Source organism: Streptomyces sp. NPDC060002 (assembly GCF_042737245.1).
In the GTDB taxonomy this organism is placed as follows: domain Bacteria; phylum Actinomycetota; class Actinomycetes; order Streptomycetales; family Streptomycetaceae; genus Streptomyces.
In genome coordinates, this window is the sequence record NZ_JBHWUW010000021.1 from 1 (window position 1) to 114,028 (window position 114,028).

95 protein-coding genes and 13 pseudogenes (1 of these 108 cut by a window edge) are annotated in these 114,028 nt (G+C 70.6%); 56 read left to right on the forward strand and 52 right to left on the reverse strand.

The genetic code is table 11. The features are described from left to right. The first annotated feature begins 147 nt into the window (after positions 1-147). Complete coding sequence (locus ACFWBD_RS19805) at positions 148-753, forward strand: TetR/AcrR family transcriptional regulator (protein WP_385668138.1); 606 nt, start codon at positions 148-150, stop codon at positions 751-753. Positions 754-758: 5 nt separating this feature from the next. Here ACFWBD_RS19805 and ACFWBD_RS19810 read toward each other — a convergent pair whose 3' ends face one another. Beyond that, positions 759-1,568 carry an isocitrate lyase/phosphoenolpyruvate mutase family protein gene (locus ACFWBD_RS19810; protein ID WP_385668349.1) on the reverse strand — a complete coding sequence of 270 codons (810 nt, stop codon included), beginning with the start codon at positions 1,566-1,568 and terminating at the stop codon, positions 759-761. 194 nt (positions 1,569-1,762) lie between these two features. Next, a complete protein-coding gene (locus ACFWBD_RS19815; protein WP_385668140.1) occupies positions 1,763-2,134 on the reverse strand; it encodes a VOC family protein in 372 nt (123 codons plus the stop codon). 202 nt (positions 2,135-2,336) lie between these two features. Between ACFWBD_RS19815 and ACFWBD_RS19820 the strand changes: the two genes are divergently transcribed. Continuing rightward, a complete protein-coding gene (locus tag ACFWBD_RS19820; protein ID WP_385668142.1) occupies positions 2,337-3,722 on the forward strand; it encodes a hypothetical protein in 1,386 nt (461 codons plus the stop codon). Here ACFWBD_RS19820 and ACFWBD_RS19825 read toward each other — a convergent pair. Both ACFWBD_RS19825 and ACFWBD_RS19830 read right to left on the reverse strand, forming a co-directional pair. Next, entirely contained in the window at positions 3,667-5,418 is a 1,752-nt protein-coding gene (locus ACFWBD_RS19825) for a DUF2264 domain-containing protein (RefSeq protein WP_385668144.1), read from the reverse strand. The two genes, ACFWBD_RS19820 and ACFWBD_RS19825, sit on opposite strands and share 56 nt — an antisense overlap. Before the next feature lie 90 nt (positions 5,419-5,508). After that, positions 5,509-6,555, reverse strand: a complete 1,047-nt coding sequence (locus ACFWBD_RS19830; protein WP_385668146.1) for a rhamnogalacturonan acetylesterase — start codon at positions 6,553-6,555, stop codon at positions 5,509-5,511. A gap of 190 nt (positions 6,556-6,745) precedes the next feature. Here ACFWBD_RS19830 and ACFWBD_RS19835 point away from each other — a divergent pair, with 190 nt between their 5' ends. Continuing rightward, complete coding sequence (locus ACFWBD_RS19835; protein ID WP_385668148.1) at positions 6,746-8,428, forward strand: rhamnogalacturonan lyase B N-terminal domain-containing protein; 1,683 nt, start codon at positions 6,746-6,748, stop codon at positions 8,426-8,428. 6 nt (positions 8,429-8,434) lie between these two features. Here ACFWBD_RS19835 and ACFWBD_RS19840 read toward each other — a convergent pair whose 3' ends face one another. Continuing rightward, complete coding sequence (locus ACFWBD_RS19840) at positions 8,435-9,844, reverse strand: RICIN domain-containing protein (RefSeq protein ID WP_385668150.1); 1,410 nt, start codon at positions 9,842-9,844, stop codon at positions 8,435-8,437. Positions 9,845-10,168: 324 nt separating this feature from the next. On the opposite strand from ACFWBD_RS19840, the gene ACFWBD_RS19845 reads away from it, so the two are divergent. Next, the gene (locus ACFWBD_RS19845; RefSeq protein ID WP_385668152.1) at positions 10,169-12,373 is read left to right on the forward strand and encodes an autotransporter; all 2,205 of its coding nucleotides are present in this window, start codon (positions 10,169-10,171) and stop codon (positions 12,371-12,373) included. A gap of 136 nt (positions 12,374-12,509) precedes the next feature. Next, on the forward strand, positions 12,510-13,451 hold the full coding sequence (gene mmuM / locus ACFWBD_RS19850; protein ID WP_385668154.1) for a homocysteine S-methyltransferase: 942 nt from the start codon (positions 12,510-12,512) through the stop codon (positions 13,449-13,451). 124 nt (positions 13,452-13,575) lie between these two features. Here the strand turns inward: mmuM and ACFWBD_RS19855 are convergent, their stop codons facing one another. Together ACFWBD_RS19855 and ACFWBD_RS19860 are read right to left on the reverse strand one after the other, a co-directional pair. Then, positions 13,576-15,258, reverse strand: coding sequence for a carboxylesterase/lipase family protein (locus tag ACFWBD_RS19855; protein WP_385668156.1), 1,683 nt, complete (start codon positions 15,256-15,258; stop codon positions 13,576-13,578). A gap of 92 nt (positions 15,259-15,350) precedes the next feature. Then, a complete protein-coding gene (locus tag ACFWBD_RS19860; RefSeq protein ID WP_385668158.1) occupies positions 15,351-15,512 on the reverse strand; it encodes a hypothetical protein in 162 nt (53 codons plus the stop codon). Between the two features lie 727 nt (positions 15,513-16,239). On the opposite strand from ACFWBD_RS19860, the gene ACFWBD_RS19865 reads away from it, so the two are divergent. The 4 genes from ACFWBD_RS19865 (at position 16,240) to ACFWBD_RS19880 (ending at position 20,413) form a co-directional block, all read left to right on the forward strand. Beyond that, positions 16,240-17,253, forward strand: coding sequence for a hydroxyacid dehydrogenase (locus tag ACFWBD_RS19865; protein WP_385668160.1), 1,014 nt, complete (start codon positions 16,240-16,242; stop codon positions 17,251-17,253). 212 nt (positions 17,254-17,465) lie between these two features. Beyond that, complete coding sequence (locus tag ACFWBD_RS19870; protein WP_385668162.1) at positions 17,466-18,560, forward strand: LacI family DNA-binding transcriptional regulator; 1,095 nt, start codon at positions 17,466-17,468, stop codon at positions 18,558-18,560. A 540-nt stretch (positions 18,561-19,100) separates the two neighbouring features. Next, complete coding sequence (locus tag ACFWBD_RS19875) at positions 19,101-20,162, forward strand: LacI family DNA-binding transcriptional regulator (protein ID WP_385668164.1); 1,062 nt, start codon at positions 19,101-19,103, stop codon at positions 20,160-20,162. 38 nt (positions 20,163-20,200) lie between these two features. Continuing rightward, complete coding sequence (locus ACFWBD_RS19880) at positions 20,201-20,413, forward strand: hypothetical protein (protein ID WP_385668166.1); 213 nt, start codon at positions 20,201-20,203, stop codon at positions 20,411-20,413. A gap of 245 nt (positions 20,414-20,658) precedes the next feature. Here the strand turns inward: ACFWBD_RS19880 and ACFWBD_RS19885 are convergent, their stop codons facing one another. The 3 genes from ACFWBD_RS19885 to ACFWBD_RS19895 all read right to left on the reverse strand — a co-directional run bounded on the left by ACFWBD_RS19885 (position 20,659) and on the right by ACFWBD_RS19895 (position 22,598). After that, a complete protein-coding gene (locus ACFWBD_RS19885) occupies positions 20,659-20,916 on the reverse strand; it encodes a hypothetical protein (protein WP_385668168.1) in 258 nt (85 codons plus the stop codon). Beyond that, complete coding sequence (locus ACFWBD_RS19890) at positions 20,913-21,776, reverse strand: oxaloacetate decarboxylase (RefSeq protein WP_385668170.1); 864 nt, start codon at positions 21,774-21,776, stop codon at positions 20,913-20,915. The genes ACFWBD_RS19885 and ACFWBD_RS19890 overlap by 4 nt, the downstream gene beginning before the upstream one ends. A gap of 168 nt (positions 21,777-21,944) precedes the next feature. Then, entirely contained in the window at positions 21,945-22,598 is a 654-nt protein-coding gene (locus ACFWBD_RS19895; RefSeq protein ID WP_385668172.1) for a ThuA domain-containing protein, read from the reverse strand. A gap of 579 nt (positions 22,599-23,177) precedes the next feature. Between ACFWBD_RS19895 and ACFWBD_RS19900 the strand changes: the two genes are divergently transcribed. After that, complete coding sequence (locus tag ACFWBD_RS19900) at positions 23,178-23,810, forward strand: VOC family protein (protein ID WP_385668174.1); 633 nt, start codon at positions 23,178-23,180, stop codon at positions 23,808-23,810. A 375-nt stretch (positions 23,811-24,185) separates the two neighbouring features. Then, positions 24,186-24,581 (forward strand): VOC family protein, encoded by a 396-nt coding sequence (locus ACFWBD_RS19905; protein ID WP_385668176.1) that lies wholly within the window; start codon positions 24,186-24,188, stop codon positions 24,579-24,581. A 10-nt stretch (positions 24,582-24,591) separates the two neighbouring features. On the opposite strand, the gene ACFWBD_RS19910 is transcribed toward ACFWBD_RS19905, so the two are convergent. Both ACFWBD_RS19910 and ACFWBD_RS19915 read right to left on the reverse strand, forming a co-directional pair. Continuing rightward, entirely contained in the window at positions 24,592-25,266 is a 675-nt protein-coding gene (locus tag ACFWBD_RS19910) for a helix-turn-helix domain-containing protein (RefSeq protein ID WP_385668178.1), read from the reverse strand. A gap of 162 nt (positions 25,267-25,428) precedes the next feature. Continuing rightward, entirely contained in the window at positions 25,429-26,400 is a 972-nt protein-coding gene (locus tag ACFWBD_RS19915) for an AraC family transcriptional regulator (protein WP_385668180.1), read from the reverse strand. 80 nt (positions 26,401-26,480) lie between these two features. Here ACFWBD_RS19915 and ACFWBD_RS19920 point away from each other — a divergent pair, with 80 nt between their 5' ends. After that, positions 26,481-27,320 carry an NmrA family NAD(P)-binding protein gene (locus tag ACFWBD_RS19920; protein ID WP_385668182.1) on the forward strand — a complete coding sequence of 280 codons (840 nt, stop codon included), beginning with the start codon at positions 26,481-26,483 and terminating at the stop codon, positions 27,318-27,320. Positions 27,321-27,390: 70 nt separating this feature from the next. On the opposite strand, the gene ACFWBD_RS19925 is transcribed toward ACFWBD_RS19920, so the two are convergent. Beyond that, the gene (locus tag ACFWBD_RS19925) at positions 27,391-28,572 is read right to left on the reverse strand and encodes a YihY/virulence factor BrkB family protein (protein ID WP_385668184.1); all 1,182 of its coding nucleotides are present in this window, start codon (positions 28,570-28,572) and stop codon (positions 27,391-27,393) included. Between the two features lie 125 nt (positions 28,573-28,697). On the opposite strand from ACFWBD_RS19925, the gene ACFWBD_RS19930 reads away from it, so the two are divergent. The 15 genes from ACFWBD_RS19930 (at position 28,698) to ACFWBD_RS20000 (ending at position 43,676) form a co-directional block, all read left to right on the forward strand. Continuing rightward, complete coding sequence (locus ACFWBD_RS19930; protein ID WP_385668186.1) at positions 28,698-30,347, forward strand: acyl-CoA dehydrogenase family protein; 1,650 nt, start codon at positions 28,698-28,700, stop codon at positions 30,345-30,347. Between the two features lie 310 nt (positions 30,348-30,657). Further along, positions 30,658-31,935, forward strand: a complete 1,278-nt coding sequence (locus tag ACFWBD_RS19935; protein WP_385668351.1) for a GAF domain-containing protein — start codon at positions 30,658-30,660, stop codon at positions 31,933-31,935. Between the two features lie 165 nt (positions 31,936-32,100). Further along, the gene (locus ACFWBD_RS19940) at positions 32,101-33,435 is read left to right on the forward strand and encodes a hypothetical protein (RefSeq protein WP_385668188.1); all 1,335 of its coding nucleotides are present in this window, start codon (positions 32,101-32,103) and stop codon (positions 33,433-33,435) included. 17 nt (positions 33,436-33,452) lie between these two features. Beyond that, positions 33,453-34,025 (forward strand): GNAT family N-acetyltransferase, encoded by a 573-nt coding sequence (locus ACFWBD_RS19945; RefSeq protein WP_385668190.1) that lies wholly within the window; start codon positions 33,453-33,455, stop codon positions 34,023-34,025. 150 nt (positions 34,026-34,175) lie between these two features. Next, the gene (locus tag ACFWBD_RS19950) at positions 34,176-34,259 is read left to right on the forward strand and encodes a putative leader peptide (protein ID WP_309486338.1); all 84 of its coding nucleotides are present in this window, start codon (positions 34,176-34,178) and stop codon (positions 34,257-34,259) included. A 125-nt stretch (positions 34,260-34,384) separates the two neighbouring features. After that, complete coding sequence (locus tag ACFWBD_RS19955) at positions 34,385-36,082, forward strand: nitrite/sulfite reductase (protein WP_385668192.1); 1,698 nt, start codon at positions 34,385-34,387, stop codon at positions 36,080-36,082. After that, the gene (locus ACFWBD_RS19960) at positions 36,079-36,267 is read left to right on the forward strand and encodes a hypothetical protein (RefSeq protein WP_385668194.1); all 189 of its coding nucleotides are present in this window, start codon (positions 36,079-36,081) and stop codon (positions 36,265-36,267) included. The genes ACFWBD_RS19955 and ACFWBD_RS19960 overlap by 4 nt, the downstream gene beginning before the upstream one ends. Next, a complete protein-coding gene (locus ACFWBD_RS19965) occupies positions 36,264-36,974 on the forward strand; it encodes a phosphoadenylyl-sulfate reductase (RefSeq protein ID WP_385668196.1) in 711 nt (236 codons plus the stop codon). The genes ACFWBD_RS19960 and ACFWBD_RS19965 overlap by 4 nt, the downstream gene beginning before the upstream one ends. 5 nt (positions 36,975-36,979) lie before the next feature. Further along, positions 36,980-37,579: an adenylyl-sulfate kinase gene (cysC, locus tag ACFWBD_RS19970; protein WP_385668198.1), complete on the forward strand. Its 600-nt coding sequence runs from the start codon at positions 36,980-36,982 to the stop codon at positions 37,577-37,579. Continuing rightward, the gene (cysD, locus tag ACFWBD_RS19975; RefSeq protein ID WP_385668200.1) at positions 37,576-38,514 is read left to right on the forward strand and encodes a sulfate adenylyltransferase subunit CysD; all 939 of its coding nucleotides are present in this window, start codon (positions 37,576-37,578) and stop codon (positions 38,512-38,514) included. Before cysC ends, cysD begins: the two co-directional genes overlap by 4 nt. A gap of 2 nt (positions 38,515-38,516) precedes the next feature. Further along, positions 38,517-39,851, forward strand: coding sequence for a sulfate adenylyltransferase subunit 1 (locus tag ACFWBD_RS19980; protein WP_385668202.1), 1,335 nt, complete (start codon positions 38,517-38,519; stop codon positions 39,849-39,851). A gap of 235 nt (positions 39,852-40,086) precedes the next feature. Continuing rightward, on the forward strand, positions 40,087-41,199 hold the full coding sequence (locus tag ACFWBD_RS19985; RefSeq protein WP_351759128.1) for an aliphatic sulfonate ABC transporter substrate-binding protein: 1,113 nt from the start codon (positions 40,087-40,089) through the stop codon (positions 41,197-41,199). A gap of 10 nt (positions 41,200-41,209) precedes the next feature. Then, entirely contained in the window at positions 41,210-42,022 is an 813-nt protein-coding gene (locus tag ACFWBD_RS19990) for an ABC transporter ATP-binding protein (RefSeq protein ID WP_385668205.1), read from the forward strand. After that, the gene (locus ACFWBD_RS19995; RefSeq protein WP_385668207.1) at positions 42,009-42,908 is read left to right on the forward strand and encodes an ABC transporter permease; all 900 of its coding nucleotides are present in this window, start codon (positions 42,009-42,011) and stop codon (positions 42,906-42,908) included. The genes ACFWBD_RS19990 and ACFWBD_RS19995 overlap by 14 nt, the downstream gene beginning before the upstream one ends. Before the next feature lie 6 nt (positions 42,909-42,914). Further along, positions 42,915-43,676, forward strand: coding sequence for a sirohydrochlorin chelatase (locus tag ACFWBD_RS20000; protein ID WP_385668209.1), 762 nt, complete (start codon positions 42,915-42,917; stop codon positions 43,674-43,676). Between the two features lie 399 nt (positions 43,677-44,075). On the opposite strand, the gene ACFWBD_RS20005 is transcribed toward ACFWBD_RS20000, so the two are convergent. Both ACFWBD_RS20005 and ACFWBD_RS20010 read right to left on the reverse strand, forming a co-directional pair. Further along, a complete protein-coding gene (locus ACFWBD_RS20005) occupies positions 44,076-44,675 on the reverse strand; it encodes a TIGR03086 family metal-binding protein (RefSeq protein WP_385668211.1) in 600 nt (199 codons plus the stop codon). Between the two features lie 26 nt (positions 44,676-44,701). Next, the gene (locus ACFWBD_RS20010; protein ID WP_385668213.1) at positions 44,702-45,736 is read right to left on the reverse strand and encodes a ketopantoate reductase family protein; all 1,035 of its coding nucleotides are present in this window, start codon (positions 45,734-45,736) and stop codon (positions 44,702-44,704) included. A 101-nt stretch (positions 45,737-45,837) separates the two neighbouring features. On the opposite strand from ACFWBD_RS20010, the gene ACFWBD_RS20015 reads away from it, so the two are divergent. Next, the gene (locus tag ACFWBD_RS20015; protein ID WP_385668215.1) at positions 45,838-46,707 is read left to right on the forward strand and encodes a transglutaminase-like domain-containing protein; all 870 of its coding nucleotides are present in this window, start codon (positions 45,838-45,840) and stop codon (positions 46,705-46,707) included. Here ACFWBD_RS20015 and ACFWBD_RS20020 read toward each other — a convergent pair. Further along, on the reverse strand, positions 46,679-47,227 hold the full coding sequence (locus tag ACFWBD_RS20020) for a DUF1697 domain-containing protein (RefSeq protein ID WP_385668217.1): 549 nt from the start codon (positions 47,225-47,227) through the stop codon (positions 46,679-46,681). The genes ACFWBD_RS20015 and ACFWBD_RS20020 overlap by 29 nt on opposite strands. A 284-nt stretch (positions 47,228-47,511) precedes the next feature. On the opposite strand from ACFWBD_RS20020, the gene ACFWBD_RS20025 reads away from it, so the two are divergent. From ACFWBD_RS20025 to ACFWBD_RS20035, 3 genes and pseudogenes are all read left to right on the forward strand, one after another. After that, complete coding sequence (locus ACFWBD_RS20025; protein WP_385668219.1) at positions 47,512-47,928, forward strand: hypothetical protein; 417 nt, start codon at positions 47,512-47,514, stop codon at positions 47,926-47,928. Positions 47,929-48,121: 193 nt separating this feature from the next. Beyond that, positions 48,122-48,322 carry a hypothetical protein gene (locus ACFWBD_RS20030; RefSeq protein ID WP_385668221.1) on the forward strand — a complete coding sequence of 67 codons (201 nt, stop codon included), beginning with the start codon at positions 48,122-48,124 and terminating at the stop codon, positions 48,320-48,322. Between the two features lie 771 nt (positions 48,323-49,093). Beyond that, positions 49,094-49,946 (forward strand): annotated as a pseudogene (locus ACFWBD_RS20035) (IS5 family transposase). Positions 49,947-50,016: 70 nt separating this feature from the next. On the opposite strand, the gene ACFWBD_RS20040 reads toward ACFWBD_RS20035, so the two are convergent. After that, positions 50,017-50,385, reverse strand: coding sequence for a MerR family transcriptional regulator (locus ACFWBD_RS20040; protein WP_099946741.1), 369 nt, complete (start codon positions 50,383-50,385; stop codon positions 50,017-50,019). Between the two features lie 116 nt (positions 50,386-50,501). Here ACFWBD_RS20040 and ACFWBD_RS20045 point away from each other — a divergent pair, with 116 nt between their 5' ends. After that, positions 50,502-51,212: an SDR family oxidoreductase gene (locus tag ACFWBD_RS20045; protein ID WP_385668223.1), complete on the forward strand. Its 711-nt coding sequence runs from the start codon at positions 50,502-50,504 to the stop codon at positions 51,210-51,212. Between the two features lie 369 nt (positions 51,213-51,581). Here ACFWBD_RS20045 and ACFWBD_RS20050 read toward each other — a convergent pair whose 3' ends face one another. Then, entirely contained in the window at positions 51,582-51,908 is a 327-nt protein-coding gene (locus ACFWBD_RS20050) for a hypothetical protein (RefSeq protein WP_385668225.1), read from the reverse strand. Positions 51,909-51,912: 4 nt separating this feature from the next. Here ACFWBD_RS20050 and ACFWBD_RS20055 point away from each other — a divergent pair. Beyond that, positions 51,913-52,005 (forward strand): annotated as a pseudogene (locus tag ACFWBD_RS20055) (Ku protein); the annotation flags it as partial. Between the two features lie 71 nt (positions 52,006-52,076). After that, a pseudogene (locus tag ACFWBD_RS20060) lies at positions 52,077-52,888 on the forward strand (pyridoxal-phosphate dependent enzyme). A 198-nt stretch (positions 52,889-53,086) separates the two neighbouring features. Here the strand turns inward: ACFWBD_RS20060 and ACFWBD_RS20065 are convergent. After that, positions 53,087-54,163 (reverse strand): replication-relaxation family protein, encoded by a 1,077-nt coding sequence (locus ACFWBD_RS20065; protein ID WP_385668227.1) that lies wholly within the window; start codon positions 54,161-54,163, stop codon positions 53,087-53,089. A 303-nt stretch (positions 54,164-54,466) separates the two neighbouring features. Here ACFWBD_RS20065 and ACFWBD_RS20070 point away from each other — a divergent pair, with 303 nt between their 5' ends. Together ACFWBD_RS20070 and ACFWBD_RS20075 are read left to right on the forward strand one after the other, a co-directional pair. Then, a complete protein-coding gene (locus ACFWBD_RS20070) occupies positions 54,467-55,114 on the forward strand; it encodes an ankyrin repeat domain-containing protein (RefSeq protein WP_385668229.1) in 648 nt (215 codons plus the stop codon). A 247-nt stretch (positions 55,115-55,361) separates the two neighbouring features. Continuing rightward, positions 55,362-55,712, forward strand: coding sequence for a hypothetical protein (locus ACFWBD_RS20075; RefSeq protein ID WP_385668230.1), 351 nt, complete (start codon positions 55,362-55,364; stop codon positions 55,710-55,712). Positions 55,713-55,838: 126 nt separating this feature from the next. Here ACFWBD_RS20075 and ACFWBD_RS20080 read toward each other — a convergent pair whose 3' ends face one another. Further along, positions 55,839-56,102, reverse strand: coding sequence for a hypothetical protein (locus ACFWBD_RS20080; protein ID WP_385668232.1), 264 nt, complete (start codon positions 56,100-56,102; stop codon positions 55,839-55,841). A gap of 179 nt (positions 56,103-56,281) precedes the next feature. On the opposite strand from ACFWBD_RS20080, the gene ACFWBD_RS20085 reads away from it, so the two are divergent. Together ACFWBD_RS20085 and ACFWBD_RS20090 are read left to right on the forward strand one after the other, a co-directional pair. Then, positions 56,282-56,500, forward strand: a complete 219-nt coding sequence (locus ACFWBD_RS20085) for a hypothetical protein (RefSeq protein ID WP_385668234.1) — start codon at positions 56,282-56,284, stop codon at positions 56,498-56,500. Positions 56,501-56,864: 364 nt separating this feature from the next. After that, positions 56,865-57,583, forward strand: a pseudogene (locus ACFWBD_RS20090) (IS5 family transposase); the annotation flags it as partial. 192 nt (positions 57,584-57,775) lie between these two features. Here the strand turns inward: ACFWBD_RS20090 and ACFWBD_RS20095 are convergent. Beyond that, on the reverse strand, positions 57,776-60,439 hold the full coding sequence (locus tag ACFWBD_RS20095) for an RICIN domain-containing protein (protein ID WP_385668236.1): 2,664 nt from the start codon (positions 60,437-60,439) through the stop codon (positions 57,776-57,778). Between the two features lie 346 nt (positions 60,440-60,785). Here ACFWBD_RS20095 and ACFWBD_RS20100 point away from each other — a divergent pair, with 346 nt between their 5' ends. Next, positions 60,786-61,025, forward strand: coding sequence for a hypothetical protein (locus ACFWBD_RS20100; RefSeq protein ID WP_385668238.1), 240 nt, complete (start codon positions 60,786-60,788; stop codon positions 61,023-61,025). 152 nt (positions 61,026-61,177) lie between these two features. Here ACFWBD_RS20100 and ACFWBD_RS20105 read toward each other — a convergent pair whose 3' ends face one another. Continuing rightward, positions 61,178-62,077, reverse strand: a complete 900-nt coding sequence (locus tag ACFWBD_RS20105; RefSeq protein ID WP_385668240.1) for a helix-turn-helix transcriptional regulator — start codon at positions 62,075-62,077, stop codon at positions 61,178-61,180. Between the two features lie 184 nt (positions 62,078-62,261). Between ACFWBD_RS20105 and ACFWBD_RS20110 the strand changes: the two genes are divergently transcribed. After that, positions 62,262-62,696, forward strand: coding sequence for a nuclear transport factor 2 family protein (locus ACFWBD_RS20110; protein WP_385668242.1), 435 nt, complete (start codon positions 62,262-62,264; stop codon positions 62,694-62,696). Positions 62,697-63,333: 637 nt separating this feature from the next. Here the strand turns inward: ACFWBD_RS20110 and ACFWBD_RS20115 are convergent. The 4 genes and pseudogenes from ACFWBD_RS20115 to ACFWBD_RS20130 form a co-directional block, all read right to left on the reverse strand. Then, entirely contained in the window at positions 63,334-63,711 is a 378-nt protein-coding gene (locus ACFWBD_RS20115) for a hypothetical protein (protein WP_385668244.1), read from the reverse strand. A 749-nt stretch (positions 63,712-64,460) separates the two neighbouring features. Then, complete coding sequence (locus ACFWBD_RS20120; RefSeq protein ID WP_020126348.1) at positions 64,461-64,703, reverse strand: DUF6411 family protein; 243 nt, start codon at positions 64,701-64,703, stop codon at positions 64,461-64,463. Positions 64,704-64,912: 209 nt separating this feature from the next. Then, a pseudogene (locus ACFWBD_RS20125) lies at positions 64,913-65,107 on the reverse strand (serine/threonine-protein phosphatase); the annotation flags it as partial. A 103-nt stretch (positions 65,108-65,210) separates the two neighbouring features. Continuing rightward, positions 65,211-65,815: pseudogene (locus ACFWBD_RS20130) on the reverse strand (hemolysin III family protein). Between the two features lie 6 nt (positions 65,816-65,821). Between ACFWBD_RS20130 and ACFWBD_RS20135 the strand changes: the two are divergent. After that, a pseudogene (locus ACFWBD_RS20135) lies at positions 65,822-65,977 on the forward strand (transposase); the annotation flags it as partial. A gap of 664 nt (positions 65,978-66,641) precedes the next feature. Further along, positions 66,642-66,806: a hypothetical protein gene (locus ACFWBD_RS20140; protein WP_385668246.1), complete on the forward strand. Its 165-nt coding sequence runs from the start codon at positions 66,642-66,644 to the stop codon at positions 66,804-66,806. 16 nt (positions 66,807-66,822) lie between these two features. On the opposite strand, the gene ACFWBD_RS20145 is transcribed toward ACFWBD_RS20140, so the two are convergent. After that, positions 66,823-67,233, reverse strand: coding sequence for a hypothetical protein (locus ACFWBD_RS20145; protein WP_385668248.1), 411 nt, complete (start codon positions 67,231-67,233; stop codon positions 66,823-66,825). Positions 67,234-67,413: 180 nt separating this feature from the next. Then, positions 67,414-67,682 (reverse strand): annotated as a pseudogene (locus ACFWBD_RS20150) (IS5/IS1182 family transposase); the annotation flags it as partial. Between the two features lie 249 nt (positions 67,683-67,931). On the opposite strand from ACFWBD_RS20150, the gene ACFWBD_RS20155 reads away from it, so the two are divergent. Beyond that, positions 67,932-70,199, forward strand: coding sequence for an MMPL family transporter (locus ACFWBD_RS20155; protein WP_385668250.1), 2,268 nt, complete (start codon positions 67,932-67,934; stop codon positions 70,197-70,199). 163 nt (positions 70,200-70,362) lie between these two features. Here the strand turns inward: ACFWBD_RS20155 and mgt are convergent. The 4 genes and pseudogenes from mgt to ACFWBD_RS20175 all read right to left on the reverse strand — a co-directional run bounded on the left by mgt (position 70,363) and on the right by ACFWBD_RS20175 (position 74,474). After that, a pseudogene (gene mgt, locus ACFWBD_RS20160) lies at positions 70,363-71,611 on the reverse strand (macrolide-inactivating glycosyltransferase). A 9-nt stretch (positions 71,612-71,620) separates the two neighbouring features. Further along, on the reverse strand, positions 71,621-72,217 hold the full coding sequence (locus tag ACFWBD_RS20165; RefSeq protein WP_385668252.1) for a hypothetical protein: 597 nt from the start codon (positions 72,215-72,217) through the stop codon (positions 71,621-71,623). A gap of 2 nt (positions 72,218-72,219) precedes the next feature. Beyond that, positions 72,220-73,785, reverse strand: coding sequence for an ATP-binding protein (locus ACFWBD_RS20170; protein ID WP_385668254.1), 1,566 nt, complete (start codon positions 73,783-73,785; stop codon positions 72,220-72,222). Further along, the gene (locus tag ACFWBD_RS20175; protein WP_385668256.1) at positions 73,782-74,474 is read right to left on the reverse strand and encodes a response regulator transcription factor; all 693 of its coding nucleotides are present in this window, start codon (positions 74,472-74,474) and stop codon (positions 73,782-73,784) included. The genes ACFWBD_RS20170 and ACFWBD_RS20175 overlap by 4 nt, the downstream gene beginning before the upstream one ends. A 230-nt stretch (positions 74,475-74,704) precedes the next feature. Between ACFWBD_RS20175 and ACFWBD_RS20180 the strand changes: the two genes are divergently transcribed. After that, a complete protein-coding gene (locus ACFWBD_RS20180) occupies positions 74,705-75,559 on the forward strand; it encodes a DUF3152 domain-containing protein (RefSeq protein WP_385668258.1) in 855 nt (284 codons plus the stop codon). 9 nt (positions 75,560-75,568) lie between these two features. Here the strand turns inward: ACFWBD_RS20180 and ACFWBD_RS20185 are convergent, their stop codons facing one another. From ACFWBD_RS20185 to ACFWBD_RS20195, 3 genes are read right to left on the reverse strand one after another with little or no spacing between them, the layout of a single operon-like run. Next, on the reverse strand, positions 75,569-76,843 hold the full coding sequence (locus tag ACFWBD_RS20185) for an ABC transporter substrate-binding protein (protein ID WP_385668260.1): 1,275 nt from the start codon (positions 76,841-76,843) through the stop codon (positions 75,569-75,571). Next, positions 76,843-77,673: a carbohydrate ABC transporter permease gene (locus tag ACFWBD_RS20190; protein ID WP_385668262.1), complete on the reverse strand. Its 831-nt coding sequence runs from the start codon at positions 77,671-77,673 to the stop codon at positions 76,843-76,845. The genes ACFWBD_RS20185 and ACFWBD_RS20190 overlap by 1 nt, the downstream gene beginning before the upstream one ends. Beyond that, positions 77,670-78,566 carry a carbohydrate ABC transporter permease gene (locus ACFWBD_RS20195; protein WP_385668264.1) on the reverse strand — a complete coding sequence of 299 codons (897 nt, stop codon included), beginning with the start codon at positions 78,564-78,566 and terminating at the stop codon, positions 77,670-77,672. Before ACFWBD_RS20195 ends, ACFWBD_RS20190 begins: the two co-directional genes overlap by 4 nt. 215 nt (positions 78,567-78,781) lie before the next feature. Between ACFWBD_RS20195 and ACFWBD_RS20200 the strand changes: the two genes are divergently transcribed. Beyond that, on the forward strand, positions 78,782-79,645 hold the full coding sequence (locus tag ACFWBD_RS20200; protein WP_385668266.1) for a phosphotransferase enzyme family protein: 864 nt from the start codon (positions 78,782-78,784) through the stop codon (positions 79,643-79,645). A gap of 100 nt (positions 79,646-79,745) precedes the next feature. On the opposite strand, the gene ACFWBD_RS20205 is transcribed toward ACFWBD_RS20200, so the two are convergent. The 4 genes from ACFWBD_RS20205 to ACFWBD_RS20220 all read right to left on the reverse strand — a co-directional run bounded on the left by ACFWBD_RS20205 (position 79,746) and on the right by ACFWBD_RS20220 (position 84,163). Beyond that, positions 79,746-80,468, reverse strand: a complete 723-nt coding sequence (locus ACFWBD_RS20205) for a 3'-5' exonuclease (protein WP_385668268.1) — start codon at positions 80,466-80,468, stop codon at positions 79,746-79,748. 108 nt (positions 80,469-80,576) lie between these two features. Further along, a complete protein-coding gene (locus ACFWBD_RS20210; RefSeq protein ID WP_385668353.1) occupies positions 80,577-81,845 on the reverse strand; it encodes an SAV2148 family HEPN domain-containing protein in 1,269 nt (422 codons plus the stop codon). Positions 81,846-81,916: 71 nt separating this feature from the next. Next, entirely contained in the window at positions 81,917-83,263 is a 1,347-nt protein-coding gene (locus tag ACFWBD_RS20215; protein WP_385668270.1) for a copper amine oxidase, read from the reverse strand. Between the two features lie 78 nt (positions 83,264-83,341). After that, complete coding sequence (locus tag ACFWBD_RS20220; RefSeq protein ID WP_385668272.1) at positions 83,342-84,163, reverse strand: Tat pathway signal sequence domain protein; 822 nt, start codon at positions 84,161-84,163, stop codon at positions 83,342-83,344. 195 nt (positions 84,164-84,358) lie between these two features. Between ACFWBD_RS20220 and glgX the strand changes: the two genes are divergently transcribed. From glgX to ACFWBD_RS20240, 4 genes are all read left to right on the forward strand, one after another. Then, complete coding sequence (gene glgX, locus ACFWBD_RS20225; RefSeq protein ID WP_385668274.1) at positions 84,359-86,467, forward strand: glycogen debranching protein GlgX; 2,109 nt, start codon at positions 84,359-84,361, stop codon at positions 86,465-86,467. Positions 86,468-86,548: 81 nt separating this feature from the next. Then, entirely contained in the window at positions 86,549-88,900 is a 2,352-nt protein-coding gene (gene treY / locus ACFWBD_RS20230) for a malto-oligosyltrehalose synthase (protein WP_385668276.1), read from the forward strand. A gap of 373 nt (positions 88,901-89,273) precedes the next feature. After that, on the forward strand, positions 89,274-90,215 hold the full coding sequence (locus ACFWBD_RS20235) for a nitroreductase/quinone reductase family protein (protein WP_385668278.1): 942 nt from the start codon (positions 89,274-89,276) through the stop codon (positions 90,213-90,215). A gap of 132 nt (positions 90,216-90,347) precedes the next feature. Then, a complete protein-coding gene (locus ACFWBD_RS20240; RefSeq protein WP_385668280.1) occupies positions 90,348-91,598 on the forward strand; it encodes a M14 family zinc carboxypeptidase in 1,251 nt (416 codons plus the stop codon). A 79-nt stretch (positions 91,599-91,677) separates the two neighbouring features. On the opposite strand, the gene ACFWBD_RS20245 is transcribed toward ACFWBD_RS20240, so the two are convergent. The 3 genes from ACFWBD_RS20245 to ACFWBD_RS20255 all read right to left on the reverse strand — a co-directional run bounded on the left by ACFWBD_RS20245 (position 91,678) and on the right by ACFWBD_RS20255 (position 94,289). Next, complete coding sequence (locus ACFWBD_RS20245) at positions 91,678-92,133, reverse strand: SSI family serine proteinase inhibitor (RefSeq protein ID WP_385668282.1); 456 nt, start codon at positions 92,131-92,133, stop codon at positions 91,678-91,680. After that, positions 92,130-93,458, reverse strand: coding sequence for a M14 family zinc carboxypeptidase (locus ACFWBD_RS20250; protein ID WP_385668284.1), 1,329 nt, complete (start codon positions 93,456-93,458; stop codon positions 92,130-92,132). The genes ACFWBD_RS20245 and ACFWBD_RS20250 overlap by 4 nt, the downstream gene beginning before the upstream one ends. A 279-nt stretch (positions 93,459-93,737) precedes the next feature. Then, positions 93,738-94,289: an FHA domain-containing protein gene (locus tag ACFWBD_RS20255; RefSeq protein ID WP_385668286.1), complete on the reverse strand. Its 552-nt coding sequence runs from the start codon at positions 94,287-94,289 to the stop codon at positions 93,738-93,740. A 165-nt stretch (positions 94,290-94,454) separates the two neighbouring features. On the opposite strand from ACFWBD_RS20255, the gene treZ reads away from it, so the two are divergent. Further along, positions 94,455-96,200, forward strand: coding sequence for a malto-oligosyltrehalose trehalohydrolase (treZ, locus tag ACFWBD_RS20260; RefSeq protein ID WP_385668288.1), 1,746 nt, complete (start codon positions 94,455-94,457; stop codon positions 96,198-96,200). A gap of 74 nt (positions 96,201-96,274) precedes the next feature. On the opposite strand, the gene ACFWBD_RS20265 is transcribed toward treZ, so the two are convergent. The 5 genes and pseudogenes from ACFWBD_RS20265 to ACFWBD_RS20285 all read right to left on the reverse strand — a co-directional run bounded on the left by ACFWBD_RS20265 (position 96,275) and on the right by ACFWBD_RS20285 (position 100,925). Further along, a complete protein-coding gene (locus ACFWBD_RS20265) occupies positions 96,275-97,246 on the reverse strand; it encodes an aminoglycoside phosphotransferase family protein (protein ID WP_385668291.1) in 972 nt (323 codons plus the stop codon). 49 nt (positions 97,247-97,295) lie between these two features. After that, positions 97,296-98,417 carry a M24 family metallopeptidase gene (locus tag ACFWBD_RS20270; protein ID WP_385668293.1) on the reverse strand — a complete coding sequence of 374 codons (1,122 nt, stop codon included), beginning with the start codon at positions 98,415-98,417 and terminating at the stop codon, positions 97,296-97,298. 143 nt (positions 98,418-98,560) lie between these two features. Continuing rightward, a pseudogene (locus tag ACFWBD_RS20275) lies at positions 98,561-99,197 on the reverse strand (LysE family translocator). A 110-nt stretch (positions 99,198-99,307) separates the two neighbouring features. Further along, positions 99,308-99,952, reverse strand: coding sequence for a PDZ domain-containing protein (locus ACFWBD_RS20280; RefSeq protein WP_385668295.1), 645 nt, complete (start codon positions 99,950-99,952; stop codon positions 99,308-99,310). A gap of 107 nt (positions 99,953-100,059) precedes the next feature. Further along, positions 100,060-100,925, reverse strand: a pseudogene (locus ACFWBD_RS20285) (LysR family transcriptional regulator). 94 nt (positions 100,926-101,019) lie between these two features. Here ACFWBD_RS20285 and ACFWBD_RS20290 point away from each other — a divergent pair. Beyond that, positions 101,020-101,751 carry a hypothetical protein gene (locus tag ACFWBD_RS20290; protein WP_385668297.1) on the forward strand — a complete coding sequence of 244 codons (732 nt, stop codon included), beginning with the start codon at positions 101,020-101,022 and terminating at the stop codon, positions 101,749-101,751. On the opposite strand, the gene cyc2 is transcribed toward ACFWBD_RS20290, so the two are convergent. From cyc2 to ACFWBD_RS20310, 4 genes are all read right to left on the reverse strand, one after another. After that, positions 101,742-103,928, reverse strand: a complete 2,187-nt coding sequence (cyc2, locus tag ACFWBD_RS20295) for a germacradienol/geosmin synthase Cyc2 (RefSeq protein ID WP_385668299.1) — start codon at positions 103,926-103,928, stop codon at positions 101,742-101,744. The genes ACFWBD_RS20290 and cyc2 overlap by 10 nt on opposite strands. A 105-nt stretch (positions 103,929-104,033) precedes the next feature. Beyond that, the gene (locus ACFWBD_RS20300) at positions 104,034-105,266 is read right to left on the reverse strand and encodes a damage-control phosphatase ARMT1 family protein (protein ID WP_385668301.1); all 1,233 of its coding nucleotides are present in this window, start codon (positions 105,264-105,266) and stop codon (positions 104,034-104,036) included. Positions 105,267-105,438: 172 nt separating this feature from the next. Then, the gene (locus ACFWBD_RS20305; RefSeq protein WP_385668303.1) at positions 105,439-106,089 is read right to left on the reverse strand and encodes a ScbR family autoregulator-binding transcription factor; all 651 of its coding nucleotides are present in this window, start codon (positions 106,087-106,089) and stop codon (positions 105,439-105,441) included. Positions 106,090-106,654: 565 nt separating this feature from the next. Continuing rightward, on the reverse strand, positions 106,655-108,463 hold the full coding sequence (locus tag ACFWBD_RS20310) for a S8 family serine peptidase (protein WP_385668305.1): 1,809 nt from the start codon (positions 108,461-108,463) through the stop codon (positions 106,655-106,657). Between the two features lie 380 nt (positions 108,464-108,843). Here ACFWBD_RS20310 and ACFWBD_RS20315 point away from each other — a divergent pair, with 380 nt between their 5' ends. Beyond that, positions 108,844-109,779, forward strand: a complete 936-nt coding sequence (locus ACFWBD_RS20315; RefSeq protein WP_385668307.1) for a lytic polysaccharide monooxygenase — start codon at positions 108,844-108,846, stop codon at positions 109,777-109,779. Between the two features lie 75 nt (positions 109,780-109,854). Here ACFWBD_RS20315 and ACFWBD_RS20320 read toward each other — a convergent pair whose 3' ends face one another. Beyond that, the gene (locus ACFWBD_RS20320; protein ID WP_385668355.1) at positions 109,855-110,490 is read right to left on the reverse strand and encodes a Tat pathway signal sequence domain protein; all 636 of its coding nucleotides are present in this window, start codon (positions 110,488-110,490) and stop codon (positions 109,855-109,857) included. Between the two features lie 684 nt (positions 110,491-111,174). Here ACFWBD_RS20320 and ACFWBD_RS20325 point away from each other — a divergent pair. The 4 genes and pseudogenes from ACFWBD_RS20325 to ACFWBD_RS20340 form a co-directional block, all read left to right on the forward strand. Further along, positions 111,175-111,840, forward strand: coding sequence for a DUF6230 family protein (locus ACFWBD_RS20325; RefSeq protein ID WP_385668309.1), 666 nt, complete (start codon positions 111,175-111,177; stop codon positions 111,838-111,840). Then, on the forward strand, positions 111,840-112,301 hold the full coding sequence (locus ACFWBD_RS20330) for a DUF6114 domain-containing protein (RefSeq protein ID WP_385668311.1): 462 nt from the start codon (positions 111,840-111,842) through the stop codon (positions 112,299-112,301). Before ACFWBD_RS20325 ends, ACFWBD_RS20330 begins: the two co-directional genes overlap by 1 nt. Positions 112,302-112,591: 290 nt before the next feature. Further along, positions 112,592-113,629: pseudogene (locus ACFWBD_RS20335) on the forward strand (sporulation protein). A gap of 47 nt (positions 113,630-113,676) precedes the next feature. Next, positions 113,677-114,028: pseudogene (locus ACFWBD_RS20340) on the forward strand (SAM-dependent methyltransferase); it runs 468 nt beyond the window's last position.

Here is a 114,028-nt window from a genome sequence, read left to right on the forward strand (position 1 = left end):
GTCTCCGTGAGACCGCCCCCGCACGGCCCAAGTCCCGCTACACTCCCGCCACCCGGCGAAAAGACCAGGTCAGACAGCGAAATCCTGCTGGAGTACTAGGATCCTGCCTGATACCTCCAGGTAACGAGCGCACACAAGGCGGTCCCCATGCCACGAGTCGGCCTGACCACCGACCGCCTCGTCGAAGCCGCCGCGGAGCTGGCCGACGAGGTCGGTTTCGACAAGGTCAGCATTTCGGCGCTGGCCCGACGGTTCGGAGTCAAGGACGCGAGCTTGTACTCGCACGTCAGAAACCTCCGGGAACTGCGGACAAGGCTCGCGCTGCTGGTCGGCGGCGAGATGATCGACCGGATCGCCGTGGCCGTCGTGGGACTCGCCGGCAAAGAGGCGCTGGTCGCCTTCGCCGGGGCGTACCGGGAGTACGCCCTCCGGCACCCGGGCCGGTACGCCGCCACCCAGATCCGGATCGACCAGGAATTCGACCGAGAACTGGCCGCCGCGTCCCCCGCCCCGCGCCGGACCGCCGAGATCACTTACGGAATGCTCCGTGCCTACGGCCTCGACGAACCCGACCTCACCGACGCCGTCCGCCTGCTGCGCAGCACCTTTCACGGGTACTGCACGCTGGAGGCCGCCGGCGGCTTCGGTGCGCCCCGGGATGTGCAGCGGTCGTGGGACAAGGCGATCGACGCCCTGCACACGGCCCTGACCCACTGGCCGCGGGAGGCAGACACCGGCGACGCCGTCAGCTGACGCCGTCAGACATGGTCCGCTATGTCAGCACGCATTTCCTGTACGTCCTCGTACGTCGGCGTACGGCCACCCGGCTCACGTCCCTCACGGATCTCGTCCAGCGCGTCGAGCGCCGCACCCATGGCTCGCCGGTAGAGAAACGAGCCGAGGCTGATCCGGCTCACCCCCAGATCGCCGAGTTGGGGAACCGTGGGGCCAGTCGGCGAGTAGAGGACGTTGAGGGGAACGTCCAGTCGTGCGACGAGAGCCGCGATCTCCCGCGCATCGGTCAGTCCCGGGACGAAGACCCCGTCCGCGCCCGCCTGTTGATAGGCATCGAGGCGGGACAGCGTTTCGGCTCCGCTGCGTACGCCGCATTCGCCATGTCCGCCGGGCCAGTACGTGTCGGTGCGTGCGTTGACGAAAAGGCCGGGTGCGGCAGCCTTGACTGCGGCGATCTTCGCTGCATGCCGGTCGACCGACCCCAGGGCATCCTCCAGGTTGATACCGACCGCGCCCACAGCCCCAAGCTGACGGGCGAACTCGCCCACCTCGTCGGGATCTTCACTGAAACCGCTTTCCGCATCGACGGACAGGAGAAACGGTTGCGAACCCAGAACCAGCGCGAGCCGTAGGGTTTCGTCGCGAGTCGCCGACGCGCCGTCCGGCAGCCCCACCGCCGCCGCCACCGCGAGGCTCGTCGTGCCGATCGCTCGGAAACCCTTTCCCGCCATGGCCATCGCGCCGGCATGGTCCCAGGCGTTGGGCAGGAGGAGGGGGGTCTCGGCGTGGTGAAGGCCGGCGAAGGGGTTCGAGGTCGCCCTGGATGCACGCATGCGGTCCACGCTAGGGGCGCGTCCTTTCGGCCTCCGCCGAACTGTCCCGCCGAACTGTCTCCGCTGATCAGGCCGCCGGACTGTTTCCGGCGAACTTCCTGGCGAACTGTTTCCAGCGGATTTTTCTTCTACACCGGTCCCCTGCTGGACAGGTGGCTGCCGACGCGTCCGTTTCCTGCCCTGTTACCGCCGCCTCAGCCCGCGGCCCGCTCTCCCGCGCTCCGCTCGACGCAGAACTCGTTTCCCTCCGGGTCCGCGAGGACCGCCCACCCCGTGCCGTCGGCCCTTCGGCGGTCGTCGAAAAGCGTGGCGCCGAGGGCGAGCAGACGCTCGACCTCCTCGTCGCGGGTACGGTCCTGCGGCTGGAGGTCGAAATGGATGCGGTTCTTCCGGCTCTTGGCCTCCGGGACGGTGACGAAGAGCATCCCCGCGCCCTCGATCAACGCCTCCTCGTCGCCCGGCTTGTCGTCCTCGTGGAGAGGCTGGCCAAGCACCTCGGACCAGAAGGTACCGAGGGCGTAGGCATCGGAGCTGTCGATCGTCACGTGACGGATGGCAGAAGTCATACGAGGATTCTTGTGCACTCCGCTCACGCGGGGCAACGGAGAATCTCCCCCTCCACCTGCACGCGCCCTCTGAGGAGCACGAACCGAGCCACGTCCACCCAGCAGGCCCGGTTCCAGTCACCGTGACCACGTCCGCCACAACAGTTCCCTCCGTGTCCACCCAGCACGGCAACTTTCTCCTGCCCAGCGGCAACCACTGGCCATGACATCTGCACGACGCACGACGCGCCACCGCCGTATGCGCGCGGCCCGCAAGCCCGCGATCGGCGCCCTCGCTGCTGCCGGAGTGCTCGCCGGCGCCTGGTGGGGCACCGCCGGGGCCGCGACGACCTCCCCGAACCTCACCCCCACCACCACCGTCGTCACGCTCGCCGCCAAGTTCCCCTATCTGTCGCCCGGTTACAACAACACCCGGGAGTGGACGCGGACGACGACCGCGGTGGCCCCGAACGGCACGCTGCGCGTCGCCTGGCCCGCGGCGGACGGCGTCCACGTCACCCCGCTCACCGCCGCCGGGAAGCGCTCGGGCGCCGACACGGTCGTCAAGGGCGCCAAGGAGGTCGGAGGCCTGGTCGCGCACAACGACGGCTTCGCCCTGCTCACTCGAGTCGCCGACACGAACAAGTGGAAGGAGACGGCGGCCGCGATCGTCCGCTATACGGGTGGCAAGCGGACCTTCCTCACGAAACTCACCGGAACCGCTTCCCACGACACCGCGCCGCTGCTCGACGGACAACTCACCTGGAACGGGACGAAGTACGGCGCCTACTTCGTCGTGCACGGAGCGGGCGGCTTCGCCGACGGGCACTTCGGGGACAAGATGGCGTACCTCAGCGCCAAGGGGGCGAAGCTCACCGGGGGCTGGAGCTGGGGTTGCAGCCACAACGAGGGCATCGCCCTGCACGCCGAGACCTCCGGCGCCTTCACCTCCCTGTGCTTCGACGACTGGCGCTCGGGGCTGTTCGTCTCGACCGGGATCGGTGCTCCGGACACCGCCCCGGTGGTGCAGCGCGAGCAGTGCTGGGCCGGGTACTGCGGCGGTACCTTCCCCGGCCGCACCGGCGACCTCGTGAAGTCGTCCACCGGCCGTTACGTAACCGCTTTCGCCTCGCGCGGCGCCGTCTCGGCCAAGAAGAACCCGGACGACGCCAGCGGTCGCGGGTGGACGGTGAAGCCGAAGACGAGCACCCATCAGGTCGCACTGGCGTTCCTGAAGAACCGCAACTCCGGTCCGGGCAAGGCCGTCTACCTCACAAGCGCCGCCGGCACGGAGAACGTCAACGTCCATGTCGTCCCGTACGGCAAGGACCGCCTCCTCGTCTCCTGGGAGTCCCTCAAGGGCGCCAAGTGCGCGAGCGGTACCTGCACCGGCGCCTTCACGGGCACCCACCTGCGTCTCGTCGACTGGAACGGCAAGGTCCAGAGCCCGGACAAGGTGGTGAGCACCCGCATCACCGGTGACCTCGCGGTCCTCAAGGACGGGACACTGACCTGGGCGTACGCCCCCGTCACGCCGACCTACGCAAAACCGCTCACCGGGGCGTCACCGACCACGACGACGTTGCGGATCGCTCGTCTGAAGCCGTGAAGCGGAAGTGGCGTTCCGAACCCGTCGGCCGGCAAACGCTCAGGTCGTACGCGTCGTGAGCGGTGTCGGCATCCACCCTCTGCACCTCCACGGACACCAGTTCCCGGAGGGGCGGGGGGTCCGGCTCGGCGGTGAGGCGGGCGAGCGCGACGAAGAGAGTCGACGGGCCCTCTCCCAGCACACCCGACAGGGGGGACGTGCCCGCCAGCCCGTGCACGGGCACCAGTTCCGCCCGCTCGTCCCCGCCCTCCACCGGTACCCAGCCCGTGATGCGCACTTCCGTTCCCGGCTCCGCGCCGGCCACCAGGTGGGCCCGCACCTCCACCGCACCCTCGGCCACCACCAGGCTGGTGACTTCGGCCCCGGAGCTCAGCACGTATCGGGAGGCGGCCCAGTCCTCCCCCACTCCGAGCGGGACGATGCCCTCGCGATGCGGGTCGCCGCCGACCATGACGACGTTGTCCGGCGGCGCGTCCAGCGGCCGCGTGACCGTGGAGTACGCGAACCTCGTGTAGTACGGGTCGTAACGGACGTCCTCACTGCCGTGGTTGTGCAGGCGGACCACCCCGTCCGAACTTGTCGACTGAAGCAGCCAGTTGGGAGCAGCAACGGGGGTAACCGCGTTTCCCCGTTCCACCGGCCCCGCCTCCTCCGTCGCCGTCCACACCTCGTGATCCGGTGGAATCAGCAGACCGAGGAAACCCTTGCTCGCCCAGTAGGGGGAGGCGGGTCCCGAGTAGCCCTGGAGGACCGACTCGTCGGGACCGTGCCAGCCGAGGGTCAGCAAGCCGTGTTCGTCGACCGCGTCGCGTTCCAGGAAGTACTTCAACGCTCCCGAGGCCAGGCGGCGCGTCTCGCCGGGGAGCAGTGGGGTCCGGCCGGTCAGGGCGCCCAGCCACAGAGGGGCGGTGGTGGCGAAGCGGTAGGTGAGGGAACGGCCCTGGTGCAGGGGGGCGCCGTCGCCTCCGAACAGACGTGCGTAGTCGTCGAGATGGGTCCTGAGCCGGTCGCCGTAGAGGGTGAGCAGCTCGGGATCGTCGGCCAGCCAGGCGTGCAGGACCGGGTAGAGGTGCATCGCCCAGCCGTTGTAGTAGTCGAAGGCGCGGCCGGCGCCGTCGCTGTACCAACCGTCGGCGACGTACCACTGCTCGATGCGCTCCAACCCGCGGTCGATCGCCTTGCGAGAAGCCTCCGGCTCATGGCCGACGGACTCCAGGAAACCGCCTACCGTCACCGGGAACAACTCCCAGTTGCAGGGCCAGGCCTCGGCGGTCAGCGCGTCTCCGAGCCAGGCCGCGGCGCGCTGTCGGACGCTGTCGTCGAGACGGTCCCAGAGCAGCGGACGGGTCAGCCGCAGCGCCAGGGCGATCGACGCGGCCTCGACGAGGGGCTGACCGCGGTCCTCGACGCGGGGCCAGACGCCGCGGACACCAGCCGCGAGACCGCTTGCGTAACGCTCCAGCGCCGTCTCGTCACGACGGAAGGCCGCCAGCAGCAACGTGCGAGCGTACCCTTCCAGGCCGTCGGAGAGGCGGCCCGACCAGCTTCCTCGGCCGCCGGGAAAGTGATAGAGAGCGCGATCCTCGGTGGCGTACGGCTCCACTGCGGCGAGCAGCGCGTCGGCGGCCGCCTCCCAGTGGGCGCGGGTGTAGCCGGTGCGGGGGCTGCGGACGAGGTCGGGCGGGGGCAGGTGCATCTGTTGTTTCTTTCCTTCGCGGCCGGTGCGGAGCCTGGTGATGCCAGGACCTGGGGGCGTCCCGGTTCCGGTCGGGGCGCCCCCAGGCGTTCATCCCACCCGCACGGTGCCCCTCGGCACCAGATGCTGGGCGACGAGTTCGTCGCGGACCAGGCCCGCGTAGACCGTTGCTCCGTGCGCGGAGGTGTGCGTGTTGTCGCGCTTCTCGTTGTACAGGTAGAGCGCCTTGGAGCCCTCGACGCCCAGGGACTCCACCAGCGCCTTGGTCCTGGCGGTGAGGTCGATCAGCGGAACCTCCTGTGTGGCGGCGACCGAGCGGATCACTGCCGGGTGATCGACGCCAAGGCCGTTGACCAGCAGGGCCGTTGCGTTGTTCAGCGTGCCGTCGGTGTTGAACCAGCGGCGCACGATGGGGGTCACCAGGACCGGCTGACCGCCCTTCTCCCTCACTCCCGCCACGAGTGTCTCGAGATTCGCCCGGTAGGTCGCCTCGTCCGTCGTCTTGTCGTTGTGGGCGAGTTGGACCAGGACGAGATCGCCCGGGCGGATCAGCGGCTGAACCGTGGCCCAGAGCAGCGGGTTCCCCAGATAGGTGACCGTACTCTCCCCGGAATCAGCGTAGTTGGCGACCGAGACTCCCTTGCGCAGGTACTGCGGCAACTGCTGGCCCCACCCGGTGTACGGGTCCGCCGGCTGGTCACAGACAGTGGAGTCACCGACGAGGAAGACCTGGCGTGCGTGCCGGGCCGGGGTGACTCTGATGTCGGCCAAGGCCGGCGCCGTGCCGCCGACCGCCAGATCCAGACCGGCGGTTCCGGCCGCTCCCGTCGGCTCGCCCTCAGGGGTTCGGACGTCCACCGTGAAGCTGCGGACAACGCGTTCACCGGCGGGAGCGCCGGTCTCGGGGAGCAGGGCGCGCCGGGTCTCCCCGCTGATGCCGGTGCTCGACTCGTCGAGGCCGCCGAGGACGACCTCGACGTTGTAGGTACCGGGCGGGACATCGAAGTGGCAGGCGGTTGCGGTGCAGTTGTCGATGCCGAGGGGTGTGCGACCGCCGTGCGCCTGAGCGGCGGGTACCGCCGTCAGACCGACGGTCAGGGTCAGCGCCGCGAGGACGGCGATGTTGAAACGTCTCACTTGCGGCTCCTCCGTCACGGCAACAGGGCTGGCGGCTGGACCGTACCGCCTCCGGCAAGCGCTTTCTAGACCTTGGGCCGATTTCGCAAGATTGCCAACCTCCCGCGAGCGAAAGCCCTTTCGCGAAATCGATTCAACTGTCACTCTCTCAGGCACCCGCACCCCCACACCTCCCGAAGGAGGCACCCCCATGTCCGGATCCGACAGCCACCGGCCGATCCGACGCCGCACCTTCGTCCTCGGCAGCGCGGCCACGGCAGGCTCGGCCGCCCTGGCCGGGCCGCTCGCCGCACCGGCCGCCGCAGCAGCCTTCGGCTACACCGACGACGGCTCGAACTACGTCGTCGACACCGGCGCCAACCTGGTCTTCAAGGTCAGCAAGTCCACCGGCGACCTGACCTCGCTGACCTACAGGGGAACCGAGTACCAGGGCTACGGCGGCATGAACTCGCACATCGAGTCGGGCCTCGGCAGTTCCACCGTGACGATCGCGCAGTCCGGCTCGACGATCCTGGTCTCGGTCACGCACGGCACGCTCAAGCACTACTACGCGGCCCGAAGCGGCGAGAACCACGTCTACCTGTGGACCAACAAGGCCGACACATCCGTTTCGGCAACCCGTTACATCGTGCGCGTCAAGGCGGGCCTGTTCCTCAACGACGAGCCCGACTCCTACACGTACACGACCAGCACCATCGAGGCCTCCGACGTCTTCGCGAAATCCGACGGCCAGACCCGCTCCAAGCACTACTCCAAGCTGCGCGTCATGGATTACGACTACATCGGCTGGACCACCGGCAGCGTCGGTCTCTGGATCGTGCGCAGCAACCACGAGAAGGCCTCGGGCGGCCCCTTCTACCGCTCCCTCCTGCGCCACCAGAGCGCCGACGGCGGCGGCCTGTACGAGATCCTGTACTACGGCCAGAACCAGACCGAGGAGCAGCGCTTCGGCCTCCAGGGCCCCTACGTCATCGCCTTCACCGACGGTGGCGCACCCTCTTCGTCACTGTTCCCGGGAACCCTGACCACCTCGTGGGCTGACGCGCTCGGCATCTCCGGCTACGTCGCGGCGAGCGGCCGGGGCCGGGTCGCGGGAGTCGGCATCACGGGACGCAACACGGCGTACCCGTACACGGTCGGACTGGCCAACTCGGCTGCTCAGTACTGGGGTTCGGCACGGTCGTCCGACGGCTACTTCTCGATCACCGGGGTGCTCCCGGGGACGTACACGCTGACCGTCCACAAGAGCGAACTGGCTGTACACAGTACCCAGGTGACCGTGTCCGCAGGCGGGACGACCACCCTCAACTCCATCGCGATCCCGACCTCGAACGACCCGGGCAACGCGAGCGCGATCTGGCGGATCAACGACTGGACCGGTACACCGAGCGGCTTCAAGAACGCCGACCTGATGACGTACGCGCACCCGTCGGACGTCCGGGCCACCGCCTGGACCGGCAACGTGGTGATCGGCAGCGGCAGCGAGACCTCGGCCTTCCCCTGCTACATCTGGAAGGACGTCAACAGCGGCCTGCTCGTGTACTTCAAGCTGACCGCGGCCCAGGCCGCCGCCGCGCACACCCTGCGCATCGGCGTGACGACGGCCTACGCCAACGGCCGGCCCCAGGTCGTCGTGAACGGCACCTGGACCTCGGCCATCCCCTCCCCGCCCACCCAGCCGAGCACCCGGTCCCTGACCAACGGGTCCTACCGGGGCAACAACTACACGTTCACCTACAGCGTCCCGGCGAGTGCATGGCTCACGGACACGAGCCAGTACAACGTGCTGAAGATCAACGTGGTGAGCGGTTCGGGGACGACCTCCTACCTCAGCGCGGGCACGTCGGTCGACGCGATCGACCTGCTTGCCTGACGTAGGTCAGGTGCCGCGCGTCCACTGCTGATTGGTTCCTCCGTTGCACGTGTAGGTGATGAGCGCGGCGGAGTTGGCGGTGGACGCGCCGTTCACGTCCAGGCACTCGCCGCTCGCGCGGGACTTGACGTTGACGTAGCCGCCCGAAGTCGTCAGCGACCACTGCTGACTGGTGGCCGTCGTGCAGTTCTCTTGGCTGACCGTGCTCTCGTTCTCCTGCACACACAGAGAACTGCTTCTGACGACCAACTGGTAGTAACCGCTTCCGACGGACTTGAACCAGTACTTCTGGTTGTTACCGCCGTTGCAGTCGTACTGCTTGATCTGGGCGCCAGCCCAGAGGGACTGACTCGTGACATCCGCGCACTTGCTGCTGTGCCGGGCGATGAGCGTGTTGTACGTAGCACTCGTTCCGGTAATCGTTCCCTCCGCCGTGTCGACGGTGACCTCGGGGGACCAGGACATCGACAGCGAGGTGGTCGTGGGGAAGCTCAGCGGAAACCAGACGTAACGCGAGTCGTTGACCGTCCCGCCGAAGGAGTTGCCCCAGCGGTCACCCAGGTAGAGGTACGAGGTCCCGGAAGTGCCCTGGACAGGGAGTACGTACGCGGTCTGCGAGCCGTACGCCGTCGAGTCGCCGACGTTCGTCATGGCCGACCAGGGGCCGGCGAGTGAGGTCGCGGTGGCGTACTGCTGCTGGTTGGCACTCCAGCCGGTCGCGCCGGAGGTGAGCATGAAGTAGACACCACCCCGCTTGAACAGCGCCGGCGCCTCGCGGTGACCGCCGTGCCATGGGTCGGCGACCAGGCTCGCGATACCGGTGTAGTCGGCGGTGAGCCGGTAGATCTGGAGGTCGTAGTTCTCGCGTGCGGCCGAAACCATGTATCCGGCGCCGTCACTGTCCACGAAAACCGTGATGTCACGAGACATGTGCTGGTCGAGCGGGCGGAAACTGCCCTGCCAGGTGTAGTTTCCGTCGACGGTGTCCGACACGGCGACGGCGGCTCGGGCCTCGCTGTAGTCGGTGCCGTTCTCCTTGTGCATCCACATCACGAACTTGCCGGTGGACGCGTTGTACATGACCTTCGGGCGTTCGATGTTGGCGGCGGCCAGCTCGGAGTCGCTCGACTGGGTCAGAACGTGGTTACGGAACTCCCAGTTCTTCAGATCGGTGGAACGGTAGGCGTCCACGTAGCGGAAGGTGTTGTCGGCGTTGCGGTTCTCGCCGAACCAGTAGTAGTAGGAGCCGACTTTGAGAACGCCACCGCCATGGGCGTGTACGGGACTGCCGGAACTGTCGTTGATCTGGGTGCCGTTGACGATCGTCACGGGCGCCGCCTGGGCGGGTCCCGCGGTCGCAAGGGCGCCCATCAGCACAAGACAGAGGGCGAGCAGGGTCGTGTACGCACGTCTCATCTCACGCACTCTCCTTCACGTGTCGGCGACGGGGACGCCGAAGTAGGGGGTGCCGTCCGGATGCGGGTCGAAGGCCTGGATCCGGGTGTGGCGGCTGGGCTCACCCAGAGGGGTGTTCGGAACTGCGAACAACATGTGGAATGACGAACGCCGAAAAGGTAAGGGCGTGTTACGGGCAGGTCAACGGGTCGGACGGGACTTGATGGAAAGCCCTTTCCGGAATTTTCCGGCGGGAAGGTGGTTTTCCGGGTGCGGCGAGGTCCCCGACGGCACTCGGGGAAGCAAGTTTCTGTTATCGGCGCCGCGCCGACGCGTCTCCGATGCGTGCGCAGCCTTCTCCACACCTCAGCAGCGGTCGTCGGCGCCCTCGCGGCCGTCGCCGCCCTTGTGGCCACCGCTCCCCCGGCCGTGGCCGCCGACGCCCGGGACGTCACCGCCGATGTCCTCGCGAACCGGGACGTGACGCTCACCGGTGACACCGTGGTCACCGTGACCTCCGGGACAACAACCTACGAGGGCGTTTTCCGCGGCCAGGGAACGCTTACCGTGCGCGGCGGCGGAACCCTGGTCCTCAGCAAAGACAGCGATTTCACGTTGCCCAAGGCACGCCAGCGGCAGGTGGTGCGCACGCAGGGCGGAAACCATCCCTACACAACGGTCGGCAATCCCGACCCGCCCGCGATCACTGTGGAGCGTGGGTCGACCCTCCAGTACGGCACCGGCGGGGGCACAGGGCTGATCGGGCACTTCCCCTACGACACTCCCGGTTACCGGCTCAATCAGCTCAACGTCCGCGTCGACGGCACACTCCGGCTCTCGCTGACCCGCACCTTCAACATCGGTACGATCAGCGGCTCCGGCCTCGTCACCCAGCCCCGCAGCATGTGGGGCACGCTCGACCTGGCGGGCACGCACCCCTTCTCCGGGGTCATCGACAACGGCACCGGGATGGCGGTCGGCCGTCCCGAGTACCCGGTGTCGCTGCCCAACGCCCGGGCGATCCTCAACCAGGGCTCCTGGATCATCGACACCCCGCTGCACCAGACGATCACGCTGCGGCAGGACTTCTACCAGCGGGAGTACGGCAGCGACGTCAACGTGCACTCGCGGCCGGGCAGCAAGGTCGTCCTCACCGGTCAGTACAGCTACAGCGACCAGGGCGGCGACACCGATCCCTCGCTCAGCGACCCGGACATCAACTGGCGTTCCGTCGCGCACCAGCTGAACAAGCGCGGCACCAACATCGAGGGCGCCGACGTGCAGTGGGGCGACGGCACCACGCACAAGATCTTCATGCCGGGAACGAAGGACACCGTTTACATCAACCTGCACGAGGCCGGCGGACGGCGGTCCCTGCTGACGTTCGCCTACAACGGGCCGGTCACCTTGGGTGCGCCGATCGGCGGCGGCAAGTACCACGACACCCTGGCCGTGCCCGGCGCCGGTGACATCGTCATCGCCGGAACAAAGGGCAACGACGTCACCTTCGCGGCCGCGCAGTACTACGACGGTTCAACGACCGTACAGAAGGGGTCGGTTCTGCGACTCGGGTCGGCACAGGGAGACGGCTCCCTGCTCACCGGTACCGACCGGCGCCGGATCGTGAACAACGGCACTCTCGTCGTGCGCAACACGAAGACCGCGATCTCCCTCTCCCGGCTCGGCGGCAGCGGCTCGTTCGTCCAGTCCGGAGCGGCGACCACGACTCTTGCGGGCACCGCGGTGACGTACACCGGGACGACAACGGTCAGGCAAGGAACCCTGGCGCTCGAGGACGGGGCGACTCTCACCAACAGCAGGGCGGTCCGACTGACGTCGGCGGGAGCGCGGCTGGACACCGGCGGCTCGGCACTGCGGGTGACGAGCGCACTCAGCGGGAAGGGCACCGTGAACGGCGCCGTGACCAACGAGGGTGTGGTCACGGGCGGGCTGACCGTGACCGGCGCCTACACGCAGAACGACAAGGGGCAACTGGTCCTGACGGACACGCCCCTGAAAGTGGGCGGCAAGGTCACCCTGGGCGGCGGACTCGACCTGGCCGCGGCAGGAACGGCCACCGCGACAACCGGGGCTGGTACCGCTTACGACAAGTCCTCCGCCCCGACCGGAACCGGTACCGTTTCCGGCAAGGAAGTTTCCGCGACCGGCGACACGCCGGCCCAGGAGATCACCGTCCTGGACCACACCGGTGACACCGCCACGACCGGCACCTTCGACAAACTGCGCGAGGGAGCCGAGGTGAAGCTCGCTGACACCGTTTACCGGATCAGTTACAAGGGCGGGGACGGCAACGACGTGGTCCTCACCGCGACAGCCGTGAGCTCCTCGGCCGACGCGCACGGACAGGCCTCGTCGGGGTCGGTGACAGCCGAGACGCGCAGCACGAGCGCGGCCGAGAGCGGCGCGTTCGGCTGGTGGCCGTACGTCCTGGCAGCCGGATTGCTCGGCGGGCTGCTGGTCCCTGTGGCCAAGCGCACGCGGGGCGGTGCGCGCGGCCGTGGTGGACGGCACTCCGCGCACGGACGATGAGCCGTCGCGTGTCTCCCAGGCGGGCAAGAGGTGACACGAGGGCGGCCCGCCCCCTCTCCTGTCCCACATCGTGGTCACTCTGTTCATTTACCGGACATATCCGACCGTCTGCCGCCCCTTCGACTAGCGTCGTGACATGACCAGCGACATCCCTGTTCCCTCCGCCGAGACCTCCCTCACCACGGCTCTCGCCGCCGGAGCCGTCGTCCTTGACGGCGGTATGTCCAACCAGCTCGAGTCCGCCGGGCACGATCTGAGCGACGAACTGTGGTCGGCACGGCTGCTCGCCGAGCAGCCCGAGGCGATCACCCAGGCGCACCTCGCCTACTTCGAGGCCGGCGCGAACGTGGCGATCACCTCCAGCTACCAGGCCACGTTCGAGGGCTTCGCCAAGCGCGGCATCGACCACCACGAAGCCGCCCGGCTGCTGGCGCTGAGCGTGGAACTCGCCCAGGAGGCGGCCCGGCAGGCCCGGCACACGGGCCTCGCTCACCCGTTGTGGGTGGCCGCGTCGGTGGGGCCGTACGGGGCCATGCTCGCGGACGGCTCCGAGTACCGGGGCCGCTACGGGTTGAGCATCGAGGAACTGGAACGTTTCCACCGTCCCCGGCTGGAGGTCCTGGCCGCCGCAGCGCCCGATGTGTTGGCGCTGGAAACGGTTCCCGACGCCGATGAGGCCGAGGCACTGCTGCGGGCGGTACGCGGGCTCGGCGTGCCGGCCTGGCTGTCGTACTCGATCGCCGGTGACCGTACGCGCGCCGGGCAGCCGTTGGACGAGGCGTTCGCCCTGGCCGCCGACTCCGACGAGGTGATCGCGGTCGGTGTGAACTGCTGCGCCCCGGAAGACGTCCAAGCCGCTGTGACGACTGCGGCTCGGGTGACGGGCAAACCGGTCGTGGTCTACCCCAACAGCGGCGAGGTGTGGGACGCGGAAGCCCGCGCCTGGAGCGGCCGTTCCACCTTCACCGCCGAACAGGTCCTGGGATGGCGGGAGTCGGGGGCACGTCTGATCGGCGGCTGCTGCCGGGTCGGTCCTCAGGCGGTCGCATCGATCGCTCGGACACTGACCTCCGCGTAGCGCTCCGGCCACCCTCCCACCGCTGCCGGCCTCCGCCACTTGCGCTTGCGCTTGCCGGGTGACTCCAATTCCGACGTAACACGGAAACCGCGTACCGGCCCCAGCACCGAGGTGTGCCCGGCGGTCAGCGTCCTCTCACTGCGCCGGCCCGGCGCAGTCGGCGCATCGCGGACCTGAGCTCCGCGCTACGCAGGGTCTTGCCGAGTAGCGGATCCGACGTCGCCGTCCCGTCGACGAGTTCTCCCGGTGGAGCGGTTGCTGCCGACGCGGCCCACAGGGCCAGCTCACGATCCTGTGGACCGTATGCGGTATACGACATGCCGTCGACCTCGTGCGCCATACCGTCGCCCTCATCCCGCCCGGTGTCCGCCTCGCCGAAGATCCGCACGGGATGCGCCAGCCCCCAGGCCTCCCAGCCGGGGTCACCCGTGGCAACGAACCGTGTCCACGCCCCGTGCATCGCGTCGGCCAGTTCCTGCGGCGCGCCGCCCCCGGCGAGTTTCGCGGACTCGGCCGTCTCGCCGGTGTCGAAGACGAAACCGAGCTCGAGGGCGTGGCACGCGCCGAGGCCGGGCCTGAGCGAGGGCCAGGCGAACTCGTACACGTAGGACGACCCGGGGCGGGCCTCGGCCAGCTGTTGCAGGGGGCGGCGCAGCAGGCTGTCGGTGACCATCTGGCCGACGATCTCGGCGGTGCCGGCCCCGGGGTGCAGGGCGCGGTATCCGCGCGGCACCTCGTGGCCACAGTGACAGCGGGCCATGGCGCCGGCGAGGGCGACGGGCCCCAGCCGGTCGACGCGCTCCATCAGGCCGCCCGGGACCAGCCACAGCCGGTACTCGTCCCGAGTCCAGCCAAGGAGGAGGTCGACGCCGGGGGCCGCGTCCCCGTCGACGAGTGCCTGAAGCGGGTCGCGCGGAACGAGGTCGCCGTCGACGATGACGCCGAAGGCGGGCCCGCCCAGGACGGGGCTGCTGAGCCTGCCGACCTCCGCCTGGGTACGCAACAGCAGATCCCGGTCGACGGAGGCGAAGGCCTCGGCGGTGGCGGGGATCTTCAGCCGGGTCGCCATACGGCGGACCATGCGCCGGACCTTGTCCCGTTCGAAGGCCTCCGGTGGTCCGCTCTGGAGGACGGCCCGCCGGAACAGGCCCTGTGCCTGCGGGGCCGCCATCAGGGCTCCGGCGCTGATGGCTCCGGCGGACTGTCCCGCAAGGGTGACCCTGTCGGGGTCGCCGCCGAAAGCCCTGATCGAGCGATGCACCCATTCCAGCGCGGCGAGCTGATCGCGCAGACCGGCATTCGCGGGGGCGTCCGGGAACAGTCCGTAGCCCTCCACCCCCAGCCGGTAGTTGATAGAGACGAAAACGATTCCATCGCGGGCGAAGTTCCGTCCGTCGTAGACCGGCATTGCCGAGGATCCCCTGGTCAGGGCGCCGCCATGCAGCCAGACGAGGACGGGAAGCCGGGCGGCCGGGCCGGGCTCGGGCGTCCAGACGTTGAGGTTGAGGCAGTCGTCGCCCGCCACGACGGGGTCGGACAGGTACTGGGCGAAGGCCTCGGAGTACGGCGGTTTCGGCGGCGTCGCGCCGAAGGCTCCCGCGTCGCGCACCCCGTCCCAGGGCTCGGGCGGCACGGGCGGCCGGAACCTGCGGGCCCCGAAGGGGGGTGCCGCGTACGGGATCCCGCGGAAAGCGGCGATGCCGTTCTCGCACCTCCCGCGTACGGCCCCGTAGGGGGTCGTGACGACGGGGTCGGGGTCGGGGTCCGCCTGGGCCTCGGCCCGTGGGACCGTCTGGTCTGCTGCCATCTGCTCACCAGCCCTTCGACGCGCTCGCGCACCGGTATGACCAGAGCACCACAACAGCGCGCGGTATTCCGGTGCACGAGCCTGCGGCAGGGCTATTTGGCGTACATCGGCTGCGCGGTCGTACCGCCGGTGACGATCGGACCGGCCGCCTGGTCGAAGGGCGACAGGGACTTGGCCATCAGCAGACCGACCCGGTCGGCGGCCGTCCCCTCGCGGGAGACCGGGCGCGCGATGATCTCGCCGTCCCGGGACACGTTCCGCCGAGCGAACTACCCTGTCACACCTTATGAGTTGACGTTGAGATCGACACCCGATCCACGTACGACGAAGGTCCCGTCGCCGTACGCCGTGGCGCCGGGCGTGAAGACGGCCACGGCGCCGAAGGATCCCTTAGCCCCTCGGCTCGAGAACCACGTCACCGAGGTCGCCGTACGTCCAGGGAGCCGGAAGGTCCCGGCTTCGACGCGCATCGCCCTGGCGGCCGTCACGGAGAGGGGCGGCGCAACAGCACCGCTCGACTTCGAACGGGGGCCGGGCCCTGACCGGAGGAGCTGGTCTTGGAGACGACGTGGTGGTACGTCATCCCGGCGGTGCCGCTCGCGTCGATGTAGCGGATGCGAGTGCCGAAGCGGACCGGCCCGACAGCGGTGGCGATCGTCCGGCAGGGGCCATGCGAGCGCGGTGCGCGCAGCACCGTGTGGCGGGCGGACAGGTCGGAGTCGGTCCACGTCAGCCGGATGCCCTCACACCCCTCGCGCCCCGCACACCTAGCTTGTCGGAAACAGGTTTCGTCTGGCCTCGCAGCCGACGAAGGCGGCTCTCATCTCGACCTCAACAGCCGCTCCGAGGTGGCCATTTACTGGTGAGCCGTCCGAAGGGCTTCCCCCCTCGCGATCCCCCGACCGATTGACCACGCCTCTGCGCCAGATCTACGGTAGAAGGCGCTTTCAGAAAACGTTTCCCACGCACCTCGGGAGAGTCATGCCCAGCGCCCAGCTGCCCAGGGCCGTGTTCGCCATGGATCCGGTGCACCTTCCCCTCCTGTTCCCCCCGCCGCTCATGGCCCGGCTGCAGCGGGCGGCCGGGATCGACCCTGCGCTCGTCGTAAGGGATTTCGCAGAACCCGCCGCGGCGTCCGCGCTGGCCGGTGCCGAGATCCTGATCACTGGCTGGGGTTGCCCCCGCCTCGACACGGACATCCTCGACTCGACACCTCGGCTCCGTACGGTCCTGCACGCTGCGGGCTCGGTGCGCCCCTTGGTCGGAGAAGCACTGTGGGGCCGAGGGGTGACCGTCTCCAGCGCGGTGACCGGCAACGCAGTCCCGGTCGCCGAGTACACACTCGCGATGATCCTGCTCGCCGGGAAGGACGCCTTCGGCCACCGCGAGCGCTTTCGCCGCACCCACGCCCAGCCGACGCCCGCCGAGACTGCGGCAACCGGCAACCTCGGCCGCCGGATCGGTGTCATCGGCGCCTCGCGTGTGGGGCGTCGCCTCCTGGAACTGCTGCGTCCGTACGACTTCGAGATCCTCCTGCACGACCCGTACGTGGACGCGACGGAGGCCGCCGAACTCGGAGCGCAGCTCCTCTCTCTGGAAGATCTTCTGCGACACAGCGACATCGTCAGCCTGCATGCGCCCGATATCCCCGAGACCCACCACATGCTCGACCGCGCCCGCCTCGCACTGGTCCGTGACGGCGGCGTGCTGATCAACACCTCGCGGGGCGCCCTCGTCGACCACTCCGCCCTCACCGACGAGCTTGTCTCCGGTCGACTGCATGCGGTCCTGGACGTCACCGAACCCGAACCACTGCCCGCCGGCTCTCCCCTGTACCGGTTGCCGAACGTGTTCCTCACCCCGCACATCGCCGGCTCCCTCGGAAACGAGTTGGAAAGGCTCGGCCGCATCGTCGTCGAGGAGCTGGAACGCCTGACCGACGGACTGCCCCTCGCCCACGAAGTACGTCGCGCCGACCTGGCCCGGGTGGCGTGATGCGCAGGTCCACCCCGTTGCCGACGGCGCTGCCCACGGCGACGGCCGGGGTTGTCCACAGGCCGGTCCACCTGGGAGACCGTTGGGATACGGTTCCCGCACCAACGGGGGGCCGGGCCCCGGCCGTGCCTTGACCAGGCCACGGCGGTGTCCGCGAGCGTGGCCTCCATGGCGCCCTCGTCGGCGCCCACGAACAGTGAAGGAGCCGCAACGTGAGTCAGCGCAGGACGACGGGTGACGCCGGCCGGGCGACCATACGGGATGTGGCGGAACGCGCGGGTGTGTCCGTGGCAAGCGTTTCCCGCGTATTGTCGGGCAACTACCCGGTCTCCGAGGAACTGCGGCACCGGGTGATGAAGGTCGTGCGCGACCTCGACTACGTCACCAACGCCCACGCCCGCTCCCTGGCGGGTGGTGCCACTCCGACGGTGGCGATACTGATCAACAACATCACCGGCGCCGCGTTCGCCCACGTGGCGAAGGGCGTCGAGGGTGCGGCCACCCTGCGCGGCTGGCTGTCGATCGTCGGCACCACGGGCGACGACCCTGAACGCGAACTGGCCCTCGTCAACATGATGCGCCAGCAGGGCGTCGACGCCGTGGTCCTGCTCGGCGGCGCCTATGACTACGACGAGTACCAGCTGCGTATGGCCCGGTTCGCCCGTTCCCTGGACGCCGCCGGCTCGCATCTGGTTCTGGTCGGCAGGCCGCCGCTGGAGGGAGAGGTCCCGGCCACGACGATCGACTACGACAACGAGTCCGGCGCCTATGCCATGGCGAGCCACCTGCTCTCGGCCGGTCACCGGCGAATCCTGGTCCTGCCCGGTCCTGCTGAACTCACCACCGCCCAGGGCAGGTTGAAGGGCGCCCGACGAGCCTTCGAGGCATACGGGGTGCCGTTCGACGAGGGGCTGGTGCGGCACGGTCCGTACGACGACGAGCACGGGCACGCCGCGGCGCAGGCCGCTCTGCACGAGACGCCGGACTTCACCGCCGTGCTCGCCGGCACCGACATCGTCGCCGCGGGAGCCATGCAGGCACTGCGCGGGGCAGGCCTGCGGGTGCCTGACGACGTGTCGATCGCGGGCTACGACGACATCCCCCTGGCATCCCAACTCACCCCCCAACTGACCACGGTGCACGTGCCTTACGAGGAAATGGGCCGGGTCGCCCTGCGTGCGGTGGCCGACCGGCGGCAGGGGCCCGGGGGTGGCGCCCGACGCAAGAGCGGAGACGCCGAGCACCTGGTCCTGGGCACCCACGTCGTCGTACGGGACTCGGTGCGGCCGCCCAAGCGGCATCGGTGAGTCACAGCGTCGGTGGAGGGCTGCTCATCGATCTGTTTTCGTAAACGGTTTCCCTGCGTCTTCCATGGTGTGCGCCGGAGGCCGGCCGGCTGTCGGACGACCACGGCGGCCGACTGCTCTTCACCGGCACCTGGCCGGGATCCACGTCCGGGACCTGGTCGACGCCTCCTCCACCTCCGACTTCCGGGACTTCAGCCTGACCTGTGTGCCGGTATGACGTCACCGTGCCGTCCGGGAGCCCCGACACCGGCTCTGCTGACGTGTACCGGCTCGGCACACCCGCCCCGGTCCGGCGTCCCCTCCTTGGTTCGAGGCGCTCGCCGCGTTCAGGGGACCCGTTGCCGTCCAGGCTGTGCCACGCGTCCGGAGTCTCGACAATTCCGCCGCCCAAGATCCCGCGTTTTCCGGAGTCTTCACGTCACGCCGAGGCACACCTAGGATAGCAAGCGCTTTCTGTGAGCCGTCTGTTTCCCCTCGGCTCCGAAAGGGCGCTGGTCGAACTTTCGCCGGCCTTCGGGCGGGCCGGAGAGGTGGTTCCCGATGGTGCGCACGGCGAGTGCGAGTACGGGCGTGGCAGCCGGGCCGACCCTGGCGGTCGTGGCCCGCGAGGCGGGGGTATCGGTCCCGACCGCCTCCAAGGTGGTCAACGGCAGGGAGGATGTCGCCCCCGAGACCAGGCGCCGGGTGACGGAGGCGCTGGACCGGCTGGGTTATGTGCGCAGACCCCGCTTCGACGCGACCAAGCCGCCCCGGCTGATCGACCTGGTCGTGCACTCACTGGACAGCTCCTGGTCGGGCGCGGTGCTGCACGGCGTGGAGGAGGCGGCACACGACGCGGGTCTCGACGTGGTCGTCTCGGCCGCCCTGTCCCGCACCCGCGTCGGCCGCCCGCAGCGCGGCTGGTTGGACAAGCTGACGGCGCGCGGGACGGCCGGAGTGCTGTTCAACCTCACTGAGTTGACGGGCTCTCAGTACGCCTGGCTGGAGCAGCACCGGACCCCGTTCGTGCTGATCGACCCGGTGGTCGAGCCGCCGCCCGGGGTGGTGTCGGTGGGCGCGGCGAACTGGCAGGGCGGGGTGACGGCGACCGAGCACCTGCTGGCGCTCGGCCACGAACGCATCGCCGTGATCGCCGGCCCGCGCCGCAAGATGTGCAGCAGCGCCCGGGTCGCCGGTTACCGCTCGGCCCTGGCGTCGGCAGGGGTCGCGTACCGCCCCGAGTACCTGCGCAACGGCGGCTTCGACGAGTCCGTCGCCCACCGGCGCATGCAGGAACTGCTCGATCTTCCCGAACCGCCGACGGCCGTCTTCGTCTGCTCCGACCGCATGGCCCTCGGCGCCTATCTGGCCCTGACGGAAAGGGGGTTGAGGGTCCCGTACGACGTCAGCGTGGTCGGTTTCGACGACCTGCCGGAGTCCCGGTGGACCACCCCAGCTCTCACCACCGTGCGCCAGCCGCTGGCGGAGATGGCGGCAACGGGATTGCGGTTGTTGCTGCGGATGATGGACGGCGAGCACCCGGAGGGGACGCGGACGGAGCTTTCGACACGGCTCGTGGAGCGGGCGAGCACGGCTCCGCCGCACCGGCGGACAAGGGCGTGAAACGGTGACCTCCCGGCGTTACTGACCCTTTTCCGGGCATGAACCTCAGCACGCGCACCACAGTCCTGTTCGTCGTTGCGTCCGCCGTCCTCGTCACCGTCATGGGGACGGCCCGGGCCGCGACTCTCGGTCCCGTCCCTCGGGACGCCAGCGCCCACGCCAGCGTGCGCGATCCCGGCGGCGAGACCGGCGACGAACCCGAGGACGTCGAACTGGACGAGGCCGGACGCCCCGACGTCGACGAGAACTGACGAGCCGTTCGGCAACCCGGTCGCCCGGTCCGTGCCGCTCGCATGCGTCACCATGTCGCGAGCGGCACGGCCGTGACCGGGGCCCCGGCCGTCGCCGTCACCTTCGCTGTGCTGCGTTTCTTCACCGTGGGGTGCCTCACCCGGCGGCGGAGCGCTCGCTGAGGTTGCCGAGAAAATCGTCGTAACGGACAGCGGAAAGCCGGGCGCCACCATCACGGTGACTCCCGGCCTGTGATCTCCTCGTCTCAGTCCTCCCCCCGGTCCGGCGCGCCGACCAGTGCCTCCATCATGTCGACGGCGCTTCCGTCGTGGTCGCTGCCCGCGGTGCCGCTGCTGCCCTGCTGGACATTGGCCGCCCGGTCGACCTCCAGGATCGAGTCGGCATGCGAATTGTCGATCACGGTGATCAGGCTGCCCTCGGCGACCGCCGGCACCGCGGCGACGCCCAGCAGGGCGGCTGCCAGGATCGTCGCCGTCCTCAGCCGGGGAGCGACCGGGCTCACGCGTGCACGCTCTCGGCCGCGGTACGCAGGCGCGCGATGTTCCGCTCCAACAACTCGGTCGAAGCCCGCACGCCGATGCCGCTCGCCGCGTCGACCTCGGGGAGCCGGCCGTCGGTCCGCTTGAGGTCGACGAGCGCCGAGCGCATCGCCGCGTGCGCGGCGAAAAGACACGGCGTGCTGTAGATCGCGACGTTCACGCCCAGGTCGGACAGTTCGCTCAGCGAGAGCCTGGGGGACTTTCCGCCGGCGATCTGGTTGAACAGCAGCGGCTTGTCTCCCACCACGTCACGGATCCGGCGGATCCACTCCACGGTGCGGACCCCGTCGACCAGGATCACGTCCGCGTCGGTGGCGGCCAGCGTCCGGGCCCGCTGCAGGATGTCGTGCTCGTCGGTGGCGTCCGTACGGGCCACCACGACCAGGTCGCGGCGGGTGGCCAGGACCATCTCCAGTTTCGCCAGGTACTCGTTCAGGGGCAGCACCTGCTTGCCGTCGGCGTGCCCGCACCGGCGCGGCCGCTTCTGGTCCTCCAGGATCACGCCCGAGGCCCCGATGCGCTCGAGGCCCTCCACCACATGACAGGCGACCTCCGGATCGACGTACCCGTCGTCGATGTCCACCAGCAGGTGCTGTTGAGGGAAAGCGCCCCGCAACCGCTGGACGAACGCCACCATGTCCGGCCAGGCGATGAAACCGATGTCCGGCAGCCCGTAGTGCGAGGCCGCGAAGCCGAAGCCCGAGACGAACATCCCGTCGTAGTGTTCCGCGGCGATCGACGCCGAGTACATGTCGTACACGCCGATCAGCGGGGTCGTTCCCGGGTCGGTAATCCGCTCCCGCAACTTGTTCCCGTAAGTCACCGTCCGGCTCCTCCAATGGAGTCGAGGGGTCAACACACCAGGTGCAAGAAAGCCGTTGCGACACAACAGCCCTTTACGAAGACAAAAGGATCTCTATGTCGATGTGCGGCTTTCTCCATGTGAAGGCTTTGCTCACCCCAATGGCGCAACCTGTTCACCGGAGAAACGTCACTGGTCCCGCAGCCGTGCGGCCCAGGCGATGCCACCGCCCAGGTGGGCGCGGAAGTGAGGGTCGGCGTAGGACTGGGAGGCATGTCCGAGAGCCGTGTAGAAAACGCGTCCCCGGCCTTGCTCACGGCACCAGGCGAGCGGGTGGTCGGCTCCCATCCCGCCACCCGTGTACGACGACTCGTCGGCGACGGCGAGAACGCGTACCCGCCCGCGCGGGTTGGCGCGGAAGTCGTACCACTCGTCGGTGAAGTCCCAGACGGTCGGCAGCGAGCGGGTGGCGGGGTGGTCGTGGTCCTCGATCACCGCCTTGCCCGGCTGGTACTCGGGGTGGCGGGCGAAGCGGGCGCCGAGGAGTTCGCCGTAGTACGGCCAGTCGTACTCGGTGCAGGCCGCCGCGTGCACCCCGGCGAAACCGCCGCCCGCCTCGACGTAACCGGCAAGACGTTCCTGCCCGGCCGGGGTCAGCACCTCGCCGCTGGTGGAGAGGAAGACCACCGCCGCGTATCCGTCCAGCGAGGCCTCCAGGGCCGTCGGGTCCTCGGTGTGGTCGACGGCGAACTCGTCCAACCCTCGTACGGCGGTGACGGCGTCCGGGATGGAGTCGTGGCGGTAATCGGTTGTGCGGGTGTACACGAACAGGCGGGCGGTCATGAGGACGAGCCTAGGCCGACGGGAGTTCGGGCCCCAGGGAGATGATCAGGGCAGAAATTTCGGCGGTGGCCATCGTTCCGGAGGCGGTGGCACTGCTCGGCCCTGAGCCCGGACGCGGCGCTCAAGCCGGTGAGACCCGCGCGTATGCGTCGGAACCCGTCCGGTCGGCGCGCTCGACCTCCGAGAACCAACGCCTCAGACGGACTGTTGAGCAAGGACGTAACCGGTTGCCTCGTGTCCTGGTGCCCTTCCTCATCGACTGGGGCAGCACGGTCCACCCCTCCGCATCCGGCCTGCCCGTCATTCCCCTGCTGGTCGCACGGGCTCCGCCGGCTGCCCGAGACCTCCGCGCGAAGCTCCGATGCAAGCGAGTCCGCCGCTTTCCATCGCTTTCCGATGCCGCCCGCCGCCGATCGCTCCCGACCGTCGCCGACGACGAGCGCGCGCGGATCAGCCGCTGCGCCGGCCGCGCGGGTACGGCATCAGTCCCGAGCAGAGCCTGGACCCCGCACCTGCCTGCCATACAGGTGTTCCATGGGCTCGGCCGTTTCGGAGGCCGGGCGCGTAGGCTCGTGCGGGATGAACACCATTCCCGCACGCCTCGACCACATCGTCCTCGCAACGCCCGATCTGGCGGCGACGGTCGCCGAGTTCACCCGGCGCACGGGAGTGGCCCCGGCGCCGGGCGGGGTGCATATCGGGCTCGGCACCCGCAACTACCTCGTGGGCCTGAGCCATTGCGCGTATCTGGAGATCATCGGCCCGGACCCGGAACAGCCCACGCCTTCCGACCCGCGTCCCTTCGGCGTGGACGCGCTCGCCTCCGCGCGGACGATCACCTGGGCCATCAGCCCGCCCGACCTGGACGCGACGGTCGCGGGCGCCCGTGCTCGGGGCTATGACACCGGTGACGTACGGGAGATGAGCCGGCGTCGCCCGGACGGCAGCCTGCTTCAATGGCGGCTGACCGACGGCGGCTCCCCGCATCCGTCCGGCCTGGTGCCCTTCCTCATCGACTGGGGCAGCACGGTCCACCCCTCCGCATCCGGCCTGCCCGTCATTCCCCTGCTGGAGCTGACCGCCACCGCTCCTGCCCCCGAGGAGATCCGCCCCCTGCTGACCGCCCTCGGCACCGACCTCACCCTCACCGAAGGTCCGGCGGGATTCTCGTTCACGGTGGACACACCCAACGGGCCGGTGACCTTCGGCTGACCCGGGAAGCTGCTGCCCCCACCACCAGCGGGCGCAGCCGTCCGGACTCGGCCCTGCCAGGGAACGGAGCGGGGCTGGTCGAGGTCTGCTTCGGTGAGCCTCGCGGCAGCGGCCGTCCGCTCCCCGCACGTGCCGCGGAGCCAACCGACGGCTGACTCCTCCCCGCCCCTGCCCGGCAGAGGTCGGCGCGTTCCCGTGGCGAGCGGCCGGAAGAGGATCGGTAACAACGCTCAGCCGGTCTTCGGGACGGGGCGGGTTCCGCGTCCGCCCGGTCGGGCTTTTCTCCACCAGCGCCGTCCGTCGTACGGAAAGGTTTTCCGGGGCGTGTCCGTTTCTTTCAAGACCGGCTGCGGCAGCGCTGCCTACCGTTGCCGCATGAGTCCACGATTCGATGCCATCGGCCTGGTCGTCTCCGACATGGCCGCCTCCGTCTCCTTCTACCGCCGGCTCGGCTTCGCCTTTCCCACGGGGGCCGAGCAGGAACCGCACACCGAGGCCGAACTGCCGGGTGGACTGCGGATGTTGCTGGACACCGAAGACACCGTCCGCTCGTTCGACCCGGGGTGGCAGCCACCGTCCGGGGGTCGTCGGACCTCCCTCGCCCTGCGCTGTGACACACCGGGCGAGGTCGACACCGCGTACGAGGAGTTGCTGGGCGCCGGTCACCAAGGCCACCTGAAACCGTGGGACGCCTTCTGGGGCCAGCGCTACGCCGTCGTGTTCGACCCCGACGGCAACGGCGTCGACCTGTTCGCACCGCTCCCCCAGTAGCCCGGCCCGCTCAGCGCAGCAGGGCGCCCAGCGTGAGGCCCGTGAACTCCCTGACGTCCCGGGAGAGATGGGCCTGGTCGGCGTAACCGGCCCGGTTCGCCGTGTCCGCGTACGGCACGCCCTGCCGGGCCAGCGCGAGAGCCCGTTGCAGGCGCAGGATCCGAGCGAGCGTCTTGGGGCCGTAGCCGAAGGCGGACAGCGAACGGCGGTGCAACTGGCGCGCTCCGAGGCCGAGTTCATCGGCCGTCTCGGCCACCGCACCACCTGCGGCGAGGGCGGCGACCAGTCGGCGCAGTGCCCGGTCCGGCGGCGCCGCCCGCTCCAGCGCCAGCTCCTCCAGCGCCAGCGCGGGCTGCGCGGCCGCGGCGACCCGGGCGGTCAGACGACGTACTTCCGGAGCCGGCCACAGGTCGGTCAACTCGACTCGGCGGTCGCGTAGTTCATGGGCCGGTACGCCGAGCAGCGCGGGAGCGGTGCCGGGAAACAGGCGGATGCCCGCCCAGGTCACGGGCGGGCCGTCGGGGACATGAGCACGGGTGTCCGGTCCGGCGACCAGCAGTCTGCCCTCACGCCACAGGAGGTCCATACAGCCGTCGGGGAGTACGGGGAGCGCGCCGGGTGCACCGGACGGCGTGTTCGTCCACACCACCGCCCCGAACAGCCGGGAGGGCCGCTCCTCGTACATGTGGGCCAGACTACGCCGCCGGGACACGGGGTGCCGGTACGGAGCCGCAGCGCTCCCTGCCCGATTCCGCCACAGCCTCGTACGCGGACGGGGCCGCTTTACTGTGCGGTCTCGCAGCGTCCGTTCTGCGGCCGGAAACCGGATTCCCACTCCCCAGCATCCCTACGTCGCCCGTGTCCGGTGTTCCTGCGGGCTGACGCCGTACACCCGCTTGAAGGCGCTGGAAAGGGCGAAAGCGCTTCCGTAACCGACCTGGCGGGCGATCGCGCCGATCGTCTCCTCGGTGTCGCGCAGTCGGTCGGCGGCGAGAGCGAGGCGCCGGCCGGTGAGGTAGGTCATCGGGGGTTCGCCCACGAGGTCGCCGAAGCGGCGGGCCATGGCCGCCCGGGACACGCCCGCCTTCGCGGCGAGGGTCGCGACGGTCCAGGGGTGTGCCGGGTCGTCCTGGACCAGCCGCAGAACGCGGCCCACGACCGGGTCGGCCAGTGCCCGGTACCAGGCCGGGGCCGCCGCTTCCGGGCGGGAGAACCAGGCCCGCAGCGCGGCGATGACCAGGAGGTCGAGCATGCGGTCCAGGACGACCTCCTGACCGGGTTCGTCGCGGATGATCTCCTCCATGAGCAGTGGGGTGAGCGGGCACTGCCAGACGTCGGAGGTGAGGGACAGCAGTGGCGGCAGCGCGTCGAGCAGCCGGCCGCTGATCTCGCCCTGCATCAGGTATGTGCCGATCAGGACGACCGTGGAGCCGTCCGGCCGGTCGCCCCAGGTGCGCACGCCCAGGTCCATGGAGCCGTTGAGGAGTTGTCCGTCGGGGTACGCGCACTCTCCGCCGGGGAGGATCAGCGCCTGCGCGGGCGTACCGGGGGCATCGGCGCAGGTGTACGGGGCGGGGCCGCGGGCGATGGCGAGGTCGCCGGCCCGCAGGCGGACGTTCTCCCCCTCGTCCGGTACGACCCAGCCCTCGCCGCGCACCATGAGCATCACCGTCAGCGGGGCGCGGTCCTCGACCCGTACGGCCCACGGCGGGTCGAAGCAGGCGCGGATCATGAGAGCGCCACGCGCGCGTGGGCCCTCCAGCAGGCCTGCAAGGGGGTCCCCGCGCGTGAGCATGTCCGAGCGTGGGGGTGCGTCCATGCGGCCAGCGTAGACGCGCGCTTATGGGAATGAGCCGTTCAGCGATGGGACCGTGCGGCGTACGGCAGTTGACTGAAGACATGACACAGAACACGGCACAGCGGATGACGGTGGTGGTGACCGGCGCGTCCGGTCGTACGGGCAGCCGGGTGGCGCAGGCGGCCGAGGCGGCCGGGCTGACGGTGCGGGCGGCCTCGCGGGCCCAGGGGTTCGACTGGCACGACGGCTCGACGTGGGCGGACGTGCTGCGCGGCGCGGACGCGGCGTACCTGGTGTATCCCTCGGATGTGGGCGCGCCGGACGCCGCCGAGGCGGTGGGACGGCTGGCCCGGGAGGCGGTCGCACTCGGGGTGCGGCGGCTGGTGCTGCTGTCGTCGCGGGGTGAGGAGCGGGCGCTGCCCACCGAGGAGGCGCTGCGGGCGTCGGGCGCCGACTGGACGGTCGTACGGGCCGCGTGGTTCGCGCAGAACTTCAGCGAGGGGCCGCTGGTGGAGGGGCTGCGGCAGAGCGGGGAGCTGGTGTTCGCGGGTGGGGAGGTACAGGAGCCGTTCGTCGACCTGCGGGATGTCGCGGACGTGGTGGTGAAAACGCTTACCGAGGGCGACCAGTACGTGGGCGAGGCACTCGAGGTGTCCGGACCGCGGCTGCTGACGTTTCGGGAAGCGATTGCGGAGATCGGGCAGGCAGCCGGGCGCGAGCTGACGTACACGCCGGTGCCGGCGCATCGGTACGGCGAGCAGTTGGCGGAGTTCGGGGTACCGCCGGAGGAGGTCGCTTTCCTGGTGGAGCTGTTCGAGTCACTGCTGGACGGTCGTAACGCCTACCTCTCGGACGGCGTCCGACAGGTGCTCGGCCGCGAGCCGCGTGACTTCGCGGAGTTCGCGAAGGAGTCGGCGGGGGCGGGCGCCTGGAAGGCGTAGCTCCCCCGTTTCCGGGGCGCTCCGGGGGCGCTCTCCGGGACTCGCTTCTCCTCGGTTCGCTCACCGGGGCTCACTTCTGCGGAGGCTGTTCTTCCCCGTTCCCGCCGTTTGCGCCGTGTCCCTTCGGAGGACTCCTCACATGCGTCCGGAAACGTCCCGTCACGTCCTCCGGTGGGAGAAAGCGGGACCACCGCTCGGGAAACTCGGACGGCATGTCGGGATCGTCGGGGTCGTCGTCCTCGTGGGAGCGGATCGCCGCCATGCGGGCCACGTACTCCGCGGCCTCCTCCTCCCGGAGCCGTTCGTTGGCGGCGCGGGCCGCGGCCGTCGCGGCGGCCGGCCAGACCCGGTCGATCGCGGCGTTGACGGCGGCGCCGACCAGCACGGCGAACGCGGACACGCCGATCCACAGCAGTACGGCGACGGCGGCGGCGAGGGAGCCGTAGATGGTGGCGCCCTCGATCGTGTTCGTCAGGTAGATGCGCAGCAGGAAACTGCCGAGCACCCACATGGCGAGGGCGACGAGCGCGCCGGGGACATCCTCGATCCACGGCGAGCGCACGGGTACGGAGACGTGGTAGAGCGTGGTCAGAAACGCGACGGACAGCACGATCACGACCGGCCAGTACAGGACCTGCACCACGGTGGTCGACCAGGGGACGATCCGCACCACCGCGTCCGGTCCGGCGACCATCAGCGGCAGCGCGACCGAGCCGATCAGCAGGGCGCCGACGAACAGCAGGAAGGCCACCAGCCGCGTCTTGACGATCCCGCGCACGCCGTCGAGGCCGTACATCACGGTGATGGTGTCGATGAAAACGTTCACCGCGCGCGAGCCCGACCAGAGGGCGAACAGGAAACCGATGGAGATGACGTCGGGGCGGCCGCCCTTCATCACATCGTCGAGGATCGGCTGGGCGATCTGCCGGACGCCCTTGTCCGAGAGGATCGTGCGCGAGGCGTCGAGGAGGTTGGCCTCCACGCTGGTGATGGTGTCGGTGCCGGTCCAGTCGTCGACGTAGCCGAGCAGGCCGATGAGGCTGAGCAGCAGCGGCGGCACGGACAGCAACGTGAAGAAAGCGGCTTCGGCGGCGAGACCGAGGATGCGGTACTCGATGCAGGAATTGACGGTGTCCTTCAACAGCAGCCAGGCTGTCCGTCGCTTGGAAACGTTCCGGTAAAGGGCACGTGCCCGGTGGAGACGCCCGGTGGGGCTCCCGGGTTGCTCGGGTGACTGACTTCCTGGCTGCACGCCCTAAAGGTATCCGCCGTTCGGGGCTGCACTCACCTCCGGCAAGGCCGCTTCACCGGGTCGGGGAACGGCGCGCGGGCTCCACGGATGGCCATGACCGTCGTACCCGGGGGTAGGTTCGGGCCATGGCAGGCACCACGCACACCGTGACCAACCAGCCCCCGCCCCTGACCGGGTACGACGTGTACGGCGCCGATCAGGCGCTGGTGGCGGCCGTGGAACGGCATCTTGATCCGGAACTGCTCGACGAGGCGCACGGCGAGTTGTCGGCGCTCGGCCGGGCGGCCGGATCGGCGCAGTTGCAGGAGTGGGCGGTGCAGGCGAACGAACATCCGCCGAAACTGCTTACGCACGACCGCTACGGCCACCGCGTCGACGAGGTGGAGTTCCATCCGGCGTGGCACCGGTTGCTCGGCAAGGGCGTCGGGGCCCATCTGACCGATGCCTGGGTGCGGCCGGGTGGGCATGTGCGCCGGGCGGCGGGTTTCCTGGTGTGGACGCAGGTGGAGGCGGGCAACGGCTGTCCGCTGTCCATGACCCACGCGGCGGTGCCCGCGCTGCGCGCCGACCCGGTGCTGGCCGCCGAGTGGGAGCCCCGGCTGACGTCCACGATCTACGACCGTGAGTTGCGGCCGGCCCGGCTCAAGGCCGGGGCGCTGTTCGGCATGGGAATGACGGAGAAACACGGTGGCAGCGACGTACGGGCGAACGCGACGGTCGCCACGCCTCTCGCCGAGGACGGAACGTACGAACTGACCGGTCACAAGTGGTTCTGTTCGGCGCCCATGTCGGACGGTTTCCTGGTGCTCGCGCAGGCGGCCCCTTTGCGGGGCGAAGGCGGTCTCACCTGTTTCCTCGTGCCGCGCGTACTGGAAGACGATACCCGTAACGTTTTCCGCCTCCAGCGGCTCAAGGACAAGCTGGGAAACAGGTCCAACGCGTCCGCCGAGGTCGAGTTCGACGGGACGTGGGCCCGTCGGGTCGGCGAGGAGGGGCGCGGGGTGCGCACCATCATCGACATGGTGGCGGCGACGCGGCTCGACTGTGTGCTGGGCTCGGCGGGGCTGATGCGGCAGGCGGTGGCGCAGGCGATCCATCACTGCACCCACCGTGAGGCGTTCGGCGGGAAGCTCGTCGACAAGCCGTTGATGCGCAACGTTCTGGCCGATCTCGCGCTGGAGTCGGAGGCGGCGACCGTGCTCGCGCTGCGGCTCGCGGCGGCCTGTGACGACGGTGGGGAGCAGGAGCGGGCGCTGCTGAGGATCGCGGTTCCGGCGGCCAAGTACTGGGTGACCAAGCGCTGTGCGCCGGTGGCGGTGGAGGCGTCGGAGTGCCTGGGGGGAAACGGTTACGTCGAGGACTCGGGGATGCCCCGGCTGGTGCGCGAGTCGCCGTTGAACTCGGTCTGGGAGGGCGCGGGCAACGTCCAGGCGCTGGACGTGCTGCGCGCACTGCAACGGGAGCCGCAGGCGCTGAACGCCTTTCTCCAGGAGGTGGGGAAGGCGCGCGGGGCCGATCACCGGCTGGACAGGGCGATCAGGAACCTGCTCACGGAACTGGCCGATCTGGACGGCGTCGAGGGACGGGCGCGCCGGCTGGCGGAGCGGTTCGCTCTGGTGCTCCAGGGGGCACTGCTCGTGCGATTCGCGCCGCCGGAGGTGGCCGACGCGTTCTGCGCCTCGCGACTGGGCGGGGACGGCGGCGCGGCCTTCGGGACACTGCCTCACAGCCTGGACCTGGCGTCGGTCGTCGAGCGGGCCGCACCTCGCTCCTGACCGCGCCGGCCTGCGCGAACAGGAAGCGGGGGTGGTGCTGCGCCGACACGGCACCACCCCCGCCGCAATGGCCCTGCGAGGCCAGAATCGCCGCTCGGGACGGCGTGGCTCAAGTTTCAAACACCCTGTGGATGTTCACCAGGGTTGCAGGGGGTTGCAACGTGTCGGTGGTTGTGACCGGACTGTGCCCCTCCGTCACCTGTGGACGGCAAGATGGGGCCTTCAGCAAGACCGGAAACAGTCGGCGCGAAAACTTGACATCCGGTTGTCCGACTGTGTGCTCCCGGGAGGCCCAGTGGTGATGCCACCGATGAACGTGCCGCAGCTCGCGGCCGTCGACGCCGCGCGGGCGGCGCGGGTGCTCAACGAGGTGCGTGACGCCCGGCTGGCCGGTCAGCAGGCGCGCGTCGCCCCGCGCCCCGTGATCGAGCAGTCCTGGGATCGGATGCTGCGCAGCGGTGTCGACCCGGAGCACGACTTCAGAGCGGGGGTGCTCAGCACCGACGAGGTGCGGCGCAGGCGGGAGGAGTCGCCGTTGCGGGAGGTGCTTCCGGTGCTGCGCGAGGGACTGCTCTCGGTCGCGGACGTCGCGCACCACATCATGGTCGTCGCCGACGGGGAGGGCCGGGTGCTGTGGCGCGAGGGCTGCGGACCCGTGCTGCGCAAGGCCGACGGGCTCGGTTTCGAGCTGGGCGCGGACTGGGGCGAGGATGTCGTCGGCACCAACGGCGTGGGCACGCCGGCGGTGGTTCGCCGTCCCGTACAGGTGTTCGCCGCCGAGCACTTCGTGCGCTCGCACACGGCCTGGACCTGTGCGGGCGCCCCGATCACCGACCCGCGCAACGGCCGGCTGCTCGGCGTGGTCGATGTCAGCGGGCCGCTCGAGACGATGCATCCGGCCACGCTCGCCTGGGTCGACTCGGTGGCGAAGCTCGCCGAGTCGAGGCTGCGGGAGAGGCACCTGGGTTCGCTGGAGCGGTTGCGGGCGGTGGCGGCACCGGTGCTGGCCCGACTGGGCGGCCGGGCGGCCGCGGTGGACGCGGACGGGTGGACGGCCGCGGTGACCGGGATGCCGTACGCGAGCCGTATCGCGCTGCCCAAGTCGCCGTCACCGGGCCGCCGCTGGCTCCCGGCGCTCGGGCTGTGCTCGATCGAGCCGCTGGCCGGGGGCTGGCTGGTGCGGTCGGTGGACGAGACGACCGAGCCGTCGCCGCGCGGCGCGACCCGGATCGTGCTGGATCTGGCCCGGCCCCGGCGCTGGTCGGTGACGGTGTCGGGGGGTGCGGGGTCGTGGTCCCACGAACTCAGTCCCCGGCATGCCGAGTTGCTCTACCTGCTGGCGGCCGACCGCGGCGGCCGCAGCGCGGCGGGCCTGGCCGAGGACGTGTTCGGCGACTCGGGCCGTACGGTGACGGTGCGGGCCGAGATGTCCCGGGTGCGGCGGTATCTGGGGGCGTTTCTGGAACATCGGCCGTATCGTTTCTGCGAGGACGCCGAGGTCGAGGTGCTCCTTCCGGCGGATCCGAAGGGTTTGCTACCGCATTCGACCGCGCCCGCGGTGGTGAGAAACCGGGCGGCGGCACCGTAGCAACAATGGTCACCCGAGTCCCTCCGGTGGCGTCTTTCGCATATTTGCGGGGTCTTCGCCCCCGACGGCGCCCGACTGCCGTAGCATCCCTCTACGGGTCACCCCACCTGCTCCTCGGTCAACGTACGGATCATCAGGCGCAGTTGGCCCGCCTCGGGAGGGCAAATGAAGCAACGCGGCCGACACCGCCGGCGCAGACGAGGCAGGGCACTGCGGGCGTTCCTGTCCGGAACCGCCCTCGCGCTCACCGTTGCCGCCACCATGATCAGCGCCTCCCAGGCAACGGTCACCACCGACGGTCCCGGGGACCTGAAACCACTTACGGCCGCGGCGGATACCGGGAGACTGCGCCTCACGGAGAACCGGGTACCACAAGCCTCCCTGGACCGGCTCGCCGCGGGAATGGGCCGGCCGGTCGGCGTCGGCGCGGTGCTGGACGAGGCCGACCGCTCCCTGCGGGACGCGATCGACTGCTCGGCCGCCGAGCGCAGGGCCCTGCCCGTCTCCCCCGTGGCCTCCCGCGCCTACTGCTGGAACACGGGCGACACCGAGGGCTGGCAGCCGGGCGCGGTCACCACGTCGGGGGACGCGGACGACGACGGTGTCTGGGGCTCGAACCGGGTGATCCTCTCCGGCTGGTCGCGCGGCGGCGGAACCGCCGCCGACCGGGGTCTGGCCCGGGTCGGCTTCGTGAACGCGGGCGACCTGAGCCACCTCACCTACACCTGGGCGCTGCTCGCCGTCCCCGTGGACGGGGGGCGGGACTACCGGGGACTGGTCTCGCATGTCTCCGGCATGGTCTGGTACCAGGACAAACTGCTGGTCACCGCCGACGACGGAGACCGTACCGCGCTCTATGTGTACGACATGAACCGCGTCCAGCGGGCCGGCGTCGCCGGTGACGCGGTCGGGCGGGTGCCGGGCGGCTGGTCCGCAAACGGTTACCGCTTCGTACTGCCGGCCATCGGCTCCTACGAGCTGAGCGGCGACTCCGACGCCCCGCACCCCGCAACCGTTTCCCTCGACCGCAGCACCGTGCCGGACAGCCTGGTCGCCGGGGAGTGGACCCTCGACGACGGCGACCGGACCGCCCGCCTGTGGCGCTACCCCTTCAGCACGGCCCCGGGCCACGCGGGGCTGCTCGCCACGAGCGCCACCGGCCGGGTACGGGCCTCGGAGGCCTACGAGACGAAGGTGACGGGCGTACGGGGCGTGCTGTCGTACGGGGCCGAGTGGTACGTGACCCGGGCCGCCGGCCCACGGGACAGGCAAGGGACGCTGTGGCGGCAGGACGCCGGCAACAGCGACGGCAAGGGAGACGAGAGCGACAAGGCAGGCGGGTCCGAGGCGGCCGTGTGCGGCGCCGATGAGACGCACAGCTGCTGGAGCCCGCAGACGGAATCACTTTCCTACTGGGAGGCGACCGGTGAGGTCTGGACCCAGTCGGGACGCGCGCTCTTCGCACTGCCGCTGGCCTCGATCGACAGAACAACCGGGTAGATGATTCCCTGACGGGCATGACCAACATCCCCGTGACCACCTGGTCCCTGGAGCAGACCGACCCGACCGACGTCCTCCCGGCCGCCGCGCCCGAGGGCGACGTACGGATCGTCCGCTCCGAGGTCCCCTCCCCCGAGTTCAGCCGTTTCCTGTACGCGTCCGTCGGCGGGGACATCCGCTGGATCGACCGGCTGCGCTGGACGTACGCGCAGTGGCGGGAGCATCTTGCGCGGCCGGGGGTCGAGACCTGGGTCGCCTACGACCGGGGCACGCCGGCCGGGTACGTGGAGCTGGAGCCGCAGGACGACGGCGCCGTAGAGATCGTTTACTTCGGTCTGCTCCCCGCCTTCCGGGGACGGCGCATCGGCGGGCACCTGCTGGCGCACGGCGCCGCTCGGGCGTGGGACCTCACGGACCGCTGGCCGGGGCTGCCGCAGACCAAGCGGGTGTGGCTGCACACATGCAGCCTGGACGGCGAGCACGCCATGGACAACTATCAGCGGCGCGGTTTCAAGCTGTTCGACACGAAGGTCGAGGAGCAGCCCGAGGTGTCCGCGCCGGGCCCCTGGCCGGGCGCCCTCCCGGCCTGACTCTTCGCTCATACCGGCTGTGACCTGCGCCGACAAGAGTCCTCGCAGGGCATGTGATCGAGGACACCCCAGTCTCACATTTCGGGACCAGGGTGTCCGCATCGCGGACGAAGCTGGACTGTGTCCAGATCGCCGTGACACGCTTTCGCCATGTCCGGAACTGGAATTGCCTTGGTGAGTCGGCGGCACGTCGACCTCGGCCGCATGTCCAGCGCCATCTGTCCGGCGAGCTGACGAGCCGCAGTACCGCCGACATCTCCGCACAGCCTCCCACTCGCGCAATGACGCGCATGTACTTCCATGCGCCCGTACGCGCAGGTCAGAGCCGCTTCCCGCCTGTCCCGAAGGACGTATCAACCATGGCCGCCACCCCGCAGAACTCTGCCGCCGAGACTCCCCGCCGCAAGGTGAGCCGTCACCGCGGTGAGGGCCAGTGGGCCGCGGGACACTTCACTCCGCTCAACGGCAACGAGCAGTTCAAGAAGGACGACGACGGTCTCAATGTGCGGACACGCATTGAGACGATCTACTCCAAGCGGGGCTTCGACTCGATCGACCCCAATGATCTGCGCGGCCGGATGCGCTGGTGGGGCCTGTACACCCAGCGCAAGCCGGGGATCGACGGCGGCAAGACGGCGATTCTGGAGCCGGAGGAGCTGGACGACAAGTACTTCATGCTGCGCGTCCGCATCGACGGCGGCCGGCTCACCACCGAGCAGCTGAGGGTGATCGGCGAGATCTCGCAGGAGTTCGCACGCGGCACCGCCGACCTCACCGACCGGCAGAACGTCCAGTACCACTGGATCCGCATCGAGGACGTGCCCGAGATCTGGAACCGCCTCGAGGCGGTCGGTCTGTCCACCACCGAGGCCTGCGGCGACACGCCCCGGACGATCCTCGGCTCGCCGGTGGCGGGCATCGCCGAGGACGAGATCATCGACGGCAGCCCGGCCGTCGAGGAGATCAACCGCCGGTTCATCGGCAGCAAAGAGTTCTCCAACCTGCCGCGCAAGTTCAAGACGGCGATCTCCGGCTCCCCGCTCCTGGACGTCGCCCACGAGATCAACGACGTGGCGTTCGTCGGCGTCGAGCACCCCGAGCACGGCCCCGGCTTCGACCTGTGGGTCGGCGGTGGGCTTTCCACCAACCCGAAGATCGGCGTCCGGCTCGGCGCCTGGGTCCCGCTGGACGAGATCCCGGACGTCTGGGCGGGCGTGATCGGCATCTTCCGCGACTACGGCTACCGGCGCCTGCGCACGCGGGCGCGCCTGAAGTTCCTGGTCGCCGACTGGGGCCCGGAGAAGTTCCGCCAGGTCCTGGAGGACGAATACCTCAAGCGCACGCTCGCCGACGGCCCGGCGCCCGCCGCCCCCGTCGAGCGCTGGCGTGACCACGTCGGTGTGCACCGCCAGCAGGACGGCCGTTTCTACATCGGTTTCGCCCCGCGCGTCGGCCGCGTGGACGGCGCCACCCTGACGAAGATCGCGGAGCTCGCCGAGGCACACGGCTCGGGCCGGGTGCGTACCACCGTCGAGCAGAAGATGATCGTCCTCGACGTCGAGGAGGGGCAGGTCGAGTCGCTGGTCGAGGCGCTGGAGGCGCTGGACCTGACCGCCAAGCCCTCCCCGTTCCGGCGCGGCACCATGGCCTGCACCGGTATCGAGTACTGCAAGCTCGCCATCGTCGAGACCAAGCAGCGCGGCTCCGCACTGATCGACGAACTGGAGCGCCGCATCCCGGAGTTCGACGAACCGATCACCATCAACATCAACGGCTGCCCGAACGCCTGCGCCCGCATCCAGGTCGCGGACATCGGTCTCAAGGGCCAGCTGGTCCTCAACGACCGGGGCGAGCAGGTCGAGGGCTTCCAGGTGCACCTCGGCGGTGCGCTCGGGCTGGAAGCCGCTTTCGGCCGCAAGGTCCGTGGTCTGAAGGTCACTTCGGAGGACCTGCCGGACTATGTGGAACGCGTGCTGAAGCGGTTCCAGGAGCAGCGCGAGGACGGCGAGCGCTTCGCGGCCTGGGCCACGCGCGCCAGCGAGGAGGCCCTCTCATGAGCGAGCGAGCCGCCCCTTTCTACTGCCCCTACTGCGGCGACGAGGACCTTCGTCCGAGCGAGGCCTCGGAAGGCGGTCACGGCGCCTGGGAATGCGCGGCGTGCAACCGCGCATTCCAGCTGAAGTTCCTCGGGCTGCTCGCCCGGGGCGTTCAGCGCACCGACCCGGGAGGGGACCGGATATGACGACGGTTCAGAAAGGCCGCACCGCCGACGAGTTGAAGGCGCTCGCCGAGCAGGCGGGCCGCGCCCTGGAGGAGGCCTCCGCGCTGGAGATCCTCCAGTGGGCGGTGGACACCTTCGGCGAGCAGTTCTGCGTGACGTCCTCGATGGAGGACGCCGTGGTCGCGCACCTGGCGTCCCGGGTCCAGAAGGGCGTGGACGTGGTGTTCCTCGACACCGGTTACCACTTTTCCGAGACCATCGGCACCCGGGACGCGGTCGAGGCGGTGATGGACGTCAACGTCATCACGCTCACCCCGCGCCGGACGGTCGCCGAGCAGGACGCCGAGTACGGGCCGAAGTTGCACGACCGCGACCCGGACCTGTGCTGCAGGTTGCGCAAGGTGCAGCCGTTGGAGGAGGGACTCGAGGGTTACCGGGCCTGGGCCACCGGCCTGCGGCGCGACGAGTCCGCCACCCGGGCGGCCACTCCGGTCGTCGGCTGGGACGACAAGCGGCAGAAGGTCAAGATCTCGCCCATCGCCCGCTGGACCCAGGACGACGTCGACGCGTACATCACCGAGCACGGCGTGCTGTCCAACCCCCTGCTGATGGACGGTTACGCCTCCGTCGGCTGCGCCCCGTGCACCCGCCGGGTCCTGGCGGGCGAGGACGCGCGTGCCGGCCGCTGGGCGGGACGCGCGAAGACCGAGTGCGGGCTGCACGGCTGACCGCCATGGCCTCGACCTCCACGAACACCCCCACCCCCACCCCCACTTCTACGAACCGGGAGAATCACGTGACGACCGGAGCCACCGTCTGGCTCACGGGTCTGCCGAGCGCCGGCAAGACCACCATCGCGTACGAGCTGGCCGGCCGGCTGCGCGAGGAGGGCCACCGCGTCGAGGTGCTCGACGGCGACGAGATCCGCGAGTTCATCTCCGCGGGCCTCGGATTCAGCCGCGAGGACCGGCACGTCAACGTGCAGCGCATCGGTTTTCTGGCCGAGTTGCTCGCCCGTAACGGCGTCACGGCCCTGGTCCCGGTGATCGCGCCCTACGCAGACAGCCGTGAAGCGGTGCGCAAGCGCCATCAGGAGAGCGGAACCGGTTACCTGGAGGTGCACGTGGCGACCCCGGTCGAGGTGTGCTCGGTCCGGGACGTGAAGGGTCTGTACGCCAAGCAGGCGGCGGGCGAACTGACCGGGCTCACCGGGGTCGACGACCCCTACGAGGCCCCCGAGTCGCCGGATCTGCGGATCGAGTCCCAGGACCAGACCGTGCAGGAGTCCGCGGCGTCGGTGTACGCCCTGCTCACCGAGAGGGGACTGGCATGACGACGACCGTCGCCAAGGCCGAGGAGGGCACGGCCGGCCCGTACGCCCTCAGCCACCTGGACGCGCTCGAGTCCGAGGCGGTGCACATCTTCCGCGAGGTGGCGGGCGAGTTCGAGAACCCGGTGGTCCTGTTCTCCGGCGGCAAGGACTCCATCGTCATGCTGCACCTGGCCCTGAAGGCGTTCGCCCCGGCCCCGGTCCCCTTCTCGCTGCTGCACGTCGACACCGGGCACAACTTCCCCGAGGTCCTCGAGTACCGCGACCGGGTCGTCGCCGCGCACGGGCTGCGCCTCCATGTGGCCTCCGTCCAGGACTACATCGACCGCGGTGCGCTGCGCGAACGCCCCGACGGCACGCGTAACCCGCTCCAGACGCTTCCGCTGACGGAGAAGATCCAGTCCGAGAAGTTCGACGCCGTCTTCGGCGGCGGACGCCGCGACGAGGAGAAGGCCCGCGCCAAGGAGCGGGTGTTCTCCCTGCGCGACGAGTTCTCCCAGTGGGACCCCCGCCGCCAGCGCCCGGAGCTGTGGAACCTCTACAACGGCCGGCACGCTCCCGGTGAGCACGTCCGGGTCTTCCCGCTGTCCAACTGGACCGAGCTCGACGTCTGGCAGTACATCGCCCGTGAGGGCATCGAACTGCCCGAGATCTACTTCGCGCACGACCGGGAGGTCTTCCGGCGCGGCGGGATGTGGCTGACCGCCGGTGAGTGGGGCGGACCGAAGGACGGCGAGACCGTCGAGAAGCGCCTCGTGCGCTACCGGACCGTCGGCGACATGTCCTGCACCGGCGCCGTCGACTCCGGCGCGGTGACGCTCGACGACGTCATCGCCGAGATCGCCGCCTCCCGGCTCACCGAACGCGGCGCCACCCGCGCCGACGACAAGATGTCCGAGGCCGCGATGGAAGACCGCAAGCGCGAGGGGTACTTCTAAGCATGAGCACGATCACCTCCGAGGAACTCTCGGCCACGACCCTGCTGCGGTTCGCCACCGCCGGTTCCGTCGACGACGGCAAGTCCACCCTCGTGGGCCGGCTCCTGCACGACTCCAAGTCGATCCTCAGCGACCAGCTGGAGGCCGTGGAGCGTGCCTCGGCGAACCGCGGTCAGGACGCCCCCGACCTGGCGCTCCTCACCGACGGCCTGCGCGCCGAGCGCGAGCAGGGCATCACCATCGACGTGGCCTACCGCTACTTCGCCACGCCCCGGCGGCGCTTCATCCTCGCCGACACACCCGGCCATGTGCAGTACACCCGCAACATGGTGACGGGCGCCTCCACCGCCGAGCTGACGGTGATCCTGGTCGACGCCCGCAACGGGGTTGTGGAACAGACCCGCAGGCACGCGGCGATCGCGGCCCTGCTCCGGGTTCCGCACGTCGTCCTGGCCGTCAACAAGATGGACCTCGTCGAGTACAGGGAAACCGTCTTCGCGGAGATTGCCGAGGAGTTCACGGCGTACGCGAGCGAGCTCGGCGTTCCCGAGGTCACCGCGATCCCGATCTCGGCGCTCGCCGGTGACAACGTGGTGGATCCGTCGGCGAACATGGACTGGTACGGCGGGCCGACCTTCCTGGAACACCTGGAAACGGTTCCGGTGAGTCACGACCTGGCGCACTGCCACGCACGGCTGCCGGTGCAGTACGTGATCCGTCCGCAGACCGCCGAGCACCCGGACTACCGGGGATACGCGGGCCAGATCGCGGCCGGCACGTTCCACGTGGGCGAGGCGGTGACGGTTCTGCCGTCCGGCCGTACCTCGACGATCGCCAGTATCGACCTGCTGGGCGAGCCGGTGGACGCAGCGTGGACGACCCAGTCGGTGACCTTGCTGCTCCGGGATGACATAGACATCTCGCGCGGTGACCTGATCGTGCCGACCAAGGACGCGCCGCCCACCACACAGGACGTCGAGGCGACCGTGTGCCACGTGGCGGACCAGCCGCTGACCGTCGGGCACCGGGTGCTGATCAAACACGGCACCCGCACGGTCAAGGCGATCGTCAAGGACATCCCGTCCCGGCTCACGCTCGACGACCTGTCCCTGCACCCGCACCCGGGACAGCTCGTCGCCAACGACATCGGCCGCGTGAAGATCCGCACCTCGGAACCGCTTCCGGTGGATTCCTACGCCGACTCCCGTCGCACCGGCTCGTTCATCCTGATCGACCCGGCCGACGGCACCACGCTCACCGCGGGCATGGTCGGCGAGTCGTTCGCGTCGCCGGAGCCGGTCAAGGACGAGTCCGACGACGACGGTTGGGACTTCTGAAAATGACCACAACCGATTTCTACTCCACGTTCGCGAAGGAGGGCGGCCGCGTCGGCAGCGGCGCCCTCGGCAGCGGGCAGGGCGGAGTGGCGCGATGTGCGCTCTGACGTACGCGCACTGCCTGCGCGCCCCGTCCCCCCACCCGCCGTCCCGGAAGCGACGAAAACCCTTTGCCGATTTCCCGGCCACGACCTGAAAATCCGTGACCGCCGGGCCAACGAGAGGAACCCCTCCCGTGCCTGCCAACCGCTCAGTTCTTCTTCGCCGCGGCATCGCCGCCGTGGCGGCCCTTCCCCTGCTCGCCCTCGCCGCCTGCGGTTACGGTTCCGACGCCAAGGACGACAACGCCAACGAGAAGGTCGCCGCCGGATCGGAGAAGATCGACGGACTCGACACCGTCAAGATCGGCTACTTCGGCAACCTGACGCACGCGACCGCGCTGGTCGGTCGTGAGCAGGGCATCTTCCAGAAGGCGCTGGGCGCCACCAAGGCGTCGTACGCGACCTTCAACGCGGGCCCGTCCGAGATCGAGGCGCTGAACGCCGGCTCCATCGACATCGGCTGGATCGGCCCCTCCCCGGCGATCAACGGCTTCACCAAGTCCGCCGGCAAGAGCCTGCGCATCATCGGCGGTTCGGCGTCCGGCGGTGTGAAGCTCGTCGTCAACCCGGACAAGGTCAAGTCCCTCAAGGACGTCAAGGGCAAGAAGATCGCGACGCCTCAGCTCGGAAACACGCAGGACGTGGCGTTCCTGAACTGGATCGCGGACCAGGGCTGGAAGGTCGACGCGCAGAGCGGCAAGGGCGACGTCACCGTGGTCCGCAGCGACAACAAGGTGACTCCGGACGCCTTCAAGGCCGGTTCGATCGACGGCGCCTGGGTGCCGGAGCCGACCGCGTCCAAGCTGGTCGCCGAGGGCGGCAAGGTGCTGCTCGACGAGGCGTCGCTGTGGCCCGACAAGAAGTTCGTGATCACGAACATCATCGTGTCGCAGAAGTTCCTCACGGAGCACCCGAAGGTCGTCGAGGCGGTGCTGAAGGGTTCGGTCGACTCCAACAAGTGGATCAACGCCAACCCGGCGGCGGCCAAGGCCGCGGCGAACAAGCAGCTGGAGGCGGACTCCGGCAAGGCGCTGCCGACCGAGGTGCTGGACCCGGCGTGGACGTCGATCCAGTTCATCAACGACCCGCTGGCCTCCACGCTCAACAGCGAGGCGGAGCACGCGGTCAAGGCGGGCCTGCTGGAGAAGCCCGACCTCAAGGGCATCTACGACCTGAGCATCCTGAACAAGGTCCTCAAGGCCGAGGGCGAGTCCACGGTCGACGACGCCGGTCTCGGCGTCAGCTGATCGGAGTCCGATGAGTTCCCAGGAGGTGACGACCATGGCCACGACCTTCGCCAAGGCCGCCGAGTCCGCGGAGTCCGTGGAGTACGCGGCCCGGCTTGAGCACGTCTCGAAGTCCTTCGCGGGGCCAGGCGGGCAGCAGCTCGTCCTGGACGACATCGATCTCGATGTCGCTCCCGGCGAGTTCGTCACCCTCCTGGGGGCTTCGGGCTGCGGCAAGTCCACTTTGCTCAACCTGGTGGCGGGGCTCGACGAGCCCACCACCGGATCCATCACGACGGACGGCCGCCCGGCGCTGATGTTCCAGGAGCACGCCCTCTTCCCGTGGCTGACCGCGGGCAAGAACATCGAGCTCGCCCTGAAGCTCCGGGGAGTCGCGAAGACCGAGCGGCGCGGTAAGACGGAGGAGCTGCTCGAGCTGGTCCGGTTGAAGGGCGCCTACGGAAAGCGTGTTCACGAACTTTCCGGCGGTATGCGGCAGCGCGTCGCGCTGGCCCGCGCGCTGGCGCAGGAGAGCAACATCCTGCTGATGGACGAGCCGTTCGCGGCGCTGGACGCCATCACACGGGATGTGCTGCACGACGAACTGACCCGGATCTGGGCGGAAACGGGACTGTCCGTCCTCTTCGTCACGCACAACGTGCGTGAGGCGGTGCGGCTCGCGCAGCGGGTCGTGCTGCTGTCCTCCCGGCCCGGCCGGGTGGCGCGCGAGTGGACGGTCGACATCCCGCAGCCGCGCCGGATCGAGGACGCCCCGGTGGCGGAACTGTCCATCGAGATCACCGAAGTCCTGCGTGGGGAGATCCGCCGTCATGGCCAGCACTGAGACGAAGACGACGGTGACGAAGGCGGTTACCACCGAACTTGCCGGGGTGGAGGCGGGGCTCGACGCGCTGGACGTCGTGGCGCCCACCGGCCGTACGCCCTTTCGGCGGACCTTCGTAGACAAGATCCTGCCGCCGATCCTGGCGACGGTGCTGCTGCTGGTCGTCTGGCACATCACCTTCAAGATCGTCGACGACCCGACCAAGCTGGTCTCTCCCCTGGACGTCTGGCGGACGCTCCAGGACGCCTGGCTCGAGGGCAAGCTGCTCGGTTACATCTGGACCAGCGTCTCGCGCGGTCTGCTCGGCTTCCTCTTCGCGCTGGCGATCGGCACCCCGCTGGGTCTGCTGGTGGCCCGGGTGAAGTTCGTGCGGGCGGCGATCGGTCCGATCCTGTCGGGTCTCCAGTCGCTGCCGTCGGTGGCGTGGGTGCCGCCGGCCGTCCTGTGGCTGGGTCTGAACAACTCGATGATGTACGCGGTGATCCTGCTCGGTGCGGTGCCGTCCATCGCCAACGGGCTGGTGTCCGGCGTCGACCAGGTGCCGCCACTGTTTCTGCGGGCGGGTCGCACGATGGGCGCGACGGGTCTGAAGGGAACCGTGTACATCACGTTGCCGGCCGCGCTGCCGGGTTACGTGGCGGGTCTGAAGCAGGGCTGGGCGTTCTCGTGGCGTTCGCTGATGGCGGCGGAGATCATCGCGTCCTTCCCCGACCTCGGCGTCGGTCTCGGTCAGTTGCTGGAGAACGGGCGCAACGCCAGTGACATGTCGATGGTGTTCGAGGCGATCCTGCTCATCCTGTTCGTCGGCATCGCCATCGACCTGCTGATCTTCAGTCCGCTGGAGCGGTGGGTGCTGCGCAGCCGTGGTCTGCTGGTGAAGAGCTGAAGTCACATGTACAGGAAACCGGTTCCTCCCGTTCTCGTGGTGATTGCCCACGGCAGTCGTGATCCGCGGCATGCAGCGACCGTGCACGCCCTGGTGCGGCGGGTGCGGTCGTTGCGGCCGGGTCTGCGGGTAGAGACCGGTTTCCTGGACTTCAACATCCCTTCCGTCCATGGAGTGCTGGAGTCGTTGGCGGCGGAGGGCGTCCGTGACGTCGTGGCGCTGCCGCTGCTGCTGACCCGAGCGTTCCACGCGAAGGCGGACATTCCGGCGGTCCTGCGGGACGCTCCGGCACAGCTGCGGATCAGACAGGCCGAGGTGCTCGGCCCGTCGCCGCTGCTGCTCGCCGTCCTCGAACGGCGGCTGTGCGAGGCCGGGTTGACGCCTGCCGACAAGTCCTCGACCGGGGTGGTGCTGGCCTCGGCGGGGTCCACCGACCCGGAGGCGATCGCAGTGATCGCAGAAATCGCGCGGGCGTGGCGGCGCACCGGTTGGTGTGCCGTGCGGCCCGCGTTCGCCTCCGCCGGTTCTCCCTCGGGGTTCCCTCGCACCGAGGACGCGGTCCGCGAACTGCGGGCGCTGGGGTGCTCACGGGTCGCCGTCGCCCCCTACGTCCTGGCCCCCGGATTCCTGCCGGACCGCATCGCGCGAGGCGCGGCCGGGGCGGATGTCCTGGCGGACGTGCTGGGTCCGGCGCCGGAGGTGGCGCGGGTGCTGCTGGAGCGGTACGACGCGGCGCGCACGCCGGCGCTGGCGGCTGTCGGCGCCTGACCGGCGCCGGGCTCCCTCGCACCCCTCGCACCGCGAGGCGCTCCATTTCCGTTGCGGTACCGGTTTCCCTTTCGGTACCGGTTGCTGTTTCGGTACCGGTTGCTGTTTCGGTACCGGTTGCTGTCGCTGTTGCTGTACCGGTGGCTGTTTCGGTACCGGTTGCTGTTGCTGTCGCGGTGGCCGTTGCTGTTTCGGTACCGGTTTCCGTTGCTGTTGCTGTTGCGACACCGGTTTCCGTTGCGGTACCCCGAGGAGGCCCTCGCGGGCCGAGGCATCTGCCGTCACAGACGTTCCTGAAACCACCGAGACCGATCAGGGGCCGGTGTGCACCCCGCGCCCGTCCCGCGCACCGCGTCCCTCGCCGGCCCGCGCCCCCGGCAGTCGGCCCGAGGTGATCGTTCAGCGGTCCGTGTGGGCCGCGCCCCGGCGCGGATCGCGCCCGCTCGCCGCCAGCGCCCGCTCGAACACCGGCGCGTCCTCCGCCATCGGCACCACCGGTGCGAAGCCGTCGTACTGGCGGTAGAGGTCGCCGTGCCGTTCGACGACGTCGAGGACGAAGCGGGCGGCGTCGTCAGAGATGCGGAACTCCTGGTCGGTGGCGACCGCCACGTCCCAGCCGTGCACCGCCATCTCCTTGACGATCATCGAGGCGAGCTCGGCGGCGGGCATCGCGGCCGTTCCCAGATCGACCTCGCCCTCCCACACGGCCGGATCCGCCCAGGCCGCGATCGCGTGCTCCAACTGGGCGGCGTACGCCTCGGCCCACTGCGGGTCGGCGGTGAAGTCTCGGGCGATCAGGTCGTCGGGGAGCTTCTTGCGCAGGGCGCGGTGCTCGAGGCCGTGGGAGGTGTAGAGGACCCAGTGATGGACCAGGGTGCGGACGTCCCAGCCCGGGCAGTGCGTCGGGTCGCTCAACCGTGCCGCCGGGACACCGCGGGCGACGCGCGACGCCTCGGCGGCGCATTCGGACATGTACTGGTGCGTCTCGTCGTACTTCATGCGCCCCACGCTAGGCAGCGGAGTACTCAGGACTCTTGAACAAACGCGACAGCGCCGACGGCCCGGTCGTCGGCCAGTCGGATCAGCTCCGGCAGCGGCAGGGACCCGGGCGCCCTCCGGTCCCGGGCGAACTGGTTGGCAAGCCGTTGCAGCAACTCGTTCAGCGGGGTCGGTACGCCGTGCAGCCGGCCGAGGAGCGCGATCTCGCCGTTGAGGTGGTCGGCCTCGATGGTGCCGGCGCCACGGCTGAGGGACTGCCAGGAGGAGCCGCCGCCGCGCGGGGAGCCGTCGAGCGGGACGAGGGTGACCTTGTCGCCGCGTAGGGCCTGCTGTTCCTCGGTGCTCGCCCACGCGATCCCGGCGGCGTGCAGCACGGCCTCGCCCTCGGCCCGCACCTTCGCGTACAGCGCCTCCGCCTCGGGGTCGCCCACCGGGCCGCTCACCGCTTCCAGAGCGTTTCCGAGATTGGACAGCAGCTTCGCGTACTGCCAGCGGGAGAGGTCGGGCACGACCGGTGCCTCGAAGTGCGCCTTCTCCAGGTCGGCGGCGATACGGCGGGCCGTGTCGTCCGTGCCGTGCGGGTACCGGCCGAGGTGAAGGATGCCGGTGAGCGGGGTGCCGGCGGCGGAGACGACACCCGGTTCGACATGGGTGGCGGGCAGCCAGACGCAGACGCCGTAGACGTGCCGGAAGCGGCGCAGGGCGAGGCGCGGGCTCTCCACCCCGTTCTGCGCGCAGACCAGGGGCAGCCGCTCGGCGGCCGTGCCGCCCCCCTCGACCGGGGTCGGGCCCCACACCTGGAGTGCAGCCTCCGTGTCCTGGGTCTTGACGGCGAGGAAGAGGACGTCGTCGGCGCGCAGCGTGCCGAGCGCGTCCGGTCCGTCGACGACGGGCAACCGGTACGTCAGCTCGCCCTGCGGCACCCTGAGCCGCAGTCCGCCCTCCGTGAGCGCGGCCCGGTGTGCGCCGCGCGCGACCAGCACGACCTCCTGCCCGGCCTCCGCCAGTCGTCCGCCGACCGTGCCGCCGATCGCCCCTGCCCCGATGATGATGTAACGCATGGGACGAGCCTCGCACAGTCGTGTGTACACCCCATCAAAAACGTGGGAAAAGGTCCGGCCGAGGTTGACCTTGTCCCTGGGGCAGAGCCGAGGGTCCGGACATGGACGACTTCTACCTGCGGCAGACGCCGTACAGCGACCCGGGCGACCTGGATGTCTCCGGCCTGCCTCGCGATCTCCGCGAGCTCACCTGCCTGGTACGCAATCTGATGGTGCATCGGCTGGAGGGGGAACGCGTCGGGTACGAGATCCCCGAGGAGCGGCTGCACCACGATGCCGAGTCCCGGTACGTGACCGCGATCCTGCGGATCCTGCGGGCGCGCAAGAAAGGCCCCCTCACCCGTCGGCGTTCGTACGACGAGCGGTTCGTGGGCACGTGCCGGGACTACTCGCTGTTGCTGTGCTCACTGCTGCGGGCGACCGGGACGCCGTCGCGCATTCGGGGCGGGTACGCGACCTACTTCGTCGAGGGCTTCCACGACGACCACTGGGTCACCGAGTACCGCCTCCCGGACGGTACTTGGCGGCTGGCCGACGCACAGGTGTCCGCGGACTTCTACGACGTGCCCTTCGACCCGATGGACGTGCCGCGTAACCGGTTCCTGGTCGCCGGGCAGGCCTGGCAGGCCTGCCGGGCGGGCGCGGTGGATCCCGAGACGTTCGGGGTGTGGGTCGATCCCGGTCTCAGAGGGCTGCCGCTCGTCCTCAACAGTGTGGTCCTGGACCTCGCCGCCCGTAACGGCACGGAACCGCTTCCCTGGGACGGCTGGGGGCTGTCGGGGTTGCGAAGACACGACTCGCTCAGCGAGGACGACCTGGCTCTCGTGGACGAGGTGGCCGCCGCCCGCACCCGCGAGGAGGTCCGCCGGCTCTATGCCGATCCGCGGCTCACCGTGCCCCGCGAGATCCTGTCCCCGGCGCCCTTCCAGGGGCCGCGCACGGTCAGGCTTCCGTCATCTCCACCAGTTTGACGACGGTGTTCCAGTTCCGGGTCGTGGCGATGAGCCCCTTGTTCAGCCGCGGCTTGGACAACTGCTCGGCGAGCTTGGACCGGCCGAGACCCTCGGGGGCGTACAGGTACAGCACGCGGTCGCCGAGGCGGAACTCCTCGGGGAGGTGGGCGGACCGGTCGATCCCGGCGTAGCGCTCCGCGTCGACAGGGGTGGAGAAATACGTGACGTGGAGTTGCTTGGCCTCCAGCTCGGCGGCCGGGAACGGGCAAGTGTCGGCAACCGCTTTCAGAAAGGTGTGGTCGCGCACGATCACGCCCACGGCGAAGCCGAACTGTTTCTCGATCGCCGCCGTGAGTTCCGCGGCGAGGCTCTCCTCGTCCCCGTGGGCAAAGGAGAAGACCGCCTGGCCGCTCTGGAGGTGGGTGCGGACGTCCCCGAGGCCGAGTTGCTCCAGCAGGGTGCGCAGTTCGGCCATCGGGACCTTCCTGCTGCCGCCCACGTTGATGCCGCGCAGCAGTGCCGCGTACGTCGTCGTCATCCGCTCACCCTAAGTGGTCGGCTCCGGAAATCCTTCGATGGTTGACGGCGGAGCCGACGCTGTACTTGTCCACCGGTCAGATGCCGGAGGTGGTGAGGCAGAGGCCGCAGGCGCAGTCGAGGGCGTCTTCGGGAGTGGAGTCGCAGCAGCTCTCGCCGAAGAAACCACGGATAGTCTCTGATCTGTGGCGATACAGGGCTGAGGCGGGCGGGAAGCCGTCACTTCCCGGGTCCGGCCGGGTAGGTGGAGGAACCTCGCAGCATTGCGGTGCGTCAAGCTCTGACATGGAAAGACAGACCAATCCGCCCTGGGTGGCAGGCTGCTTGACATTGCTCGCAGGGGCGCTCGCGGGCTACGGCGCCTACCGGCTGTCGCGCGCGGCGCGCCGGAGCTGCGCCGTCATCCTGCGGGAACACCCGAGCCTGTTCGATCTGTGGACCTGGGAAGCACCGCTGACGGTCCTCGCGGCGGGATTCACAGGCTTGGCTGCGTGGGCGCTGCCCGCGGGCGTGCTGCGGCATCAGAAGCGCCGGTACCTGAACTTGTTGATACCACCTGCGGTCTTCCTGGCAGCACTGATCGCGCTGACTTTGGTGCACTTCGCCTGGCTGGGGACCCCGCTCGGGGTGGGGAACGACACCAATGGCAACTGCCCCCTGGACAACGTCCCACCCTGGTGGCCTGAGTGGCTGCCTACGTGAGGCGGGGGACGGAGGTGGCCATCTCGTCGGCCGCACACTCATTGGTCGAGTTCGGAAGGCATTCGGGGGTTGATCAGGCTGCGAGCGCGACCGAGGATTCCTGGTGATCGGTGGTGTGCCGGTCGAGTCTGGCCAGCAGATCGTCCAGGTCGGAGGTGGTGAACATCCACTGGAACGGCTGTGCCGTGGCGTAGTGGCGGTCTTCGAAGGCTCGGAGCCGGTCCCCGACCCGGGCGAGGTCGGGGAAGCCGTTGGGCGAGACGACCTCGCCCTCTACCTGGCCGACAGCGACCGGTACGAGGACTCCCTGATGCCCACCGGCAGCCCCACGGGCACCCCCGCGGACGCGCTCGACCGCCCCTGCCGACTCCACCTCGCCGCCCCCGGCACCTGACCAGACGCCAGCCACAGCACCGCCTCCGACGTCAACCCCCGAAGGACTTACGGCGCCCACCACTAAGCTTGTTCTTTATCTTCCGTCCGCGTCGTAGAGCGGGGACGGAAGGTTCCAGACGGCGTCTGACCGGCTGACGATTTTTCGAAGTCCGCGGACGCTTCGTGGTGATACGGCCTGCATCACGGTGTCGAGGAGAGCTCGGGCTTCGAGAGGGTTGCCGCAGCAGTACCAGTGCACGTTGCCCCACTCGTGGTCGTGCCACAGATCACGCTCGGGCTGGTGGACGTAGTCCTTCCACCGGCTCACAGCCGCGCTGACGTCGCCTGGCTGCACATAGTTGCGGGTGTGCTCGAGACGGATGATCTCGGACAGCGCACGCGAAGACAGGCCGTCGATGGCTGGCCTTGCACCCGTTGTCCCGTGACTGCCGCGGGAGCCGGCACGGATCTGTCCTGGCCGTCTACGCGCCATGGACCTTTCGGTGCGTCGTCATACGGCACATGCTGCCACGATCTCGAATGACATCTCGAACGGATTCGCTCACATGGGGATTCGCCGGACGCGGGGACGGCCTTCGTCTGATCCTGTGCTCCGACCAAGGTGCACGCGACCGAGACGAAGGCCGTGAGAGATCTTGGTAGATAAAGAACCAGCCAAGAGAGCCCGGCGGTAGGTGTGGCGAATGGCCGTGTGACGACCCGGAGGCAAGACAGGCACGAGCCTGGGTGATCATGGAGTTCTTGACGCTCAGTGATCACCGGAGGGCTCGTGCCTGTCCTGCCATCACGCCTGCTCGAACCCCTGTGGGACCAGTTCGCAGCGCTGCTGCCCGAGCATGTCGATACCCATCCGCTCGGCTGCCACAACCCGCGCATCCCGGACCGGATTGTCTTCGAGCGCGTCATCGCCGCCCTGGTGCACGGCTCCGGATACGAGCGGATCGCCGACCGCCAGTGCTCCGACCGCACCATCCGACGCCGCGTCAAAGTACTGGTCACAGCTGGGCATGGCCGAGCGGGTGCACGGGCTGGCCGTGCAGGCGTACGACCGCGTACGACCGCATGATCGGCCTCCAACTCCATGAGCTGTCCGTCGACGGGTGCATCACCAAGGCTCCCTGCGGCGGCGAGAGAGCCGGACGCTCCCCGGTCGACCGGGGCAAGCAGGGCCTGAAGCGCTCAGTGGCCACCGAAGCCCGCGGCGTCCCGATCGGTCTCGTCTCGGCCGGGGCCAACCGTCATGACTCCCCGCTGCTCGTGCCCACTCTGGAGGCCGCGAAGAAGCAGATCGGTGTGTTTCCCGAGCAGGTCAACGTCCACTTGGACCGGGGCTACGACAGTGACAAGACCCGAGCCGCGCTCGAGGAACTGGGCTTCACCGGCGAGATCGCCCGCAAGGGCGTGCCCGCACCGATCCAGGCCGGCAAGAGGTGGGTCGTGGAGCGGAGCCCGCATGGATGAACGGCTTCGGCAAGCTCCGCCGCTGCACCGAGAGGCGCCAGTGCGCTGTGGACTTCTACCTCTACCTGTCCGCCGCAATCGTCACGCTCCGCATGCTCATCCGCCGCGCGACCCCGCTCTACCGCTGGGACGGACGGCCCACCACCAGGAGACTCAAGTGACGCCTGCTGACGGGCGTCCGTCTGCGTCGGGCGGACAAGCACTGCCGTACGCCTGGGGAAGGCGCGCTGCTCAACGAGGGCAGGGCCGGCCCGCGCTCCTGGCTGTGGAGGCTGTGGTGATGATGGCGTCGAGCCGGTCCCGGGTTTTCACCAGGGTGCTGACCTGCGTATCGATGCGGTCCCGCTCGGCCGACAGCCGGTCGAGCAGCGCGGGGGTCACGTCACCGGTCTCGACGCACGGCAGCAGTTCCAGGATCGCCCTGCTCGGCAGCCCTGCGGAGTACAGCTGCTGAATCAGCTGGACGCGGTCGACCGCGCTGTCCGGGTACTGCCGCTGGCCGCTGGGGCTGCGCGCCGAGGCCAGCAGGTCCTGCTCTTCGTAGTAGCGCAGTGCCCGCACGCTCACGCCCACCCTTGAGGCCAGCTCACCGATGCGCATCAACGCCCCTCCATGACCTGGATCACATTCCTTGCCTCTGACGTCAACGTCAGGTTCTAGCGTAGCCCGTGAACAGCCCGGACAGGAATCACCTCACCACTGCCAGGAGACTCCCCATGAAGATCACCGGTTCCGTCGCCCTCGTCACCGGCGCCAACCGCGGCATCGGCAGGCACTTCGCCCAACAGCTCCTGCACCGGGGCGCCACCAAGGTCTACGCGACCGCGCGCACCCCCCACCTCGTCGACCTCCCCGGTGTGGAGGTACTGCGGCTCGACATCACCGATCCGGCTTCGGTCGCCGCCGCGGCGGGCGCGGCCTCGGACGTCACCCTCTTGATCAACAATGCCGGCGTCTTCACCCAGCAGAACCTCGTCACCGGGGACCCCGAGAAGATCCGGCTGGAGATGGACACCAACTACTTCGGCACCCTCAACGTGGTCCGGGCGTTCACTCCCGTCCTGGCCGCAGGCGGCGGTGGGGCCATCCTCAACGTCCTGTCGGCGATGTCCTGGCTCGCCTACGACGGGGCCAACGCCTACAGCGCGTCGAAGGCGGCGGCGTGGAGCCTCACCAACGGCATCCGCCTCGAACTCGCGGGCCAGGGAACCACGGTGACGGGCCTGCACCTGGCCAGCACCGACACCGACATGATGGCCGGGTGGGAGGTGGAGAAGAACGACCCCGCCGATGTCGTGCGCGCTGCCCTCGACGGTATCGAGGCCGGGAAGATGGAGATCCTCGCCGACAACAACTGCGTCCAGCTCAAGGCGGCCCTGTCCGCCGACCCGAGCGTGCTCTATCCGCAGGCGGTTCCCGCCGCCTGACCCTTCGGCAGCCGCCCGCCCGGCCAGGCTTCAGCCGACGTTCGAGGATCTAGGGATCAGCCGGGCGCGGCCATGCGTACTCGTCACGCTTCTTTGGGGCGTAGCGCGCTGCAGATCATTGCCGGTTCTTGAATTCTTCGACTCCCCCAGCCGCTGCTACAGCATGCGGGAAAACAGCGCCGCAAACCTGCAGGATGGTCCGTCAGCTCGGGCAGGCCGCTGACCGATGAGCCGTAGACCCGGTGCGGAGGGACGATCCCCACTTACGCGGGACCCGACGCGACAGGTGCGGCTCCCGTCCCGGCTCGGGGGAAACACGGAACGGGAGCCCTACTGCCATCTTCCCCGCCACGAGGCCGTCCGGCTGCGTCAAGCGCTGCGCGGTCTACGGGCCGCGGTCTTCTTGGCGGTCGTCTTGGCGGCGGGGGTCTTCGCGCCAGCTGTCGCCGTCGTCTTCTTGGCCGGCGTCTTCCTCGCCGCCTTCTTGGCGGCCCCCTTCTTCTTCGGCTGGGCCAGGTCGTGCACATCGGCTTCGGCCTCGTCCGTCTCGCCGCGGGATTCCTGCGCCTTGCGCACCGACTCCTGCAACGCGGCCATCAGGTCGAGAACCTGGCCCTGCTCCTTGGGCTCCGGCACCTGCGGGAGCGGCTTGTCCTCCCGCTTGGCTTCGATGATCTTCGCGACGGCCTCGTCCATCGGGGGCTATTACCTGCAGCCGGCCGGGCAGGTCGCGGCCAAGCCGTACAAGCTGCTGAGGCAGGCGCTGGCGCGGTCGGCGACCCCGGCGCTATCCGCACCGCACACCGTGACCCCGTGGACGACCGCGAGCCACAGGACTGCGAGGTATGGCTCGCGCTGGAGTACGTGCAGCACACCGGCTCCTTCAAGGCCCGCGGCGCCCAGAACTTCATCCAGGCCCACCGCGACGCCGGCACCCTCCCCGACGCCGGGGTGACCATCGCGTCGGGCGGCAACGCCGGGCTCGCGTGCGCATGGGCCGCCCGGCAGCAGGGCGTCACCGCCACGGTGTTCCTGCCGACCACTGCCCCGGCGGTGAAGTCGCCAAGCTCCGCGGCTACGGCGCGGACGTGCGCCTGGTGGGCTCGGAGTACGCCGAAGCGCTCGCCGCCTGCGAGAACTTTACGGCCGCGACCGGTGCACTCCCCTCCCACGCCTACGACCACCCGCTGATCGCCGCCGGGGCCGGCACCCTGCTGGAGGAGATCCGCACCCAGACCCCCGGCCTGGACACCGTGGTGGTCGCCGTCGGGGGCGGCGGCCTGTTCGCCGGCATCGCCACCGCCGCCCAGCACCACGGCATCCGCACCGTCGCCGTGGAACCGGAGAACTGCCGCGCCCTCAACGCCGCCCTCGAGGCCGGCCACCTCGTCGACGTCACCGTGGACTCCGTCGCCGCCGACTCCCTCGGCGCACGCCGCACCTCCGCCATGGCACTGCACGCCGCCCAGCAGGAACGCGTGCACTCTGTGCTCGTACCGGACAGCGAAATCATCCGGGCCCGCCAGGCACTGTGGGACCACCGCCGCATCGCCGTGGAGCACGGGGCGGCGACCGCGCTCGCCGCCCTCACAGCCGCGCCGCACCATGTACCCGACCGCGACCTGCCCACCAGGCCCACCGGGCCGTCCCGCAACTACCCGCCCCGCCAACGGTGAGAAGGTCGCCGTCGTGCTGTGCGGAGCGAACACGGACCCCGCACAGCTCACCTGGCAAACCCCCGAGCGCTGACCCACCAGCTCGAATGGAGAAGCCCCGTGCCTGGCACAGCAGGAACGGGGCTTCTCACGGAACTCCGGCCCGGCCCCCGGGCAAGCCCCCTCGCGCGAAGAGGCCGGCCCGGCTCGCGCGGGCCGTCAGCGGCCCGCAGGTTCGGGGTAGCGCCGGCGGCGCCGGTCCGGGTCGTCGACACCGATCTCGTACCAGGGCTCGCCTCGCTGGAGCCGGGGCAGGGTGTTCAACCACACCGCGACAGTGATGCCCCGGACATCGGCGGTGAGCGCTTGGCGGCGGTTGTCGAGCAGGTGCTCCTCCTTGCCCGCCAGGACGACGTACAGCAGCGGGAAGCGCTCGGAGCGGGTGTAGCGGTGGCGCTGCCAGAACGGGTACGTGCTGCCGTTGGTACCGCGGGCTCCTTCCCAGACGCGGTGCCCGGCGTAGCGCTCGTAGTACCAGACCTCCTTCGCGAGGCGGGCCTGGGACATGCTGCCGTTGTCGAAGTCGAAGAGGCGCACCTCGCTGCTCTTGGTCGGCACGGCGAGGACGGCGTCGGTGCTGAAGCTCAGGCCGGTCTCCCTGATGGCGTGGTTCACCTCCACCTGCCAGTCGGTCAGGCACTCGCGGTCTTGGGACAGGACCGTGTCGGTGTAGGCGAGGATCATCTCCGTCACCGCGACAGCGTGAGGACCGAACCCGGCTCGAACGGCCTCCGCTTCGGTGCCGGCCTTGGGACGCCGCGGCATCTCATTGCCTTCGGCCAGAGCCTTCTGCCCCGCCGGTGTCAGGTTCCAGATCTGCTCTTTGCCCACCTTGCCGTTCGTCTCCGCCAGCCCGAGCTCCGCCAACTCCTTCATCGCCCTGCGCACGTACGACCGGCCGCCCGACTCCTCCGCCGTGATCACCTCAGCCATCTGCCGCACCGTCGCTATCCGCACACACCCCAGCAACCGCAGCGCATCAGCCCTCATCTTCCCGGTCGTGGGAGTGGACTTCTTCCCCTTCGCCGACGCCTCAGGGGAAGGGGGAGAGGTGTCAGCATGCCGGGAGGCCCCCTGACGGGCGGTGTGAGCTGCGGCGATGGGAACGACGTTGGAATCGTTCACGGCACCGTTCACGGCACTGGATTCCGGGCCGCCTGAAGACCGCTCAGCACCCCTTCTCCAGGTCGGGCGCGGCTCCGGCTCAGGCTGCCGGGCGCTGCTGGCGTACGTCATGATGAGGCTCCTCACGCAGTGGCGCGGGGCTCCGGACAATCCCGCCGTCACTTGCTAGAGGTGTGGCGAAAGTCAACGGTGTGACACTCGACCGAGCGCCGTTACCGAGCCGTGATCATCCGGTGTGTCCCGTGCCATCGAACCTGGATCGTTTGCCACTGAAGTTGGACGACGGTCGGTTTGTGACAGCGAAGTTGGACCGGGCCGGAATCCGCTGTTCGGGTCTCCGCCTCGATGGCAGGTGGATCGGACCGGTGGGCGACCCCGGTGTTCCCCGGCCCGGAGGCCCGGAATGATCGAGCTATGGACATCGCGGATCAACTGGTGCGGTCGGCGGGCGACGGCGACATGATCGAGATAGCCCGGCTGCTGGGGCAGGGTGCTGTGGTGGACAGGCCGAATCGTGACGGGCGTACGGCGCTGGACCGGGCGGTGGAGCAGGGGCATGCCGATGTCGTCCGCCGACTGGTCGGAGCGGGCGCCGATCTGGAGCAGCAGGCGGGTGAGTACCAGGAGTCGACGCTTCTGTGCCTGGCGGCGAGCCACGGGCACACGGCGGTTGTCCGGGTTCTTCTCGATGCCGGTGCCCGCACCGGAGCCCAGGGCCGGCTGGGCTACGTACCGCTGGTGCTGGCAGCCACAACCGGCGACGAGGGGCACCCGGAAACGGTGGATCTGCTGCTGGACCGCGGGGCGGACATCAACGCGGTGATGAAGCACAAGACCGCCCTTGACTGGGCGGTCCGGTTCGGGCAGGAAGAGATGGTGCGCCGCCTGCTCTGCCGTGGGGCCATCCCCTCGGCCGAGACCATGGCCGCCGCGCGTGAACATCTCGGACACCATCCGGGGCGTCGGCGGAAGACCGAGCGCATCGCCGTCGTCCTCCTCGCTGTGGAAGTCGCGCCCGGCACAGACCAAGAGCCCGGGACGGAAGCCGGGAATCCGGCGTAGCGATCGCTCAGCAGCGCAACGGAGCTCTGAGTGGGGCTTCAGCCCGGCCCAACTTCGCTGTCACGAAACCACCTTTCGTCCAACTTCAGTGGCAAACGATCCAGGTTCGATGGCACGGGACAGGGGGCGTTCATCGGACATCAGCGGATCCGCGCACCCTCCTTTCGGTGAGTGACGTTTCCGTGACGATTGGTCACGGGAAAGATCACTGGGGTTCGGCGCGGAGCCGACCGGTAAGGGGAACAACATGGCTGAGCAGTCCACGCCCAACGCAAAGGGTCCAGCCCGATTCCAGTCGGCGCCCGACCCGGCGACAGAGGTGAAGCCCACGGGTTTGACCACGCTGACCCCGACCTACGTGGACGGGGTGCCTGCCCTGTCCATCGGCGAAGGGCACACCATCCCCGAGAGCATCGACGTCGTGGACGCTGAAGGTCGCGTGGTGGCCCGCTACACCGCGCATGACGTGGAGGAACGCACTGTTTGGCACTATGCCAATGGCGGTGAGTGGCATTTCAATAGCGGTGAGCACCAGTTGTCGATGGGTGGTTCTGGCACCAGCGGCTTGCTGCGGGGGACAAATTTGCCGCCAAGTTGACACCGGCTAACTGATCGGCCGCGGTCCTCAAGGACCGCGCTCGGAGGCCGACGTGGGGTATGGGGTGTCGATGCCTCCGGGAACGCGGCCCGCGCCACACCGGCCCGGGGTCCGCGCCGGGCGCGGCTACGTCGCCTGGGAGTCGCCGCCGGTGGGCAGCTCCTGCTCGATCTCCCGCGCGGTCCTCATCAGCTCCAGGGCCTCGCGGCGCAGCTGGCTGGCGCGCTCGCGCAGCTGCTTCACGCGCCGGCGCTGCTGCTGGGGGCTGAACGCGTTGACGTACTGCCCGCGCGGTCCGACGAGCAGCCCTTCGGCGATCAGCTGGCGTACGGCGGCCGCGGCCTCCTTGCCGCCGATGTCGAAGTGCTGGCCGATGTCGTAGCGGGTCATGAACCGTTCGCCGGGCTCGTAGCTGCGGTGGATCGCGGTGCGCAGCAGCCGGTAGGCGCGCTCGGTCGGCGTGGTCGTGCCGACGGCCCGAAGAGACCGGTGCCAAGAACCCGTACGGCTACGACCCGGAGACGAACACCGTCCGGGTCGGTCAGCACGACCTGGCGCGGCTGCTGCTGATGTTCCGCACGCTGATGCGCGAGCAGCGGCCCGGCCGGTGGAAGCACATGCACGACTTCGACCTGTCCTTCGAGCGCCTGGCCGACGCGGTCGACGCCGCCGGCGAGGCCCGGCAGTGCAAACGCTGGACCGGGCCTGATCTGCGGATGCGCTGCACCACCACCGAAGCCGCCTGCCCTGGCTGGACGGCGCTCCCTACGACGGCGGGACACCGGTGACGGGAAGGTCCCGGGCTACAACTCCCACGCAGTGGCGGGGGGCTCCAGGCGCCGGGACAGGTCGCTGTGCGGCTTCGGCTGGGCGCAGTGGGAAGGACGCGCCGTGGACGGCCTGCCGGAGTGCCTGGAGTGTCTGCGTGAGGTCCAGCTCGGTGCCGAACGCTCCCGCGGCCGCTGGTGACTACCGGCGTGGATACCCGTGGCTGCCCGGGTGGCAGCGGGTGCATACGGCCGTGGCTACGATCGGAAATGATCAGACGGAGGCCGCTCCAGCGTCCGGCGAACGCCCAGGTCAGGTGAGCGGCCTAGGCGCAGTTTCTCGGATCTCCTGACGTGAGTGGGGTGTTGGGATCAGGCTGGTCGTATGGGTCGTGGGGATCTGACGAATGCGGAGTGGGATCGGCTGGAGTCGTTCTTGCCTCGTGGTGGTGCGCGTGGGGGTCGGTGGAGTGATCACCGTCGGGTGATCAACGGGGTTCTCTATCGGGTGCGGACGGGTGTGCAGTGGCGTGACCTGCCGGAGCGGTTCGGGCCGTGGGAGACGGTCTGTAAACGGCATCGCCGCTGGTCGGCGGATGGCACGTGGGAGATGCTCCTGTCTCGCATTCAGGCCGCCGAGGACGCTGCCGGTGGGGTCGACCGGGACGTGTCGGTGGACTCGACAGCGGTGCGGGCCCACCGTCACGCCGCCGGCGCAAGGAACACGCCGCCCGCCGCGATCCCTCAAAGGGGGCCCGGTCGGGGGACGAACCGGGTCGATCCGGTGTTGCGGAAACTGGCCGTCCGGCTGGAGGAGGTGGTCAGATCGGCGAGTGTCTGGGACGTTCCCGAGGAGGATTCACCACCAAGATCCACCTCGTCGCCGACGGACGATGCCGGCCACTCGCCTTCGTCCTGACACCTGGACACTACGGTGACGGCCCTCAGTTCGAGCGTGTGCTGGCGCAGATTTGCGTGCCCCGGGCCGGAGTCGGACGGCCTCGCACCCGGCCCGACCATGTCCTGGCGGACAAGGCCTACACATCCCGCAGCAACCGCCGTTACCTGCGACGACGCGGCATCCGGCACACCATCCCGGAACGTCAATCCGGGCTGGGCCAACTGTGTTCCACGGTTGAGCGGCGTTCGGGGGCATCGGCGCACCTCACAGCGTTCCAGCACACCTTCCGAACCGTCCCCGCCCGCCCGGCTGTCTTCTGCTGCGGGTAGTGCGGTACCACTCGCCCGTGGGGCGGGGGCCGGTGCTCTCGGTGAGCCGCCCCCGCCCCACGCGGGTCAGGACGGGTCGGCGTACTGGACGCCTCGGCCGTTGGTGCCGAGGTACACCCGGCCGTAGACGTCCGGGTCGCCGGTGATGACGGCGGTGCCGTCGATGTTGCCGAACTGGTGCTGGTCGTCGTTGATCCGCACCCAGGTGGCGCCCTTGTCCGTGGAGCGGAAGACGCCGAAGGTGTCCTTCACTGTGCCGACCAGGTAGAGAGCCTGGTAGCCGGTGTCCGGGGCGGCCTTGCCGAAGCCGATGGCGTTGGCGTCCTGGACCGTGTCGAGCGTGGTGAAGCTGGCGCCGCCGTCGGTGGAGTGCAGGAGTCCCTTGCTGCCGCCGGCGATCCACAGGTCCTTGGCGAGGGCCGGCACGGTCTTGAGCTGGCCGCTGCCGAGTCCGGTGGCGCGGGCGCCGAACGTCTCGCCGGCGTCGGTGCTGGCGTAGAGGGTGCCACCGGACAGGGAGTAGAAGGTGCCGGCGGTGGAGCGGTCGGCGACCACGGCGGCGTCGGTGCCCAGTCCGCTGACCTTGGTCCAGGTCGCGCCCTTGTCGGTGGAGCGGTAGGGGGCCTGGCCCGACTCGGTCCAGATGATCGTGGCGCCGTCCGCGGACACGGCGACCGTGCCGGCTTCGGCAGAACTGACCGGCTCGCCCGCGAACGCGGTCCAGGTAGTGCCGCCGTCCGCGGAGTAGGCGCCGTCCTTGGTGCCGCCGCGGCCGACGCGGACCATCACGTCGGGCTTGTCCTGAGCGAAGTCCAGGCTGGTGGTCGCGCTGAACCTCGGGCTGTTCAGCAGGCCGTCGGGGACCTCGGTCAGGTCGTCGTGGCGGAAGCCGCTGACGTCCGCCAGGCCGCTGACCACCGATGCGCCGCTCGGCGGGGCGATCAGGGAGAAGACCGCGGTCTCCTCCAGTCCCTTGGCCCGTATCGTCCAGTGGGTGGCAGATCCACTGTCCGCGTTCGTCACGTCGTCGCTGCCCCAGATGCCCGCGCCGGTGCCGTAGAGCACGTGGCCCGACGCGAAGGGGTCGATGGCCAGGGCACCCATCCAGTGGCCGATGTCGGTGCCGACGTAGGGCGCAGCGGAGTTGTCACGCTCGGATGTGGCTCCGAGCGCGGTCCAGGTGGAGCCGCTGTCGGTGGAGCGGTACAGCTCGTCGGAGGGCCACCAGCGGTCGAGAGTGGCGACCATGACGGTGGACGGGTTCTGGGGGTCGACCGCGAGCCCGGCGAAGCCGTAACCGCCGCTGGACGGGGAGATGTCCTTCCAGGTCCCGCTGGTGGAGGTGTACTTCCACACTGAGCCGGCGGTCACGCCGTTGGGGCCGGTGCCGTCCGTGTACGACAGGTACAGCGTGCCGTCGGAGGAGAAGACGCCGTGCTGCGGGAGTTGGCCGGTGGGCTGGCCGGACACGGCTTTCCAGGTGGCGCCGTTGTCGGTGGACCGGTAGAGGCTGGTGGTCTTGTCGGCCACTCCCGCGTAGACGGTCTTGGCGTTCTTCGGGTCGAAGGTGACGAAGGAGATGCCGACTCCGCTGCTCGCGCCGTCGGTGACCGGGAACGAGGTGACCTGGCTCCAGGTGACGCCGTAGTCGGTGCTGCGCCACAGGCCGTTCTTGCGCGTGCCGAGGTAGAGCGTGCTGTTGTCGTTGGGGTCGATGACCAGACGCTCGCCCATCGTGCGGCCGTCTTCGTTACTGCCGAGTTTGAAGGGCAGGTTGGTTCGCTTGAAGGTCGCGCCCTGGTCGGTGGAGCGCAGGATCGCGCCGTTGCCGGCCCAGTCGTTGGTGTACGTGCCCGTGGCCAGGTAGAGCCGGTCGGGATCGACGGGGTCGGTGGCCAGGGACTCGATTCCCATCAGGTTCCAGTCCTCGGCACTGACCCAGTCGCTCAGCGGCGTCCACACCCCGGCCGAGGCGTCCCAGCGGTAGGCGCCGCCCATGTCGGTGCGCGCGTACAGCAGGTTCTTGCGGCTGGGGTTGAAGACCAGTCCGTCGACGAAGCCGCCGCCGTTGATCTGCGCGTTGCGCCAGGCGTACGTCCCCGTGGCGCCGGCGCTGGTGGTCGTGGGCTGCTGAACGAGCTTCCACCGCTGGTTGGTGCGGCCGGTGTCCCTGTACTGGATGACCCCGGCGCCGTCGGCCTTGGACTTCGCCGAGACATCGAGCAGCTTGCCGCTGGCTCGTGAGGTGAGCGTGACCGCGTCGCCGCTCGCGTCGTCGATCTTCCACTGCTGGCTGGTGGCACCGGTCTCGGTCTGCTGCTCGACGGCCGCCTTGTTCGCGGTCGAGGCGTCGTGGACGCCCATGACCAGGCCGCTGTTGCGGTTGACCAGCTCGTAGTAGCCGTCGTCGGTGGCCTTGAGCTGCCACTGCTGGTTGATGCTGCCCTGGTCGGTCCACTGCTGCAGGGTCGTGCCGCTCGCGGTGGAGAAGGCCGGGACGTCCAGGACCTTGCCGCTGTGCACGGCCGCAAGCCGGTAGTAGGCGCCGCTGGTGATCGTTGCTGCCTGCGACTTCTGCTGGGAGAGCAGGAAGTAGGAGGGTACGACCAGGGCGGCGACGAGCAGCAGGAGCCCGGTCCCCATCCAGCGGCGGCGGTGGCGACCGCGCTTACGCGGAGTCTCCTGCTCTCTTCGGCGGGTAGGTACGCCGTGCTCGGCGGTGCCGTTCATGGGGTGGTTCTCCTTGCTGCGGCCGCCATCGGCACGTGTGGCCGTACGCAGGTCAGCCGGGTTGTCACGGTCGCCTGATGTGCGACCCGGGGACGTCGCGCCGGATCCGATCACCAGTTGCTGTCAGTGGGCTCTGAAAGTCCAGTGACGGAACCCGAGATCCAGCACCGGGTCAGCTTTCAGAGCCCACCGGCAAGTTGCCGCCGCCGCGGAAATGGTTGCCGCGGCGAGCGATCTTTCTGGTGGCCATCGGTCATCCGTTCATGACGGAACACGCGTGGACTCAGGTGGAGGGGCGGCGCGTTGAGTCGCTACACACCGGCGTGCCGAGCGGGACGAACTCGCCGTGGCCGAACGGGTCCTGGCGCGGATGAGCGAGCAGGTGGTCCAGGAGCGGGCGGCGGCCGCACCGGTGACGGCATCTGTGGCCGGGCAGACGGTACGGATGGTCCCCGAGTGCGCGCCGGGTGTGGAGGAGTCTGCGCTTCCGCCGGAGTACCAGCGCATTCTCGCCGTCGTCACACGGGTCGGCGGGCCGGTCATGACCCGGCAGGTCGGTGAGAAGCTGTGTCGGGTCCTGACATGACAAGGTGAGCGTGCCTTCGGTGCAGGTCAGTGCGACTTGGAACGGGTGTCGCTATTTCAAGCCGTAACCGGAGGCGATCGCCGAACTCACTGGCTTGCTCGCGCCGGATGACAGTCTCGACTGAGCGCCGGAAAGGGGCCAGTACGGCCCCGTCAGGCCTGCCGGGGCGGCGGGTTGCTCGTGGATTGCGCGTCCTGCTCCTGTCCGGTCGTGGCGGACCAACTGGCGAGTAGCTTCAGGCCGTCCTCCGCGGCGGTTCTGGGGGGCGCGCTGTAGACGACAACGCTCAGGCCGCTTTCGTCCGGCAGGCTCAGGGTCTCCTGATCGAGTTCCAGTTCGCCGACGAGCGGATGGTTGAGTCGTTTGGTGCTCTCGCGGAAGACATGCACGTCGTGCGAGCCCCACATCACGCGGAAGGCATCGCTGCGGGTGGAGAGTTCACCAATCAGGTTCGACAGCTCCCGGTCGTAGGGATTTTTCCCCGCCTCGATGCGCAGCGCGCCCACGGCGAAGCGGGCCATGCGCTCCCAGTCGGTGTAGAACCGCCTGGCTGCGGAGTTGAAGAACGCGAACCGGACGACGTTCGCCCCGCATGTCGGGTCGGCATACATCTCCGAGTACAGGGCCCGGCCCAACGGGTTGGCGGCCAGCGCATCGAGGCGGTTGTTCATCACGTACGCCGGCAGCTCCGGCATGCCATCGACGATCCGCGCCACACTCGGCCGCACCGTCGGTCGGCTCTCCCGCCGCGGTGCCCGCGTTTGCGGCGCCGGTCCGGCAGCGCGGGCGAGGTCGTACAGGTACATGCGCTCGGTGTCGTCGAGCCGCAGGGCGTGGGCGAGGGTGTCGAGCACACTGTCGGAGACCCCTTGGAGGTTGCCGCGCTCCAGGCGCGTGTAGTACTCGACGCTCACGCCGGCGAGTGTGGCGACCTCTCCCCTGCGCAGTCCGGGCACCCGGCGCTGACCGTACGTCGGCAGACCGGCCTGCTCTGGGGTGATCTTGTCGCGTCGGGAGCGGAGGAATGCGCTGACTGCGTCCCTGTTGTCCATGAGGCCAGGGTAGGCAGGCTGCGTGACAGGTGAGGGGCCCTGCCAGTACCCCTCACAGCAAGGACTCCCCCGTCACGGCCGTCTCGCGTTGCATGGTGCGTGCCCCGATCCTCCCGGGGCCCGACCGGTGCGAGGACGCACGCGCCCCGGTCGGCAGCACCTGAACACTGACAGGACACACCAGATGAGCAACCAGATCGAGACGGTGACGGAGAGCCCCGCGGATGTCGTGCGAGGGCTGTATGACGCGTTGAGCAAGGGCGATGTGCCGGGTGTCCTGGCAAAGCTCGCCCCCGAGGTGATCGTCGATGAGCCGAACCAGCTCCCCTACGGCGGCGTGCACCAGGGCCGCGAGGTGTTCGTGCAGTCGGTCCTCGGCGCGATGATGGGCTACGCCAACGTCGCCATTACCGATGCCGAGGTATTCGAGGGCCCGGCCGGCGTCATCGGAACGCTCGCCGGAACGCTCACAGCCCACACCACCGGTGAGAAGTTCCCGCTGACCATGGTTGAGATCCACCAGGTCGAGGACGGCATGGTCCGCAAGATCGACGTCTACACCAAGAACCCCCACGAACTCGCCGCGTTCTACACGCGCGCCGAGGCGGGCACTCGCTGACCACGACCCTCTTCGGGTCTTCCAGTGGTGCACGCGGAGATCCGCTTCGCTGAGGTCATCGGGTGGTCGGCAGCCATCCGCACCAGTCGTACGGTGCAGGCATGCGCAGGGACGGAGTGCCCCGGCTGCGGCTGGTCGTGACCACGGACGACGACTCGGGGCCGCGATTGTGTCGCGGGTGCGGTGGTCCGCTGATGCCTTCGGCGAAGGCTACGGCGGTGTTCTGTTCGTCCGCTTGCCGGTCGCGGCACTGGCGGCGGATGCGGCGGGCGCGGGCGAGGACCAAGGCGGTCCAGGTCGGTGTGACGTCCAGATGTCCGGAGTGGGCGGCGTCCTGGACGGTCGGGGTTGAACGTCCTGCCTCGGCAACGTACTGCTCTCCCGCCTGCCGCAAACGGCCTGGCACAGGCGGCGCGCGGTGGACACCGGGTTGTGAGCCCGCGTATACGGCGGCTGTCATAGTGCTTCACCGTGGGGCCGTGCGCCCTGACGGTTTCCGAGGTCGACCTGGACGAGCAGCTCCAGAAGCTGCTGAAGGGCTCGGGTGAGTAGGCGATCGGGCGGGGTGTCCCCGCTCACGTCCACGCCGAAGCGATCCTCAGCGCCCTGCAGGAGGCCCGCCCCGCCGGACTGACCGTCACCCAGCTGATGGCCGCCACCGAACGCACCCGCGCGCAGATCCACACCGGTCGTCGGTGAACTTGGTCCCGCAGTCCCCGCACACCGGGCGCTGAGCCTCGCGTTCGGCTGCTTCCTGCGCGACTTGGCGCCGCCCATCTTCGGCACGGCGGGCGAGGGCAGCGTCGCGGCGGGGGTTGCCGATCGCGTCGAAGAGGTTCTGTCGGTCCTCGCGGCCGTGCTCGCGCAGCAGCTCCAGTGTGGTCGCCACGATCGGCATCTTCCCGTTGTAGATGCGGAACCCGCCCTCTGCCCACTGGCCCTGCCAGTGCTCGCGGGTGAGGTCGGCGACCCGCTCCATCTGCTTCAGCGCGGACCGCTTGCCGACCTGACACACAGAGAGCGCGACGCAGGGCGTGGCGGACTTGTCGCACTGGATCCTCGTCTCCTTCGTGGACCCGACGCACTCGTGCCGGGCAGGACCTCGCTCCGGACGCTGCTATTCCGCAACTGCGGAAGCGTCGTCCGGTCTGCTGCTGGACAACGAGGAGACGGTGGTGACCCGTCAGACGGCCGAGGCTACGAGCGGCAGGGAGGGGGCCGCGCCCGGAAGTACGACATCCTCCTTGTGGGGACTCCACGCCTCGCGCCGACGCGGGCCGATCACGAGTCGCTGTCCCACACGGCGACGTCCACGGCGCGGGCATTGATGCACAGTTCCAGCAGGACAGGGCCGGGAGCGTACTTGCGGGCGCAGCACCTCCAACCCGGCGGCCGGCGCAATCCGGTGGATCGCGATGAGAACACCGAGGGCCTGGTCGACCCTCGCGTGGGAGCCGACCGCTTGCCGCAGCTGGGCGTTCTCCTGCTCCAGGCAGGCCACCGTGGCGTTGCGCGTGCCGTCGGGCAGGTGCCGCGGGACGCGAGAGGTCGTCATGACTGGTCTCCATACAGGCGCGGACATTTCCAGTACGCCTGCGCCAGACCGCAGTGACAAGACACGCCCAGCGCGGTACGAAGATCACACCCCAAAGGACGAAGCGGCGCGCCAACCCGAAACGGGCTCGCGCGCCGCCGACATGTCATGCCAGCAGGTCATCGCCGGGCTCTCACCTGCTGCGGTCGGAACATCGCAGCCACTGACCGTCAGAACGGCAGGCGTCGACGCGCCCGGCGGCCGGCGGAACCGCTGCGGCCCACGGCCCGCGAACTGGATTGGAAGGGCTTGCTCAGCAGGCGCCCCAGCGGACCGGGGGCCTTGGAACCTGCCTGGGCCCCCAGGCCCAGGGTGCGCTGGGCGCCGTTCTGGGGGTGCCGGCTCAGTCGCGGGACGACGAAAGCGAGTATCGCGAGGACTACACAGAAGGCGATCACGCCGACGATCATCATGGGGAAACTCCTGGGCGGTCTAGACGGTTCACTGCGTGCCACAACACGGACATTGCTTTCTTGATGCCGACCGACTGCCCGTTTCGGCGCGGGACACGCCAGGGAAGACACAGCCATGGCGCCCCCGCGAGCCCAGAGCGCGATGTCGACGGTCCGCGTCCGACTGGTGCCCGACCTGGCCACCGTCGTTGCCGGGGTCAACGACTTGGTTCGAGGAGCCCGATGGCGTCCCCGCGGTTGGTCACCGGGGCGACGATCCGCACCAGCGCGCCCTCACCCTTGTCCTCCACGCTCGGCCGCTGGGTGCGGATCAGATCGGTGTCCTTGAGTATGCGCGCGACCACGTCGAGCGACTCCACGGGCGCCTCGGTCTCCGCCGCCGCCAGTGTCCCCGCCGGAGTCATCGCGCTGCCCCGGCGACTCGCGCCCCCGGGAAGGCCGCGGCCTGCCCGGCGTCCGGCCCTCGTGCGGTCACAGCGCCTCCTTCACGGCTCGATAGCGCTCAGGTCATGTGGCTGCCAGGAGGATGGCCGTGTAATGCGCGGTGAAGGCGGCGATGGTCAGGGCGTGGAAGACCTCGTGGAAGCCGAACCAGGCCGGTGAGGGGTCAGGGCGCTTGAGTCCGTGGACGACGGCGCTCGCGGTGTAGAGCAGGCCCCCGGCGACGACGAGTACGAGGACCGCGATGCCGCCGGCGCGGGCGAAGTCCGGCAGGTAGAAGACGGCCACCCAGCCCAGCGCGATGTAGCACGGGGTGTACAGCCAGCGGGGAGCGCCGATCCACAGGACGCGGAAGGCGATGCCGACCAGAGCGCCTGCCCACACCGCAGCCAATAGCACCCGCTGCTGACTCGCGGGCAGCAGCAGTACCGCCAGCGGGGTGTAGGTGCCGCGATGATCAGGAAGATGTTCGCGTGGTCCAGCCGCCGCAGGACCGCCTCCCCGCGCGGGCCGCACGTGCAGCGGTGGCAGACCGCGCTGGTGCCGAACAGCAGGCAGGCCGACAGCGCGTACACCCAGCAGGCCCCGCCACCGCCGCCGCCGACCGCGAGACGGCGATCAGGACGATCCCGCCGAGCAGCGCCAGGGGGAACACACCGGCGTGCAGCCACCCGCGCATCCTGTGTGACGGCCGGGGCCTGCCCCTGGCCGTCCTCGTCACGCCGGGCAACGTCAACGACTCCACCGCCTTCGACGCGGTCCTGGACGCGGTGAGAGTGCCCCGGGCCGGCGTCGGTCGGCCGCGCCGCAGGCCCGACGCGGTCATCGCCGACAACAACTGCGTCCAGCTCAAGGCGGCCCTGTCCGCCGACCCGAGCGTGCTCTATCCGCAGGCGGTTCCCGCCGCCTGACCCTTCGGCAGCCGCCCGCCCGGCCAGGCTTCAGCCGACGTTCGAGGATCTAGGGATCAGCCGGGCGCGGCGATGCGTACTCGTCACGCTCCGCACGCGCGTCCGCCGCGCTACCGCTGGGACACCTACCCACCACCAGAAGACTCAAGTGACGCCTACCGCCGGGCTCTCTAAGTGCGTCCGCCAGTAGGTGAGGCAGCTGGGCAGGCAGAACGCGCGGGAGTTCGGTCGGCCGCTATCGGCGGCGGGTCCTACCGTGTGTGCACCTCGTTGGTGGCCTGGATCTGCCGCCAGGATCGCGGCTCCGTCAGGCGGAGGCCGGCGGACCGGAGAGCCGGGGCGTCGGGCTCGGGCTTGGTGGCGGTGAACAGCCGAGTGTGCAGCAGCGCGCCGAGCGGCTTGCCCGGGATCCGCAGAGGTCGAACCGGCTGATCGCGAGAGTGGCGAGGTAGCTGGCCTGGGGCGGCGGCGCTGCACGGCTGCACGACCGAGGACGGCGTGCTGGTCGGGGTGGGCTCCCTGGGCTCAACAGCGCGCGGGCGGGCGCTGGTTCGCTGATGCGGCCGGCGCGGTGGTGCCGCAGGGCATGCGGATCCCGCCCGGTTCGCTGATGGCGGGCGTCCCGGCCAGGGTCAGGCGCGAGCTGACGGAGGTGGGAGCGCCTGGGCATCAAGGCGAACGGCGATATCTGCTGCTCGCCCAGGCGCACTCGGAGCTGTTCGCGGAGGGCGGCGAAGCGGATCTCGACTGAGCGGACTCTTTGTGGGTCAGTGCCAGTAGGAGGGCGAAGACGACCCGGAGCCGTTCCAGGAGATGATCAGGAGAATGACGATGATCGCCAACGGGACGGCGACGAGCAGGGCGCACCCGATGGCACCGGGCAGGTTCTTCCTGCGAAGGCGCTGATCGAGCAGCTTGGCCTCGGGGGTGTCGTTCCGCCAGTGCGGCTGGAGCTCCGCGGTGCCGTCGGCGATCGCACCGGCCACCCGGGCGACGTCCGCGGGGTGGTACGTGCGCCATTTGCTCTCGCCCCAAGTGGAGTGCGATACATGGAGGTTGTTGCGGGCTCCGTTGGCATTCGCGGTGGCGTCCAGGCAGGTCGCCCGGATGGTCGGCCAGGCTCGGGCCAGCTGCCTCTCGGACAACCAGGCGACGTGCTCCGGTTCGGCTGCTGCCACGGGCGCACCTACTCTCGGCTCGCAAGCAGTCTCTCCCCGCTCCGGCCGGATAGGCAACACCCTCTTCTCGTAACCGGCTTGGCTCCTCGTGCTGCCAATATTGACTGGACGTCTAAGAGTGGCCGCCAGTGGGTCAGTGGGTCATCGGACGCGGGAGCTTCGTGGGCGGGTGTCCCAGCCTTAGAGAGGCCAGGCACGTCGGATCAGGCAGCGGACGGTGATAATTGTGCTGGCCGGGGCGATGAAGAACTCGACGGGGCTCTTCGTCGCCCGGTGCAGCGGCGGAGCTTGCCGAAGCTGTTCATCCAGGAATTCGTGCGCTCCACCACCCACCGTCCGCCGGTCTGGATCGAGGTCTTCGCGCCGCGCTTGGCGATCTGGCCTGTGATTCCTCTGGCCTTCAGGTCGAGGTGGACCATGCTGTAGTCGTATCCAGCGTCCAGGCTCAGTCCTGTCCGGCGGCACGTCCTCTCAGCCGCCCCATCGGCCCGCACCCTGATCGTCATCCCCGAGATCCCCGGATAGATGTAGGGGACCCCTGTCCTCCCCAGCGGTGAGACGACGGGGTCCGACGGGAGGAGTCGGGTGTCCGGCACCTCACCGGGCAGCACGACGAGATGGCCTTATCCAGCCCATACCTTCGAATCAAAAGGTGGCGGCAGGGGGCTTCCACCGCGTCACAAGAGGGCAGGCCCGTCATGGGGACCGGAGATATACGGGTGCGGGGCATCGCCGCGCGGGCAGGCGGCTGGAGCGCCCAACACCGATGGGCCGCCGTGGGCATCTGGGTGCTGTTCGTCGTCCTGGCCATGGGGATCGGCTCGGCGGTGGGCACGGTCGAGGTCAAGGAGAGCGACCAGCTGGGGGGCGAGACCCACACGGCCGCCCTGATCACCGAGGAGGCCGGCATCGACGAACCGGCCAGTGAGACGGTCCTCATCCAGTCGAGGGACGGCTCCGTCAAGGCCACGGACCCGGAGTTCAGAGCCGCCGTCGCCGCCGTCGTCGCGGCCGTCGACAAGACCGGCAAGGTCACCGACGTGACCTCGCCGTACGACTCGGACACGATCTCCGAGGACGGTCGCAGCGCGCTCGTGCAGTTCGACATGCGCGGCGACTCCGACACCGCGGGCGAGCGGGTCGAGCCGGTTCTCGAGGCCGTCGAGGGCGTCCAGAAGGACCACTCCTCGCTGCGGATCGAGGAGATCGGCGGCGCCAGCATGATGAAGACGTTCGACGACGCGTTCGGCGACGACTTCCAGCAGGCGGAGCTCTCCGCCGTGCCGGTGGCCCTGGGCATTCTGCTGATCGCCTTCGGCGCGCTGGTGGCGGCGCTGCTGCCGGTGGCCCTCGCGGTCACCGCGATCATGGCGACGATGGGCCTGATGAGCATCGCCAGCCACTTCCAGCCGATGGACGACACGGCGAGCTCCGTGATGCTGCTGGTCGGTCTGGCCGTCGGCGTCGACTACTGCCTGTTCTACCTGCGCCGGGAGCGCGAGGAGCGGGCGGCGGGACGCGATCCGGAAACCGCTCTCAGGATCGCCGCGGCGACCAGCGGCCGGGCCGTGATCGTCTCGGGTGTCACCGTGTGCGTGGCGATGGCGGGCATGCTGTTCACCGGGCTCGCCACGTTCGAGGCGATGGGTCTGGCCTCCCTGATGGTGGTCGCGGTCGCCATGGTCGGTTCGGTGACCGTGCTGCCCGCGCTGCTGTCGCTGCTCGGTCAGCGGGTGGAGAAGGGCCGGATCCCGTTCCTGCACCCCGACAAGCGCCGCAAGAACGGCAACGGCGGGCGCGCCGACGAGGGCAGCCGGTTCTGGAGCGCCGTCCTGAAGGTCGTCCTCGCCAGGCCCGCCGTGTCGCTGGTCGTGGCGGCCGGCACACTGCTCGCGATCGCCGCTCCGGCGGTCGGCATGAAGACCCAGAACCTCACCCTGGACCAGGAGTTCGGCGACTCGCTGCCGATCGTGCAGACCTACAACCGGGTCAACGACGCCTTCCCGGGCGGCTCGGAACCGGCCGAGGTGATCGTGAAGGCGGACGACATCAACGCCGCCGAGGTGAAGACCGCGCTCGCGCAGTTCAAGGAGCAGGCGGTCAGCTCGGGCGCCTCTCGCGGCCCGGTCGAGATCAAGCTGCACGACGTGCAGAACATCGCGTACGTGTACGTTCCGCTGGTCGGCGGCTCCGACCTGGACAAGGCGGGTGCGAGCCTGGACAAGCTGCGCGACGAGGTGCGGCCCGCCACGCTCGGCAAGATCGACGGCCTCCAGGCGCCGATCACCGGACAGGTGGCCGGTTCGAAGGACTTCAACGACCAGCTGGCCGGAGCCGTCGCTCCCGTCTTCGCGTTCGTCGTGGTCTTCGCCTTCCTGCTGATGCTGCTGTCGTTCCGCTCGCTGACGGTCGCGATCACCTCGATCGTGCTCAACCTGCTGTCGGTGGGCGCCGCCTACGGCATCCTGGTCGCCGTCTTCCAGCACGGCTGGGGCGCGTCGCTGGTGGGCGCGGAGGGCGTCGGCGCCATCGTCACCTGGCTGCCGCTGTTCCTCTTCGTGATCCTGTTCGGCCTGTCGATGGACTACCACGTGTTCGTCGTCTCCCGGATCCGCGAGGCGCGGATGCGGGGCCGTTCGACGAACGAGGCCATCAAGCACGGTGTCGTCACCACGGCCGGTGTGGTCACCAGCGCCGCGGTCATCATGGTCGCCGTGTTCGCGATCTTCGGAACGCTGTCCATGCAGTCCATGAAGCAGATGGGCGTGGGCCTGGCGGCGGCGGTGCTGATCGACGCGACGATCATCCGGGGTGTGCTGCTCCCGGCCGTGATGGCCCTGCTGGGCGAGCGCAACTGGTACCTGCCGAAGTGGCTGCACTGGCTGCCCGACTTCACCCACGACGAGTCGCCCGAGGCGGTCGCGCCGGTGACGCGGGACGACGAGGGCAAGCCGCTGCGGGTCTGACGCCGCTCGAAGCCTGCTGAAGCATGCTGAACCGAGGGCCCGTTGACCTCCCGGGGGAGTCAACGGGCCCTCATTCACGCCTGGTTCGACACCGGTCCGGCACCTGGTCCGGCACCGGTTCAGGATCGGTTCAGGGCCGGTCAAGGAGGCTTCAGGACGGTGTTCAGGACCGCTTCCCCATCAGCTCGGTTTCGATGAGGTCCACCGCCCGGCGGGTGCCGCCCTCCTGCGCCATCTCCGCCTGGATCGCCTTGAGCCGACGGGCCACGTCCGGGTCGTCGACCAGCGCGAGGGCCGCTTCCCGCAGCGTCTCGGCCGTCGCCTCGGGCGTGGCGATCCGCCGGGCCACACCGAGCCCCTGGAGCACGTCCGCGTTGCCGAACTGGTCGACGGCCTGCGGTACGGCGATCATCGGCGTGGCCGTGGCCAGCCCCTCCTGGCTGCCGCCCGCGCCGGCATGCGTGACGAACAGGTCGGCCTGCTTCAGGACCGCCAACTGCGCTACCCACGAACACACTTCGACGTTTCCGGGTACGGCGCCCAGCACGGCGGGGTCGACGTGCCTGCCGATCTGGAGCACGAGGTGCCAGCCGGGCATCTCGCCGAAGGCCCGCACGCACTCCCGGTAGAAGTCCGGCCGGTCGGTGAAGGCCGAGCCGAGCGAGACGAGGACGACCTTCTCCGCCTGCGCGGGGCGCGTCCATTCACCCTCGGCGGCGCGGTCGCCCTGACAGGCGCCGACGAACGTGTACACGCTTTCGTCGACCCGGTCGGCGTGCGGCTGGAGCGCTCTGGGGATCAGCACGAGGGAGCGGGCCGGGCGGCCGACGAAGGGGTCGGGGTGCTCGGTGATCCCGTTCTCCTCCAGCCAGGCGTGGAAACGCGCGTAGTAAGCCTTCCCGCGTTCCGTTTCCCTCGGCTCCGCCCACATCGGTTCGGCGATCTCCTCCTCGTAGCCCTCCCAGGCCACGAGGTTGGGTGAGAGGGAGATCGCCGGTACGCCCCAGCGGTGGGCGAGGACGCGGGCCGGGTAGGCGGTGATGTCGTGCAGCACCAGGTCCGGCTCGTCCCCGTCGTAGGCCTCGATCAGCTGGGGCAGGGCCTGGATCGCGTCGGCCAGGAAGGGCTCGACGTTGTCGAGGAGGGTGCTCCCCCAGACGGAGGGGTCGTCGTCGGGCGAAGGCAGCGTCGAGTGCCACGGCTTGACCTCGGCGCCGGTACCGGCGACCTTCTCGGCGAAGACGGGCGGAATCGCGTAGGTCACCCGGTGCCCGCGCCCGACGAGCTCGCGGATCACCTCGAGGCTCGGGTTCACGTGGCCGTGGACGGCGATGGAGAACATGGCGACATGGGCGGGGCGACTGGTCATACCGTCGACCGTAAGCGAGACGATACGTCTCGTGCAACTTCAATGGCGCGGGTCAGCCTTCGGGACAGCGTTCGCCGGATCCTTCGACGCTCCGGCCGAGCGCGTTCGTCACTTTCACGGTCACGGTGCCGGTGCCGGTGCCGGCGTCTGTGGCGCGTTGCGCCTCGGCTGCCGTACAGATCAGCTGCGCCATCGCGAGATCGGTCAACTCCTCCCTGACAGTGTGCAGTTGGATCGACACCACACCGCTCCGCGCGTTCACCGACACGGTGGCCGACGCCGACGCCGGAGCCTCGGCGGCGGAAGCGCCGGACAGGCCGGAGGCGGGAGGCATGCTCGTGACGGGGACCGGGGCGATCGTCGGGGCGGCCGTCAGTGGGGGCAGCAGCGTGGTCAGCCGCTTCGCCCGTTCCACATCCGTCGGACCCTCGAGCAGCCTCTTCACCGCCGACTCGGCGTCGACCGTGCCGACGGGCCTGCGGGGGACGGCAACCAGGGAACCGTTTTGGAGGAAATAGACCCGCACCATCGGCACGATCCCGTGCGCGGGTCCGCCCGCCTCCACCACACCGGTCGCCGGAATGCCGCAGGAGACCAGCGTGCACAACGCCGGGACGCACAGCAGCAAGGCTCGGCGTACGACCCTCACGCTCATCCCTCCCGCATCGCTTCGCCCCGCGTCGGTTCGCCCCGCATCGCTTCGCCCCGCGTCGGCTCGTCCGGCATCGACTCGTCCCGGTGCAGCGGGAGTTCCACGGTGAAGACGGCGCCGCCCTCCGGTCGGTTCGCCGCCCGGACGGTGCCACCGTGCATCCGGACGTTCTCCTCGGTGATCGCCAGTCCCAGTCCGCTGCCCTCGGTCCGGGACCGGGCGGCGTCCGACTTGTAGAAGCGTTCGAAGACATGGGGCAGCACGCCGCCGGGGATGCCGGGCCCGCTGTCCAGCACCTCGATGACCGCCCGCCGCCCGGTGCCGGACCCCTCACCCTCGCCCTCGCCCTCGTGCAGGCTCAGCCGCACCGGACGGGCGCCGTGCCGCAGGGCGTTGCCGACCAGGTTGGCGACGACGACGTCGAGGCGGCGCGGGTCGACGCGTCCGCGCAGCGCGTCCCGCTCCGGCAGGCGGGCCTCCACGGTGTCGGTCCAGCCCCGGGCGGCGAGGGTGCGCCGGAGGGACTCGGCGAGGTCGATCTCGTCCAGATGCAGCACGGCCGCGCCCGCGTCGAAGCGGGAGATCTCCATCAGGTCGTCCACGAGCCGGGTCAGCTTCACGGTCTCCTCGCTGATCAGCCGGACCGCGGTGGCCGTGTCGGGGTCGAGGCCCGCGGCGTCCTCGTCGAGGACGTCGGTGACGGCCGACATGGCTGCCAGTGGAGTGCGCAGCTCGTGCGAGACGTCCGCGGCGAAACGGCGGGCCCTGGCCTCCAGGCCGCGCAGCTCGGCCACCGACTCCTCCAGGGCCGCGGCCGTCTCGTTGAACGTGTGGGACAGCTCGGCGAGTTCGTCGGAGCCGTCGACGGCGAGGCGGGTGTCCAGCCGGCCCTCGGCGATGCTGCGGGTGGCGTGGCGCAGCGCGCGTACCGGCCGCAGCACCCCGCGGGCGGCGAGCAGCGCGAGCAGGACGGCGAGGGCCAGGGCGGGGACGGCGGCCCGCTCCACGGCGGTCACCAGGGCGTCCACATAGGCCTGTTCGGTGGTCTGCGGCACCGTCAGGAACACCTGGAGTCCGGAGAGGGGCCAACTGCTCGACAGGGAGGAGGTGAAGGCGACCGACATGCCGACGACGAGTGCGGTGTGGTCCGCGCGGTTCACCCGCTGGAAGACGGTGGCCGACCTGGAGTCGACCGCCTCGCGCAGGGCGGGCGTCAGTTCCTCGAACGGGTCGCCGGGGACGGAGGTGGCCTCCAGCCCGCGGTAGGCGACCAGTACACGCCAGGCGCCCGACGGCTGGGCGTCGGCCACCTCGGCGGCGAACCGCCGCAGTTCGTCCCGGCCGGCCGGCAGGACGAGGGCGGGGGCGAGCCGGGTCACCTGGGTGCGCAGCAGCTCGATCACGGTGTCCTGGCTCTGCTGGAGCACGCCGGTGCGCGCCTCCCGGAAGGTGAGCGCGCCGGTGGTCGTGGCGGTGACGGCGGCGACCAGCGCGAACGCCACCACCAGCCGCACGCGCAGACCACGCAGCCGGTGCTTCCTGACGCGGGTTGTCAGGGGCCTCACGGGGAGACGAACCGGTAGCCGAAGCCGCGCACGGTGTGGATGTGGCGGGGCTCGCGCGGGGGTTCGCCCAGCTTGGCGCGCAGTCGTTTGACGCAGGCGTCCACCAGGCGGGCGTCGCCGTGGTAGCTGTGCTGCCAGACCGCCTCGAGGAGTTGCTGCCGGCTGAACACCTGGCCGGGCGAGGCGGACAGGGTCAGCAGCAGTCGCAGTTCGGAGGGGGCGAGGGCGACCGGCGTCCCCTGCCAGGTGACCGAGAGTCCGGCCCGGTCGACGGTCAGGTCGCCGTAGGTGTCGATCTTCGGTATGCCGCCGTCGGCGGGTGCGCCGGCCGCCCGGCGCAGGACGGCTCGGATGCGGGCCTGGAGCACCCGGGCCGGCACGGGCTTGACCACGTAGTCGTCGGCGCCGGCCTCGAGACCGACAACGATGTCCTCGTCGTCGCCCCGCGCGGTCGCCATGATGATCGGCAGCGTCTGGTCCAGTTCACGCATCCTGCGGCAGACGTCCAGGCCGGTCATGCCGGGCAGCATCAGGTCCAGCACCACGACGTCGGGCCGGAAGGACCGCACCCGGTCCAGGCCGTCCTCCCCGGTCTCGGCGGCGGCGACCTCGTGGCCCTGACGGCGCAGCGCGAGGGCGACGCCGTCCCGCACGGCACGGTCGTCCTCGATCAGCAGAACTCGTGGCATGCGCTCAGTATCCGTACGCCGTCGGCCCGTTCGGAACACTGTTACCGGATGATCACATGAAACGGAACATGCCGAGTCGTTATTGTTTTGTTACCGTCCGGGCCAGATCTGATCACATGGCAATCACAATCTGACTGACCATGACCGCGCACAAAAAAACTCCTTCTCCCACCCGTCGCCGTCGGAGCGGCCCCGCGCATGCCTCCGGCCGACGCGTCCGGAAGGGTTCGGTGTGGGGTGGGACGGCCGCGCTGGCCGTGCTGGGCGCGGCCGGTCTCGCGGCCGTGGGCTGGACCTCCGCCGACGCGGGCGGGACTTCGGCCGAGGGCCGCGCCACCGCGTCCGCCGAGCCGGGCGGATCCGGGAGGTCCGGCCCCGCGCCCACCGGACCGACGGCGGGCTCCGGGGCCACCGCGCGCGCCTCGGGCAGCCCGTCGGCCGGTTCGTCCGGCAGCCCGTCCGGCAGTCCGTCGGCCAAAACATCCGAAGGCGCGCCCGACGGGCCGTCCGAGTCGGACATCCCGGCCTCGGGGCCGGGCACCTTCACCACCGCGTCCGGCTCGAGCGGCAAAATGGGCAAGGGCACGGCGCTGCGTTACCGGGTCGACGTCGAGGACGGCCTCGACCTCTCCGCCTCGGCCGTGGCCCGGCAGGTGGAGATCATCCTGGGCGACCGGCGCGGCTGGACGGCGGACGGTCACTCGGCGTTCCAGCGGGTCTCCCGCGGCACCACCGACTTCGTCGTACGGGTCGCGACGCCCGGCACCGTGGACAAGGTCTGCGGGCAGTACGGACTGGACACCGGCGGCGAGGTCAACTGCAACGTGGCCGACAACGTCATGGTCAACCTCAAGCGCTGGCTGCTGGCCACCCCCGTCTACGCCAAGGACGTCACCTCCTATCGCGCGCTGATCGTCAACCACGAGGTCGGCCACTTCCTCGGCCACGGCCACGTCGGCTGTCCCGGTCCGGGCAAGCCCGCCCCGGCGATGATGCAGCAGATCAAGGGCATGGACGGCTGTGTCCCCAACGTCTGGCCGTACGACGACCAGGGACAGTTGGTCACCGGCCCCGCCGTTCCCTGAACCGGCCGTTCAGCGCTGGTAGCGGGCCAGGACCAGGTTGCCGTCCCGCTCGAGCCGCTCGCGCAGTTCACCGAGGCCGATCGCCCCGCTGTAGTACTCCTGGAAGGCGGGGGTGGCGACCTTGTCCTTCCACTCGGCGTAGCCCCGGACGGACTGGGCGGGCGCCGGGCGCAGGTGCTCGGCGAGGGCGGTGCCGGTCGCCCAGTCGTCCTTCGCCGTGTGGAGGGCGGGGTCGGCGAGGGCCTGCGTGCCGGTCGGCAGCATCCAGTCGCCCAGCGCGAGGCGCACCATGTTCTTCGGCCGGAGCAGGAAGTCGATGAACGCCGCCGCCTCCCTCTTGTGCGGGCTGTCCTCGGCGACGGACAGCGTCTGCGGGCTGACCCCCTGGGCGAGTCCGTCGGCGCCCGCCGGGGCGGGCAGCACCTGCCAGTCGAACCCCTCGGGCGCCTGCTGCACGATCTGCTGGCGGTAGGAGAAGCCGAGCGGGACCATCGCGTACCGGCCGCCGAAGAAGCCCGGCAGGGTGTCCGAGCCGCCGCTGCCCAGCGTCGTGGGCGAGGCGCTGTGGTCGGTGTCGACCTGGTCGTGGACGGTGCGCGGTACGACCTCGTCGCCGGCCTCGAAGCGGACGGTGACCTTTCCGTCCGCTCCCCGGTGGAACAGCTGTCCGCCCGCCGACAGGGAGAGGTTGAGGGTGGCGGAGACGGGCTCCTTCAGCGGCCAGGCCACGCCGTACCTGCCGTCGCCGCTGAGCTGCTCGGTGATCTGGCGGAACTCCGTCCAGCTCCAGGGGTGTTCGGGGGTCGGGATCCGTACGCCGGAGCGCTTCAGCCAGGTCGCGTTCGCGACGAGGACGCGCGGTTCCTGGAGGAACGGCACGCCGTAGACGCCGTCGCCGAAGGTGGTCGTCTCCCAACTGTGCTGCGGAATATCCGACTTGAGGCGGGCGGGCAGCAGGTCGGTCAGGTCGGCGAGGTAGCCGCCGTGGGCGAAGTCGGCGAGGTCGTCGGAGGCGTCGTGGATGATGTCGGGGGCCTCGCCGCCCTCGAAGGAGGTGAGCAGCTGGTCGTGGACGCTCGACCAACTCCCTTGTACGTAATCGACCTTGACGTCGGAGTGCGTCGCGTTCCACTCCTTCACCAGTTCCTTGTTGGCCTGGACGGACTCCTCCTGCCACGCCAGGGACTGGAAGCGGAGGGTGACGGGGCCGTCCTCGTCCCCGCCGCCGGCGGTGCAGCCCGCGAGGAGCAGCAGGACAGCCACGATCAGCGCTCTGGTCCGCATCACTTCACCGCCCCGGCGAGCATGCCGCCCGTGATCCGTCGCTGGACGATCGCGAAGACGACGAGCGAGGGGATGGTGGCGAGGAAGGCGGCGGCGGCCAGGGGACCCAGGTCGGCGACGCCCTCCGTGCCGATGAAGTGGGTCAGGACGACCGGCAGGGTCTGCTTCTCCGGGGTCTTCAGCAGCACCAGAGCGAAGAAGAACTCGTTCCACGCCGTGACGAACGCGAACAGCCCCGTCGCCACGATCCCGGGAGCGAGCAACGGCGCCGTCACCGAGACCAGCGTCCGCAGCCGGCCTGCGCCGTCGATCGCCGCCGCCTCCTCCAGTTCGACGGGGACGGCACGGACGTGTCCGACGAGCATCCACAGCGCGAAGGGCAGCGCCCACACCACGTACACCAGCACCAGCCCCGGCACGGAGTCGATCAGCCGCAGGTTCTTCAGCACCAGGAACAGCGGGATGATCACCAGTACGAACGGGAACGCCTGGCTGACCACCACCCACCCGGACGCGGCCCGCGCGAGCCGGGTGCGCTGCCGGGCCATGACGTACGCCATCGGGGTGGCGAGGGCCACGGCGATCGCGGCGGCGCTCACCGCGGCGAGCAGGGAGTTGAACGCGGCGTGCAGCAGGGGCTGTTCGTCGAACGCCTGACGGAAGTTGGCGAGGGTGGGGTGCTCCGGGATCCAGGTGGGGTGCAGGCTGCCCAGTTCGCGTGCGGGCTTGAACGCGACGGAGAGCAGCCAGAGGAAGGGGAAGGCGAGGAAGACGAGGTAGCCGAGCAGGGCCGCGTACTGTCCGGCCCGAGCGGCGGGGCGGGTCCTCACGCGTCGTCACCTCCCCTGATCCGGCCCACCAGGAACAGGGCCAGGAACACCGAGACCACCGCGACCATCACACAGCCCATCGCCGCCGCGTACCCGAACTGGCCGTAGCGGAAGGCCTCTTCGTAGGCGAAGAGCATGGGCAGCCGGGTGCGGCCGCCGGGTCCGCCGTTGGTCAGCACATAGACCAGGGCGAAGGAGTTGAAGTTCCAGATGAAGTTGAGGGCCGTGACGGCGACGGCGATGGGCCGCAGGGCGGGCCAGGTGACCGTCCAGAAGCGGCGCCAGGCGCCCGCGCCGTCCACCGCGGCCGCCTCGTGCAGTTCCCCCGGGGTGTGCTGGAGGCCGGCGAGCAGGGTGACCGTGGTCTGCGGCATGCCCGCCCACACGCCTACGACGATCACCGCGGGCAGGGCGGTCGCCGGCCCGCTGAGCCAGTCCCGCCCGTCGCCGAGGCCCAGGTCGCGCAGGGTCTCGTTGAGGATGCCGGCGTCCGGGTTGTAGACGAGCCGCCACATGACGCCGACCACGACCTCGGGCATCGCCCAGGGGATGATCGCGAGGGCGCGGGCCAGCCACCGCAGCCGCAGGTCCTGGTCGAGAAGCAGGGCGAGGCCGAGGGCGAGCAGGAACTGCGGGACGGTCACCCCGACCGCCCAGAGCAGGCCGATCCGGAACGACTCCCAGAACAGCGTGTCGTGCAGCAGGTCGGAGAAGTTGAGGACGCCGATCCACCGGGTGGGCGCGGTGCGGCCCGACTGGGCGTCGGTGAACGCCAGCAGGATCCCGTACAGCAGCGGACCGACGCTCAGGGCCAGGATGGGGATCAGGGCGGGAAGGACGAGGAACCACGCTCCGCGGCCCGCGGCGTCGCGCGACGGGCCGGTGCCGGACACGCCACGCACGGTCCGTCTCTTCTCGGTCGCCAACGACACCGGATCGGCCCCCTTCCCGCTGCTGTGACGGGCTCCGCCATGGTCGTGAAGGTGCTGTACCCCGTCAAGAGACCTTGCGCACGGCCCGATCTGTGCGAATGCGACACTGGCCGTCGGATGGCCGGATCCCGACGCCGTCCGGCTGGGACGGGCGGCGGACCACACGGAGGCGGACGATGGACGAGGCACGGGCGCGGGACGTACTCGCCGCGGCGGAGGTTCTGCCCGGCCCGGCGGCGGACGCGCGGCTCCTCGCCCTGGGCGAGAACGCGGTGTTCGCCGCCGGAGACCTGGTGGTGAAGGTGGGCCGGGACGCCGAACTCCTCGAGCGGGCCCGGCGCGAACTGGACGTCGCCGCCTGGCTGGCCGGGGCGGGCGTCCCGGCGGTGCGGGCCGCCGAACCGGAGCCGCTGCTCGTCGAAGGGCATCCGGTGACCCTGTGGCACCGGCTGCCCGACCCCGTGCGCCCCGCGGGACCGCGGGATCTGGCCGAACTCCTGCGTCTCGTGCACGCCCTGCCCGCCCCCTCCTTCGGCCTGCCCGCGCGGGATCTGCTGTCGGGGGTCGAGCGCTGGCTGCGGCTCGCGGGCGCCGCGATCGACCCGGCGGACGCGGCGTATCTGCGCGAGCGCCGCGACGGCTTCGCCACGGCCGCCGCCGCGCTCACCCCGCATCTGCCGCCCGGCCCGATCCACGGCGACGCGCTGCCCCGCAATGTGCACATCGGGCCCGACGGCCCGGTCCTGGTCGACCTGGAGACCGTCTCCGCCGATCTGCGCGAGCACGACCTGGTGGTGATCGCGCTCTCCCGCGACCGGTACGGGCTGCCCGCCGAGGCCTACGACGCCTTCACCGGGACCTACGGCTGGGACGTGCGGGAGTGGGCGGGCTGCACGGTCCTGCGGGGCGCCCGCGAGACCGCGAGCTGCGCCTGGGTCGCCCAGCACGCGCCCACCGACCCCAGGGCTCTGGCCGAGTTCCGGCGCCGGGTTGCGTCGCTGCGGGACGGGGACGAGGCGGTGCGGTGGTATCCGTTCTGATCCGGGTGCTGCTCGCGTGGCGGGCGGCCGCCCGGACCGGGAAGGACGCCGACGGGCCCCCGCCCGACGGCCGGTGAGGGCGGTCGGGTTCGCCGGAGCGTCAGACGGTCTTCTCCGCCGGCTCCCGGACCGGCCAGGCGCCGTCGATCACCGCGTCCGCGTCCCCCTTGCGGCGCAGGAAGCTCTGGAAGTCCGCCGCCCACTCGGCGTACCACTCGATCTGGCGGCGGTGCAGCTCCGCCGGGCCGAGGGCCGCGACCTTGGGGTGGCGGCCGGCTATCGCACAGGCGAGGCGGGCCGCCGCGAGGGCGTCGGCGGAGGCGTCGTGCGCGGAGTCGAGGAGCACGCCGTACTCGGCGCAGACCGCCTCGAGGTTGCGCTTGCCGCGCCGGTAGCGGTCGACCGAGCGGTCGATGGTGTACGGGTCGACGACCGGCGCCGGGTCCAGGCCGCCCAGCCGGTCGCGCAGGGAGGGCAGTCGGTGGCGTCGCAGTTCGGCGGAGAGCAGGGTCAGGTCGAAGGCCGCGTTGTAGGCGACGACCGGGACGCCGGTGCGCCAGTGCCCCACGAGGACGTCGGCGATCGCGTCCGCGACCCGGTCGGCGGGGGCGCCTTCGCCGGTGGCCCGCTCGTTGCTGATCCCGTGCACCGCGACGGCGTCCGCCGGGATCTCCACGCCCGGGTCCGCCAGCCACTCGCGGTGCCCCAGGACCTGCCCGTCCCTGACCTCGATCACGGCTCCCGTGACGATGCGCGCCTCGCGCGGGTCCGTCCCGGTCGTCTCCAGGTCGAAGCCGACAAGCAGCTCCCGGTACCAGGCCATGGTGGCCCCCCTTCTTGGTGGTGCTTCCCCCGGTGGTCTCCACCCTCGCATGCGCCACTGACAATCAGAGGATCGCGTTCCGCTTGCCCTCCGGCCGAAACGGATAATTCAGGACACCGGTCGCGAGTCCGCCCAGGCCAGCTCGAACTCCTCGCGGTATGCGGAGAAGAGTCCGCCGTCGTCCACCTCGCCCGGCTTGACCACCCGGTTGCCGTTGCGCAGCACCAGCACCGGCGCCTCCATGCCGCGCATGCGCCGCAGATAGGACTGGATCACCGCGATGCCGTCGGCGGCGTCGCCGTCGACCAGGTAGGCGGTGAAGCGGGGCGTCTCGTCGTACACCTGGATCTGGAAGGCGCCCGGGTCGCGCAGCCGGGCGCGGACCCGGCGCATGTGCAGGATGTTCATCTCCACCGCCCGGCTCAACTCGCCCCGCTTCATCCCGAGTTCGCGCTCGCGGCGCTTGACCGAGCTGGAGGCCGGATTGAGGAACAGCAGCCTGACGCGGGAGCCCGCCTCGGCGAGGCGGACCAGACGGCGGCCGGAGAAGTTCTGCACGAGCAGGTTGAGGCCGATGCCGATGGCGTCGAGGCGGCGGGCGCCGTCGAAGATGTCCTCGGCGGGGAACTGGCGCAGCAGCCGAACCCGGTCGGAGTGGACGGCGACCACGTCCGCGTACCGGTCGCCGACGAGGTCCTCGACGGCGTCGACGGGCAGCCGGCGCGCCGAGGGCACGTCGCCGCTGGTGCCGAGCATCTCCAGCAGGCGTGCGGAGGCCCGCTCGGCCTGGCCCAGGACGGCCTCGGACAGGGCCCGGTTGCGGGAGACGACGTTGCGGGTCACCTCCAGCTCGTCCAGGGCGAGTTCGACGTCGCGGCGGTCGTCGAAGTACGGCTCGAAGCAGGGCCAGTGCTGCACCATCAGCTCGCGCAGCTGCGGCAGGGTGAGGAAGGAGATGACGTTGTCGTCGGCCGGGTCCAGCAAGTAGCCCTTGCGGCGGCTGACTTCACGTACGGCGACCGCGCGCTGCACCCACTCCTGGCCGGCGGGACCGGCCGCGGCTACCACCCACTCGTCGCCGTGGACGGGTTCGTAGATGGGCCGCAGCACGGCGGCCACGACGGCGCGCAGCCGCTGTTCGACGAGGTTCAGCCAGATGTAGGCCCGGCCGGCCCGCTGGGCGCGGGTGCGTACCTCGCGCCAGGCTTCGGCGTCCCAGTCCAGCTCCGGTCCGATGGCGTTCGTCTCCATCGGCCGGGCCAGGGACACCGTGCCGGGCGGGACGTCTGCGGAGCCCCCCTCGTGACCCTCGTCACCAGGGGGCAGCTCCAGCCCTCCCGAGCCCACCCGCGCACCGCCTTCCGCTCCCCCGAGCATCCCCGTCCCAACGATCAAGGAAGGGTACTCCGGGAGCGGCGGGCGGTGCAGCCGGATGGACAGGTCGTTTCTCAACTACCGCTGTTCGACTGTCCGTTCTGTCCCGCCAGCGCGGACGGAGTGAGCGGATTCATAGCGGTGACGTCCCTGGGGGCGAGCGAGAAGCCCTGCCAGTGGACCGGCATGGGCTGCTGGTCCTCGTCCCGGGCGATGTGGTGGAAGCCCACGTTCACCCAGGTCACGGGGTGGGTGAGGGTCTGTCCGTTCACCCATTTGTCGACCGAGGTGCCGTGCAGGGGGCTGCCGCAGTCGCGGAGGTTGTTGCTGGCGTACTGCTCGCACTGGTTGTACTGCGTGAAGTAGACGTCGTGCTGGGTGAACCGGCGCCCCGAGTACTTGGTGGTGGCGCCGGGGACGAGCTCGTAGGAGCGGGCGTGGCCGTCCTTGTTCTTGCCGGTCGCGCTGACCACGCGCCACCAGCGCATGTTGTGGGCGTCGCCCGCGAGTTCCTTGGTGACGGCCGTGCGGGTGGTCTTGTTGGTCGGGCCCAGCTGTCCGCCCGCGGGCGGGCTGACCACCGAGTCGTACTGCTCCACCTTGGTGGCCGAGGAGCCGTCGAGGCCGAAGTCGAGCCGCCAGAAGACGTTGTGGCTGTGGCTGGTGGCGTAGGACTTGGCGCCCTTGCCTATCGGCCAGCCGCGGCCGTCGCCGGCGTCGTAGTCGAAGGGCGAGAGGCTGCCGGTGGCGCCGACGTTCATGTTGATCGCGCCGTCGTCGGAGAAGCGCCACTCGGTGATGTACTCGTACCAGCCGACCTTGTTGACGGTGTAGATCATCAGGTCCTTGCCCTGGGCCTGGAAGACCTTGTTGCCCGTGTCGGACTGCATGCGGTAGGCGTGACCGCGTGAACGGGTCGTGGTGCACAGGCCCTTGACGTTCGGGTTGTCGGAGAAGGACTCCGGGACCTTCACCGTCCTGATGGTCCCGCCGGGGCACTCGGCGGGAGCCATGCTGACCAGGCCCGAGCCGAAGTTGTAGTCGGTGATGTCGTTGTACTCGTTCTTGCCGTCGTCGTACGGCACGTGGATCTGGGCGATCTTGGCGCTGTTGAGGACCCTGATCGGCTTGGCCTCGCCGGGCGGCTGGTAGGAGATCTTCTCCAGGACCAGGCCGGACTTGGCCTCGAAGCGCCAGCACATGCGCCAGGTCGTGCCGGTGGCGAGCTTCTGTTCGATGCGGTAGGCGGCGCTGCAGTCGGCGGCGGCCGCGGGGGCCGCCTTCGGCTGGGCGGCCGCGGGACCGGCTCCGGCGGTCGCGCCGGCGGCCAGCGCGGCCACACAGAGGCCGACGGCCGCCCCCCGGCGGGCACGGCCGGTGCCCTGCGGCCGGAGGCCGTCGATCAGATTCGGAACACGCATGAGGACATGACTCCCTTTGCCTCCCGCTCCGGGAAGCACGTCGGAAAAAACGGACGTGGAGGTGGGCCTGCCACGGATTCAGCCGGTGAGCCGGGCGACCTTGCGGGTGCTGAGGTCGATCACCAGGGACCGGGCGTCGATCCACGGGCCGTTCCTGACCTTCGGCAGCAGCCGTACGCAGCGGTGTTCCCCGCACTTGTCGAGGACGGCGGGCTCGGCGCCCGGCACCGCCCGGTAGATCATGGCGGCGATCTGCAGCTGGTCCGGGGAGCTGAGCTCCTTGCCGGTGGCGTCCTTGAAGTCGGCCTTCAGACCGGCGCCGAGCGGGTCGGCGATCAGCAGGCTCGCGGCCTCGGTCTGCTCGGCGGCGCTGAGCGGCGGCTGGACGCCGTGCTGGGTGCCGGCGCCCTCGACCTTGCCGGTGTCGAGGTTGACGGTCCTGGTGACGAGCGTGTCGTCCTGGTAGTCGTAGAACGACACCACCGCGCGCCGGGGCGCGTCGGGGTCGTCCACCTCGTCGGCCGCCGGCTCGGCGAGGTCCACGCCGAGGCGCTGCGGACCGCGGTCGCCGTCCACGTCCTGACTCGCGTCGAACTGCTGCCGGTCGAGCGCGATCCTCTCGACGCGCGCGATCTCGTCGTCGGTCAGCGGGTCGCGGCCCTCGCCCTTCGTCCCCTCGGCGGGCGCCGCCTCGACGACACCGGGCTGTACCGCCGCCGCCGCGTCCCCCTGCGGCTGTCCGGCCGCCTGCCCGGTGCTCTGCCCGCCCTTGCCGCCTCCTGTGTCGTCCGCCCCCGCCGTGCCCGGCAGGGTGATCCCCACCATCACGGCCGTCGCGGCCACCGCGATGGCCGTACCCGCCACCACCTTGCCCAGGTGGCGGCGCACTGTCGTGCGCACAAATTCCCCCTACTCCCCCTTGCCCGGGAGTACGTGTCTGCCCCACTGGTTCGGCACAGGACGTGGGTCACCTGTCGTCCTGTGCGCTGGTCGTTCGGTAAGAGGGGCGTAAGTCACAGGTGGTTCCCTCACTTTCCTGGAGACTCGACGTGAAGGCGCCCCCGACGGGGCGAGACACCTGAAAGAGTCGTGTCCATGCAGGTATGGCCTGGAGAGGCGTATCCACTCGGTGCCACGTACGACGGCGCCGGCACGAACTTCGCGGTCTTCACGGAGGCCGCGGACCGAGTAGAGCTGTGTCTGCTGCACGACGACGGCTCGGAGACGGCGGTGGAACTGCGCGAGAGCGACGCGTTCGTCCGGCACGCGTACCTGCCGGGCGTCATGCCCGGACAGCGGTACGGATTCCGGATGCACGGCCCCTACGAACCCGCGCGCGGGCAGCGCTGCAACTCGGCGAAGCTGCTGCTCGACCCCTACGCGAAGGCGATCAGCGGTTCGGTCCGGTGGGGCGAGGAGGTGTACGGCTACCACTTCGACGCCCCCGAGCGGCGCAACGACCTCGACTCGGCGCCCCACACGATGACGTCGGTCGTGGTCAACCCCTACTTCGACTGGGGCGACGACCGCAGGCCGCGTACCGAGTACCACCACACGGTGATCTACGAGGCCCATGTGAAGGGCCTGACGATGAGCCACCCGGGGCTGCCGGAGGAGCTGCGCGGCACCTACGCGGCCCTGGCGCACCCGGCGATCATCGGGCATCTGACGGAACTCGGGGTGACGGCCCTGGAGCTGATGCCGGTGCACCAGTTCGTCAACGACCACCGGCTGGTCGACATGGGCCTGAACAACTACTGGGGCTACAACACGATCGGTTTCTTCGCCCCGCACAACGCCTACGCCTCCTGGGGCGACCGCGGTCAGCAGGTCCTGGAGTTCAAGTCGGCGGTGCGGGCGCTGCACGAGGCGGGGATCGAGGTCATCCTCGACGTGGTCTACAACCACACCGCCGAGGGCAACCACCTGGGCCCGACGCTGTCCTTCAGGGGCATCGACAACCAGTCGTACTACCGGCTGACGGACGACCCCCGGTACTACATGGACACCACGGGCACCGGCAACTCGCTGCTCATGCGGTCCCCGCACGTCCTCCAGATGATCATGGACTCGTTGCGGTACTGGGTGCTGGAGATGCACGTCGACGGGTTCCGTTTCGACCTCGCGGCGACCCTGGCCCGACAGTTCCACGAGGTGGACCGGCTGTCGTCGTTCTTCGACCTGGTCCAGCAGGACCCGGTGGTGTCCCAGGTGAAGCTGATCGCGGAGCCGTGGGACGTGGGCGAGGGCGGCTACCAGGTGGGGAACTTCCCCCCGCTGTGGACCGAGTGGAACGGCAAGTACCGCGACACCGTGCGGGACGTGTGGCGGGGCGAGTCCCGCGCGGTCGGCGAGTTCGCCTCCCGGCTGACCGGCTCCTCCGACCTCTACCAGGACGACGGCCGGCGCCCGCTGGCCTCCATCAACTTCGTCACCTGCCACGACGGGTTCACCCTGCACGACCTGGTGTCCTACGACAACAAGCACAACCAGGCCAACGGGGAGGACAACCGGGACGGCGAGAGCCACAACCGGTCCTGGAACTGCGGCGCGGAGGGCGCGACCGAGGATCCCGGGGTCCTGGCGCTGCGGGCCCGGCAGATGCGGAACTTCCTCGCCACGCTGATGCTGTCCCAGGGCGTGCCCATGATCAGCCACGGGGACGAGTTCGGGCGCACCCAGAAGGGCAACAACAACGCCTACTGCCAGGACAGCGAGCTGGCCTGGGTCCAGTGGCCCGAGGAGGGCAGCGAGCTGCTGGACTTCACGCGCGCGTTGGTGTGGCTGCGCAAGGAGCATCCCGTCTTCCGGCGGCGCCGCTTCTTCCACGGCCGGCCGGTGGAGGGCACGCACGACGAGCTGTCGGACATCGCCTGGTTCACTCCCGAGGGCAAGGAGATGGCGCCGCGGGACTGGGACCGGGCACAGGCGTCCGCGCTGTCGGTGTTCCTCAACGGCAACGCGATCTCCGAGCCGGGCGCGCGCGGCGAACGGATCACCGACGACTCCTTCCTGCTGATGTTCAACGCCTCCGCCAAGCCGATGGAGTTCGTGGTGCCGGTCGACCACGGGCGGCAGTGGCAGGTGGTCGTGGACACCGGGAGCCCGGATGCGCCGGCGCCGGGCACGGGCCCGAAGGTGCAGGCCGGGGCCCGGCTGACGCTGGTGGACCGAAGCATGACGGTGCTCCAGCGGCCGACCTAGCCGATCCGTGGAGGGCGCGGGCGCGACCCGCCCGGAGGGGGGTGTGACACGAAACGCCGCGGGACGGGTACGTAGGTGGTCATGACCCCTGAGCGACGTGACGCCTCCGTTCCCGTGCCGCCCACGGCGACCTACCGGTTGCAGCTCCAGCCCGAGTTCCCGTTCCGGGCGGCGACGGCGGCCGTGCCGTACCTGGCCTCGCTCGGCGTCTCGCATCTGCACCTGTCCCCCGTCCTGGAGGCCGTACCGGGCTCCCCGCACGGCTACGACGTCGTGGATCCCACGCGCGTGCGTGCGGAGCTGGGCGGCGAGGAGGGGCTGCGGGCGCTGGGGCGCACCGCGCGGGAGCACGGGCTCGGGCTGGTGGTGGACATCGTGCCGAACCACATGGCGATGGCCCCGCGTCACAACCACGCCCTGTGGGAGGTGCTGCGGGAGGGGCCGAAGTCGCCGTACGCGCGCTGGTTCGACATCGACTGGGAGGCGCAGGGCGGCCAGGTGCTGCTCCCGGTGCTCGGCGGCCCCGTCGGGACGGAGCTGGCGCACCTGCGGGTGGACGGCGACGTACTGCGCTACTACGACCACGTCCTCCCGCTGCGCGAGGGCACCGAGGGGCTGCCGCTGCCGCGGCTGCTGGACGCCCAGTGGTACCGGCCGGTGTGGTGGCGGCTGGCCCGCACCGAGCTGAACTACCGGCGCTTCTTCAGCATCTCCGAGCTCATCGGGGTGCGGGTGGAGGACCCGGAGGTGTTCGAGGCCACCCACGGCACGATCCTGCGGCTGCTGCGCGAGGGCGTCGTCGACGGGCTGCGCGTGGACCACCCCGACGGCCTCGCCGACCCCGACGCCTACCTGGAGCGGCTGCACACGGCGAGCGGCGGCCGCTGGACGGTCGTCGAGAAGATCCTGGCCGACGGGGAGCGGCTGCCGGACTCCTGGCCCGTGGCGGGCACCACCGGCTACGACGCCCTGCGCCACGTCGACGGCCTCTTCACGGACCCGGAGGGGGCCGGAGAGCTGCTGGCCCGCTACCGGCACTTCGCGGCCCCCCGGACGGACCGGGGCGGCGACTGGGCGGCGACGGTACGGCGGGCGGCGTACGGGGTGCTCACCCACGAACTGGCGGCCGAGACGGACCGGCTGACGCGGGCGGCGGTCCGGGTGTGCGCCGCGTCGGGCGACCCCGCGCTGCGCGACCGGGCCCCCTGGGCGCTGCGGACGGCGCTGGTGGAGCTGCTCGTACGCCTGGAGGTCTACCGGCCGTACACCTCGGGCGACCCGGCCGCCGTCGTCACCGAGGAGGCGGCCGCTCAGGCACGGCGGGCGTTCGTCGTGGCGGAGGAGGCGGGCGCCGTCGACGTGGTGCGGGGACTGGTGCTCGGCGGGGAGGGACCGTCGGGGGCGGACTTCCGGGCGCGGTTCGCGCAGACGGCGTCCGCCCTGCGCGCCAAGTCGGTGGAGGACACGGCGTTCTACCGGTACGTGCCGCTGTCGGCGGCGAACGAGGTGGGCGGCGACCCGGGCGCCCCGGGAGTGTCCCCGGCCGGCTTCCACGCCTATTGCGCGCGCGTGCAGCGCGACTGGCCGGCCTCCGGGACGGTCGTGTCGACGCACGACACCAAGCGCAGCGCCGACGTGCGCGCCGCGCTCGCCGTGCTCACCGAGTGCCCGAGGCGCTGGGCGGACCTCCTGGCGGAGGTCACCCGCGAGGAGGAGGGCGTACCGGACGGGCAGTTGGCGTGGGCGGCCTGGCAGACGGTGTTCGGACTCGGCCCGGCGGCCCCGGAGCGCGTCCAGGAGACGCTGCTCAAGCACGCGCGCGAGGCGGGACTGTACACGAGCTGGACGGAGCAGGAGCCGGCGTACGAGGAGGCGGTGGCCGCGTTCGTGGCGGCGGGGCCGTGCGGGGCGCCGGGTGAGCGGGTGGCCGCGCTGCGCGGCGCGCTGGAGCCGTACATCCGTGCGAACGTGCTCGGTACGGCGCTGGTGCATCTGACGATGCCCGGGGTGCCGGACGTCTACCAGGGCACGGAGAGCGAGTACCGGGCGCTGGTGGACCCGGACAACCGGCGCCCGGTGCGGTTCCCGCCGGAGGATCCCGGCGTCAAGGGCACGCTCACCGCCGCCGCGCTGCGGCTGCGCCGGCGGCGGCCGGAGGTCTTCGGGGACTCCGCGTCGTACGAGCCGTTGCCCGCCGAGGGAGCGGCCGCGGCCCACTGTCTGGCGTTCGCGCGCTCGGGCCGGGTGGTGACGGCCGTGACGCGGCTGTCGCTGCGGCTGGCGCAGGCGGGCGGCTGGCGCGGGACCCGGCTGGCGCTGCCCCCGGGGACGTGGGTCGACGTCCTGGCTCCCGAGCGGGAGTTCACGGGCCACGCGCGCGTGGCGGAACTGTTCGAGCAGGTGCCGGTGGCGCTGCTGGAGCGGGCGGAGTGAGGCCGCGGGGGTGATCGGGGGCGTTGCTCCACAGCGTTGGTCTCCGGCGTTGACAGGTGACGGTCGGGTGCATGTAATGGAGGCGGTGTCGTGTGACGCCGGTCAATGAGCAGTGGGCCGGCCGGCGGTCGGGCGAACACCCTTTCCTCGAGGGACACGCCATGAGTTCACACTCCGCGCCCCGCAGCTGACGCAGCGCTCACGCAGGTCGGCTTCGCCCTTCCTCCGCGCGCTCGCGCTTCTTCCGTGCGCTTCCTCCTTCGCGCTTCCTCTTTGGCGCTTGCCTTCACCTTTCCCGGCACCCCCCGTGTGCCCCGCCCTGCGCTGCGTGCCGTGCGCACGCTCGCCGTGACCTCCGGAGAGACCCACCCGTATGCCCACGTCGTTCAATGAATCCGTCATCGAGCAGTTCCGCGCAGGCGGCGGGAAGGCCGGCGGCCCCTTCGAAGGGGGAGACCTGCTCCTGCTGACGACCACCGGCGCCAGGTCGGGGACCGAGCGGACCACTCCGCTCGGCTACGTCCGCCACGGCGACTCGCTCCTGGTCGTCGGGTCCAACCTCGGCGCCCCGAACCACCCCCACTGGTACCGCAACCTGCTCGCCCATCCCGTGGTGCGGGTGGAGCTCGGCACCGAGACGTTCCAGGCCCTCGCGGTGCCCGCCGAGGGAGCCCGGCGCGAGGAACTCTTCGAGCACGCCGTACGGGCCGCTCCGGGATACGGCGACCACCAGGCCCGCACCGCCCGTCCCCTGCCGGTCGTCGTGCTGGAGCCGGCCGAGCCCGACGGCTGGGAGGGCCCCCTCGAGGTCCGCACCCTCGCCGACAAGATCATGGAGGTGCACACCTGGCTGCGGGGCCAGTTGCGTCAGGTGGCGGCGCAGGCCGACGCCCACTTCGCCGCCCGTGCGGCCCACCAGGGACCCGGGGAGCCGCCCGCTCCGGGCCTCGGGCTGCAGATCCGGCAGCGCTGCCTGGCGTTCTGTCAGGCGCTGCGGTTCCACCACGTCAGCGAGGACGCGCATGTGTTCCCCACGATGGCCCGCCACCACCCCGACCTGGCCGGCACCTTCGCCCGGCTCACCGAGGAACATCGCAAGGTCGCACGTATCCAGGACGAACTGGTGACCCTGCTGGCGGGCGTCGCCATCGCCGACCCCGAGCGCTTCCATACCGAACTGGGTTCGATGTCGCGGGAGTTGAACGCCCACCTCGACTTCGAGGAGGAGACGATCGTTCCTCTCCTCGCTCAGGTTCCCTGGCCCCCGGCCCCGCCCGCGAGGTCTGCCGGAGCCGGGAGGGGGCACAAGGAGTGAGGACGGAACGGTCGTACCCTCCGCCGGCGCACGCATCCGAGCGCCCCCTGGAGCCTCCCCCCAGGCGTTCTTGACAGTTCCCAGAGAGCATGGGGTACTGCGGATGCGAAGGCCGGGCGGACGAATACGGGGGTGAGTCTCCTGCCGGAGCTGCGCTACCCCACGGTGGCCGAACTGACTTCTTCCGTCCGGGTGCTGGCCGCTCACCAGCCCGGGATGTGCGCGCTGCGCCAGGTGGGCGTCTCCCGTGCGGGCCGGCCCCTGCACCTGCTGTCCGTGGGACACGCCCGGCGGGCCGTGCTCGTCGTCGCGGGCGCCCACGCCAACGAGCCGACCGGCGGCTCGACGCTGCTGGCACTCGCCGAACGGGTCGTACAGGAGCGGGAGTTGCGGGACGGAACGTCCTGGCACTTCCTGCTGTGCGCGGACCCGGACGGGGCGAGCCTGCATGTGACCCCGGCGCCGCGCAGCCTGCTGGAGTACCACCTCGGCTTCTTCCGGCCCGCCGGTCCGGAACAGCCGGAGTGGTCCCCCGCCGTGCTGCCGCCGGACCGGCTGCCTCCCGAGACACGCGCGCTGACCCGGGTCATCGACGAGCTGCGGCCCTACCTCCAGGTGACGCTGCACGGCACCGATCTGGGCGGCAGCTGGGTGCAGCTGACCAAGGACATCCCGGGTCTCGCCGAGCCCTTCGTCAAGTCCGCGGCCCAGTTGCACATCCCGGTGGAGACGGGCGCCTCCGACGCGGCGGGCTGGCCCGCCTCCGGGCCCGGCGTGCACGTGATGCCGGCCGCCGGGACGGAGGCGGCGTACCCGAGCATGCCGGACGACGCACGGCACAGCACCTGGTACCACGCCCATCGCTACGGCGGTCTGACCGCGGTGGTGGAGGTGCCGATGTGGGCGAGCGACATGGTGGACGACCCCGCCCCGCATCCCGCCCCGGCCGCGGCGATACGGCGGCTGGCGCAGCGGCTGCTGCGGGACACCACGGAGGTGGAGCGGGTGCTCGTCGAGGCGCTGCCGCGGCTGGAGGGCGTCGACGGGCCCCTGCTGCGGGCGGCGAAGTGGGCGCTGGAGCTGGTGCCGGGGCTGGCCGCGGACTGGACGGACACCCCGCCGGCCGACACGACGATGGCGTACGTCGGCAGCGTGGACGCCTTCGCCCGCCGGCTGCCCCTGCGGGCGGCCGCGATGCTGTGGCGGGTGCTCCAGGAGAGCGACGACCACGCCGCCCCGCGCCTGGAACAGCTCGTCGAGACCTGGAGCGACGCCTTCGCCTATCGCTTCCGGGCCCGCTGGGTGCCCTTGGAGCACCAGGTCGAGCACCAGTCCCGGACGGTCGTCGCGGCGGCCCTGCACGCGCGCGAACGGGCGGCATGACGGGCGGCGGGGCAGGCGGCATGGCAGGCGGAGCGGTGGCTGCGGGCACGCGCGGGTGCCCGCAGCCGTCCTGGCCGGGTCAGACCTCGGGCACCTCCTGGTCGTCCAGGGCGAACACCGCTCCGGTCAGCGCCTCCCGCTCGCAGTCGTTGCCGAAGGTGTGCTCGTAGTCGACCGGGCGCCCGTTCCACTGCCCCTGCGCGCGGACCGTCACCGGCGCGTACACGAGCGGGCAGATGCGGCTGCCGTCCGACGTGAGGGCGCCGACGTCCCCGTCGGCCTTCGCCAGGACGTCGCAGGCCTCCGCGGCGCGGGCGTGACCCTGGGGCGGGTCGCACAGCAGCAGGGTGCCTCGGGTGTCGCTGGAGCGGGCGTCGCCGCGGGTGACGGTGAGCTGGAGCCAGTTGCCGGGAAGGGCGTCGTGGGAGGCCGCCAGGGCCGGGGCGGCGCCGGCGGCGAGAAGGAGGGCGGCCGCGGCCGGGAGCGCGCGCCGTACGGCTTTCGCCGACCGGAGACAGGTGAGGAAGTACGTCATTCCCGATGCATCGGCACGGCCGGCTGTGTACCCCAGTCCGACTCACCCGAACGGGCACCCGCGGGCTCGGCGGCGCGGCGGCCGGCCAGCTCGAACGCGGCGAACACGACCCGCGCCTGGTACTCCGCCTGGCGCGCGACGGGAATCCAGCGCGCCCCGCACTCCTCCTGGTACCCGGCGCACCACGCGTCGATGAGCCCGTCCAGCTCCGGCAGCGCGCCGGCGGGATCACGTCCGGCGCCGATGACGAGCTGGTGCAGCAGACCCGCCGTGCGGACGGCGATCCGGCGGCCGGCGATGCGCAGCGCGGTCAGATGGGCGGTGCTGAGCGAGGGCAGCGGGCGGGCGGGGTCGGCGGTGGCGGGGTCCCAGGCGTCCGCGAGACCGGGGCAGACCAGTAAATAGTCGTCGACCGGGGCGAGCAGACGGGCCGCGTCGGGGGTGCCGGCGAGGTGGGGCCGCACCCGCGCGAGGATACGTTCCAGCAACCGCGCGTCATGGCGCAGGGCAGAGCTCACGGCACGCAGTACCGCGTCCCGGTCGGCGGGCGGGGAGCCGTCCTCGACGGCGGCGACGCCCCACATCGGCGCCTCGACGACCGCGGTCACCGTGCCGTGCCGGTGCGGGTGGTACCAGGTCGACTCGACGGCGGCCTCGGTGATCGCGGCGGCCAGATCACGCGGGCGCGGGGGCGGGATCCGGTAGACGGCGGGTTCCAGACGCGGCCAGTACAGGGTGTCGTAGGGGCCGAGTTCGCGGGGGATGCCGAGACGGGCGGCGGCGTGGGCGACGCGCCGGGAGAGTCCGGGGAGGTCGCGGGTGAGTTCCACGAAGGCGCCGCCGACGTCGACGCCGTGCAGCGAGCACTGGAAGAAGGGTTTCAGTTCGTCCTGCAGACGGAGCAGCGCACGGGTCTCCGGCAGCGCGGCGGCGGCAGCGCCCTCGGGCAGCCACTCGGGCTGCTCCAGGAAGCCGGGCCGGAAGAAGTTACGGAAGTAGCGGCCGAGGCTGTAGGGGCCGGTCAGCCACCCCTCGTTGCGGCGCAGGCCGTCGGGGTCGAGGCAGAGCAGCAGGTTCCAGGTGGCGTCGGCGCCGACGGTGAGCCGCGGGTCGGCGAGGACGCGTTCGGCCAGCCGCAGGACGGTGGCGCCGCCGACGGGCTCGTTGGCGTGCGGTCCGGCGACGACGAGGGCCTGGCGGGCGCCCCGGCCGACGGACAGCAGCCACAGCGGCGAGCCCGCGCGCGAGACGCCGACGCGGCGCAGCCGGACGTCCCCGGAACCACGGACGGCGAGCGCGGCCGCGCGGGCCGCGAGTTCGTCCACGGTCGGGTAGCGGAGGAGGGGCGGCAGGGCACACCTCCCACAAGGCGGCGCCGTCGGTTCACCTGGCGTGTCCGGTGTACGCACAGTGAGTCATGGGCCGGGGGTACGTCAACACCGCGGTACGCGTGCGGACCTGAGCGGACGGTGACCACTCGTGCGAGCCCGGAGGCCCCGTCGGCCCGCCGGGGCGCCACGGTTCGACGGGCCGCAAGCGGCCCGACGGGCCGAGCGAGCCCGACGGGGCGGCGGACGGGGCCGGTCCGGGGCCGGTTCCGTGGGTCAGTTCGTCGAGAGGCGGAAGGCCATCCGGCCGAAGGCGACCTGGTCGCCCTCGCGGACCACGGCCGCGCCGATGACACGACGTCCGTTGACCGTGGTGCCGTTGGTGGAGCCGAGGTCGCGCAGCACCCACATCCCGCCCTGGCGGCTGAGTTCGGCGTGCACGCGCGAGACGCTCTCGTGGGTCAGCCTGAGGCCGCTCGCGGGATCGCGGCCGATCCGCAGCGCGCTCTCGGTGCCGGGGTGCGGCAGCAGCAGCTTGGGCAGCCGCTCGGCCTGCCAGGCCCTGCGCAGCCGGACGGTGAAGCCGGAGACCGCCTCGACGGTACCGAAGACCGCCCGTGAGAGGCGGTTCTCCCGGGGCAGGTCGGCGGTGAGGACGGCCAGCTCGTCGGAGCGGCGCGCGACAAGAGCGAGCTCCATGCGCCGGATGAACGTGTCGTGCGACAGTCGCCCCATGGCGACGCCGTCACGCAGCACCTTCAGCGCCCGGTCGCGCTCCACGTCGGACAGCCGCGCGGGGTACGTGTTGAACTCGAAGGACGACGTCACGGTGGTGATTGTCGGTCAGCGGGCCCCGGGTGTCCAGAAGACGCGAGAACGCCCGGCACGCGCGCGTGCCGCCAATGGGAGTGTTCCAAAAGCGGATTGATCGCGGGTGGAGCACGATGGACGCGACGGGCTACATCACGGTGAGCAGACGAAGGGGAACCGTCCGTGCAGTTCGAGGTGTGGGCACCGCAGGCCGAACGTGTGACGCTCCAGTGCGACGGCGTCACCCGCGCGTTGGCGCGCGATCAGGAGCGGGCGGGGTGGTGGACGACAGAGGCCGACGCCGTCGACGGCACGCGGTACGGGTTCGCGGTGGACGACGGACCCGTCCGCCCCGATCCCCGCTCGCGCCGTCAGCCGGACGGCCCGGACGGGCTGAGCGCGGTCGTCGACCAGGCCCGCTACGAGTGGCGTACCCGGTGGTCCGGCCGCCCGCTGCCGGGCGCGGTCCTCTACGAGCTGCACGTGGGCACGTACACCCCCGAGGGGACGCTGGACGCGGCCGCGGAGCGCCTGGACCACCTCGCCGAACTCGGCGTCACCCACGTCGAGTTGATGCCGTTGTGCGCGTTCCCCGGCCGGCACGGCTGGGGATACGACGGGGTGTCGCCGTGGGCGGTGCACGAGCCGTACGGCGGTCCCGAGGCGCTGAAGCGGTTCGTCGACCGGGCCCACGCGCTCGGCCTGGGCGTCGTCCTGGACGTGGTGCACAACCACCTGGGCCCGTCCGGCAACCACCTGCCCGAGTTCGGCCCGTACTTCACGCGGACCCACCACACGCCGTGGGGCGCCGCCATCAATCTGGACGCGCCCGGCTCGGACGAGGTACGCGCCTATCTGCTGGGCAGCGCGCTGGCCTGGCTGCGCGACTACCGGCTCGACGGGCTGCGGCTGGACGCGGTGCACGCGCTGGCGGACACGCGCGCGTGCCACTTCCTTGAGGAGCTGTCGGCGGCGGTGGACGCCCTCGCCGCGGAGACCGGCCGGCCGCTGCTCCTGGTCGCCGAGTCCGACCTGAACGACCCGCGGCTGATCACGCCCCGCCGGGCGGGCGGTCTGGGCCTGCACGCGCAGTGGAACGACGACTTCCACCACGCCCTGCACACCGCGCTCACCGGCGAGTCCCAGGGCTACTACGCCGACTTCGCGCGCGCCCCGTTCGCCGCGCTCGCCAAGACCCTCACCGGCGGCTTCTTCCACGACGGCACGTACTCCGGCTTCCGTGGCCGGCGTCACGGCCGCCCGCTGGACCGCACCCGCCTGCCCGCGCACCGGCTCCTCGGGTACGGCCAGACCCACGACCAGGTCGGCAACCGCGCCCAGGGCGACCGCCTCTCGGCGTCCCTCTCCCCCGGCCTGCTGGCCTGCGCGGCCGCGTTGACCCTGACCGCGCCGTTCACGCCGATGCTCTTCATGGGCGAGGAGTGGGCGGCGGGCACACCCTGGCAGTACTTCACCGACCACACCGACCCGGAGCTCGCGGAGGCCGTACGGCGGGGCAGGCGGCGGGAGTTCGCGGCGCACGGCTGGGCCGAGGAGGACGTGCCCGACCCGCAGGACCCGGCGACGCGCGAGCGCTCGTGCCTGGACTGGTCGGAGCCGGAACGCGAGCCCCACGCGCGCGTGCTGGCCTGGTACCGCGAGCTGATCGCGCTGCGGCACGCGACCGCGGACCTCACCGATCCGGATCTGGCCGACATCAAGGTCGCCTACGACACGGAGGCCCGCTGGCTGGCGTTCCGGCGCGGCGACGTCCGGGTGGCCGTCAACCTCGGCAAGGAGCCGGCCGCGATCCCCCTGGGCCCGCGTCCGGCCCGCGTACTCGTCAGCTGGGACCCGGTGGACGTACCGGGCCTGGACGGGCTGCTGCACGTGCCCGGCGAGTCGTGCGTGGTGCTGCGGCAGGACTGAGGAACCCCGGCGCGGGGGCAGAGGGCGGCTGCGCGGTCTCCGTCGCCCGGCCCCGTCCCCCCTGTCCCCTTCCCTCAGCCCTCCTCGTCGGCCGCGCCGCCCTCCCCCTCCTCGCGGAACTCCGTCACCCGCTCCAGCAGGATCGCCTCCCACGCGCGTCCCAGCCGGACCCGTGGGAGGGTGAGCGCTTCGGCGTCCCGTGGGCCGGTGGTACGGCCGTCGAGGCGTTCCGCGAGGCGGACGACGGTGTCGCAGCGGGCCAGCCACAGGCCGCGCAGGCAGGGGCGGGCTCCGTAACCGGCGAGGGTGGCGGCCCGGACGGCGGCGCCGGAACCGACGGCGAGAGCGAGCCCGGCGACGTCCTCGGCGGGATCCCCGAGGACCGCGCCGGTCCAGTCGAGGACACCGCGCACCCGGCCGTCGGCGCTCACCACGAGGTGCTCGCCCCACAGTGCGTGGTGGACGAGGACGGCGGTGCCCGGCTGGGCGGCCAGCTGGGCCGCGCCGGGCGAGGTGAGCTGGTGGAGGCGGGCCGGGTCGAACTCGTCGGCGCGGGCGAGACGTGCGGCGGCGGCCACGGCCATCCGGCGCAGCGCCTCCAGGGAGCGCGGGGCGGTGCGCGGCACGCCGAGCGCCTCGGCCTGCCGGGGCGGCACCTCGCGCAGCCCGCGGAGCAGTCCGGCGAGGTCGGCCTCGCCGACGGCCGACACGTCGTGCTCCTCGGCGGTGCCGCCGGGCAGCTTGGTGTCGAGGGTGTACACCAGGCCGGGCGACCACTCGCCGTGCGCGACGCTGGTGGGCACGGCGACCGGGAGGTGCGGGCGGACGAGGTCGCGCAGCCGCAGTTCGCGGCGGCGGCGCAGGGTCGTCTCACGGTCGGTCGCGAGGCGCAGCACGTGGCGGGTGCCGACCCACCAGGTGGAGGGCGTGCCGCCCTCGACGACGGGCCGTACCTCCGGTCCGGAGCCGCTCGCGCCGCCCTCGTCGAGGAGCGCGCGGACCAGTCGGCGGACGGTGTCCGCGGTGGGTGTCGGTGCCTGGGTCATGGTCGCGCCGTCGCCGTTCGGGTGGGATGCCGGGACTCCTGGAGGTGGGTCAGTCCACTATGACCAGCTCGCGGGTGGTGTCGTTGAGACGGCGGCCGCCGTCCTCGGTGACGGTGACGATGTCCTCGATGCGTACGCCGAACCGGCCCGGCAGGTACACCCCGGGCTCCACGGAGAAGCACATGCCGGGCACGAGGGGCCGCTCCTCGCCCTCGATCATGTACGGCGGCTCGTGGGTGGTGACGCCGATGCCGTGGCCGGTGCGGTGGACGAAGTACTCGCCGTAGCCGGCGGCGGCGATGACCGCGCGGGCGGCCCGGTCGACCTCCTGGCAGGCGACGCCCGGCCGGACCGCATTGAACCCCGCCTCCTGGGCCTCGCGCACGAGGTCGTGGACCCGGCGCTCCTCGTCGGTGGGTTCGCCGACGTGCACGGTGCGGGAGGTGTCGGAGCCGTAGCCGTCCTTGAGGCCGCCGAAGTCCAGGACGACCATGTCGCCGTGTTCGATGACCCGGTCGCCGGCCTCGTGGTGCGGGTTGGCGCCGTTGGGCCCCGAGGCGACGATGGTGAAGTCGACCTGGGAGTGCCCGAACCGGCGCAGCAGGCCGGCGAGGTCGGCGCCGACCTCGCTCTCCCGGCGCCCGCCGAAGGGAACCTTCCGGATCTCCTCGAACGCCCGGTCCGCGGCCGCTCCCGCGGCCGCCATCAGCTCCAGCTCCGCCGCGTCCTTGACGGCGCGCAGCATCGGCAGGGCGTCGGTGAGCGAGGCGTAGGAGGTCGCGGGCAGGGCCTTCTGGAGGCCCAGCAGGTGCATCGCCCAGGCGTTGTCGCTGATCCCGAACCGGCCGCCCGTGTCGAGGAGGGCGGCGGTGGCGGCGTAGGGGTCCTTGCCGTCGGTCCAGTCCCGCAGGGTGAGCGCCGGGGCGCCGGCCGCCTTCGCGGCGTCGGGGGCCTCCAGCGTCGGCACGACGAGGACGGGGGCGTGGCCGGGGGCGAGGACGAGCAGGGTGAGCCGTTCGGTGGCGGCGGTGGGCGCGTAGCCGGTGAGCCATACGAGGTCGGGTCCGGGCGCCACGAGCAGTCCGGCGAGTCCGGCGTCGGCGGCCTCGCGCGCGGCCCGCTCCATGCGGGCCCGGTAGTCGTCGGCGGTGAAGGACGCGGTGCCGGTCATCCGGGCCTCCCAGAAAGGACGTGGCGACTGACGTGTGACGGACGTGGTGCAGCGGACGTGATGGCCACGGGCAGCATCCTGCCCGTACGGCGGGGGTCGCGCGAGCCGGTCGACACGGGTTTCGGGCGGGTGACCGGCCCGGGTCAGCCGTCCAGGGCCATGCGCGGGCCGAGCAGCGGCCAGACACCGCCGAAGACCCGCTCCAGGCGGCGGCGTGCCCCGGCCCGGGACAGGACGGCCTTCATCCGGCCGACGAACCACACGCAGAGGCTGTAGTAGCCGACCGCGTAGACCGCCCGGAGGACGGCGAGCCCCACCAGGGCCGGCAGGTGCGGGGCGCCCTCCGGCACGAACTGCGGCAGGAAGGACGGGGCGAAGACGGCCGCCTTCGGATTGGCGAGGTTCGGCAGCAGTCCGCCCCGGCAGGAGGCCCAGCCGCTCTGCTCGGCGCCCTCCCTGCCACCGTCGCCCTGCGCGCCCGCGCCGGCCTCCTCGGTCCGGCGGGAGCGCCGCAGCGCCTGGACGCCGAACCAGACCAGCACGCCGGCGCCGACGACGCGCAGCACGTCGTCGGCGCCTGGGAGGCGGTCAGCAGGGCCGTCAGGCCGAACGCGGCGACGACGCCCCGGACGAACACACCGGTCTCTCGTTGCCGAGCACCGTCAGGAAGCCCGCGCGACGGCCGCGCAGCGACTGCTTGACGATGAGCACGGCGCTCGGCCCGGGTGAGGCGGCGACGAGGGTGCAGGCGCCCAGAAAGACCGGGAGGGAGGTCAGCATGGCGCTCATGGTGACGTGGCGGCGCCCGCCCTGACCAGTGGTCCGCCCGGCGGTGGCGACGGCCGGGCGTCGGCGGCCGGGCGGTACGGGCGACCGCGTCGAGCCCCCGCTCATGTGACGATGCCGGGGATCACCGTCAGCCTCCCGTATCCGCCGCCTCGATGACGCACCGTCAGTCCGACCCCTTTGCCGGGGTGAGCCTCGTCGACCGCCCGGGCGAGGTCCGTCGCCGAGTCGATCCTGGTGCCGCCGAACCTCAGCAGGACGTCACCGCGGACCAGGCCCGCCGTGTAGCCGGGACCGGGGATGTGGACGGCGACGATCTCGGCGCCCGCCTTCTCCGCGTCCACGGCCTCCAGGCCCAGGGTGGCGTCCGGTGCGCGCCGCGACGCGGCGGCCGGCCCGGTCGTACCGCCCGGCGCGGCCGGGCTCGGCCGGCCCCGGGCGGACGCGGCGCCCGGTGGGTCCGGCACGCCCGGCCCCGCCTGCCGCTGGAGCTCGGCCAGTCTGCTCATGCCGATCACCGTCGCCCCGACGGTGCCGAGTCCGACGCCGGACAGGACCAGGACGGCGGCTGCGAACAGGCCGAACAGCAGGGTCGTCAGCCGCCGGCCGCGGCGGCGCGCGGCGTGCGGGCGCCGGCCCTGGCCGCCCGGCCCGGCACCGCCGCCGGGCCCGGCACCGCCGCCGGGCTCGGAACCGCCGCCGGGCTCGGAACCGGGCATGGGCTTGGGTCGCAACGCTGTCTGTTCCATGGATCGCCTCCGGCTGGTGCTCTACCCGGCGCACCGGCGCACCACGAGCCACGAACGAGTGAGACTGACCCAGGGTCAGGAGCGGTATGAGTCGGCCGCGGCGCGGGTCACGGGCGGGTGGACAGCGTCTCCACCAGCTTCCGCGCCGCACCCGACGGCGCACCCGCGTACACGAGTTCGACCCGGTGCACGACCCGGGGCCCGGCGACCGGGACGGCGGCCGTGCCCGGGACATCGGCCGCCACCGCGCGGGGCAGCAGGGTGAGGCCGTGGCCGGCGGCCACCAGGGCGGTCAGGACGCGGAGGTCGGTGCCGTCGTAGCGCAGGGCCGGACGGAAGCCGTGGCCGCCGTTCGCGGCCCGCAGCTGGGGCAGCGGCAGCCCGGCGTCGGGGGCGTCCAGCCAGCGTGCGTCGGCGAGGTCGCCGAGGCGCAGCCCGCTGCGCCGGGCCAGCGGGTGGCCGGCGGGCAGCAGGACGCGGACCGGCTCCTCGCCGACGCCGTACGTGGTCAGCGGCGCGACGTCGGGCAGCCGGAGCGGGTCGCTGGGCGCGGCCAGCCCGTCGACGAGGCCCACGTCGGCCGTGCCCTCGGCGACCGCGGCGCAGCGGCGTCGCGGCCGAGCACCCGCAGCGTCACACCGGCGGGCGGGAGCGCGGCGAGGGCGGCCGGGCCGAGGGCGGCAGGCGAACCGGCCAGGGTCAGCCCGTGCGAGGGCGCCGAGGCGATCCGGACGACGTCCGCGCGGGCCGCGTCCAGACGCAGCAGCAGCGGTCCCGCGTGTTCGAGCAGCCGCTCGCCCACGGTGGTGGGGAGGACGGGCCGGCGGGTGAGCAGCGGCGCGCCGAGGTCCTGTTCGAGGGCCGCGATGTGCTGGGAGACGGCGGACTGGGTGTAGCCGAGTTCCCGGGCGGCTTCGGAGAACGAGGCGAGGCGTGCGACGGTGACGTAGGTGCGCAGCAGATGCGGATCCATGCGCCCAGGGTCGCAGGCGGCATCAGTTCTGCTTATCGAGGGTGCATGAATCATCGTTGGACGTGAAGTCCGGGCCGCCCCCAGGATGGGCGGCATGACCGACACCACCGCTCATATCGCCAAGGTCGCCCTGGTCGGCGACCGCTCCCCGAACGTCGTCTCGCACACCCGCGTCCCGCTCCTGATGGACGCTCTCGCCGCCCGGGACCGGCTCGTCCTGGACGCCTACTGGATCCCCTCCGAGGAGGCGGAGGCCGAGGGCGCGGTGCGTGGATTCGACGCGGTGTGGGTGGTGCCGGGCAGCCCTTACCACAGCGAGGCGGGCGTCCTGTCCGCGATCCGCACGGCGCGCGAGGAGGGCATCCCGTTCCTCGGCACCTGCGGCGGCTTCCAGCACGCCCTCCTGGAGTACGCCCGCAACGTCTGCGGACTGTCGCGAGCGGCGCACGCCGAGAACGACCCCGAGGCGGACGACCTGCTCATCGAGCCCCTGGCCTGTTCGCTCGTGGGCCACGAGGGCGTCGTGACGATCGAGCCGGGGTCGCTCGCCCAGTCCGTGATCGGCTCGGAGCGCACGGTCGAGCGCTACTTCTGCGCGTACGGCCCCTCCCGCCACCTCGACACCCTGCGCGCCCACGGCCTGCGTTTCTCCGGCCACGACGAGGGCGGCCAGGTCCGGATCGCCGAGCTGCCGGGCCATCCCTTCTTCCTGGCCTCCCTCTTCCAGCCGGAGCTGTCCGGCGACGGCTCGCGCCCGCACCCGGTCGTCCGGGCACTGGCGCGAGCCGCGGTCGAGCACGCCTCCCGCAAGGAGCGTCAGCCGTAGGAGAGCGCGGAGACCGACAGCTGTGACAGGGGCACCGGCGGCACGGAGTCCGGCAGGAAGCCATGGGTGCGGCGGGCCAGGTACGCGGACTTGTAGCGGTCGACCTCGCGGTGCCAGTGCAGGATGCCGGCCAGCCAGTTCTGAAGGTCGGCGACGTAGTGCCCCATAGCCTCGCGCGCCTCGGGCGAGAGGTCGAAGTCGTCGTAGAGGACCGGCAGTTCGTGCGCGACGACATGCTCGAACTGCTGCATGCGCTGGGTCATCAGGTCATGGACGATGCCGAGCGCGGTCGGGTAGTCACAGCCGAAGAAGTTCTGCACGACGAGGATCGCGTTGTGCATCTCGCCCTCGTACTCGATCTCCTTCTGGTACGAGAAGACGTCGTTGGTGAGGCACGCGTAGTCCACGGCGGCGTTCTCCAGCGAGCGGACGACACCGCTGCGGTAGACCTCCGGCGGGACGGCCGGGCCCTGGCCCATGCGGCACAGGCTCAGCGTGAGGTCGGAGCCGAAGGTGGCGCGGCGCATCTCCAGGTAGTCGACCGGGTCGGGGACACGGTTCTGAAGCTGGTTGGACAGCTCCCACACCCAGCTCTCGGTCATGACGTCGACCGCGTCGCGCAGGGTGCGCCGCTGGTCGGGGGTCATGTCCGCGGTGGTGCGCGCCCACAGGTCGATCAGACCGCGCTCCATGCCGTTGACGGGGACGACGGGCGCCTCCTCGCCGTCGACGGGCATACAGGCGGACAGCCGGGCCGTGGTCAGGCGGGCGGCGGCCAGATCGCGACGGATGCCGAAGACGAGCGGGTAGTAGTCGTCGCCGTAGGTGCCCCAGGCGAGCCACGCGGCGCTGAGGTCGAGTGCCTCCGCGGTGGCGTCCGGGTCGAGGCCGGCCGAGCACAACGGGAGGTCGTAGGCGGCGAGTTTGTCCTCGTCCCAGACGCCCTCCTCCAGCATGCCCATCCGGTGCATCCAGGCCGTCAGACGCGGGCGGCACGCCTCCAGGTGCGGGCTCAACTCCACCTGGAAGGGCATGTGGAAGTCGGGCAGCAGTGACGGGCCGACCTTCTGGTGCGGCACGTGCGCGTACGCACGCAGGCGTTCGGCGGCGGCCGAGGCGAGCAGCGCGCCGACGTCGGCGGCACAGGTGCCGGGGCCGGTCAGCTTCTGCCAGGGCGCCTCGGAGGTGGCGCCCTTGTTCATGTAGCGGCTGGAGCGCATGTGCCATTCATGGCCGCCGGACTGCCAGTCCTGCAGGCCCTTGGTGTAGGCGGCGACCGCGAGGACCTCGTCGGGTGTGAGGCCCTTCTCCAGGGCCACCGCGGGCACTTCGGTGAACGCGGTGTGCTCGAACTGGTGGAGGCGGGAGGTGAGGATGTCGTTGACGGTGTCGGCGGCCTCCTGGGTCGTGCAGCCGAAGAACGTCTCCAGGACGAGCACGCCGTTGCTGTTCTCGCCCTCGTCCTCCACCTCGCGCTGGTAGGAGAACAGGTCGTTGCGCAGGTGCACGGCGTCGGAGAAGGTCTCCATCAGCACCCTGAGCGGCCTCGACCCGGCGACGGCGGCCGGGACCTCGGCGGTCGCGTACTCCACGAGCCCCGCCGACCAGGGCGCTCCGCCCACCTTGCGCCGCATCTCGACGTACTCGACGGGGTTGGCGATCCGCCCCTCGTTGATGTTGGACAGCTCCCACATCGACTCGTTGAGCAGGTGTTCGGTCGCCACGGCGAAGCGGCGTCGCCAGTCCTGCGACATGTCCGGCACCGTGCGCGCCCACAGGTCGGCGAGACCCGCCTCCACCGGGTTCCGCGCCTCGGGCACGGGCGTCGACAGGTCCAGCGGCATGAACAGCGGCAGCCGGTCCAGGTGCGCCTTGCCCGCGGCCCGGTCCGGGGTGCGCTTGAACATGTCGAGGAAGTGATCGTCGAAGAAGAACACCCACACGTACCAGTCGGTGATCAGCGACAGCGCGGGACCGTCGCAGTCGGGGTGGGTGTAGGCGCAGAGCAGGCCGTAGTCGTGCGCCTCCAGGTCGGCCTGATCCCAGATCCCGGACCCCTCCAGCATGCCCATGTCGCGCGCCCACTGCGTCGAGTGGGTCCGCGCCTCCTCGACGTGCGGGTTCAGGCGCGCGGGGTGCGGCATGTAGAAGTGCGGGAGTTCGAACGGTTGCGTCATGGCCGGGCCCTACCCGGGGGTCCGCGCGGCCATCCGCGGGGCGACACATGATCACACCATCGCGTGAATCGGGCGGGAAACCGTGTCTCGGTCACCCTGTGGACTTCACGCCCGTACCTGGATCAGCGCGTGCGTTCCCCCGGTACGCCAGCGCTGCCCCTCGGCGGCGACCAGGGCGGCCTCGGTCCCGGCGTCCAGACCGGTGATCACGTCGGACTTCAGGGTGCGCAGGGCCGCGACCGGGCCGGGGAAGCAGGCGGTGACGTCGGCGAACGGGGTGGTCGGGTCCCACCGGCTGTCGCCCACCAGACGACGGTAGTTGAGGTCGCCCTTCACGATCGTCAGGGAGGCCGCCGCGAACTCGGCCCGCAGGTCGTCCGGCATCGCGGCGTAGGGCAGCGGGGCGGCGGAGAACGGATGGGCGCGCACCGTGAGGGTGCCGTCGGCCATGGCCGCCCAGAGCCGCCGCCCGTGATCGCCGGCCGATCCTCGCGCGGCCGTCAGCTTCCTGAGCGCGTCGACTACATCGGCCGTGGTGGCGTCGGAGACGTAGTAGGGGTACGGCTTGACGTGCAGGACGACGCGGCCGCACCGCCCGTGCGCGAGCAGATGGGCGGCCAGAAGGAGATCGGGGATCAGCTCCCGTCCCGCGTTGTCGGCGACCAGACACAGGGTGCCGGCGCCTGCGCCGATGCCCCTACCGGTGCTGGAACCGTTTTCCGTACCTGCGTCCTCGGACGTGTCCGGCAGCAGCGACCACAGCCTCTCGCTGTCGTCGGCGACCAACCCCGTCACGGCGGCCCTCCTCTCCGCCTCGACGTCGGACAGCCGGAAGCCGAGATCGGCGCGGTTGCCCCAGAGGGACCCGTGCAGGAGCGCGCGGGCCCGCTCGTCGACGGGGCGGCCCTCGAGGGTGTCGAGCGCGGCCAACTCCTCGTCGGTCTCCGGCGCGTCGAGCTCGGCGAGTTTGAAGGGGCGGAACGGGTCGATGCCCTGCCAGGGCCCGGGCCCGAAGTAACCCACGGCGTCGAGGAGTTGACGGTAGAAGTAACTCTCCGACCACAGCCAGGGCACGTCGAACCAGGATCGGCCGGCGTACGCGTCGAGACCCCAGCCCCGCCACCGTTCCCGGTCGGGCGCGGTGGCGGAAAGCGGTTCGATCGCACCCTTGGCGCAGCTGTCGAGCAGCGCGTCCAGCCTCCGGTGAATGCCGGGACCGTACGGAAACGCCTCCCGCACCTGCTGGATGATCGCCGGATGCCGTTCGGCCAGGACGCTGTGGGGGAACGATCCTGGCTCGTCGCCGAGGATCACGGGCGGCGCGGGGGTGTCGGACATGCGGCTCACCGTATCCCGGGGGCACACCGCTAGGGCCGACCGTCACCGCGCCACGACCACGCGCCCCGACCCCCTCACCTCAAACGCCGAGCGCGAAGAACCAAGGACTCAGAGTTACGGGCCACGGGCCACGGGCCACGGGCCACGGCCACGGAACAATGCCCCGCGCCCCTCACACCACCGCCATGATCTCCCGCTCCAGCCGTGCCGCGAGGGTGAGATAGCGCGGTCGGCGCGGTACCGGTACCAGGCCGCGGATGAGGACGTGCCACATCTCGGCCATCCGTCGGGGCAGCCGGCCGGCGGGTTCACGGGAGCGGCCGACGACTCGGGTGCCGACGAAGAAGCAGACCAGGGAGTGCGCCACGACGTCGACGTCGACGTCCGGATGGAGGTCGGACTCCTTGAGCGCACCGCCGAGCCGCCGGGAGATCAGGTCCAGCAGCTCCACGAAGGGATGCGGCAAGGGCGGTCGGACCGCCACGCCCCCCGTGGCGAGCCGCAGGCCGGCCCGGGTGATCGGCCCCTCGACCGACAGCCGGGTCAGGGCGAACGTCAGGCGCATCAGGGCTTCGAGGGAGGCGTAGCCCCGGTCGTCGATCTCACCGGCGATCCGGCGTGAGGCCGAGGACTGCAACTCCATGATGGCGTGGGCCAGATCCTCCTTCGCCGCGAAGTGGAAGTAGAGGGCGCCCTTGGTGACATGGGCGTGCGCGACGATGTCACTGAGGCTTGTCGACTCGTAGCCGTGCCGGTCGAACAGGTCGGCGGCGGCCGTGATGATCGTCGTGCGGGTCTGTTCGGCGCGTAACTGCCTCGCCATCGACTGGTACTCTCCCGGGCCGGTAACGAACGGGTCATGCCGTTTTTTCTTACCCACCGTACACAATAGCTCACGGTACGACTGTATTGGCCATGGGAGTGAGGACCGCCGACGACCCCTGCACCCACGCGACTTGTGCGCCGCCGCTGGCCTGCTACCTGAAGCCTCCCACAGAGAACGTACCGGGGGCATAATCGAGACGTAATCAAAAGAGACGGGGTGCGCGGTTTCCGCTTGTGAGCACCTGAAGGACAGGATGCCGGAACACTCGATCGACACGTGTAACCGCATACCGAGGTTCCCACGGCACCCTGCGGAGCACACCTTTCGGGCGGCGTTCATGTGCGAGGCGACCGGTTTGTTTCCCGGGGAAACGGCTGGAAACACACAGGCAACTCGTTGCCCCTGAACGGCACTTGCCGATGCCCCCGGAGCCCACGGCCTCCCACGCTCTCCCATGGCCTCGTCGGAAAACAGACAGAAACAGACAGAGAGCGGGCCGGCCGGTGTCCATCCACACCGGCCGGCCCGCCCGTTCGTCGCGCGCGGGGAGAAACGCGTTTCCTCAGAAGGTCAACTGCCAGCTGTTGAGCTTGCCGGTGTCCTGCGCGGCCGTGTCCTGGACGCGCAGCTTCCAGGTGCCGTTGGCGGTCTCACCGGAAGCGTTCACCGAGTAGGTGGTGCTGACGTTGTCGGCGGAGTCCGAGGAACTCGCCGCCTTCAGCCGGTAGGCGGTGCCGTCGGGCGCGACAAGGTCGATCACCAGGTCGCCGCGGTAGGTGTGGGTGATGTCGACGCCGACCTGAAGGGCGGTCGGGGCGTTGCCCGTACGGCCGCTGACGGCGATCGAGGACTCGACGGCGGAACCGTTGTCCGGGATCGAGACCGCGGTCGAGCTGGAGAAGGTGGTGCCCCCCGTGGAGCCGCCGGAGCCGCTCACCGCCTGCACCGTCCTGGCCGCGTCCGCCAGACCCGCGCCGCAGCCACCGGAGCAGGCGCCGGGCAGGGCACGGGCGTTGTTCTTGACGGCCGTCTCGATCTGCGCGGGGCTCAGCGCCGGGTTCGCCGACTTGACCAGCGCGACCAGGCCCGCGATGTGCGGGGTGGCCATGCTGGTGCCCTGGTAGTAGGCGTACGACTCGCTCGACGGCGTCTTGGTCCCGGAGTTCAGGGTGGACAGGATGCCGTTCGCGGTGCCGGTGCTGGTCTGGCCGCCGGGCGCCGAGATGTCCACGAAGGAACCGTAGTTGGAGTAGGAGGCCTTGGCGCCGGTGCGGTTGGTCGCCGCGACCGAGATGACGTTGTCGCAGTTGCCCGGCGAGTGGTTCGCCACGTTGTCGCTCTCGTTGCCGGCGGCCACCACGACGGTCGTACCCCGGTTCACGGCGGCGGTGATCGCGCTCTGGGTCGCCGAGGTGCAGGCCCCGTCGCCGCCCAGGCTCATGTTGATGACCTTGGCGACGTTGGAGTTGGCGGGAACACCGGAAACGGTACCGCCGGACGCCCAGGTGATCGCGTCGATGATGTCCGAGTCGTAACCGCCGCACTTGCCGAGCACCCGGACCGGGGAGATCTTCGCGCCGTACGCGATGCCCGCGACACCCTTGTTGTTGTTCGTGACGGCGGCGATGGTGCCGGCCACGTGGGTGCCGTGCCAGGAGGAGTTGCCGGCCGGGGTGCCGGAGCCGCACTCGTTCGCGGCGTAGTAGTCGCCCGGGTCGGCCGGGTTGCTGTCGCGGCCGTCGCCGTCCACGGAGACCGCGGTGTCGGCGATGAAGTCGTAGCCGCCGACGATGTTCGCGGCGAGGTCGGTGTGCGCGGCGTAACCGGTGTCGATGACGGCGACGGTGACACCGGTGCCCGTCGAAGTCGCCCAGGCGCCCGGCACGTTCATACCGGCGGTGGACTCGAAGAGGTCCCACTGCTTGGTGTACTCGGTGTCGTTCGGGTCGGCCTTCGGCTTGTTCAGCCGGTCCGGGACGACATAGGCGACCTGCGGGTCCGCCCGGTACCGGGCGACGACGTCGGCGACATCCGCCTTCGTGAGGTCGTCACCCAGGTCGACCAGGGCGGCGCCGGTGCCGAGACGGCGCTGGAAGTCGACGTCCTCGCCCGCCTGCTCGCCCTTGGCGGTGGCGTCGGCCTCGGCGGCCGGGTTCGAGCCGGCCTCGGCGGCACCGGGCTTGTAGCCGACGATGAGACGCTCGGCCGGGGTGCCGGGCGCGGCCTCGGTCTGCGCGGCGGGGACGGCGGGGCCCTGGGAAACGGTTTCCTGGGCGGCGACGGCCGAGGCGGTCGACGCGGCGGTGAGCAGGGCCGCGGAGGCCGCGGCGACGGATATCAGCTTCCGTCGCAAGGCGGGTGAGGTGCGCAAGGGCGTGCCTTTCGTAACCGACTCCGGACAGGGCGGAGCGGCGGTCGATTCGCTTCGGCGGGGAAGCGGCGGGGGGTGTATCGAAGAGCAGCGCGAAAGGCCGGCCAGGCGCGGGAGCCGACCCCGTCGGGGTTACCTGTGGGTCGACTGTGCAGGAACGATAGGCAAAGGATCAGTCATCCGGATACAGGGGAAACCCTCGATCAGGCCAAAAACCCACCCTCGACGACCACAATCGGCCGGCGAACGCCCGATTTGATCGTGTCCGTGCGGCTCGACAGCCATCGGGCGACGGAGCGAACTCGCCGGACTGAACGCGCCGGGCCGGATTCCCGTACTCACAGCAGACCGTTCCCGCGCAGGCCGAGGAGACGTCCCCGATGCCCCGCACCACCGCACAACGCACCGCAGCCCTGGCGGCAGCCGCCGTGAGTCCGCTCCTGCTGGGCCTGTGGGCCGCCGGACCGGCCCAGGCGCACGGCGCCCCCACGAATCCGGTCAGCCGGGTGTTCGCCTGCTCCCCCGAAGGCGGAGCCGACGCGAGGACCGCCGCCTGCCGGGCGGCCGTCGACGCCAACGGCACCTCTTTCGCCGCGTGGGACAACCTGCGGGTGGCGAACGTGAACGGCCGTGACCGGCAGACCATTCCCGACGGGGAGTTGTGCAGCGGCGGCCTGCCCGCCTACAAGGGACTCGACCTCGCCCGCGCCGACTGGCCGTCGACCCGGCTCACCCCGGGCGGGACGCTGCGCATGACGTACGCCTCGACGATCGCGCACACCGGCACCTTCAAGTTGTATCTGACGAAGCCGGGGTACGACCCGTCGAAGCCGCTCACCTGGTCCGATCTGCCGGCGAGTCCGTTCGCCGAGGTCAAGGACCCGGCGCTGACGAACGACGCCTACCACCTCACGGCGAAGCTGCCCGCCGACCGGACGGGACGTCAGATGCTCTACACGATCTGGCAGAACAGCAGCACGCCGGACACGTACTACTCGTGCTCGGACGTGGTGTTCCCGGAAGCGGTTTCACAAAGCAAGCCGGAGAGCAGCCCGACGACGAAGGCGCCCGCTTCGGCCACGCCCGTGGCGTCCGCGAGCACGACGCCCAGCTCACCGTCCGCCGCTCCGTCGGTGTCGACCGCGTCCGATGCCGCACCCGACCGCGCCGCCGCGGCCGGCCCGGAGAGCACCCCGGTGGCGTCCACCACCGGGACCGGCTCCGGGCCGTCCGCGCCGATGATGGCGGGCGGCGCCGCGGCGGTGTTGGTGCTCACCGGCGGCGCCGCCCTCGTCGTGCGCCTGCGGCGGCGCTGAACTCCGTCGGCACGGGCTTCAGTCGTGCGTCGGCCGATCAGTCGCGCAGACGGTCTTCCTTGGCGGCGACGGTGTTCAGTTGACGGTGACGGCCGCGCCCGCGTCGGTCACCGGGGCGTACTTCGCCGTGAAGTAACCGTTGGCGAAGCAGAGCGACGAGCCGGACGACTTGGTGAACTGCTGGCTGGTGAAGGTGATGCTGTTGTCGGCGTTGCTCGCCGCGCCGGTCAGGCTGGGCGCCTGGTAGACGCAGTTGATGCTGCCCAGCAGGGTGCGCAGCACGACCGTGGTCTGGATGGTGGAGCCGCTCGGCGGAGTCACCGTGACGGTGCCGCCGGAGGCCACGCTCGTGGTGTAGGACAGGTTGTTGACCGTGATGCTGGTGACGCCGAGCACGCCGATGACGTTCGCGGTGCAGTTGCTGAAGGTGTGCGCGGTGAGTGACTCGGTGGCGGTGCCGGGCGCGGTGGGGTTGCCGGTGACGGTGGCGCTGAACGCGGACGTGGCACAGGAGACGCCGCTGGTGCCGGTCGCGCTGGAGTACAGCGTGGCGGCCGTGCCACTGGCGAGCGAGGCGTTGAGGACGTCACCGACGGCGACGTCGCCGTTGGCGGTCGTCAGCACCGCGCCGGCCGCGGAGGCCGGGGTGACGGCGGTGAGCGAGAGGGCGGCGACAGTACCTGCGAGGGCGAGGAGGGAGCGGGTGCGCAGCATGCGGGTGCCTCTTTCTCAAGTGGGGCTTCATTGGGGGGATTGGTCGGTGGGGGTGTGAACCGGCGCGTCGCTTGTCGCAACAGGGGGGGACGCTGATCGGCGTCCGCCGTCGCCGGCCCGTGACGCCTTCTCCGTACGTGACGGACCGGCAACGGCGGCCGGCCGGTGACCGGCCGGAGGCACTGGCGAGTGACTCCGGCCGGGCCGGGCGGGGAGGGGCGACCGGTCGCGGCCCGCGGGGGGAAGCGGCCGTACCGGTGCCGTGAAGGGATCGAGCTCGGGACCGAGTGGCCCGTACTGGCTGAAAAGCGTCCGGGAGCGCGGCGATGTCGCCGCGCTGCGGATCCGGCGCCACGGATCCCGGCTGAGCCAGGGAGAGTTCTAGACCTGATGGTCTGTCAACGTCAAGGCTCTGAAACAAAGTTGATGGTGTAACAGATATATGCGGAAGCCCGTCGGGGCATGCGGCCGCAGGCGGCACATAATGAACACTCTTTTTCCACATCTCCCTTGACCGGGTGGTGTAACCATCGGTAACTTCCTGGACGGCTACTGCTGCGTAACCAGAAAGCCCTTGCGGTTTCCGGGAGTTGCAAGGAGGCGTGCGCGGCAGCCGCTGTCCGCGCCAGGACAACGTGCCACTGAAGCCCAACCCGCATGACTAAGCGCATGGGAGCAGACATGGCCTCGTCCCCGGACGTCACTTCGTCCGCCGACAACACCCCCGAGAACCCTGAAAGCGGTTCCACAGCGAGACGCGGCAGGGTCCGGCTGCGCCGGGCCGCCGTCATGGCGGTGCCCGCCACCTTCGTCGCCGCGGGGCTCGCGGTCCTCACCGCACAGGGCGCCCTGGGTGTGCAGTTCGCGATCTCCGGTATGCCGTTCGTGGTCACCGCCGACAGGCTCGACGGTGAGGGCTTCGCGCAGTTCGGCGGTCTGGACAACATGATCGAGAACAGCCCCAACCAGGGCGACACCGGCGGCCAGGTCCTGGTCGTCACCTCGGTCGTGAAGAACGGCAAGATCACCAACATGTGCCAGAGCGTCGACCTCGGCGGCATCCAGCTCATCCTCAGGGCCGGCGGCGGATCCACGCCGGTGAGCGTGAAGAACCTGGCCATCGACTCCGACGAGATCTCGGGCGACGCCGAGTTCAACAACATCGAGATCGGCCGCGACTCCAGCACCTTCGACAAGGTCCCGATCCAGGGCCCCGCGGGTGTCTACGGCCAGCAGGCGGACACGGTCGTCATCAATCACCTGTACCAGCACAACTACGCGGCCACCGCGGCCGTCTTCAAGCTCCCCGGACTGAAGATGAGCTTCTCCAGCGAGGGCTGCAAGTAATGACCTTCACCCAGTGGCGGGACCGCTTCCGCGGGTGGAGAGGCCACCGGCCCTTCGCGGGCGGCGTGCTGCTCGTCCTGGGCGGCGCCGAGATCCTGGTGACCATGAAGGCACCGCTCCCGGTGATCCTCCATGTGGGTATGCAGGGCCTGGCGGGTTACCTCCTGCCCACCCTGATGGTGCTCTGCGGTCTGCTGATCATCTTCAACCCGACCCAGCGGCTGTTCTACTCGATCATCGCCATCCTGCTCTCCCTGGGCACCTGGCTCACCTCCAACATCGGCGGCTTCGTCATCGGCCTCCTGATGGGTGCCGTGGGCAGCAGCCTGTCCTTCGGCTGGCTGCCCGACCAGGAGCCGCGCCCGAGCCGCCGGCAGCGGCGCAAGGAGACGCGGACGGAACGGGCGGCCGATTCGCTCCGGCAGGACGGTCCACTGCCCGGAGCGGGAAAGACCGCCTGACACGCGGGCATTCGCGGACCTGACGCGCGGCCGTGACTCACGGCCGTACGTCACTTCACCGGCGGGGCCGGGACGACCTGCGCACAGCGGGCCGCTCCCGGCCCCGCCGGTTTCGTCACCCCGCCACCGCACGTCATTCGAACAGGTGACTTGGGAACCTCTCTGCCGTCGCGACGAGTTCAGCGGAAGACCACTGCAATGGGCTCGAGGCAATGGGTTCGGCGTGAAGGAGCGACAGCGGCATGGTGTTCAAACGGCTGCTCGGGGCGATCGGCATAGGCGGCCCCTCGATGGACACGGTGCTCGACGGCGGGGCGATGCTGCCGGGCGGGTCTCTGTCGGGGCAGGTCCGGCTGCGGGGCGCGGCACGGCCGTGGAGATCGAGGAGATCGGCCTGGAGCTGGTGGCCCGCGTCGAGGCGGAGCACGAGGAGGGCGAGAGCGAGGGCGCCGTCGCGTTCGAGCGGTATGTCGTTCGGCGGGGGCGTCCGGCTCGGCGAGGACGAGGAACGCAGTGTGCCGTTCACGGTCACGTTGCCCTGGTAGACACCGGTCACCGAACTGTACGGGCAGCCGCTGGGCGTCGTCCTGGGCGTGCGCACGGAACTCGCGGTGGCCGACGCCCGCGACCGGGGCGATCTCGACCCGCTGACCGTCCGTCCACTGCCCGTGCAGGAGGCGGTCCTCGAAGCGCTCGGACAGCTCGGGTTCGGCTTCCGCTGCGCCGACCTGGAGCGCGGCCGCCTCGGGGGCACGGGCCAACGGCTGCCGTTCTACCAGGAGATCGAGCTCACCCCTCCCCCGCGGTACGCGCACGCGGTGACCGAGACCGAGCTGACCTTCCTCGCCACCGCCTCCGGCCTGGAGGCCGTGCTGGAGGCCGACAAGCGCGGCGGCCCGCTCACCCCCGGCCATGACGCGCTGACCCGCTTCACGATGCGCCACGAGGACGTGCCCGTCCTCGACTGGAACAGCGAGGTCGACGGCTGGATCCGCCGGCTGACCGACCACCGGGAGGCGTACGGCGCGCAGGCTTACGTCCACTCCGCACCGCACGCCGACCACCTCACCGTCCATGGCCCCGGCTCCGGCGGGGGCACGGCCGTCGGAGCGGGCGCGGTGGGGCCGGCCGTGGGGGCCGTCGGCGGCATGGTGGCGGGCCGAAGCGGTCGACGAGATCGGCGACTTCTTCGAGGGAGAGGAAGAAGACGAAGCGGAGGGCAGCGAGGAGGGCCAGGAGGACCAGGAGGGATTAGGAGAGCGGAAGAAGGCGCGAAGCGGCAGAGCAGCAAGGCAGAAACGCGTTTTTGGCTCAACCGGTCTTCTTAAGTGGAGGGTTGAGCCCCGTGGACAGCGACGAAAGGGACAGCGGCGAAATGACCGGCGCCAAAACGCGCCCCGAAAGCGACGCGGTCGACACCGGGACCGCGCACTCCGCTCGGATCTACGACTACATCATCGGCGGCAGGGACCACTTCCCGGCGGATCGCGAGGCCGGGGACGTGATGGTCCGGGAGTGGCCCGCGCTCCCCGTCCACATGCGTGCCAACCGCGACTTCATGAACCGCGCCGAGCGCCATCTCGCCCGGGAGGCCGGGATACGCGAGTTCCTCGACATCGGCAGCGGCATCCCCACCTCCCCCGACATCCACGAGATCGCCCAGGAGGCGGCCCCGGACTCCCGGGTGGTCTACGTCGACAACGACCCCGCGTCCTGGACCTGGCCCG

Coding starts and splice junctions, on each gene's coding strand:
- ACFWBD_RS19875 (WP_385668164.1), top strand. CDS start 19,101: ATGGTGCGCACGGCGAGTGCGAGTACGGGCGTGGCAGCCGGGCCGACC.
- ACFWBD_RS20270 (WP_385668293.1), bottom strand. CDS start 98,417: ATGACCGGCACCGCGTCCTTCACCGCCGACGACTACCGGGCCCGCATG.
- ACFWBD_RS19980 (WP_385668202.1), top strand. CDS start 38,517: ATGAGCACGATCACCTCCGAGGAACTCTCGGCCACGACCCTGCTGCGG.
- ACFWBD_RS20305 (WP_385668303.1), bottom strand. CDS start 106,089: ATGGCGAGGCAGTTACGCGCCGAACAGACCCGCACGACGATCATCACG.
- cysD (WP_385668200.1), top strand. CDS start 37,576: ATGACGACGACCGTCGCCAAGGCCGAGGAGGGCACGGCCGGCCCGTAC.
- ACFWBD_RS20330 (WP_385668311.1), top strand. CDS start 111,840: ATGACCTTCACCCAGTGGCGGGACCGCTTCCGCGGGTGGAGAGGCCAC.
- ACFWBD_RS19805 (WP_385668138.1), top strand. CDS start 148: ATGCCACGAGTCGGCCTGACCACCGACCGCCTCGTCGAAGCCGCCGCG.
- ACFWBD_RS20025 (WP_385668219.1), top strand. CDS start 47,512: ATGGAAAGACAGACCAATCCGCCCTGGGTGGCAGGCTGCTTGACATTG.
- ACFWBD_RS19995 (WP_385668207.1), top strand. CDS start 42,009: ATGGCCAGCACTGAGACGAAGACGACGGTGACGAAGGCGGTTACCACC.
- ACFWBD_RS20290 (WP_385668297.1), top strand. CDS start 101,020: ATGACCGACACCACCGCTCATATCGCCAAGGTCGCCCTGGTCGGCGAC.
- ACFWBD_RS20315 (WP_385668307.1), top strand. CDS start 108,844: ATGCCCCGCACCACCGCACAACGCACCGCAGCCCTGGCGGCAGCCGCC.
- ACFWBD_RS19950 (WP_309486338.1), top strand. CDS start 34,176: ATGTCCGGAACTGGAATTGCCTTGGTGAGTCGGCGGCACGTCGACCTC.
- ACFWBD_RS20155 (WP_385668250.1), top strand. CDS start 67,932: ATGGGGACCGGAGATATACGGGTGCGGGGCATCGCCGCGCGGGCAGGC.
- glgX (WP_385668274.1), top strand. CDS start 84,359: ATGCAGGTATGGCCTGGAGAGGCGTATCCACTCGGTGCCACGTACGAC.
- mmuM (WP_385668154.1), top strand. CDS start 12,510: ATGACCAGCGACATCCCTGTTCCCTCCGCCGAGACCTCCCTCACCACG.
- ACFWBD_RS20005 (WP_385668211.1), bottom strand. CDS start 44,675: ATGAAGTACGACGAGACGCACCAGTACATGTCCGAATGCGCCGCCGAG.
- ACFWBD_RS19865 (WP_385668160.1), top strand. CDS start 16,240: ATGCCCAGCGCCCAGCTGCCCAGGGCCGTGTTCGCCATGGATCCGGTG.
- ACFWBD_RS20040 (WP_099946741.1), bottom strand. CDS start 50,385: ATGCGCATCGGTGAGCTGGCCTCAAGGGTGGGCGTGAGCGTGCGGGCA.
- ACFWBD_RS19905 (WP_385668176.1), top strand. CDS start 24,186: ATGAGTCCACGATTCGATGCCATCGGCCTGGTCGTCTCCGACATGGCC.
- ACFWBD_RS20110 (WP_385668242.1), top strand. CDS start 62,262: ATGAGCAACCAGATCGAGACGGTGACGGAGAGCCCCGCGGATGTCGTG.
- ACFWBD_RS20085 (WP_385668234.1), top strand. CDS start 56,282: ATGTTCCGCACGCTGATGCGCGAGCAGCGGCCCGGCCGGTGGAAGCAC.
- ACFWBD_RS20140 (WP_385668246.1), top strand. CDS start 66,642: ATGCGGATCCCGCCCGGTTCGCTGATGGCGGGCGTCCCGGCCAGGGTC.
- ACFWBD_RS20265 (WP_385668291.1), bottom strand. CDS start 97,246: ATGACCCAGGCACCGACACCCACCGCGGACACCGTCCGCCGACTGGTC.
- ACFWBD_RS20280 (WP_385668295.1), bottom strand. CDS start 99,952: ATGGAACAGACAGCGTTGCGACCCAAGCCCATGCCCGGTTCCGAGCCC.
- ACFWBD_RS19855 (WP_385668156.1), bottom strand. CDS start 15,258: ATGGCAGCAGACCAGACGGTCCCACGGGCCGAGGCCCAGGCGGACCCC.
- ACFWBD_RS20200 (WP_385668266.1), top strand. CDS start 78,782: ATGGACGAGGCACGGGCGCGGGACGTACTCGCCGCGGCGGAGGTTCTG.
- ACFWBD_RS20120 (WP_020126348.1), bottom strand. CDS start 64,703: ATGATGATCGTCGGCGTGATCGCCTTCTGTGTAGTCCTCGCGATACTC.
- ACFWBD_RS19940 (WP_385668188.1), top strand. CDS start 32,101: ATGAAGCAACGCGGCCGACACCGCCGGCGCAGACGAGGCAGGGCACTG.
- ACFWBD_RS19955 (WP_385668192.1), top strand. CDS start 34,385: ATGGCCGCCACCCCGCAGAACTCTGCCGCCGAGACTCCCCGCCGCAAG.
- ACFWBD_RS20015 (WP_385668215.1), top strand. CDS start 45,838: ATGGACGACTTCTACCTGCGGCAGACGCCGTACAGCGACCCGGGCGAC.
- cyc2 (WP_385668299.1), bottom strand. CDS start 103,928: ATGACGCAACCGTTCGAACTCCCGCACTTCTACATGCCGCACCCCGCG.
- ACFWBD_RS19835 (WP_385668148.1), top strand. CDS start 6,746: ATGTCCGGATCCGACAGCCACCGGCCGATCCGACGCCGCACCTTCGTC.
- ACFWBD_RS19965 (WP_385668196.1), top strand. CDS start 36,264: ATGACGACGGTTCAGAAAGGCCGCACCGCCGACGAGTTGAAGGCGCTC.
- ACFWBD_RS20300 (WP_385668301.1), bottom strand. CDS start 105,266: ATGTCCGACACCCCCGCGCCGCCCGTGATCCTCGGCGACGAGCCAGGA.
- ACFWBD_RS20215 (WP_385668270.1), bottom strand. CDS start 83,263: ATGCGTGTTCCGAATCTGATCGACGGCCTCCGGCCGCAGGGCACCGGC.
- ACFWBD_RS20205 (WP_385668268.1), bottom strand. CDS start 80,468: ATGGCCTGGTACCGGGAGCTGCTTGTCGGCTTCGACCTGGAGACGACC.
- ACFWBD_RS20210 (WP_385668353.1), bottom strand. CDS start 81,845: ATGCTCGGGGGAGCGGAAGGCGGTGCGCGGGTGGGCTCGGGAGGGCTG.
- ACFWBD_RS19990 (WP_385668205.1), top strand. CDS start 41,210: ATGAGTTCCCAGGAGGTGACGACCATGGCCACGACCTTCGCCAAGGCC.
- ACFWBD_RS20235 (WP_385668278.1), top strand. CDS start 89,274: ATGCCCACGTCGTTCAATGAATCCGTCATCGAGCAGTTCCGCGCAGGC.
- ACFWBD_RS19945 (WP_385668190.1), top strand. CDS start 33,453: ATGACCAACATCCCCGTGACCACCTGGTCCCTGGAGCAGACCGACCCG.
- ACFWBD_RS20045 (WP_385668223.1), top strand. CDS start 50,502: ATGAAGATCACCGGTTCCGTCGCCCTCGTCACCGGCGCCAACCGCGGC.
- ACFWBD_RS20075 (WP_385668230.1), top strand. CDS start 55,362: ATGGCTGAGCAGTCCACGCCCAACGCAAAGGGTCCAGCCCGATTCCAG.
- ACFWBD_RS20080 (WP_385668232.1), bottom strand. CDS start 56,102: ATGACCCGCTACGACATCGGCCAGCACTTCGACATCGGCGGCAAGGAG.
- ACFWBD_RS20325 (WP_385668309.1), top strand. CDS start 111,175: ATGGCCTCGTCCCCGGACGTCACTTCGTCCGCCGACAACACCCCCGAG.
- ACFWBD_RS20175 (WP_385668256.1), bottom strand. CDS start 74,474: ATGCCACGAGTTCTGCTGATCGAGGACGACCGTGCCGTGCGGGACGGC.
- ACFWBD_RS20105 (WP_385668240.1), bottom strand. CDS start 62,077: ATGGACAACAGGGACGCAGTCAGCGCATTCCTCCGCTCCCGACGCGAC.
- ACFWBD_RS19820 (WP_385668142.1), top strand. CDS start 2,337: ATGACATCTGCACGACGCACGACGCGCCACCGCCGTATGCGCGCGGCC.
- cysC (WP_385668198.1), top strand. CDS start 36,980: ATGGCCTCGACCTCCACGAACACCCCCACCCCCACCCCCACTTCTACG.
- ACFWBD_RS20185 (WP_385668260.1), bottom strand. CDS start 76,843: ATGCGGACCAGAGCGCTGATCGTGGCTGTCCTGCTGCTCCTCGCGGGC.
- treY (WP_385668276.1), top strand. CDS start 86,549: ATGACCCCTGAGCGACGTGACGCCTCCGTTCCCGTGCCGCCCACGGCG.
- ACFWBD_RS19910 (WP_385668178.1), bottom strand. CDS start 25,266: ATGTACGAGGAGCGGCCCTCCCGGCTGTTCGGGGCGGTGGTGTGGACG.
- ACFWBD_RS19930 (WP_385668186.1), top strand. CDS start 28,698: ATGGCAGGCACCACGCACACCGTGACCAACCAGCCCCCGCCCCTGACC.
- ACFWBD_RS19935 (WP_385668351.1), top strand. CDS start 30,658: ATGAACGTGCCGCAGCTCGCGGCCGTCGACGCCGCGCGGGCGGCGCGG.
- ACFWBD_RS19815 (WP_385668140.1), bottom strand. CDS start 2,134: ATGACTTCTGCCATCCGTCACGTGACGATCGACAGCTCCGATGCCTAC.
- ACFWBD_RS20050 (WP_385668225.1), bottom strand. CDS start 51,908: ATGGACGAGGCCGTCGCGAAGATCATCGAAGCCAAGCGGGAGGACAAG.
- ACFWBD_RS20070 (WP_385668229.1), top strand. CDS start 54,467: ATGGACATCGCGGATCAACTGGTGCGGTCGGCGGGCGACGGCGACATG.
- ACFWBD_RS20245 (WP_385668282.1), bottom strand. CDS start 92,133: ATGACGTACTTCCTCACCTGTCTCCGGTCGGCGAAAGCCGTACGGCGC.
- ACFWBD_RS20065 (WP_385668227.1), bottom strand. CDS start 54,163: ATGACGTACGCCAGCAGCGCCCGGCAGCCTGAGCCGGAGCCGCGCCCG.
- ACFWBD_RS20095 (WP_385668236.1), bottom strand. CDS start 60,439: ATGAACGGCACCGCCGAGCACGGCGTACCTACCCGCCGAAGAGAGCAG.
- ACFWBD_RS19915 (WP_385668180.1), bottom strand. CDS start 26,400: ATGGACGCACCCCCACGCTCGGACATGCTCACGCGCGGGGACCCCCTT.
- ACFWBD_RS19895 (WP_385668172.1), bottom strand. CDS start 22,598: ATGACCGCCCGCCTGTTCGTGTACACCCGCACAACCGATTACCGCCAC.
- ACFWBD_RS19920 (WP_385668182.1), top strand. CDS start 26,481: ATGACACAGAACACGGCACAGCGGATGACGGTGGTGGTGACCGGCGCG.
- ACFWBD_RS20000 (WP_385668209.1), top strand. CDS start 42,915: ATGTACAGGAAACCGGTTCCTCCCGTTCTCGTGGTGATTGCCCACGGC.
- ACFWBD_RS19840 (WP_385668150.1), bottom strand. CDS start 9,844: ATGAGACGTGCGTACACGACCCTGCTCGCCCTCTGTCTTGTGCTGATG.
- ACFWBD_RS20010 (WP_385668213.1), bottom strand. CDS start 45,736: ATGCGTTACATCATCATCGGGGCAGGGGCGATCGGCGGCACGGTCGGC.
- ACFWBD_RS19810 (WP_385668349.1), bottom strand. CDS start 1,568: ATGCGTGCATCCAGGGCGACCTCGAACCCCTTCGCCGGCCTTCACCAC.
- ACFWBD_RS19880 (WP_385668166.1), top strand. CDS start 20,201: ATGAACCTCAGCACGCGCACCACAGTCCTGTTCGTCGTTGCGTCCGCC.
- ACFWBD_RS20020 (WP_385668217.1), bottom strand. CDS start 47,227: ATGACGACGACGTACGCGGCACTGCTGCGCGGCATCAACGTGGGCGGC.
- ACFWBD_RS19825 (WP_385668144.1), bottom strand. CDS start 5,418: ATGCACCTGCCCCCGCCCGACCTCGTCCGCAGCCCCCGCACCGGCTAC.
- ACFWBD_RS19960 (WP_385668194.1), top strand. CDS start 36,079: ATGAGCGAGCGAGCCGCCCCTTTCTACTGCCCCTACTGCGGCGACGAG.
- ACFWBD_RS19900 (WP_385668174.1), top strand. CDS start 23,178: ATGAACACCATTCCCGCACGCCTCGACCACATCGTCCTCGCAACGCCC.